The organism is Liquorilactobacillus ghanensis DSM 18630, from assembly GCF_001435235.1.
GTDB lineage: Bacteria > Bacillota > Bacilli > Lactobacillales > Lactobacillaceae > Liquorilactobacillus > Liquorilactobacillus ghanensis.
Map to the genome: position 1 here is coordinate 115,343 of NZ_AZGB01000005.1, position 81,612 is coordinate 196,954.

The window sequence follows — 81,612 nt, forward strand, 5'->3', positions numbered from 1 at the left end:
AAAACAGACGTTGCAGGAGAAAAAGGCTGCTAAGCATCAACGATTGGCGCGACGGTTGAATTGGATAATTTTTTATTTAGTGATAGCAATTATCGTCGTGTATTGTTTTATGATTTTTATTAACTTTTAAGGAGTTTAAAATAATGAAATATGGTATTTTGTGTGCGATGGAAGAAGAAATTAAAGATTTGCGAGCAAATCTAACTGATTATCATGAAACAGTAATTGGTGGAATTAGTTTTTATGAAGGCAATTATCAACAACAAAAAGTTGTGCTGACTCGTTCTGGAATCGGCAAGGTTCAAGCTGGAATGACAACTGCCTTATTGTTTGCCGAATTTCAAGTTGATGCAGTCATTAATTCTGGTTCAGCTGGCGGAATTGGTGCTGGTCTGCAAGTCGGTGATGTGGTGATTGCCAGTGAAGTAGCTTACCATGATGTGGATGCAACCGCTTTTGGTTATCAAATTGGTCAATTGCCACAGCAACCAGTTAATTTTGCCGCTGATCAAATTTTGGCACAGAAACTGGCAGCAGCTGCTAAACAGACGACTTTAACTGTAAAAGAAGGATTGATTGTTTCAGGTGATCAGTTTGTCGCTGGAAACGATGCGATTGCGGTAATTAAAAAGAATTTTCCGGCAGCTTTAAGTTGTGAAATGGAAGGCGCAGCGGTAGGTCAGACAGCTTATCAGTTCAAAAAGCCTTTTGCAGTCGTTAGAGCAATGTCAGATACAGCTGATGGTCATGCTAGTCAATCCTTTGATGAATTTGTGATTGAAGCGGGTCATCGTTCAGCAACTATGATTTTGAACTTCTTGGCGCATGAGGTTTGATTTAGTGGCGTGATTAAACAAATGGATGAGGAGAACTAATTGTGGAACATATATATTTAGATAATGCGGCAACGACGCCAATGAATCCAGCCGTAATTGAGACAATGACACAAACAATGGGTACTGTTTTCGGGAATGCTTCCAGTATTCATTATTTTGGTCGGCAGGCGCGGAAAGTTTTGGATGATAGTCGGCATTTGATTGCTCAGTCGATTAATGCCAAGCAAGATGATCAGATCGTATTTACCAGCGGTGGTACAGAAAGCGATAATACAGCGGTTATTGAAACTGCTTTAGCACGGCAAAATGTTGGAAAGCATTTAATTACCACTGCAATTGAACACGAGGCAATTTTGAAACCAATGAAGTATTTGGAAAGTCTCGGTTTTGAAGTAACTTATTTGCCAGTTGATCAGCGGGGATTGATCTCATTGACCGATTTGAAACAGGCTTTGCGGCCAGATACGACTTTAGTTTCGATTATGATGGGAAATAATGAGGTCGGCAGTCATCAACCAATCCATGAGATTGGTCGGATTGTTGCAGCTTCCAATGCTTGGTTTCATACTGATGCGGTTCAGGCATATGGTTTGTTGGATATCGATGTTCAAGCTGACAATATTGATTTATTATCCACTTCGGCGCATAAGTTAAATGGACCTAAATTTTTAGGCTTCCTTTACCGATCGGAGCAGGTTAAAATGCCTTCTTTAATCAAAGGTGGCGATCAGGAATTAAAGCGGCGGGCTGGAACGGAAAACGTACCGGCAATTGCTGGCTTTGCCAAAGCTGTTTCCTTGTTGGATTCAAAAGTTAAGGCAGCTCGGCAAGCTAAGTATGCTAAATTACAAGAGCAGTTGGTAAGTGGTTTGAAACAAAATGGAGTTGAATTTGCAGTTAATGGTGGTCAGGCGCCTGATAAATTGCAACACGTATTGAACATTTGGTTTAAAGGCTGTCCTTCAGTTCCACTTTTAACTAATTTGGATTTAGAAGGAATTGCGGCTTCAGCCGGTTCCGCTTGTACAGCCGGTAGTGTTGAACCATCGCATGTTTTGACAGCGATGTATGGTTCTGACAGTCCACGGCTACAAGAATCGCTGCGCTTTAGTTTTGGCAGTCAGAACACTGCTGAGGAGATAAATTATTTGATTGAAGTGCTAACAAAAATTACGCGAAAATTGAAATGAGGTTGATGAGATGGCATATGCAAAGCAGGCAAAATTACTAGGAGATCAGCGTATTTTTGAATTAGATCCGGCAATTAAAAAATACACTTTACGAGATATCGGTTTTGCTGAATCTAAAAACGGTCGTTTTATTTTGGAGCGTCCATTGGATATAAATGCTGATTTCAATGATAGTTTTAAAATTAAAGTAGCTATTAGTGCTGATTTAAAAACTTTTAAGCTGACAACAACAAGCGGTAACGGTTTACGTGAAGTCAATCTTTTTAAGAAGGGTGATTCCAAACTTCTGGAGCAACTGGAGTACACTTTAAATCAATTGCAGGACAGAAATGTTATTCGTTTAAAATAAAAACGAAAATGCTTGACTTGTCAAAGCCGCAGTTGCCCGCTATAATTGAACGTACTGAAATAACGCGACCTTCAATCGTGGATTCAGAATCTAAATGAAGTGATGGTGAAAGTGTTATGAAAGCAAAAAATCAGACGCGGGTCATTGTTGGAATGAGTGGCGGCGTCGATTCGTCAGTTGTAGCCTATTTATTAAAAAAGCAGGGGTATGACGTTGTCGGAGTTTTCATGAAGAATTGGGATGATACTGATGACAGCGGAGTCTGTACAGCTACACAGGATTATGAAGATGTAGCTAAAGTTGCCAGTAAGATCGGGATCCCATATTATTCGGTCAACTTTGAAAAGGAATACTGGGATCGAGTTTTTTCCTACTTTTTAGATGAATATCGTCATGGGCGGACTCCAAACCCTGATGTAATGTGTAATAAGGAAATTAAATTCAAAGCTTTTTTGGATTATGCACTGAAGTTGGATGCTGATTATATTGCCATGGGTCATTATGCTCGCTTGCAGCGTGATTCGGATGGAACAGTGCATTTATTGCGTGGAGCTGATGGTAATAAGGACCAAACTTATTTCTTGAGCCAGTTATCACAGCAGCAGCTGCAAAAAGCTTTATTCCCAATTGGTGAACTTGAGAAACCGGAAGTTCGGCGATTAGCAGAAGAAGCTGGTTTAGCGACAGCTCATAAAAAGGATTCAACCGGTGTTTGCTTTATTGGCGAAAGAAACTTCAGTAAATTTCTAAGTGAATTTTTACCAGCTAAGCCGGGTTTAATGAAGACGATAATGGGTGAAGTTAAAGGCAAACATTATGGATTGATGAATTATACCATTGGCCAAAGACGTGGCTTAGGAATCGGTGGCAACGGTGTTAGCAATGATCCTTGGTTTGTAATTGGCAAAGATTTGGCAACTAATACACTATATGTTGGTCAAGGTTATCATAATGAGCATCTTTATGCTGATATGCTGGATGGCAGTCAAGTCAGCTTTATTGCCCCAATTGATCAGCGCGGCCGCGAGTTTCATTGTACGGCTAAGTTTCGTTATCGCCAAAAAGACTGCGGTGTAACGGTCAAGTTGAGTGAAGATTTGCAAAAGGTACAGGTGATTTTCGACCAACCAGCACGCGCAGTCACTCCGGGACAAGAAGTTGTTTTTTATGATGGCGACGAGTGTCTTGGAAGTGCTACAATTGATCATGCTTATCAAAAAGAACGGGTTTTACAATACGTTTAAACAAATCGCAAAATAAACAATAAAAAAACGACCAGCCACTTGTCAGGGCTGGTCATTTTATTAGATAATGGAAACTGGAGAGAACCCGAAAATTAACATTTTAAGGCAATTAAGGATTAGAGAAGGAAGAGGGACTTTGAAGTGACGAAACTATTTTTTATTCGGCACGGCAAAACACAGTGGAATTTAGAAGGGCGGTATCAAGGAGCTCATGGTGACTCACCACTGCTGCCAAGCAGTTATCAAGAAATTGATCAATTGGTATCATTTTTGAAAAAGTATCATTTTGCAGCAATTTACAGCAGTCCGATTAAACGCGCTTGTTTGACGGCAAAGGCAATTGCCAAGGGGCTGCCACAGCAATTAAAGGTTCAACCGGTAGCTGCGTTGCGGGAATTTGACTTGGGAAAAATGGAAGGAATGAAATTTAGTGCTGTGGCTAAAAAATATCCGCAAGAACTTACTGCATTTCGTCATCATGCTGATCAATATCAGGCCGAAAAAGTTGCAGGTGAAAGTTTTCCTGAACTATTTCAACGAATGACACCAGCAATCCAGCAAATTGTAGCCGCGCATCCGCAGGAAAATGTTTTAATTGTCAGCCACGGGGCAGCCTTGTGTGCTGAAATTCGCCACTTGTTAGGCTATTCATTGGTAGACTTGCGTGCTAATGGTGGTCTGGCTAATACTAGTACGACCATTTTAACTACGACTTCAGGAAACACCTTTAAATGTCTGGCTTGGAATAAGACTGATTATCTGCAGCGAAAATTAACAGCATCGGATATTGTCTAAGGGGGGTAACAATGGCTGCAAAGAAAGCTGATGAAAAAAAGCAAGCAACGCAAAAATTAGATCGTTCAGTAAAAAAATTAGTTAAAGCAATTGATCAGCAACCAAAAAATGCTGAAAATTATTATGCGCTGGGAATGTTATTGACGGATGCCAAAGAGTATCAGCAGGCAGAAGAGCTTTTCAAACGGGCAATTAATTTTTTTACGACTGAAAAACTAGCAACGGATTTATTATTATATGGTTTGGGGAATGTTTTATATGCGGACGGATTATATACCGAGGCGCAGCAGTATTTCAAGCAAATCAAACAAAAAAAATTGAAAATGTCAGCTTATTTAATGATTGCCCAAACGGAGTATGCGCAAGATAATTATCAGCAGGCACTTGTTTTCGGTTTAACAGTTGCTGAAAAGCCTGGTGAAAATCAAATAGCCGGCAATTTGTTGGTTGGTGAAAGCTTGCTAGCCTTAGGTGAGTTAAAAACGGCGGCTGTTTATTTTGATCGAGTTTTGCAAGTTCAACCAACTGATTTTCAGGCTAATTTTCAGCGGGGAATTATTGAAATGGTCCTTCATCGCAATGGTTCAAAATTTTTTGAACAGGCCAAACAAAGTAATCCACAGAAATTTATCCGGCAACAGGAACGATTAACCGATATTGAGCGTGTTTTGGTAGCTAAACAGCAAAGATCTAATCAGAAAGAGTCTGACAATGATAGCAAACAATAATCCGGCTGAACAACAATTGGTTGGGAAAATTCAGGCAGTTTTTTTTGAAAATAATGAAAACTTTTATAAAGTGATTCAGGTAAAAGTGATCAGTAGCGACTTTTCCTGGGATGAAGATCAGATTGTAATTACTGGTAATTTTGCTGAGATCAATGAGGGTGAAGAATATCAATTTAGCGGTAAATTGATTGAACATCCTCGTTACGGCAAACAATTTCAAGCAGCTAATTATCAGCGACAGCTGCCGACGACACGTCAGGGAATTGTTAATTATTTGGCTGGAGAAAATTTTCCTGGAATTGGTCAAAAAACAGCTCAAAAAATAGTTGATCATTTAGGTGAAGATGCAATTGAAAAAATTCTGGCTGATGAATCTCAATTGCAGTCGTTAAATTTAACGGAAAAGCAAAAAAGATCATTATTAGAAAATTTACGATCTGATAATGGGATGCAGCAAGTAGTTATTGAATTAAATCATTTTGGCTTTGGTAATCAATTAACGGCAACAGTCTACAATCATTTTCGGGAAAAGACCTTGGAGATATTGCATCATGATCCTTATCGGTTAGCTTTAGAAATCAATGGAATCGGTTTTAAGCGGGCAGACCAAATTGCAGAACAGATGGAATTGGCTGCTGATGACCCTAAAAGATTGCAGGCCGCTTTGTACCAAAGTGTATTTGATAGTTGTTATACTTCCGGTAATATTTATACAGATGCTGAGACAGTCTTACAACAGGCAATGACATTGCTTTTAAATAGCCGACGGGTTTCACTATCGGCAACTCAAGTAGCTGAAGAGTTAGTTGCTCTGGCCAGCAGTGGCAAAATAGTTGTTGAAGAAAAACGAATTTATCTGCGTTATTATTATGAAGCAGAATGGAAAATCGCTGAGAATCTTAAACACTTATTAGCTGATAAGGTTGATTTATCAAATAAACAAGTTGCAGCTTTGCCCGAATTAATCAATCAGCTTGCAAAGCAGTTGCAAATTAGTTATGGAGCTGAACAGGTCACAGCGATTTGTCAAGCCTTGCAAAATCGAGTGTTTTTATTAACCGGTGGTCCGGGAACTGGAAAAACAACGATTATTAATGGGATCGTTGCCAGTTTTGCAACGCTGCATGAATTATCATTAGACCCGAATGAGTATCAAGATGAAGATTTTCCAATCTTATTAGCAGCACCGACTGGCCGTGCTGCCAAAAAAATGAAAGAAACAACTGGTTTACCCGCTGTGACTATTCATCGTTTGCTAGGGTTAAACGGTAACGATGCTCCTGAAACAGCCGATCAAGATTTGACTTTATCAGGTAAACTGTTGATTATTGATGAAATGTCAATGGTTGATACAGAATTGTTTAACAAATTGCTGGCGGCGGTGCCGGCTTCAATGCAGTTGGTGTTGGTTGGCGATCAGGATCAGTTACCGTCAGTTGGTCCCGGCAGAGTTTTTGCAGATTTATTGGCCTGCCAGCAGCTGCCACAGATTCGATTAACAAAAATTTATCGTCAGCAGGAGACCTCATCGATTATTCCTTTGGCTCATGCTATTAAACAAGGTCAGCTTCCAGCAACGATGTTTGAAAATCAAAGAGATCGGTCGTTTATTCCATGTCAAGCTAATCAGATTCAAACTGCTGTTCGGCAAATCATTATGCATGCGCAAAAGAAGAAGATGGCACTGAGTGATTTTCAAATTCTAGCACCGATGTATCGTGGAGTAGCTGGAATTGATCATTTAAATCAAATTTTACAGGAATTATTAAATCCACCGGTAGCTGGAGCCAAAGAAGTAGTGTTTAATCAACAACATTTTCGGATCGGTGATAAAGTTCTACATTTGGTAAACAGTCCAGAGTTTAATGTTTTTAATGGTGATCTAGGTCGAATCACAGGGATTATTTTAGCTAAGGACAAGAATAATGAAGACCATCAAGACAAGCTGGTTTTGGATTTTGATGGTAATCAGGTAACGTATACTCGTAAAGACTGGATTAAAATAAAATTAGCTTACTGCATTTCAATTCACAAGGCACAGGGCAGTGAGTTCAAATTGGTGATTTTACCATTAGTTAAACAGTATCGCCGGATGCTTAATCGAAATTTATTGTATACAGCTGTTACTCGAGCTAAAAACTTGCTGGTTTTGTTAGGAGAGCCGGCAGCTTATCAAGCAGCAGTTGCCCAACTGGCGGTAGATCGACAGACAAGCTTGCAGCAACGAGTGACAGAGCTATTTCAGACACAACCAGCAGCTGGCAAAAGGGCCCAAACAGAATTAGTTTTACCGGCTAAATCAGCGGTTAAAGAAGTCCCTTCGCAAAAGAAAAATTCAAATGAAACAGCTTCATCAGAGGATGCCACCGTTTCAAAAAATTATCATTTAACTGCGCAACTAATTGCGGCTGGACACATTGATCCTTTGATCGGAATGGATGGTCTTACACCAGCAGATTTTAGTAAACATAACAAAAACAGCTGAAACTTGAAATTAAGTAAGTTTCAGCTGTTTTTTTCTGTAAGCGATAAATTATCAGGATCAAACCAAAATGGATATTGAAAGCTTTTAACCATTAGATCATAAAATTGATTTCGCAATTGCTGATTGTCAAGTTCACCAAACTCAAGAGAATTGGTGGTCAACTGAATTTGCGAATCAGTAAATTGATGTGAAAAGGGAAGGTAGCGAGTCAATCTTAATCGCCGGCAAATATCATATAGCAGAAAAGTGAAAAAATTTAAATTAGTAATAATTTCCAATTGCAAAGGTAAAGCTGCTGGATCAGTTGGATTATCAAATACTTTTGGTTGGCTGCTCATTTTAACTGCGAAAACATGCTTAAAAAAATAATATTTGCGATTTAAACGGAGCGTAACATTGAAAGGTTCCTGATCAACGATAGCAGTTAAGCGACCGTAAAGATGCAAACTCTTTTTTAATGGAGCAGGTTTTAAATGACCGGCAAGTGAATTATCTTTGACGATGTTTGAAGCATAAGCTCCCAGACCCAAAGAAAAATCATGACTAAAAATCCAGCGTCCTTGGTGATTCATTTCTTCAATTTGTGCTAAATTGACATAGACTGGCTGAAAGGCTGGAATAATTTGTTTGACTGCAATATCGGGATTTTCTGATAAACCAATTGTTTTGGCAAGATGCCGTGTTTCTTTTGTTGGAATAAAAGCTACCGGTGTTGGCGTTTTTTTGCCAAGAGCTTGCAGTGACAAGATTGTGTGCAGCAGTAATTTGAGCGAACCAATGGTAACTACAATTTGGTCAGCGGGATCAGTTTTAAATAGTGAAGCAACTTGGTCGAGTTTATTAATAATTTTTGTTTGATAAGAAATAGTTTCTTTTTCAAAGAAGGGCTTGACCGATTTCCAAATAGCTGCTGCATTACTTATTTTATTTTTGGCCTCAACTAAGAATAAAAATTTTCTCAAAGTAATGATGCTCCCTTCTAAAAAAATAACTACCAGCTAATTATACGCAATATTACAGTTTAATTACAAGATAAATTAACAAATTTTGAAAATAAAATTAGTGAATCTTAATAAAGCGAAAATTGTTTTTTAGCTGCTTGTTAATTGAGATTAAAGTACAATTATTTAGCTATGAACTGTGCAATAGAGTGTGAATTCGGCTTAAGTTATTCTTTTATTAAGTTTTTAGTCTCTTATTTGAAACAATAAATGATTATTGTAAGTTCTGATATGATCATACCACAATTATAGTGAGAGAGTTAACTGACTTTTGACACAAATAATTTTATTATATAATTGTTTACTAAAGTATACAATTATTGTGTATTATCAAGAGATAAAAAATAGCCCTTAATAAGAATAAGGACTATTACTAAGAAAGGGTGCTTCAATTCGTGCATAAAATCATAATTTCTCACCCAATCGTTATTAAAGTTGTTAAATATAATTTTAAACTAAAACTAACATTGGCATAATCATTGGATGCCGTTCGGTTTGATCATAAAGAAATGATTTTAAGTCGTTAATAATTATTTCTCGCAAAGTTTTCTCAGTTACATCGGGTTTAGCAATTGCCCGGCGAATTGTATGGAACAAACGTCGTTTTCCACGTTCAATCAATTCTTCCGATTCACGCATATAGATAAAACCACGTGAAAGTAAATCCGGTCCAGCTAAAATTTCTTGCCGTTTTAAATCGATAGTTGCAACTACGACAACTAAGCCTTCTTGAGCTAAAATACGTCTTTCGTGTAAGACAACATTGCCAATATCGCCAATTCCTGAACCATCAACATAAACGTCTCCAGCATTGAAATGTCCAGCGATTCGCGCAGAGTCTTTAGTTAAAGCTAAGACATCACCATTTTGCATAATAAATGAGCGATCCTGGGGCACGTCACATTTTTCAGCCAACTCCGTATGGATTTTTAACATACGATATTCACCATGGACCGGAACAAAAAACTTGGGCTGGATTAAGCGAAGCATTAATTTCTGTTCTTCCTGACCGCCATGACCGGAAGCATGAATATTATTAACTTTTCCATGAATAACGTCAGCCCCAGCTTCTTCTAATTCATTGATGACTTTATTAACACTGATTGTATTACCTGGAATTGGTAAACTAGAGAAAACGACCGTATCATCTGGTTGGATACTGACTTGCCGATGAGTTCCATTAGCAATTCGGCTAAGAGCGGCCATTGGTTCACCTTGCGAACCAGTACATAATATCATTACCCGATTAGCTGGCAAATTATTGATCTCGTGTGCATCAACTAAGGCATCATCAGGGATATCCAAGTAGCCGAGTTCACGACCATTAGCGATTGCAGCTTCCATACTGCGTCCAAAAACAGCGATTTTCCGGTTTTTGGCAACAGCAACTTCGGCCGCTTGTTGGATACGGGAAATATTTGATGCAAAAGTAGCAAATATAATTCGTCCCTCAACCCGTTCAAAAATTCGCCGAATTGACTTACCAACCCAGCGTTCTGATTTGGTAAAATTCGGTATTTCTGCGTTAGTACTATCAGAAAGTAAACATAGCACACCATCGCTGCCTAATTTAGCCATTCGTTGTAAATTAGGTGGCTGATGAGTAACTGGTGTTAAGTCAAATTTGAAATCTCCTGTAGCTACAATTGTGCCACTAGGGGTCTTAACAGCAATTCCCAACGTGTCTGGAATTGAGTGCGTTGTCCTAAAAAAGGAAACACTTGTTTTTCGGAACTTCAAAACAGAATCTTCATTGATCTCGTGCAACTCGGTAGTTCTCAGCAATCCATGTTCTTCTAGTTTGCTTTTGATGAGTGCGAGTGCCAATGGTCCTGCATAAATTGGGACATTGATTTGTTTGAGTAGATAGGGAATTCCGCCAATATGATCTTCGTGACCATGAGTAATCACCAATGCTTTGATCTTCGACTGATTGGCAACTAAATATTGGTAGTCGGGGATAACGTAGTCAATACCTAATAAATCATCTTCAGGAAATTTAATTCCGGCATCAATAACGATAATTTCATCTTGAAATTGGACCCCATAAGTATTTTTTCCAATTTCACCTAAACCGCCGACCGCAAAAACGGCTGTTTCATTGTTTCTGACACTCAGTCGTTTCATTTATTAAACTCCGTTATTTTAAAATGTGGGCTTTGTTGCTCATATTCAAGGGCTTTGGGGCTGAGTCCTTCCAAAAATTCGATATTGTAATTTGTTTGTTCTTCAACTATTTTCTGTGCCTCAACTTCAGATTCAGCCTCTAGATACAGTGATTGAGTATTCTCACGACGTGGGTTGATCTCTTTGCTAGGCTGAAAAAAAACTTTAAAAATCATAAAAAAAACTCCTTTAATTAAAAAATTCAGTTGCCGAAGCAACCTTTTGTCCGAACATGGATTGTTTTCACAATAATTATACTCATTTTAGCATAGTTGTATGTATAAGTATACTTTTAACATCTGAAAGGGTTTGAGCGATCATGTTGCTTAATGGCAGTTGTAGAGAGTAGTTTCTTGAATAATGGTATAATAAATTAAAAAGGAGAAGTGATTGCATGATTTGGATAGGTTTGCTAATTATCTTATGTTTATTATTCTTTTTAGTGCTTTCGATTCATGTTTATCGGCTAAATCAATTTAAAAAAAATAAAGCAATCAGCAATTTGGCAGTTGCTGATTGCTTACCACAAATTTCAAGCAATCCGATTGTTAAACGTGATTTGTGGCTTAAAAAAATTATTCAAAATTCACATTCAGTTGTCAGCTTTTGGGGGAACAATGTTGATGTGTTTGCTTATCGTTTCAAACTGCGACAGCCGCTTGATGACAAGCAAGTTAAGCAATTGCAGCAAGAAATGGATCAGTTGTTGCAGACTTACGCAAAACAGCGACACATTATTTCACCGGTTACCGATACACCGCTGCTTGTATCCGACTGTTGGGTCGAAGATCAGCAATATTTGCAGTTGGAAGTAGCAGTTGTGGTTAATCAGGCAACCTATGCTTATGTGCGAGATATTGATCGCGCAGATCAATGATTAACCGATCAAAACAGTATTATCATCAGTTACAAACGGCTTTTGCATATTAATATGATCAAAAAAGAGCACTCCGTTCAGGTGATCAATCTCGTGTTGACAAACAATTGCCGGATAATTTCGCAATTTATCAATATGTTTAGTACCCTCTAAATCGTACCAGCGTAAAGTAATGTGCTGGTGTCGTGGAACATAACCGGGAACGTCCCGATCAACCGACAAACAGCCTTCTCCTTCAGCTAAAGCTGCCATTTTGACTGATTCACTGATGATAGTTGGATTAACCAGAATATGTTTGAATAGTGGTTGGTCGTTTTCATCTGGGACCAAAACAGCTGTCATCCGAATCGACTGGTCAACTTGTGGAGCTGCCAAACCAACGCCGGCACGTAACTGATATTTTTTTGCAATATCAGGATCTTGGCTGTTTTCCAGAAACTCCATTAGAGCATGGCCCAGCTCTTTTTGCTCAGCTGTCAAGGGGAATGTTAATGCTTTGGCCCGCGCACGCAGAGTTGGATTACCTTCACGAATAATATTTTTCATTGTAATCAATTCAATGACCTCCATTAATAGTTTAAACATAATAATTATAGACTATTTTTGCCTATTTTTTAAATAGCTCTCAGTTAATTTTAGCGTATTCAACGTAAATTGTGTATAATACAAACTGATTAACCAACATCGCAACGGAGGATTTTGATTTTGCCAAATAAAGAAAACGCTAATTACCCCTTATTTGAAGAATGGACGATTGCTGAAATTATTCAAGTTACCGAATTTTATCAGTTAGTTGAGCAGCTTTATCAAGGAAAAGTTGCTCGTCAGCTTTTTCTTGATAAATATCATTCTTATCTGAAGATAGTTCCAATGAAAGCAGCACAGAAGCAACTGGATCGGCAATTTCAAGCAGAAACCGGCTGCAGCATTTATCGGGCGGTGAAATTTGTTACAGCTCATCAACAGGCTAAACTGCACTTTAATGAATAGATTTGAATGGTGGCAGGTGAAAATTAAATGGAAACAGAAAAAATAAATCAATTAGTTATTGGCTGGCTTCAACAGGCTAGGGAAATGATTCTTGCAAGTTTTTCGCGCAAGCTTACTGTTGAAACCAAAACCAGCCGCAATGATTTGGTGACTGAACTTGATCGTCAAATTGAAAACTTTCTAGTACAGCAGATTAAAGCAAATTTTCCAGCAGCTCAGATTATCAGTGAAGAATCTCGGCCAAAGTTGAAAAAATTTGATCCGCAACAACCGCTGTGGATCATTGACCCGATCGACGGAACAATGAATTTTGTTAAAACACACCATGATTTTGCTATTATGATTGGAATTTACCAACAGAATCAAGGAAAATTGGGATATATTTATGATGTGATGAATGATCGCCTATATCATGGCGGACCAGAAAAAGGAGTTTTTTGTAATCAACAGCGGTTGAAACCACCAGCGGATCTGCCGCTGAATCAAGGGCTATTGGAAGTAGGGGCACTAACGTTGCTGTATGATCGTTTTCATTTACAAAAAATTGCGCTTGCCAGTAACGGAGTGCGGATATATGGCAGTGCCGGGATTCAAATCATTCGGGTTTTGACTGGCCAAGTGATTGGATATGTCAGCCATTTAAAACCTTGGGATTTAGCAGCTGGCAGAGTTTTGGCTGAAACTTTGGGTTTAACGGTAAAAACGATTGACGGTAGCATTCCTGATGTGTTATCATCAGTAGATGTGTTAGTAGCTACAAAGAACGCTCAAGAAGACATAGTAAGGATGGCACAAGCACCTTATTAGTCAAGAGCTGTGACGATGGGTCACAGTTTTTTTATGCTAATAAATGGAAAAGCCGAATAATATGTTTTCATGAAAAATAAATGATTTTTTAAGCGGTAGAACCTCTTAGATTGAAAGGAAGAAACAATTTGAAAACACGTGATGATATCCGTAATGTTGCCATAATCGCCCATGTCGATCATGGCAAGACAACTTTAGTTAATGAATTATTAAAACAGTCGGATACTTTAGATGAACATACCCAGATCGATGACCGAGCAATGGATTCCAATGCAATTGAAAAAGAACGTGGAATTACCATTCTTTCCAAAAATACGGCTGTTAAGTATCATGGTAAGCAGATCAATATTTTGGATACTCCGGGCCATGCCGATTTTGGTGGTGAAGTAGAACGGATCATGCGAATGGTTGATGGCGTTTTACTGATAGTAGATGCTTTTGAAGGTACAATGCCACAAACACGTTTTGTGTTGAAAAAAGCGTTGGAACAACACTTGACACCAATCGTTGTTATTAACAAAATTGATCGTGAAGGTGCACGCCCAGAAGAAGTTGTTGATGAAGTGCTTGATTTATTTATTGAACTTGGAGCTGATGATTCTCAGCTTGAGTTCCCGGTTATTTATGCTTCGGCTGTAAATGGTACTTCTTCATATGACTCTGATCCTGCTGCACAGGAACATACTATGAACCCGATTTTTGACACAATTTTAAAGACTATTCCTGCTCCGGTTGATAACTCAGATGAACCATTACAATTTCAAGTTGCAATGCTTGATTATAATGAATTTGTTGGTCGGATTGGAATTGGTCGGATTTTCCGTGGCAAAATCAAAGTTGGCGATCAAGTTACAGTCTTGAAATTAGATGGATCACAAAAGAATTTTCGTGTTACCAAACTCTTTGGATTCTTTGGTTTGAAACGACTGGAGATTCAAGAGGCTAAAGCTGGTGATTTGATTGCGGTTTCTGGAATGGAAGATATCTTTGTGGGTGAAACGGTTTGTCCAGTTGACCATCCAGAAGGATTACCATTGTTGCGGATTGATCCGCCGACCTTGCAGATGACGTTTATGACCAACGACTCACCTTTTGTTGGTCAAGAAGGCGAGAATGTTACAGCACGTAAACTGGAAGACCGTTTGAAGGTCCAATTGCACACTGATGTTTCCTTGCGTGTTGAGGATACAGATTCACCGGATGCCTGGACGGTTTCTGGACGTGGTGAATTGCATTTGTCAATCCTGATTGAAATGTTGCGGCGTGAAGGTTTTGAATTGGCAGTATCAAGACCGCAAGTTATTTATCGTGAAGTTGATGGTAAAATGTGTGAACCATTTGAAAGTGTAACGATCGATACACCTGATGAGTATTCTGGTGCGGTAATTGATTCTTTGGCTCAGCGCAAAGCAGAAATGCAAAATATGGAAACAAACGCAAATGGTCAAACACGGTTAAGCTTTTCAGCACCAACTCGTGGCTTGATCGGATATGATTCACAATTCTTATCAATGACACGTGGTTATGGTATTTTTAACCATACTTTTTCAGAATACAAACCAGTAATTAAGAATTGGGAACCTGGACGTCGGAATGGCGCACTTGTTTCAATTAATCGTGGTAAAGCAACTACCTACGCAATTATGGGCGTTGAGGACCGGGGAACAATTTTTGTTGATCCAGGTGCAGAAGTCTATGAAGGAATGGTTGTTGGTCAAAGTTCACGTGAACGTGATATTTCAGTTAATGTTACTAAGGGTAAGAACATGACCAATGTTCGTTCATCAAACAAAGACCAAACAGCAACTATTAAAAAACCAACGCATTTAACTTTGGAAGAATCGTTGGAATTCTTAAATGAAGATGAATTATTGGAAATAACACCAAAAAGCATTCGTTTGCGCAAACGGATTTTGGAAACCAATATGCGTGAAAAAGCTGCCAAGCAAAAGAAGATTGCTGCTAAAAAGAATGCCTAAATGAAAATAGCGACTGTGATCAAAAGAAAAACAACTAAATGTTGTTTTTCTTTTTTTCTTTTTGATTATATTAGCAAATACTTAACATTATTAATAAAAAATTAGTTTTTTATTGCAAATAACAAATTTTAGCGACATAATATTACTTTAGGAGAGGGGGAAGGAGAAAGAAACCTAGGTTTGATTTTATGGAGCAGTTTTGTATGATATAATTGCTCTAGTTTGGAAAGGGGCTGAAGCAATGCAGGAATTAGTTTCGCGGGATGAAATGTTAGCAGTGCTTGCAGTAGATGCAGCTAAAATCAAATCGATTTTAAGCAAACAATGCAACGTGCTATGCATGGCGAAATGTCCAGCTTTCGAGGAAGTTGCGGATACACAAATTTACGGTTTTTCGTGTGAGGTCAAGTTAGCTGAAAAATGTGGAATCTTGGCTGAAGATGAGGGTCGGCAAATGATTCAGGATTTGGAGCAAGGATTAGCCAATATTTATGCAACTGTCGGAAAGGACGAATAAGGGCTGGAAGTCATGGCAAAAGTCAAACAGAAACTAAGGTATTTTGATTTTTATTTATTCATACCATATCTATTATTATGCATTGTTGGGATTGTAATGGTTTATTCGGCTAGTTCGATTAACTTGTCATATGCTGGAATGAAGACCGATTTGTACCTGTATCGGCAAATGGCTTATGTCATATTGGGGTTGGTTTGCTTTACATTAGCAATGTTAATAAAATTAAAAAAATTGACCTCAAAAAAATTTATTATTTGTGGCTTTTATATTTTGGCTTTTTTGTTACTGTATGCGAAATTTATGACGCGTGCCGTTAATGGTGCTAATGGCTGGATTGATCTTAAACTTTTTAGTTTACAGCCATCAGAGTTATGCAAATTATATTTGGTACTTTTTCTGGCCCAATTATTATCACGTCGTGAACAAGCAGCTGCCCAGAACACTTTGCAAGCGACGAGTCGAAGACCCTGGCTGTTAGTTTACTTTCTGTTATTTTTAATTTTAATGGAACCTGATCTGGGTGGATTTGCAATTAATTTTATGATTGTTGCGATTATGTACCTTGCTAGTCAGGCAACGAGGCATTCTTCGAAACGAGCATTTCTTTATTTAACAGGTTTTTTAAGTGTAGTAATGGTATTTGTCTTTGGCTTGCGGTTTTGGAATCCATTGGCGGGTACGAAATATAATTATATGTATAGTCGCTTAATGGCTTTTTATAATCCTTTCAAAGTTGCTGCTTCTAGCGGACATCAATTGATTAATTCTTACTATGCAATTAGTAATGGCGGTTTATTTGGATTGGGTTTAGGTAACAGTATTCAAAAAAGAGGATACTTGCCGGAAGCATATACTGATTTTATTATGGCAATCATTAGTGAAGAATTGGGTGTTATCGGAGTGTCAGTCGTTTTGATTTTGATTTCATGGTTAACGCTTAGAATCTTTTTAATCGGTATTCGTTCAAGGGATGTTTATGAAACTTTTGTTTGTTACGGAATAGGGACTTTTTTTGCAGTTGAAACCTTTTTTAATCTAGGAGCAGTTACGGGATTATTACCGATCACGGGAGTAACCTTCCCGTTTGTTTCATACGGCGGTTCAAGTATGCTAGTTTTGTCAATTACTTTAGGAATTGTAATGAATATTTCAATCCGGCAGCGAAGATTGCGTGCTGCTGATAAAAATCATTAATTTTATACAGAGGTGGGAATTTAATGAAAAAGGTGTTAATTGCCAATCGTGGGGAAATCGCCGTTAGAATTATTCGAGCATGTCATGAGTTAAAGTTAAAAACTGTAGCAATTTTTGCGAAGGAAGATGATTTATCAGTTCATCGTTTTAAAGCTGATGAAGCTTATTTGGTTGGTGCTGGGAAACGACCAATTGAGGCTTATTTGGATATGGATGATATTATTCGCATTGCCAAGCAGACAGGAGCGGATGCAATTCATCCAGGATATGGTTTTTTATCTGAAAATGAAGCTTTTGCTGCCAAGTGTCAGCAAGCAGGAATTACCTTTATTGGTCCGACGGCTGAGCAGCTAGCAATTTTTGGTGATAAGATTAGAGCTAAGGAAGCAGCTTTAGCAGCAGGATTGCACACCATTCCCGGAAGTGACGGTCCAGTCAAATCAGTCGCTGAAGTTCGCGAATTTGGTCAGCGGCATGGTTTTCCTGTTATGGTCAAAGCTGCATTAGGCGGTGGTGGTCGTGGAATGCGAATCATCCGTAATGCTCAAGAAGTTGCAGAAAATTTCGAACGAGCTCGCAGCGAGGCTCAGCAATCTTTTGGTGATGATGAATTATATGTTGAAAAATACTTAGAAAACCCCAAACATATTGAAGTGCAGATTTTAGCTGACCAGCATGGAAATGTTATTCATTTATTTGAACGTGATTGTTCTGTTCAACGGCGGCATCAAAAAGTTATTGAATTTGCTCCCAGCATTGTTTTGTCTGAGAGTCGTCGCCAAGAAATATGCAATGCAGCAGTGCGTTTAATGAAAAGCGTTCATTATCAAAATGCTGGTACAGTTGAGTTTTTAGTTACGGCTGAGGATTATTATTTTATTGAGGTTAATCCACGGGTTCAAGTTGAACATACGGTAACTGAGATGATTACTAACGTTGATATTGTTCAGTCGCAGATTCTGATCGCTTCAGGCAAGAATCTACATAAGGATTTAAAAATTCCCGAACAAAATCAGATCTTTTTCCATGGTTGCGCGATCCAATGTCGAGTAACAACCGAAGATCCAGAAAATAATTTTATGCCGGATACCGGGAAAATTGAAACTTATCGTTCACCAGGGGGTTATGGAGTTCGATTGGATGGTGGAAACGCCTATACTGGTTCAATAATTACCCCTTACTTTGATTCCTTACTGGTTAAAGCTTGCGTATCATCACGAACCTTCGAAGGGGCTGTGATGAAGATGAATCGCGTTTTAAATGAATTTATTATCCGGGGAGTTAAAACTAACATTCCATTTATGCAAAATGTTTTAAATCATCCGGTTTTTAAAGCGGGTGAAGCACATACGACATTTATTGATAAGACTCCTGAGTTATTTGTTTTTGAACGCAAGCCACAAACAGCAAATCAACTGCTCAAGTATATTGGAGATGTTACAGTTAACGGTTTCCCGGGAATTGGTAAACATCATAAAAAATATGTTCCAAATATTCGGATGGCTAAAGATTTTGCCCCAGCTAAATCAACTTTAACTGCTAAACAAATTCTTGATCAGCAAGGAGCTGCAGCGTTAACAAGTTGGATTCAACAACAAGAGCAAGTATTGCTGACGGATACAACGATGCGTGATGCGCACCAGAGTTTATTTGCGACCCGAATGCGGACAAAAGATATGATTCCGGCAGCACGTGTTTATGAAAAAGCTTTGCCACAAATTTTTTCAGCTGAAGTTTGGGGCGGAGCAACGTTTGATGTTGCTTATCGTTTCTTACATGAAGATCCATGGCAAAGATTGCAACTGATTCGTCGTCTAATGCCGCATACTTTACTCCAAATGCTGTTCCGCGGCTCAAATGCTGTAGGCTATAAAAATTATCCTGATAATGTTTTGGAGAAGTTTATTCAGCAAAGTGCGACTGACGGTGTTGATGTTTTTCGGATTTTTGACAGCTTGAATTGGGTTGCACAAATGGAAAAAAGCATTAAATATGTGCGTGATACTGGAAAGATTGCTGAAGGTACCATGTGTTATACTGGAGACGTTATTAATCCAGAAGAACACAAATATGATTTGAAGTATTATCAAGGATTAGCGAAAGACTTGGTTGCTGCTGGCTCACAGATTATTGGCATTAAAGATATGGCTGGCTTATTAAAACCACAAGCAGCGTATGCTCTAATTTCTAGTTTGAAAGAAGCAGTTGATGTACCGATTCATTTGCATACTCATGATACGACTGGAAACGGCATTGCAACTTATGTTCAGGCTGTTAAAGCGGGCGTAGACATTGTTGATGTGGCTACTAGTGCTTTATCGGGCACTACTAGCCAACCAAGCATGAGCAGCCTTTATTATGCTTTAGCTGGAACTCAACGGCAGCCACAGCTTAATATTGATAATGTAGAAAAAATGAATCGTTATTGGCTGGGGGTAAAGCCATGCTATCAAGACTTTATGAATGGAATTACTGCTCCGCAAACGGATATCTATGAAACAGAAATGCCGGGTGGTCAGTATTCTAATTTGCAGCAGCAAGCGAAGGCTTTAGGTATTGCTGATTTTGAATTAGTTAAACAAAGATATCGTGAAGTTAACCAATTGCTGGGTGATATTGTAAAAGTAACCCCAAGTTCAAAAGTTGTCGGTGATTTATCGCTGTTTATGATTCAAAACAGTTTAACGGCAGATAATATTTTAGAAAAGGGCGCAACGCTTGATTTTCCAGAATCTGTTGTTAACTTTTTTGCTGGTAATTTAGGACAGCCGGTTGGGGGATTTCCTCCTGAGCTGCAACGGGTTGTGTTGAAAGGTAAAAAGGCGATTACAGTTCGACCAGGAAGTTTAGCTCCAGCTGCTGATTTTCAGAAAACTGCGGCTGAACTGAAACAAAAGATTAAGCATACGCCAACTACAGAAGAAGTTTTAAGCTATCTGCTGTATCCAGATGTATTGTTGGATTATGAAAAGTCGGCTGAAAGATATGGCATCTTAGGTTTATTGGATACAACTACTTTTTATCAAGGAATGCGAAATCATGAAAATCTATATGTTAAAGTTGCCAAGGGGAAGACTTTAATTATCAAATTAAATTCAATTAGTCCTATTGATGAAGAAGGAAATCGTACGCTTTTCTTCAATTTAAATGGTCAGCCGCAACAAATTGTAGTTCATGATAATAGTCAAAAAGCTAAAGTTAGTCAAACACTTAAAGCAGAACCGACCAATCCAAACCAAATTGGAGCAACCTTGAGCGGCTCGGTACTTAATGTTCTTGTCAAAAAGAATCAATCAGTAGCTAAGGGAGATCCACTAGTTATTACTGAAGCAATGAAAATGGAGACAACTATTAAAGCACCGTTTACTGGTAAGGTTAGTCATGTCTATGTTAAAGCCGGTGATGTGTTGGCACCACAGGATTTGTTGTTGGAGTTGGAACCGATAAAGGGATAATTGAATGAAAAAAAAGTTTTACTGGAAAAGTGTTTTTAACTTTCTATGGGTTTTATTGCTGATTTTAGGAATATTTTATGTTAATACTGCTCTAAAGGACCAGCAAAATGGCTCTAAGTCAAAAAAAGTAACAACAATTGAAAAAAAGCAGGATGACAATAATATAAAATTGACGACCCCGAAGGTAAAAGCACTTAAAACTAGTAAAATGGCAGCTTATATCGGAGTTTCAAGCTCAGTAATTCTAACAGATTTTGGTCAACCGACTGCAACAGTTGCCAGTGCTTCAAATCTTAAATGGTGGTTGTATAATTTAAATAATCAGTCATATTTAAAAATTGGAATTGATCAGTATACTAAAAAAGTAGCAGCAATTTTTGTTGTTGGTCCAAGTAAAGCGCAAGGAAAATTAAAAGTGGGTTTGTCGTTTAAACGTTTGCTGCAATTGACGACGCTTTATGCTAACTTTAAATTCAACTATCGCGAACAAGCTTTTCAATATGAATTATCAGAAAATGATTTAAATCGCCACCCACTAATTAGTTTTAAAAATGGCAGTTATGCAATTGCTTATCTTAAACCAAAGACAAAGCAGATTTATGCACTTGAATATTTAAATACTGATACATTATTAAAAAAGAATCTGTATCATTTAGTTGCACCAGTTCCACTGCCCGCGCAGTATCAGGGAGAAGTTGATTGGCAGCAATTAGAACAGATGTTGCCGGCAGATTTTTTGCAGTTAGTTAATGCTAAGCGACGACAGCAGTCGCGAGCGGTAATACCAGTTGATCCAAATTTAAATGCTCAAACACATGCAGCCGCTGACAAACTATTTAAAAGTCCGCGAAATTGGTTGCAATCTGCGCAAGCTAAGCAGTTAAAGAGTATTTTAAATGATGATTTCAGTCAGAAGAAAACAATTTTTTTACATCGATCTAAATTGAGTAAAAAACGACTTAAATTATTAGGACTGGAAAATTATTCTAAGGTAAAGCTGTGGGTAATTGCCCCCATTTATAGTAGTTCAACAATTTTTGATCAGCCTAAATTACTTTCCAGCTGGATTAATAGTTTTGTAGAAACTGGTCGGTATCGGATTGGAATGTATTACGAGCATGGTGTCCTAGTTATTATTAGCAGTAAGGGTGGAATCTAATGGAATTTAAGGAAAAAAAGCGTGAAGGCTTGATCGTCTATCTTTATCACTTACGAAATAGTCGACAATTAAGAAAATTTGGGACGATTCACTACGTATCGCGTAAAATGAAATATGTTGTTTTGTATATTAACACTGAAAACGAAGCGGAAATTGTGAAACGGCTGCAGTCATTGCATTTTGTTAAAAAAGTGGATATTTCTTTGCGGCCGCAGTTAAAAACCAAGTTTGCTGATGAACTTGGGGTACGTTATAAATTAACAGATGAAGATCGTGAAAAATATAAAACTGGTAGGAAAGCTGTATGAGAGTAATTTCAGGTAAATTTCGTGGCCGCAAACTTAAAGCTGTACCGGGATTACGTACTCGCCCGACTACTGACAAGGTCAAAGAAGCAGTTTTCAATATGTTGGGTCTACAAATTAATGGACCTGTTTTGGACCTGTTTGCCGGTAGTGGAGCTTTAGCGATTGAAGCTGTTTCACGGGGAGCCGATTTTGCTGTTTTAGTCGATCGACAATATCAAGCAATCAAAACAATTAAAGAAAATATTGCTCTGACTAAGGAAATAAGCAATTTTGAGGTCATTAAAGCCGATGCTTTTAGAATTTTAAAAATGCTGGCAGAAAAAAATTATAAATTTAATTATATTTTTTTGGATCCGCCATATAAGCAGCAAAAGATCGTTGCTGTTTTGCAGCAATTAAGGGAACTTAATTTATTGGCAAAGGATGCAATTATAGTTTGCGAAACAGATCAACAAGCACAGTTACCAGAAACAATAACTGGGTATACATTGTGGAAACGTGCTGATTATGGGATAACGGAAGTAACTTTTTATCAATTGCGGGGTGAGTAGATTTGATTGCTGTTTTTCCAGGAAGTTTTGATCCGGTAACTAATGGACATTTGGATGTGATTCGTCGGGCAGCTGCTTTGTTTGATCGAGTAGTGGTCTTAATAATGAAGAATACTGCCAAAAAAGGACTCTTTACGGTTGAAGAACGAGTTAAATTATTAAACCAAGTAGTTGCTGAACAAAAGTTGCACCGGGTTGAAATTTCAGCAGCAACAGATCGATTAACGGTTGATGCGGTAAGGAGCTTAGGCGGACAAGTAATTATTCGCGGTGTACGGAATGAACGGGATTTTAGTTTTGAACGAGACATTGCTGAGTTAAACCGTCGTTTAGCTCCTGAAATTGAGACATTATTATTACCGACCAGTCCTGAATTAGCCGTAATTTCTTCTAGTTATGTTAAAGAAATTGCACAATTTGGTGGTGAATTGTCAAGCCTTGTAGCATCTCCGGTAGCTCGGGCATTGCAAGAAAGGTTTGATTGATAATGCGAAGAAAACAACGTTGGTGGCTAATTGGTCTATTGGTTATTTTACTGGCAATTGGGACTTTTTTTCCATTGCCAGTGTATCTTGAAACGGTTGGAAGTGCACAAAATGTTGCTAAGTATGTAACCGTTGCTAAGAAACGAGATCGGCATTCAGGAAAATTGATGTTAACATATGTTGAATTAGCTCGGGCAACTCCCTTTTTGTATGTGGCTAGTTTTTTTGATCGAAATGCTTCACGAATTCCAAGTGAGCAAGTTACTGGCGGTGTCAACAATCGGGAGTTTGATTTAGTACAAAATTACTATATGCAAACTGCTGTTAACCAAGCACAATCAAGTGCTTTAAAATTGGCTGGTAAGCAATATCAGCAGAAATTTCAAGGAATTTACGTGATGTCAGTGTTGAAAAAATCTAATTTCAATAACAAGCTTCAGGTGGGTGATTTAATTCAGCGGGTCAATGGTAAAAGTTTTTCGTCATTGACAGCGATGATGCATTATTTGAATGCGAAAAAAACTGGTGAGACAGTAAAAATTAATTATCTTCGCCACGGAAGTTCCAAGATTTCTCAGGGTAAAGTTATAAGTTTACCCAACTCTAAGCGACATGGAATTGGAATTTCTTTGGTTGCTAAAACCAATGTTGTATCAAATAGCCAAATTAAAGCTGATATGGATGGAATTGGCGGACCTTCAGCTGGATTGATGCTGGCTTTACAGATGTACAGTCAATTGAGCCATCGTGATCTTAAGGCTGGACGTGAGATTGCCGGCACAGGGACAATATCAGCTAGTGGTAAAGTTGGTCAGATTGGTGGCATTGATAAAAAAGTCATTGCTGCCAACAAAGCAGGAGCAACAATTTTTTTAGCTCCTGCAGGTAAAGCAAATTATCATGAAGCTCAAAAAACAGCTGAGCGAATCAAAACTAAAATGAAAATTGTACCAATCAAAAATTTAACGCAGGCAATCAATTACCTAGCACATAGTCATGGGTAAACAATTAAGCATACAAGATCAAAAAATCCGTTTTAACTGGTTTTTTGGTCTTGTTTTTTACTTTGTTGTTAAGTAACTGCCTAAAAGTAAGCAAATTAAAATTTCCTTCTAAAAATATATGCGTAATTTGCGTATTTAATTGACAGGAGGGGATGTGATGAAAAAGTTACGAGCGATTTTTGATGAGTACCGAACTAGAATTATAATTGGTGGAATTGCAGGAATCATTTTATTGCTTTTGGGATGGAGTTGGTGGCAAAAGAACCAGGCTACTGAATTAACAGAATTAGATACAAAAACTGAAAAAAATGCAAAAATTTCCCAATCAAGTACGGCAATGTCTAAAAGCAGTTCAATCGCGAACAAATCAACTTTTTTTGTTGATATTAAGGGTGCGATTGCCAAACCCGGAGTTTATCGGGTCAATCGTAGTCAACGTGTAAATGACGTGGTCATGGCGGCTGGTGGCTTACTAAAAACGGCAGATTCTAATCGAATAAATTTATCATTGCAGCTACACGACCAGCAAATAATTTTCATTCCTTTTCAAAATGATGCTAGTGCTGGCAGCAGCCAATTGCCTACTACAGTTGAGCAAACCCCATCAGCAAGTAATAATGTTTCAAATGCAACTGATTCAACAACTAGTTCGGCGAGTTCGACAATTACAGCAAATAATGAGTCTGATGAAACAGCATCAAAGATCGATCTAAACTCTGCAACCAAGGAACAGTTAATGCAAATAAACGGAATCGGTGAGAAAAAAGCAGCTATGATTATTAATTATCGGCAAGAACATGGTAGTTTTAAAAAGTTGGAAGATTTAAAAAATATTACCGGAATCGGTGATAAGACTTTTGCAGTGATGGCTGAAAGTTTAATTGTGGGCAACACTACAAATACAAATTAAATTTTAGCTGTGGCAAATTTCTGCTATACTATACATTAATCATAAAGGTTAGGTGATAATAAAATGGATAAGCGAATACCGTGGAATCAGTATTTTATGATGCAGGCAATGCTGCTTTCTTTAAGAAGTACTTGTGAGCGATTGTCGGTTGGTGCAATTTTAGTTCGTGATCGGCGAATAATTGCCGGCGGTTACAATGGTTCAGTTTCAGGTGATGATCATTGTATCGATCAAGGCTGTTATTTAGTTGGTGGACATTGTGTGCGGACGATTCATGCAGAAATGAATTCAGTTTTGCAATGTGCAAAGTTTGGAATAGCCACTGATAAGGCTGAAATTTATGTTACAGATTTTCCTTGTTTGCAGTGTACAAAAATGTTGTTGCAAGCGGGGATTTGTAAAATATATTATTTGAGAAACTACCATAATGATGACTATGCTGTTAAATTAATGAAATTAAAAAATGTTGCTGTTGAACAAGTTACACTGGATTCTAAATATTTGCAGCTGCTGGATAACCAAGTAGCTGCTAGTTCGATTAAACAAAAATAAAAGAACGATATCTTTTTTTGGTTGCAATTACCTTAATTTTGTTAACACTGGTATATTTCGAATTCAGCTTTATTTGGCTGAGTTTGATAATTTTAATTGCAATTCGAGTATTCTTTTTAAGACAAAGAAAATTATTGTTATTATGGATTGTGTTGGTTGTAATTTGGTTAAGTTGGCTCACTTGTTGGAATAAGGCACAGCTGGCTAATCGTTTGCAGCATAATGAGCAGTTATCAGACCAGCATATCATTGTTGCTCCTGATGAAATCCAAGTAGACGGAGATTTAGTAAAATTTAAGGGTAGGTGGCAAGAAAAAAATCAACGGATTCAGGGTTATTATCGCTTGCAATCTTTATCAGAAAAATCGAAATGGCTTCATCAAGCACAAACTGCGGATTTAACAGTTTCCGGAGATTTTAGCTCTGTTAGTGGACCAACTAATGAGAACCAATTCGATTATCAGCGATATTTAGGTTCTCAGAGAATCGTTAATCAAGTTTTTGTTAAAAAAATGGTTTTGAAGTCACATATTAATTCTATAACTTTAACGGACTTGATAGCTCGGCTGCATGAATTGCGTTGGCAGTTGCTTAAACAGCTGGATCAACTCGATAATCCATTAAAAAGTTACGGTCAGCTACTTTTACTGGGATACTATAATGCAGACTATGACCAACAGATTCAGCAAATTAATCAGTTGGGTTTGTTATATTTGTTTAGTTTGTCTGGAATGCATGTTTTTTATTTATTGCGAGTTATTAGATGGCTGTTTACTTATTTAAAAATTACGCGTGAAACTTATGAGTGGTTTTGTTTGCTGTTATTGCCAATTTATGCTGTTTTGGGTGGACTCTCAGCTAGTCTGTTGCGAGCAGTTTTAATGTCTTGGTTGATTATCTTTTTTCAGCGATTGAAACTCCGGTTGAGTGGAGTGACTGCTGAGTGCCTTGTTTTGATTGTGAATTTAGCGTATTCACCACTGCTGCTTTTTTCATTGGGTTTTCAACTGAGTTATTTATTGACTTTTATTTTACTTGAAAACAAAAATTTAAATCAAATTAAATTGGGAATAAAACTGAATTGCTATAGTTTACCTTTGATCTTGTGGCATACTTATCAATGGAATTTATTAACGGGACTTTTAACGATCGCGATTATGCCAATTTTTGATTGGTTAATTGTGCCTACAGTTGTTTGTGGTACATTGTTGCCATTTACTGCTGTTATAGCAAATTATTTCTTAAATTTAGTAGTTATGGCTTTCGACCTGCTGGCCAAACTGCCATTTGTGATAACTTTTGGGAAACCACCATTAATTTTAGTAGTGGGGACAATAATTATTTTAAATATCCTGGAGTTTTCTCGAAAAAAGCAGTTGCTGTGGTCAGCAATAATAGTGGCTTATTTGATAACCGGAAGCATGATTCGACTGCCACTTAAAGATGAAGTCGTTTATTTTGATATCGGTCAGGGAGATTGTACTTTAATTCGACGAAAGTTTAATCAGGCATTGACACTGGTGGATACAGGCGGAAAAGTTTCATTTAATCATGAAAAATGGCGACAGCGACATAGCAAAACTAATGGAGAAACAGTTGTTGCTAATTATCTTTTAAGTAAGGGAATAACTAAAATTGACAATTTGTTTTTGACGCATCAAGATGCGGATCATACTGCAAATTTTGATAGTATTGTGCATAAGATTAAAATTCAGCGGGTATTAGTACCGGATGGGATGCAAAAAGTTTCTTCTTTTATTCGTCGCCGCCGTCAAGCTGAAGTGATGCCCAATCAAATTTTAGCGATCAGCACTGAAAAGTATCATCAAGTTGCCGGGTTAACGCTATTACATCCATTTGGTTCAGGAAAAGGAACTAATGAAGATTCACTGACACTTTGGTTTAAACTTGCTGGAGTTAGCTTCATTATTAGTGGTGATTTGGATCAAGCTGGTGAGAAAGAAATTATTCAGCAGCATCCCAACTTGCGTGTTAATGTTTTAAAAACTGGTCATCATGGTAGTAAAACTTCAACGGCTGCCAGTTATGTTTCGCAATTAAATCCCAAACTGGCAATTATTTCAGCAGGGAAAAATAACCGGTATGGACATCCTAATCGTGAAACCTTATCAACACTAAAACATTTTAACGTGCCCTATATTTGCACAGCAGAAGCAGGGATGATTAAAATTTATCCTGCCAAGGACAAAATTACAGTCTGGACAGTAAATGATTATTAAAAAGGAGAACAGATTTTGAAAGCAATTGAACTGCTGAATGCTAAATTAACAAATGACAATATAAAAACAGTTTATTTGATAAATGGTTATGAGGCTTATTTAAGATCAAAGGTAATTGAGCAGTTAATTGGGGTTATTCCCAGCGAACAGCGGTCAATGAATTTGGGAAAATTTGACTTAGAAAGTGATTTGCTGGCAGCGGCGGTTAACGATGCCCGTTCAGTTCCCTTTTTTGGTGAACGGCGAATTACGTTGATTTCTCATCCACTTTTTTTAACCGCAGTTAAATCAAAAAAGGTTCCAGAACAAAACATAGCTGACTTGGAAAACTATCTTAAACAGCCGGAACCAACTACTACGTTGATTATTGATCTGGGTAATCAGAAAATGGATGCTAGAAAAAAAATCAGCAAGTTATTAAAAAAAGTTTCAGTAATAGTCGATTGTAGTGCCTTGCCAGAAAAAAAAGTACAGCAGTTAGTTACTGAACAAACTAAGCGTAATGAATTTAGTTTTACTGAGGATGCCTTGGAATTGCTAATTAAAAAGACTGAAGCAAATTATTCAACAATTATGAACGAGTTGCCCAAATTAGAGTTGGCTGCGCTTCAAACTAAAAAAATAACTCAATCAATGGTTGCTGAACTTGTTCCACAGACGCTAGAACAAAATGTTTTTGAACTCAGTAATTTAGTCTTGGCTGAAAAAAATGAACAAGCAATGAATTTATATCATGATCTGTTATTGCAGCATGAGGAACCATTGAAGTTGAATGCTATTTTGATTGGTCAAGTCAGATTACTGTTGCAAACATTGGTTTTAATGAAACACGGTTATGCACAAGGAGATATTGCGAGCGTTTTAAAGGTTCACCCGTATCGTGTGAAATTAGCGTTGCAGCAAGCACCGCATTTTTCACGTACAAAATTACGGGAAATCTATTTAAATTTGATAAAATTTGAAGAACAATTAAAAACTAGTCAACAAGATCCAGAAAAGTTATTTCAGTTATTATTACTTGGTTATCTGGATTATGTAACAAAAAAGGACTAAAAAAAGCTGCAGATTGTTTTCTGCAGCTTTTTACTAATGATTGTTATTTGGCTAAGCGTTTAGTGATACGTGCTTTATCACGAGCAGCCTTGTTAGGCTTGATTAAACCCTTAGATTTTGCTTTATCAATCGCAGAAACAGCAGTGCGATAAAGTTCTTCAACGTTATCTGCATTAGCAGTTTTAGCATTTTCAAAATTTTTAACAGCTGTTCTCATAGCACTTAATTGTGATGAGTTTTTAGCATTAGCTTTTTCATTGGTAACTACACGTTTAATGGCTGATTTAATAATAGGCAAAGATTTCACCTCCAGTATTCATGAATCCAGTAGATTTCATATAAATTTCAACATATGCTATTATACAAGAGCTACAAAAACAATGCAATAAAAATGTTGGCTTCTGTCAAGGAAATTTGCTTGACTTATATTTTTTATGACTTTTGATGGATAATTACTTGTTTTTTTTTAAAACTATGGTTATTATGTTTAAGTACGTTAATTTCCTTTTTCTCAGTGAAGATGATTCACCGACGCTTTACCGGGAATAAGGTCGATAATATGAAAGGTGGATAAATTTTATGGCAATTTCAAAAGAAAAAAAAGCTGAAGTCATGAAAAAGTTTGAGCTTCATGATGGCGATACCGGTTCTGCAGAGGTTCAAATTGCAGTTTTAACAGCTGATATCAATGAGTTGAATAAACATATTCAAACTCATAAGAAAGATTATGCTTCTCAACGAGGATTGATGAAGAAGATTGGTCATCGTCGTAACTTGTTGGCATATTTACGTAAAAATGATGTTCAGCGTTATCGTGAGTTAATTAAGAGCTTGGGATTACGTCGTTAAAATATTTTTTGTCCAGTATGCTTGGCGGCTACTGGACTTTTTTTGCATCTGGCGAGGCAGCATGTTTTTTGGACATGGTGAATCGCCTATTATTTTGCATATGTTCATAGGCTGGAATCTGGCTAAACTAAAATAGTGATATAATATTTATACAAAGCTACTAAGCGATTAACGGGTAAGTTGCAGGTTTTGAATATTAAGTGTGAGCTGGCGATCTTCTTGCTTGCTCGCTGGTTTTGGTAGTGGCTATTTGCATTTTAAATGTTATTAATTACTGAAGCTAATGTGCTATAATATGGATTTAATAGGAATAGTGAGCAATTTTTTAAAAATATCATTATTAATTTTGCAGAGTAATGCTAAAGATTATTATTACTTAACGATATATAAAAATAAACATTTTTATTTACGGAGGAAAAAGTAATGGATTTAAAAAATGCTGAGATAATTACGGCGATGGTCACCCCATTTAATGATCAGGGTGATCTTGATTTTGATCGTCTGGAACAGCTGATTGAACATTTATTAGCTACGGGTTCACAGGGAATCTTAGTTGCGGGCACAACAGGTGAAGGACCAACTTTAACTGAACAGGAAAAGTTAGCATTAATTAAACGAACAGTTAAATTGGTTGCTGGAAGAGTGCCAATAATTGCTGGAACTGGTACAAATAATACGCAAACAACAATTGATTTTACCAATCGAGTAGCAGAAATTGATGGTGTAGCAGCTGCATTGGTGGTCGTTCCTTATTATAATAAACCTGATCAGCGCGGGATGTTGGCACATTTTAAAGCTGTGGCAGCAGCTAGCAAGTTACCATTGCTTATTTATAATATTCCAGGTCGAACAGGGGTAACAATGGAAGTAGCGACAATTGCTGAATTAGCTCAAAACCAGAATATTATTGGGTTGAAAGATTGCACTGGTAATGTTAATTTAAGTCGGATTGTTGAGCAAGTACCGGCTGACTTTTTAGTTTATACCGGTGAGGATGCAGATGCTTTAGCAGCTAAAACGATTGGAGCTCAGGGTGTAATATCGGTTGCCAGCCATTTATTTGGCAAGGAATTAACTAAGATGTATCAAGCGGTTGAGCAAGGCAATTATTTGGCTGCCGCTGATTTAATGCGGAAATTAACACCAGCGATGAGTGCAATGTTTTCCGCTCCATCTCCTAGTCCAACCAAAGCTGCTTTGAATCATCTGGGAATTTTAGTTGGCGGTTGTCGCTTGCCAATACTGAATTATCCAGCAAATGAATTGACTAATTTGTATAATAAATTAAGTATTTAATTGTTAGAAGGAGGAAAATATGGCCAAGATAAAACTCATTCCAATTGGCGGTGTACGTGAAAGTGCCAAAAATATGTATGCAGTTGAAGTGAATGATGATATTTATATATTGGATTGTGGCTTAAAATATCCAGAAAATGAACCTTTAGGTATAGATACGGTTATCCCGGATTTTTCATATTTACGTGAAAATGCCGGTCGGATAGTAGGAGTTTTTTTAACTCATGGACATGCTGATGCAATTGGAGCATTGCCGTATTTCTTGGATGAATTTAATGTACCGGTTTTTGGCACCGAATTGACAATTGCATTAGCCAAAATTGGTATAAAAGCCGACAAAAAATTACGTAATTATGATGATTTTCATCAAGTTGACGAAAGAACTGAAATAGATTTTGGTGATACGACAATTTCTTTTTTCAGAACGACCCATTCAATTCCAGAGTCACTGGGAATTGTTGTAAAAACAGAAAATGGCAGTATTGTTTATACTGGTGATTTTCGCTTTGATCAAACTGCAGAATCTAATTACCAAACAGATTTTAGTCGACTGGCTGAGATCGGTAAAGATGGAGTTTTAGCTTTATTGAGTGATTCAACTAATGCTGAAAATCCCAAGGAAACTGTTGATGAAAAAGAAATTTATGATCTAGTCAGTGACAGCTTTGAGTATCGTAATGGCAGGATTATTGTTGCTTGTGTGGCATCTAATATTTTGCGGGTTCAACAAATTTTTAATGCTGCCGCGAATAACGAACGCAAGGTAGCTTTGACAGGGCATGATGCGGAAGAGGTTATCCATACGGCTTTGAAGCTTAATAAACTTCAGTTGCCGGAAGATGATTTGTTGGTTCCTTTAAAAGATATTGACAAGTATGCAGAGGACCAACAAGTAATTCTAGAGACTGGTCGGTCAGGAGAGCCCTTAAAGTCATTGCAAAAAATGGCTGTTCATCGTCATCAAGCAGTTTCACTGCATGAAGGAGACTTGGTCTTTATTACAACAACTCCATCACACGCGATGGAAACAATGGTTGCGCGCACAAAGGATACGATTTATCGTGCTGGTGCTGATGTCAAGACGATTTTTGATGAACTCAATTCTTCTGGTCATGCCAGCCGTAATGATTTACAGCTGATGATGAATTTGCTGAAGCCACGGTATGTTATTCCGATTCAAGGTGAATATCGCTTGATGTCAGCCAATGCAGCTTGTGCACGGGCAGTTGGAATCCCTAAAGAAAACATTTTTCTGCTGCGCAAGGGTGATGTACTTGAATATGACCATGATAAATTATTACCAGCAGCTGGAATTGAGATTGGGGATACGCTGATTGACGGAAGCGGTGTCGGAGATATTGGCAATATTGTTTTGCGCGATCGTCGCTCATTAGCTGAGGATGGTGTCTTTATTGCTGTTGTGACGATTGACCGGCGTAAGAAGAAAATTATTGACGAACCTAAAATCACTTCAAAAGGTTTTATTTATTTGAAAACCAGTCAAGATTTAATTGCTGAAAGTGAAGCAATTGTTACTAAGATTGTTCAGAATAATTTGGATAATAAGGAATTTGATTGGGGTCATTTAAAACAGGATATACGAGAGCATTTAAACCATTATTTGTATGAACAAACTAAAAGACATCCGGTGATTTTGCCAATTATTATGGAAACTAACCAGCATCATCGCCGCAGTTCTAAAAAAACAGTTCTAAACAAAGTTGCTAAACCAGCAGAGAAGGAATAAAGAAAACGACCGAGCTGAAGTGTGATTGCATTACAGCAACGGTCGTTTGCTGATTTAATAACAATATTTTTTGTTTGTTAAAATGATTTTATTTAGGAGGCAGCAGGTGGTTAATGATTGCAAACAATTTGAACAAGCTCAGGAATTTATAAATCAGAAAAAATATTTCTTGGCAGTTAAGTTGTTAACGGACTGTTATACTAGGCAGCGTAATTTTCGGACAAATTATCTGTTATTTCAGGCCTTAACTAAAAACAAACAGTATCAAGCTGCTTGGAGTTTAGCTCAGGATTACTTGCCGACTTATATTAGTGATGATGATCTGTTGCAGGAATTGTTTGTGGCAATGGGACACGCCGGTCAGTATATTGCGATGCACAAATTATATCGGCAATTAAAACCGTATATGACTCCGCAGGAAATTGAACTTTTTTTAGTGATTATTAATGACTGGGAAAATAAAGCTGATCGACAATTTATAAGAAAAATAATGCTTGAAACTGCTGGAATAGAATTATTAACGCCAATTTCGCAGCGTAGCTTATTGAAAAAAATATATTGTTTGCCATTAAAATATTTTTTGCGGATTTCGCAAGAGGTATTGCCGGCGGCTAAAGTTCACCCGCTGATTAAAAACGATTTGCTGGATACGTTGCGCCAGCTAAAAGTCAAACAATCAATGGAGTTTTTATTTATTGATGGTCAGAATTATCGGATTTGTCCACAGCAGTTAGCTGATTATCGTCATTCGCAAATTAAACAGCAGCTATTTCAATTGTTGTCGGACCAAACTGATCAGCAATTAATTTCAGTTCAGCAAGCTGAAATTTCGTTAAAATTGCAATTGTTGTATCCATTTGCAGAACAATTAGTTAAAGCGAATCAGTATTGGTTGACGGCTTTATTGACAGGTAAAACAGTTGGATTAACTGAAAAAGAGGGAAAACTAATTGTTAATTTAACCCAATTATTAAAACAATGGTCAACTTAAAAGCTGATAAAAATAAAAAAACTAATTTTCAAAATCTAACTATTTACAAATTAGTTGCGGGTCTATATAATAGCTTAAGGATTCTTCTGTTAGGGATACATTAAACTTGGTATTCCTTAGTGGAAGTAGTATAATAAAATTTAAAGGATTATCGGCAATTTTTTGTGTTGTGGATTTTTCTTGCAAAATTACAGGAGGTTCGTATTAATGGCAAAAGAACATTACGAAAGAACAAAACCCCATGTAAACATTGGTACTATTGGCCACGTTGACCATGGGAAAACTACTTTAACAGCTGCAATTACAAAAGTTTTAGCTGCTAAGGGTTTGGCAAAAGAAGAGGATTACGCATCAATCGATGCTGCTCCTGAAGAACGTGAACGTGGGATTACAATTAACACTGCTCACGTTGAATATGAAACCGAAAAGCGTCATTATGCTCATATTGATGCTCCAGGACATGCTGACTATGTTAAGAATATGATTACTGGTGCTGCTCAGATGGATGGTGCAATCTTAGTTGTTGCTGCAACTGATGGCCCAATGCCACAGACACGTGAACATATTTTGTTAGCTCGTCAGGTTGGTGTTAACTATATCGTTGTTTTCTTAAACAAATGCGATTTAGTTGATGACGATGAATTATTGGATTTGGTTGAGATGGAAGTTCGTGAGTTATTAAGCGAATACGATTATCCTGGTGATGATATTCCAGTTATCCGTGGATCAGCATTAAAAGCTCTTGAAGGTGATGCAGATGCTGTTAAACAGATTGAAAAATTGATGGATACTGTTGACGAATATATCCCAACTCCAGATCGTCCAACTGATAAACCATTCTTGATGCCAGTTGAAGATGTCTTCACTATTACTGGTCGTGGAACTGTTGCTTCTGGTCGTATCGATCGTGGTACAGTTAAAGTTGGCGATGAAATCGAAATTGTTGGTTTGAGAGATGAAGTTCTTAAAACAACAGTTACTGGTTTGGAAATGTTCCGTAAGACACTTGACCTTGGTGAAGCTGGCGATAACGTTGGTGCTTTGTTACGTGGTATCAACCGTGACCAAGTTGAACGTGGACAGGTTTTAGCTGCTCCTGGTTCAATTAATACTCACAAGAAATTCAAGGGTGAAGTTTATGTCTTAACTAAAGAAGAAGGTGGACGTCATACTCCATTCTTCTCAAACTATCGCCCACAGTTCTATTTCCATACAACCGATGTTACTGGTGTAATTGAATTGCCTGAAGGCGTTGAAATGGTTATGCCTGGTGATAACGTTACCTTTACAGTTGAATTGATCGCTCCAGTTGCGATTGAAAAAGGTTTGAAATTCACTGTTCGTGAAGGTGGACGTACAGTTGGTGCTGGTGTTGTAACTGATATCTTAGATTAATTTTAAGAAACTCGGGTGATTCCCGGGTTTTTTAGTACCTGTAATTTTGAATGTTAAAATTCGCTAAACAAAGAGTGCAGCTGTTTTGTTGTTAGACTAGCAGTTGTACTCTTTTGTTTTGGTAATTAATATGAATATGAAAATGGTCGAGAAAATTTGTTATTTTTAAAGAATATACCAGCTGAGATCTTAATTAATTGATATTTATTGCTGTAAAGACCTATTAGTATTTTAAATAACTAATAATAAGTACGGCAAATTAAGGTAGGTCGTTTGCAAAGAGAGTATAATAAAATTATTAAAGGCGACTTTTCAATTAACTGAACCAATTCTTAGCGAATATAGTTAAGAAGAATCAGACTTGAGAGTTACTATAAAACTTGCTGCATACTTTTTTAGCAGAATCATTTACAATTAACTTGAATTACGTTAAACTGATTTAGTATGCAATTAGTTCATGAATTGTACAAATTTTTTGTGCGGAGGGAAAATAATGTCTGCAAAGTGGGAAAAACAAAGCGAAAACACAGGCAAACTTACTTTTGAGATTGCACCTGATAAAGTTAAAGAAGGCTTGGATGAAGCTTTTACCAAAGTTAAAAAGAATTTAAATGTACCAGGATTTCGAAAGGGTAAAGTGCCGCGTCAGATTTTTAATCGGATGTATGGTGAAGAAGCTCTTTATCAAGATGCAGTAAATATTTTATTGCCAGATGCTTATAGTGCAGCAATTGCTGAAACTAAAATTAAGCCTGTTGATCAACCGAAAGTTGATGTTGAGAGCTTAGAAAAAGATAAGCCATGGGTTTTGACAGCTATCGTAACAGTTGAACCTGAAGTTGAGGTTGGCGCATATAAGAACTTAGAAGTTGCTGCTCAGTCAACTGAAGTTACTGAAAAAGAAGTTACTGATGAACTGGAAAAGAAACGTGCTCAGCAAGCTGAATTAGTACTTAAAGAGGATGAACCAGCTGCTAAGGGCGATACAGTTATCATTGACTTTGATGGTAAGTTGAATGGTGAATCTTTTGATGGTGGCAAGTCGGATAACTATTCCTTAGAGTTGGGTTCAAATTCGTTTGTTCCTGGTTTTGAAGATCAGTTAATCGGCCATAAAGCTGGTGATGATGTTCAGGTTAAAGTAACTTTCCCTGAAGATTATCAAGCTGAAGATTTGAAAGGCAAAGATGTTGTCTTTGATGTTAAAATCCATGAAGTAAAAGAAAAGCAGTTACCTGAATTGGATGATGATTTTGCTAAAGATGTTGACGAAGAAGTCGATACTTTAGAAGAATTAAAAGCGAAGACTAAAGAAAAATTGCAAGAAGACAAAAATCAAGCTGCTAAAGATGCTATTCAAGATGAAGCAATCAGCCAAGCAGTTGAGAATGCTAAAATCGGACCGATTCCACAGTCAATGTTGGATGAGGATATTGATCGTCAAACACAAGAATACCTTTCAGGTATGCAGCAACAGGGAATTAACCCAGAAACTTATTATAAATTAACTGGTAGTTCTGAAGCTGACTTGCGTAAGCAGTTTGAACAAGGTGCTGAAAAGCGGGTTAAAACCAGCTTAGTATTAGAAGCTATAGTTGCTAAAGAAAATGTTGAAGTTTCTGATGAAGAAATTAAGCAGGAAATTGACAATTTAGCTAAACAGTACAACATGGAAGCAGATGCTATTAAGAAAGCACTTAGTGATGAAATGTTGAAGCATGATATTGCTATTCGTAAGGTAGTTGATGAAATTACGGATACAGCCAAACAAGTTGAAAAGAAAGCAGATTCAACTAAGTAGTTTTTTTAAAATTTAGATTAGGTCATTAATCAATTTAATCACGTCGGTCGGTGACTGACGTGATTATTTTTGAAATAATTACAATTACAGCTTTAACTTTCAAATTAGACTTCTGAAACCAACTATTCGCCTTTGGGATAACTGTTTGGTAGAATTAAATTGAATTGAAATACTGAGTATAGGGGGATAATAATGTTTGAAAATAGTGATAAAAATGGCCCAGTTGTTTGTTCCTTTTGCGGCAAATCGCAAGATCAAGTAAAAAAAATTGTTGCTGGTCCTGGAGTTTATATTTGTAATGAATGTATTGAATTGTGTAAAGAAATCATTGATGAAGAGTTCAAAGAGGAATTGTCTGAGGACTTGGTTAATGTACCTAAGCCACATGAGATCGTTGATATTTTGAATCAATATGTAATTGGACAGGAAGAAGCCAAAAAGACACTGGCAGTTGCAGTTTACAATCACTATAAACGCATTAATGCAGCCATAGATGATGATGACGGAACAGAGCTGCAAAAAAGTAATATTTGTTTAGTTGGTCCAACTGGATCGGGGAAAACATTTTTAGCTCAAAGTCTGGCACGCATTTTAAAAGTTCCGTTTGCAATTGCAGATGCGACAACTTTGACAGAAGCAGGATATGTCGGCGAAGATGTCGAGAATATTTTACTGAAATTATTGCAAAACGCTGATTATGATGTTGAACGGGCTGAGCACGGAATTATTTATGTCGATGAAATTGATAAAATCGCTAAAAAGAGTGAAAATGTATCAATTACCCGTGATGTTTCTGGTGAAGGAGTTCAGCAAGCATTATTAAAGATCTTGGAAGGAACAACTGCCAATGTTCCACCGCAGGGCGGCCGGAAACATCCACAGCAGGAGTTTATTCAAATTGACACTACTAATATTTTATTTATTGTTGGTGGTGCCTTTGATGGAATTGAAAACATTGTTAAGAGTCGTTTAGGCGACAAAACGATCGGTTTTGGAGTAAATGCACAAACAAAATTGGATACTCATAAAAGTTTGATGCAGCAAATTATTCCTGAAGATTTACTGAAATTTGGTTTAATTCCAGAATTTATCGGTCGTTTACCAATTTTAACAGCTTTGGAACAGCTGACAGAAGAAGATCTGGTAAAAATTCTGACAGAACCTAAAAATGCGCTGGTTAAACAGTATGAAAAATTATTGCAAATGGATGGGATTAAATTAACCTTTGAACCAGCAGCCTTGAAAGAAGTAGCACGCCTAGCAATTGAACGGAACACTGGAGCTCGTGGTTTACGATCAATTATTGAAAACACAATGCGGGATATTATGTTTGATGCTCCTAGTCAAGATGATATTGCTGAAATTGTGATTGATCAGCCAAGTGTCGACGGCAAGCAATTACCGAAAATTGTTAATAGCGATCAGCAGGCTTCATAAAAATAAGTTTACGATTGTTTTAAAAAATGGCCGCTTTAATTTTGAGATGATTTTTGCTAGTATAAAAAGTGAGTCAAAATGATTATTTGAGGAGGCTTCATCAAAACCATGGATAAACCACAAATTGGTGTTATTGGAATGGCGGTTATGGGTAAAAACTTGGCATTGAATATTGAAAGTCGTGGATATGCGGTAGCAATTTTCAATCGAACAGCAGCCAAAACTAAAAAAGTAGTAACTGACCATTCAGAAAAGAAATTGGTACCAAGCTACAATTTAAAAGATTTTGTTGCTTCATTGGAAAAACCACGCCGAATAATTTTAATGATCAAGGCAGGAGCTCCGACTGATGGCATGATTGAACAGCTATTACCCTTACTGAGTAAAGGGGATGTGCTGATTGATGGAGGAAACACATTCTTTGGTGATACAATTCGTCGCAGCGCCAAGCTGGATGAATCGGGAATCAACTTTATTGGAATGGGTGTTTCTGGTGGTGAAAAGGGTGCCCTTGAAGGCCCATCACTGATGCCAGGCGGTCAAAAAGAAGCTTATGATTTGGTTGCGCCAATTTTGAATAAGATTGCTGCTAAAGCTGATGATGGTACTCCTTGTGTAACTTATATTGGACCAAATGGTGCAGGACACTATGTTAAAATGGTTCATAATGGAATTGAATATGGCGACATGGAATTAATTGCTGAAAGTTACGATTTGCTGCGGCATTTACTTGGTTTATCAGTTACGGAAATTGCAACTATTTTCAAGGATTGGAATCAAGGCGAGTTAGATAGCTATTTAATGTCGATTACAGCAGAAATTTTAACGCGTAAAGATGACTTGGGTTCTGAGCAGCCAATCGTGGATGTTATTCTTGATCGAGCTGGAAATAAAGGGACTGGTAAGTGGAGTTCCCAGAGCGCTTTGGAATTAGGGGTTTCGCAGTCACTGATTACGGAGTCCGTCTATGCTCGTTATATTTCAGCGATGAAACAAGAACGAGTTGCTGCCAGTCAGGTATTAAATGGGCCGCAATTAAAAACAATATTTACGGCTGAAGAAAAACAGCAGTTGATTGAAAAAATTCGCCAGGCACTCTACTTTAGTAAGATTATGAGTTATGCCCAAGGCTTTGCGCAACTACGGACAGCATCGGATCATTATGATTGGAAGTTACAGTATGCTGATCTGGCTAAGATTTGGCGCGGCGGTTGTATTATTAGAGCTCAGTTCTTACAAAAGATCACAGAAGCTTTTCAAACAGAGCCTGGTTTGAAAAACTTAATGCTTAATCCATATTTCAAGAAGATAACCGATGATTATCAAGCAGCAGTTAGAGAAATTGCTGGTTTGGCTATTCGATATGGGGTAGCAGTTCCTGGGTTCACAGCTGCTATTACCTATTTTGACCAATATCGAACAGCAGTTTTGCCGGCTAATATTATTCAAGCACAGCGTGATTATTTTGGAGCTCATACCTACGAAAGAAATGATCGTGAAGGTATTTTCCATTATGAGTGGTATCATGAGGAATAAAAATCCAGAATAAAACGAAATGAATTTAGCACAAGAAGGCGCGACCAAGTCACGTCTTTTCTTTTTGCACAATTATCAGTAAAGTAAAGGTTAAGCATAACTAAGTTGCTAGTTTAATTTACAATTAGAAGATATTGATAGAAAGTTAATGAAAATTCAGGACGAAACACTTTTTTTGTGTTAAATTAGAAATTGGGTAACTAAGCGAAATTAATAATTAATTAAACAGGAGTGTAAAAGATGAGTCGAATACTAATAATTGAAGATGAAAAAAATTTAGCCCGTTTTGTTGAGCTGGAATTACAACATGAAGGCTATGAAACTGCGGTTCATTATAATGGACGAACTGGATTGGAAGCGGCTTTAGAAAGCGATTGGGATGCAATTTTGCTTGACTTGATGCTGCCGGTTTTAAATGGACTTGAAGTTTGTCGGCGAATTCGGCAGGTAAAAAGCACACCGATCATTATGATGACAGCACGTGACTCTGTAATTGATCGGGTTTCAGGTCTTGATCATGGGGCTGATGATTATATTGTAAAACCTTTTGCAATTGAAGAATTACTGGCTCGTTTGCGAGCACTCTTGCGGCGGATTGATATTGAAAGTGAACAAAATGCTTCGAAACAAACCAAGGTTACTTTCCGCGACTTAACAATTGAAAAAGAAAATCGGGTAGTTCGTCGTGACGATGAGGTAATTGAATTAACTAAACGTGAATACGAATTACTGCTGGCTTTAATGGAAAACATCAATGTTGTTCTTTCACGTGATGTTTTATTAAAAAAAGTTTGGGGTTACGAATCAGAAATTGAAACTAACGTGGTTGATGTATATATTCGTTATTTACGCAATAAGATTGATCGCCCAGGGGAAGAAAGCTATATTCAAACGGTTAGAGGTACAGGGTACGTGATGCGTTCGTGAGAAAAGGTCAAAAAATTATGCAATTAGTTCGGCAGCGGCAGGAAACTTCCCGCCGTTTTTCCTTAAAAATGAAATGGGCAATTGGAACGGCTATCGGTGTCTTAATCATATACATCATTTTTTCGGTTCTACTTTTTCAGAGTTTCTCCAATCTATTGTTACGCCAAGAACAGCAGTATGCTAAAGATGCATTGGCGGTTACAAGCAATAAGTTGAGTAACTTAGAGGGCAAACTGACTAGGAAGAATGTCCAGCCGTTGTTAAGTTCAAATGTTGATTCGGTTGCTCAGCAGCGAAGTTCCAATGGAAGTTTATATAGTGATGATGTTTTTGTTACACTTTCGCGAAAGAATATTGGTGTTAGCATTTATAATACCGCTAAACAGCGAGTTTTTGCTTCCCGTGCCGTTCCAGTCAAATTTTCAACTAACAGTGCTACAACGGCTAGTTTTATCTCTAAGCAGGCTGTTGATGTCTATGTTAAACGGCAGCCAATTTTTGCTAAAAAAGATCATCATCTGCTTGGATACATTCAAGTAACTAACCGCTTGGTCGACTATGATGCAACACGCGGCAAATTATTGTTGATTTTTATTGTATTTGGGCTGACAGCGGCTTTGGCCAGTGCTTTACTGAGTTATTTTTTGGCTACGTGGTTATTGCGTCCAATTGATTCGATCAACGAGACTATTCAGCAGATTAATGATGATCAAGAACAAGATGATCCGATTGCGAATGTTCGAGTGCCAGTGACTGATCACAATGATGAATTGACGGACTTGAGCCGTTTGTTTAATGATATGTTAGATCGAATGGAACGTTATATTGAGCAGCAGCAGCAATTTGTTGAAGATGTTTCGCATGAATTGCGCACACCGGTAGCAATTATTCAAGGTCATTTGGAGTTATTAAATCGCTGGGGAAAAGATGATCCTAAAGTTTTGGCAGAGTCGATTGCAGCATCTTTGCAAGAAATCAATCGCATGAAAAGTTTAGTTCAAGAAATGCTGGATCTTTCGCGCGCAGAGCAGGTTGAAATCAATTTTAGCAATCAAATTGCTGATGCTCGTGAAATAGCTTTGCAAGTTTTTAATAATTTTAAAATGATTCATCCAGAATTTGTATTTGTGTTAGATAACGATTTAAAGCAGGCGACGCCGGTTAAAGTTTATCGCAACCATTTGGAGCAGGTTCTGATTATTTTGATGGACAATGCCGTTAAATACTCCAAAGATCGTTTGGAGATTCATTTGTCAGTTTCTAAAAATGATCGTTATGCAGAAATAGCCGTTCAAGATTTTGGTGAAGGAATTGCACAAAAGGATATTGACCGTGTCTTTAATCGCTTTTATCGGGTTGATAAAGCACGAAGTCGAGATAAAGGTGGAAATGGTCTTGGGTTATCAATTGCTAAAAGGCTGATTGAGGGTTATCATGGTCAATTAACCTTGGAGAGTGTAGTTGGTCAGGGATCAATTTTTAGAATTTTTGTACCCTTAGCACCTGCCAAGCCGACTGTTGATTCTAAAAATAAAAGTGAAATTTCGTCAAATGGTAGATAATCTGAATGTAAACTGAATTGTAGTAATTTGAAAACAGCCCATTTTTCTCAAACTTGGGCTGTTTTTGCTGGTTTTAAAGCTTCAACTGTAATCAATATTTTCATAATTTTGTTAGCAAGCAAAAAAATTGGTGTTGCTAAATTTTATAGCAATACCAATATAGTATATATATATAACTGAATTATTTACGGTGTTGTTTACCAGCGTTACGTTTACGATTTTTTTGTGTATCTTTTTTTGCAGTGTTAAACTCTTGTTTCATATGAGTAACTGTTTGACTAGCCTTTTCGTGTACAATTTTTTCTTCTTCATGAATAATTTTCTTTGGCGGATTTTTTTTCAATTCAGCTTGGATTTCAGCACGGATCTTAGGCCGCATAAAGTTGATCAAGATGACTTGGATACAAGCAAAAATACCACCAATAAAGAAATAAAGTCCTAACCCAGCCGGAGCGACAACGGTCATGAATCCCAACATAATGGGGCTCATAAACATCATGGATTGCATCTGCTTTTTTTGTTCCTTAGGGATGCCTAGCGTCGATAAGTAACCTTGCAGTAAATATATCAGAAAAGTCAAGGCAGCTAAAATGTAGCTTTTTTGGCCTAAGTTGATTCCCATAAAATAAGAACCAGAAAGCTCTGGTGAATATTGAATTGCAGCGTATAGAGCTGCAAAGATCGGCATCTGGATCAAGATTGGCAAGCAGCCGATGCCGCCAGTCAATGAAACGCCATTTTCACGGTATAACCGCATCATGTCTTGACTAACAGCTGCTTGTTCTTCTTTGGACTTGGCTGCTTTTTGCCGTTCCTGAATTTTACGCATTTGCGGCTGTAGAGATGACATTTTTTCTTGCTGAATAGTAGCTTTTTTTGATTGCTGCAGCATCAATGGCATCAGTACCAAGCGAACAACAAAGGTCAAGACAATAATTGCCCAACCTAAACTGTCGCCGAGATGACTGGAAAGCCAGAGCATGATATGCTGCGTGGGAATAGCTAGATTGTCATAAACGAATCCATATGGTTTACCGCTCTTGGTTCTTTGAACGCAGCCACTAAGGAAGATGGCTACTGATAAAAAAACCGGCAGTATAGTCAAACGCTTTATTTTTTTCATGATTCAATTCCTTTCAAATGAATTACGTAATTTACTATACTTTATCTAGCGGTCTTTTTCAATTTAGTTCACCAGTAAATGACAAATTGTTAGGCTTTATTAATAGGTAACTTTGAAACCGTGGTAGTTTTTTGATGACAATTCTTTAACTGCAATTCGTTCAACTCTTCCACTGGGCGTGGGTGATTTTTTTATTTCAGCGATAAATTTTTTGATTACAGCAATAGATCCTTGAGCTTCAATATAAACAGAACCATCAGCTTCATTTCGGACAATCCCGACAACACCTAGTCGATCGGCAACCATTTTTGTACAGTAGCGAAATCCGACCCCTTGAACCAGCCCATAGACAGAAATTTTAACAGTAATCATTGACTAACCTCCTTGAAAGATTATGGTTTCTTTATTTATCTATGTTATACTGTTACCTATTAATTAATCAAATGGAGTTTTAAATGGAAAAAATTGAATCGGTACAAAATGCACGTCTTAAACAATGGTTGAAATTAGAGAATAAAAAGGGTCGTCAACAACAGCAGGCTTATTTGCTGGATGGTTGGCACTTGGTCAAAGAAGCTTTGCGAGCTGGAATTAAGTTGAAAGTGCTGTTATTAACGGCTGATTTTAGATATACCGCAGAATTTACGGCACTAACAGATCCGGCGATTGAAACAATTCAGATTTCTACGGCTGTGGCAAAACATTTAAGCGGTACAGCAACGCCACAAGGTATTTTTGCGATTGCAGAGCTTCCGTCGGAGTCGCTGGCAATTCCTACCCAAGTTCATGGAGCATGGCTGCTGCTGGATAGTGTCCAAGATCCGGGAAATATTGGAACAATGGTTAGAACAGCAGATGCTGCTGGCTTTTCTGGGGTTGTATTTGGTCAGCAAACAGCTGATCTGTTTCAACCAAAAGTAGTTCGGGCAATGCAAGGGAGTCAATTTCACATTCATTTATTTAAGGGCGACTTAACTGAGTGGATAACTAAATTCAAACAGCAGCAAATAACAGTTTGGGGAACTGAAGTTAGTCCGCAAGCTAAAAATTATCGTTCAATTAAACCACAGTCTGATTTAGCATTGATTATGGGAAATGAAGGAAACGGCATAAATCAGCAATTACTAAGTTTAACCGATCAGAATCTTTATATTCCAATTTTAGGGCAGGCAGAATCTTTGAATGTTGCAGTTGCTGCTGGTATTTTGATGTTTTATCTTTTTCAAGCAGATTAATTATTAATTTTTTTTAAATATTCAGTTTGGGCGACTGTTTTTCTTGAAAAAAATCTGAATAATTTCTATGATGAGAGTAGCTATTAAAAGTGAGGTATTGCATGAAAAAAGATGAATGGCAGCAAGATCAAGAATACTTAAGTTATGTTGGTGAATTGTTGGCTCGTCCGGAGGTCCAGCGGTTGGCTAATTATAAACAGCACTATTTTTCTAATCGCTTGGAACATTCGATTTCTGTTTCCTATGATAGTTATCGAATTGCCAAAAGACTTAATTTAAATGCTCGTGCAACCGCTCGTGGAGGGTTGTTGCATGATTTGTTTTACTATGATTGGCGAACAACAAAATTCAGCAGTGGCACTCATGCTTGGATTCATCCACGAATAGCAGTTAGAAATGCTGAAAAATTTACCCATTTGAGTAAACTGGAACGTGATATTATTTTAAAGCATATGTGGGGAGCAACGATTGCCCCACCACTTTATCCAGAGGGCTATATCGTGACTTTGGTTGATAAGTATGAAGCTACTAGTGAATTTAGTCGTCCGTTAGTAGTCAGATATGAAAAACGTTTAAAGCGGCATTTGGGAATAACTAATTAATTTTATTTTGTAAGAAGATTCGCCTAAAAGATGGAGCGAATCTTTTTTTTATGTTAAAATAGTGTAAAATGATATATAAAATTCGAGGGGGAGTAGCAATGAGTACAACAAAGTATAAATTATGTCCCAAATTTGAGAAAACCTTTGGAATTCTTGGGAAAAAATGGAATGGATTAATTATTGATGTTTTACTGACAGAGGGATCGCAACGTTTTAAGGATCTGGCATTAAAGGTTGATAAGTGCAGTGACCGGGTTTTGGTTGAACGTTTGCGGGAATTACAAGATGATGGTTTAATTTCACGACAGATTGCAGCTGATGGACGGCCGACATATCAATTAACACAACAGGGTGAAGACTTACGACCGATTATGAGCGAGATTCATAGTTGGGCGGAAAAATGGTTCAGTTTGGCTGATTGCCGTTAAGACTTGACTAATTAATTTAAAGCGTATAAACTTATTGTTTGAAAAACTACGAAGAAAACTAGTAAAATCAACGATCGACACAGAGAAAGCTATTATTGCTGAAATTAGCTTGAGAGAGTGGTTTGAATTTCATTTTCTGAGTTGTCAGCCGGGATTTGACGTATGTCGGTGAAAGGTTGGCCGGTTAAAGCCGTTATTAAGTTGAGAGTTGAAGAAGAGTTTCTTCAAAATTAGGGTGGTATCGCGTACCTCGTCCCTTTATGGGATGGGGTTTTTTTATTGCCTAAAAAAGCAATCAGAAAGGAACGATGACATGAATTTACAAAATAAATTGACGGATTTGAAACGTCAAGCATTGTCTGAAATCGAACAAACTGAAACGCCGGATAAAATTAATGAAATCCGCGTCCATTTGTTAGGTAAAAAAGGACCGATTACTGAGATTTTGCGGGGAATGCGTGAATTACCGAAAGAGCAACGTCCAGAAGTTGGCAGCTTTGCCAACAAGGTACGTGATGAATTAACTAATGCAATCGATGAGCAAAAAGAAAAAATTGAAACACTCTTAACGGCTAAGCGCTTAGAAAACGAAGCTATTGACGTTACTTTACCGGGTGTGCCGGTTAAAACAGGGACGCCGCATATTATTATGCAAGTCATTGATCAGATTGAAAAATTATTTTTAGGAATGGGATATCAAGTTGTTGATGGACCAGAAGTTGAAGAGGATCATTATAATTTTGAAATGATGAATCTGCCTAAAGATCATCCAGCACGTGACATGCAGGATACATTTTATATAACGGATCAGATTTTGATGCGGACACAGACTTCGCCGGTTCAAGCACGAACCATGGAAAAACATGATTTTTCCCAAGGACCTTTAAGAATGATTTCTCCAGGTAAGGTCTATCGCCGTGATACTGATGATGCGACCCATTCACATCAATTCCATCAAGTCGAGGGTCTGGTAATCGATAAACATATTACAATGGCTGATTTAAAGGGGACACTGGCTAAAATTGCGCAGACAATCTTTGGGGAAGAACGGGAGATTCGTTTACGACCAAGTTATTTTCCATTTACCGAACCATCAGTTGAAGTGGATGTTTCATGTTTCAAGTGTGGCGGTAAGGGATGCCAAGTTTGCAAACAAACTGGCTGGATTGAAGTTTTAGGCGCTGGAATGGTTCATCCAAATGTTTTAAAGATGGCAGGAATTGATCCTGAAGTTTATGGTGGGTTTGCCTTTGGCTTAGGCCCAGATCGATTTGCGATGCTGAAATATGGTGTTGACGATATTCGCGAATTTTATTTAAATGACGTTCGCTTCTTAGAACAATTTTCACAGAAGGGATAAATAAAATGAAAGTTTCAACAAAATGGCTTCAAGACTACGTCGATTTAAAGATTGATCCGGCTCAGTTAGCAGAAAAAATTGAACGAACAGCAGTCGAAGTTGATGAAGAGTATCGCTTGGCTGATGGCTTGAAAAAAATTGTTGTTGGTTATGTTCAAAGCAAGAAACCGCATCCTGATTCAGATCATCTTAATATTTGCCAGGTAGATGTAGGCCAAGAAAAAAGTTTGCAAATTATTTGTGGAGCACCTAATTTGGAAGCTGATCGAAAAGTAATCGTTGCTTTACCAGGTTCAAGAATTGCCGATAATGTAAAAATCAAGCGTAGTAAAATGCGTGGTGAAGTTTCAGAAGGAATGATATGTTCACTGCAGGAAATCGGCTTTGCAGAAAGTGTAGTTCCTAAAGAATTTGCTAATGGAATTTATTTTTTACCAAATAATGCTCAACCAGGAGATTCAGTTTATAGCTATTTAGGAATGGATGAAGCAATTATTGATCTTGATGTGACACCCAATCGGGCCGATATGTTGAGTATGCGGGGAACTGCAACTGAATTGGCAGCAATTTATGACAAACCAGTACATTTTTCACATCCGCAGGTTACCGAAACCGCAGCTGAAAAAACGAGTGATTTACTGCAAGTAACGGCTGATTCGACTTTAGCACCAACTTATTTGATTCGCATTATTAAGAATGTAACTTTGAAAGCTAGTCCACTTTGGCTGCAAAAAAGATTGTGGAATGCTGGTGTTCGTCCAATCAATAACGTGGTTGATGTTACCAATTATATTCTGCTTGACTATGGGCAACCGCTACATTCGTTTGATTATGACCAAATTGCCGGCAAGCATTTAAACGTTCGCTTAGCACATGACGGAGAAACACTGCAAACATTGGATGAGCAAGAACGACAATTACGTCCAGGAAAAGATATTGTAATTGCCGATCAGCAAGGAGCCGCTGCTTTAGCTGGAACAATGGGTGGCTTACGGACAGCCGTTTCTGATCAGACGACAACAATTGCACTTGAAGCTGCTGTTTTCGATGCAACGCGAATTCGCCAAACTGCTCGGCGGCATAAGCTGCATAGTGAGGCTTCAACTCGTTTTGAACGGGGAATCAATCAAAAAACAGTTGCCGAAGCGCTTGATGCAGCGGCAATGCTGATTGCTGAACTGGGTGATGGCCAGTTGACTAAGGGAATCTTGAAGGCAGCACTCGCTGAACCTCAAGATGTGACGGTTAAAATTTCTTTGGATAAAATCAACCAAGTTTTGGGAACGAATTTATCAGTTGCATCAGTTAAAGATATTTTTCAGCGATTAGGTTTTCAGGTAACTGTTGCGGCAACTGATTTTACAGTTGTTATTCCGCCAAGTCGTTGGGATATTAGTATTCCAGCCGATTTAATCGAAGAAGTTGCTCGAATTTACGGTTATGATAATTTGCCAGCTACCTTGCCGACCAGTGTTTTGACACCAGGTCATTATACCTATCAACAACGGGTTATTCGGCAAACACGTCAGTTACTGGAAAGCGCTGGACTGGATCAAGCAATTTCGTATGGCTTAACTAATAATAAAAAAGCGCAACGGTTTATGATGGAGCCTTCAGCAGTAACGGAATTGAGTTTCCCGATGAGTTCTGATCGCACAACTGCAAGAATGAATTTAATCAGTGGTTTATTAGATGATGTTGCTTATAATGTAGCTCGTAAGGTTGAAAATGTGGCACTTTATGAAGAGGGACGTGTCTTTTATCGCCAAGCTGATCAAGTACGTCCGCGTGAAGTAGAACACGTTGCTGGGGCTTTAACTGGTGAGTTTACTCCAAGTACTTGGCATGAGCCAAGTAACGGAATCGATTTCTTTACTACTAAAGGAATTGTGGAATTCTTGTTGAAGAGTTTAGGAATCAGCCAAGCATGTTTTGTCAGAGGAGACAGTCATGAAGAAATGCATCCTGGGCGAACGGCTGATATCTATTTAGGTGAGCAGTTTATTGGTTTTGTTGGTGAAGTTCATCCGGCAGTTTGTCAGGAATACCGAATTAAGCGGACTTATGTCTTTGAGTTGGACTTGCAGCAGATTATTGAGGCTCCAAAACAAGCAGAACTTTATCACCCAATTTCAAAATATCCGGCGATCACGCGTGATGTTGCTTTAGCAGTCGATCAAACAATTGAAAATGCAGCAATCATTAATTGTTTCTACGATCACGGTGGTAAATACTTACGCTCAGTTCAGTTATTTGATGTTTATCAAGGTAAAAAAATGGCAGCCAATAAAAAATCTTTGGCTTATAAGTTAACTTATCAAGCGCAGGATGCTACCTTGGCCGATGAACAGGTAAATCAGGATTTTGAACGAGTATTAGGTCGGTTGGAAGCTGAATTTGGAGCTGTTGTCAGATAAATTTAAGAAAGATAAGATTTAACCTTGGGGCTGTGACAATTGTTGCAGCCTCATTTACTGATGACAACAAAATGCTTAGGTAAATCTTAATGCATTTTAAGGAATTATTTTGTATAATATAACAGATAGCGTTTAACAAGCGGAGATGGAGTGATAATTTGAAATTCAAATTCGGGAAAAAGCCGACTACTGGAAGTGAAACTCCACAAACGACTAATTCACTGGCTAAACGAATAGTTATTGGGATTATTTGTTTAATTGTGATTTTGTTAGTTGTTATCGGTTTGCAAGCGTACCATTATTTTAAAGAGGCAATGCAGCCATTAGATCCTCACAGCGAGCGAGTTACTGAGGTTAAAATTCCGATTGGCAGTACAAATAAACAAATCGGTAGTATTTTGGAAGATAAGAAGATCATCAAGAGTGGTTTTGTATTTGATTACTATGTTAAAAAACATAATTTAAACCAGTTTAGAGCGGGATATTACGAATTTAAACCGTCAATGACACTTGGTAAAATTGCTAAAAAATTGGAAAAAGGCGGAGCCAGCCAGTCAATAAAATCAGGCAAAGTTTTGGTCAGAGAAGGGGTAACGGCTGATCAAATTGGAGACGTAATCCAAACAAAAACGAAATATTCAAAGGCCAGCTTTTTAAAATTACTTAACGATCAGCAATTCGTGAAGCAATTGGCTAAAAAATATCCGAACTTGCTTACCTCAGCGGTAAAGGCTAAAAATGTCAGGTATCGTTTAGAAGGTTATTTATATCCGGCAACTTATTATTTGAATAAGAATGAAAGTCTGAAGAGTCTAGTTGAAGAAATGGTTGCTAAAAGCGACCAAATGCTGACACCTTATTATGCTCAGATCAAAAAGAAAAATTGGACAGTCCAAAAAGTATTAACATTGGCATCTTTGGTTGAAAGAGAAGGAGTTACGGCTAATGATCGTTATCGGATTGCGGGTGTTTTCGAAAATCGATTAGACGATGGGATGATGATTCAATCCGATATTTCCGTTTTATATGCTTTGGGCAAACATCAAAAAAATGTTTCGTACAAAGATTTAAAAACAAAATCTCCTTATAATTTATACTTGCATCGTGGTGTCGGACCGGGACCATTTAATAATCCGAGCATTGCGTCAGTTAATGCAGTTTTGAATCCAGCAGATCGTGAGCAACATTACTTATACTTCATTGCTAATATGAAAACGGGTAAGGTTTATTATTCAAAGACGTATGCTGAACATCAAGCATTGACCAAAAAATTAGCCAAGCAAAACAATTAGAAATAAGTAGTGGGTGAGGAGAAGTTTTGATGACAAAGTATACAAGAAAACCACCAGTGATTATTGGAGTGACTGGTGGTTCAGGAAGCGGTAAGACAACTGTCAGTCAAGCTGTTTTCAATCAATTGGCAGGGCATTCTGTTTTGATGCTGCAAGAAGATTCGTATTATAAAGATCAAGCTGATTTGACAATGGAACAGCGGCTGCAGGTTAATTATGATCATCCTAATGCTTTTGATACGCCGCTTTTAATTGATCAATTAAGCAAATTATTGGCTTGGCAGCCGGTTCAAGTTCCGGTGTATGACTATACTGCCCATACGCGCAGTCAGCAAATCAGAGTAGTTGAACCACGTGAAGTTATTATCGTTGAAGGAATTTTAGTTTTGAATGATCCGCAACTGCGCGATTTGATGGATATTAAAATTTTTGTAGATACCGATGATGATATTCGCATCATTCGCCGAATTCAGCGTGATATTCAAGAGCGGGGAAGATCACTTGATTCAGTTATTAATCAATATTTGAGCACAGTTAAACCAATGTATCATCAATTTATTGAGCCAACTAAACGTTATGCTGATGTGATTGTTCCCGAGGGCGGTGAAAATACAGTAGCAATTGACTTGCTGGTTACTAAAGTGCGTGATATTTTACGTCAAAATCATCAGCAAATTAAAAATAAAATTTAAGGAGCGAATATAAATGGCAGAAGAAAAAACTTACCCAATGACCATAGAAGGCAAGAAAAAATTAGAAGATGAATTAGAAACCTTGAAAACTTCAACTCGAGCAGAGGTTATCAAACGAATTAAAATTGCTCGCAGCTTTGGTGATTTATCGGAAAACTCAGAATATGAATCAGCAAAAAACGAGCAATCATTTGTTGAAGGTCGAATTAAAACAATTGAGCAGATGTTAAATCATGCTGAGATCATTGATAATGATAATATTGCAGCAGATGAAATTGCAGTCGGTAAGACAATTACTTTTAAAGAATTACCTGACGAAGATCCGGAAACCTATACAATTGTTGGGGCGGCTGAAGCTGATCCATTTGCAGGAAAGATTTCCAATGAATCACCAATTGCTAAGGGGTTGGTCGGTCATCATTTGGGTGAAGAAGTAACAATTGAAACTCCTGGTGGCGATATGCAAGTTAAAATTTTGGACGTTAAGTAATGTAATCAAATTTAAAAATTAAGCTAACTAAAAAATCAGTAGGAAAGTCATAACGACATTAAAATCCTACTGTTTTTTACTAGAGTTTTGATCAAGATTGCTGATTTATTGCAAAAATTGAATGTTAAGCAAACGTATTTTGAAATTAGTGATGTGGTAGTTTTATTAATCAGAAAAAGTAAAGTTTGTGATAATAAAAAACCGTTTAATTGAGCAGTACATTACTTGTGGTAAAATTATACTAATGTTTTAAAAGTGATTAAACTGATTTAAAGTAGAAAGATGAACTTATAAGTTCGGGGTGAAATAGAATGGAAACAGAAATTTCAAAAACAATTGAGCAGCAGTTAAATCATCGTTCGATTCGTTCGTTTAAAAAACAGCAATTAACACCAACTCAGTTAACCATGCTGGAAAATGTTGTAAATCAAACAGCTACCAGTATGTTTACGCAACAGCGTAGTGTTTTGCATTTAACTGATCCGAATAAGCGGAAACGTGTCCAAGAGATTTCAGGACAACCGTATGTTGGTGCCCAAGGGGATTTGTTTATTTTTATTGTTGATCTTTATCGCAATCAACAAATTCGCCAACAGGCTGGATTCGATGATGGACGATTGCATCGGACAGATCTCTTTTTGCAGGGAGTTGAGGATACTGTTTTAGCGGTACAAAATTTTGTGAATGCAGCTGAAAGTTTAAAATTAGGGACGGTTATTTTGGGAAGTATCAATAATAATCCGACTGAACTAATCAAAGTGCTGAATTTACCGAAATTGACCTTTCCGATTTTGGGAGTTCAGGTGGGGGTACCTAATCAGCAACCACAATTAAAACCGCGTCTACCATTGGAATTTAATTTTTTTGAAAATGAATATCCCCAAGAGTTCAAAGCTTCTGATTTAGCCGATTATGATCAGGTTGTCAAGACGTATTATGATTTACGCCAAGCGAACCGGCGAATTGATTCGTTTACGCATCAAATTTGTTCGCCTAAGCTCGGAATAAGAGACACTAAACGTGATCAATTGCTGCAAGTACTGCATAGTCAAGGTTTGTGTCTTAAATAAATTTAAATAGTAATTGCAATTTCATTTTATTTTTGGTAGAATAATAAACGTTGTTGGGTTTGGAGAGTTGGCAGAGTGGTAATGCACCGGACTCGAAATCCGGCGAACCGATTAACATCGGCGCGCAGGTTCAAATCCTGTACTCTCCTTATTATTCCGTTTTAGATAGATTTAGGACGCCGCATTCCATTAATGTGGCGTTTTTATTTTGCAATTAATGCCTAAAACCTACCGTATTGGATAGAAGTGGAAATCAAATGTAGTCAATGACTACCTCAATAAAATAAAAAAGGTAGTCAATTAATATTTTTTGACTACCTTAGAATTTCTTTTCACTTATAAATCATTGATAGTTTCTGACAATAGCTCATTTTGATTAGAGGAAACGTGAGTATAGATATTTAATGTAACGCCAATATTCTTATGCCCTAGGCGTTTTTGAACAGTTTTAGGGAGAATACCCGGGTTCTTTTCAAATAACCATGTAGCATGAGTATGTCTAAATCCATGGGGTGTTATCCGTGGTATAAAGGACTTATATCTTTGATCATGGGTTAATTTAAAAGCTGCTGCATAATCTGCTGAGCCCATATCAATAATTGAATTTAACCAGTTGTTTGGCTTGCTCAAATTAAAGTAGTTATCTTTTTGATTTGGAAATACTAACTTTGAATTGTTAATTTTTCGTAATTTGCTCAGCATTTCAAAAGTCAGCTGATTGATTGATATTTTACGATATGAGTCCCATTTCGGTGGCTGAAGTGCCATTTTACCAGATTCGTTAGTGACGATGGTTTTGTTAATATCAATAGTTTTGTTTTCTAAATCAACATCTTTCCAAGTTAGTGCTAAGAGTTCGCCTTTGCGCATTCCCGTATAAGCTAAAGTAATAAAAAATACCGTTTTAAAGAATTCAATTTTACCTGGATCATCAATACTGGAATTATCCAAAACGTACTCAACAAACTTTTTTAATTCATCAGTTGATAAAAAGTTGTGGGAATCTTTAGCATTCTTTGACCTAACTTTAGGAAGCAAGACATGATCAAATGGATTAGCACTAATTTCTTTTTTAATATAAGCATAATCAAATACTCTTTTGGCGTATCTAGATACTATGTTTGGTTTCTTATATGCTGAAATCCAATTTTCAACGATTGGTTGTAGAATATCTGAGGTTATCTTATTGAGTTCTAAATCTCCAATGTCGGGTAGTATATGGCAATCAAAAATTTGTTTGGTTTTGTAAAGTGTACTGGATTTAACTGTATTTCGATACTGATTTTCGAACCATTCTAAATACTCATCTTTGAATGTTTTGCTACTTCGTGTAGTAATTTCATATGTCCCATTTAAAACTTGGGTTTGAATTTTACGATAAGCAGCATTGGCTAAAGCAGGGGTTTTGAATCCACGTTTCGTGGTCCTTTTAGGTTTACCCGTAGAATCTGTACCTAAATAAATTTGAAAATAGTAACTCTTTTTGCCGTTTTTATAAATTTTTTCTTTGATAGCTTTATTTTTCTTGTATTCAAACATCTAAATTACCTCTATTCTATCATAAAATAGAGTACGCAAAGAGCGTGTGCTTATTGCATACTCTTTCTAAATATCTAACTCTACACACTCAAACTTTAGGCAGGGAGAGTGTGCTTTTTTATTTAGTTCAAAAACTTAATAACATAATCTATAACAGAATGTATAACAAAATCTCAAAAATAACAGAAACTTTTTGTTATCTAAAACTAAAATCTAGATGATGTAGATAACACAATCATATTGAAAAAGGCACTTTTTGTTATTCTGTTATATTCACTAAAATTTACTCAAATCAGATTTAAAATTATAGATAACAAAATGCGTATTGCCTTTCAAACTAGAATTTTTAATTCTCATATACATAGTGGTATCAAACCTCATTTTAAGAACAGTGGACTTGCAAACATAGTCGATGTAGTACATATGTTTTTCTTTGGTTTTTCTAACATACAAACTGTAATCATCTAGATTAGTAAATTTAATATCCTTAAATTCTGTTTGGATTGCAGCTCTTGATAAACTATAAAATGCTTCTTCTTGTTCGCTAGTTAGTTTATCGGCTTCAGCAGATAACAAAACTGTGCTTTGAGTTGAATTGTATTTTGGTGTTCGCCAGACATACCATTCATGAATTTCTGATCCAGCAAAAAACAAAATCAAAACAGCAACAATGACCCCAAGTAAAACTTTCATCCATTTCTTCATAATAAATTTCCCCCGAAAAAGTCTATTTGATAAATCTAACCATTGAGTCAGATAAGCCTAGTCCTCGGACAATATCATATTTATTAAAACACCCCCCATATTCAGTTAAACCATGAAGCAACAGATCAAAAGCAAATTGATTAGCTTCAGCTTCAACCTTTGGTATTTGAACACCTTGGGAGTAATTTCTTAAAAAAGATGTTGAAACTCCAGGGTGTTCGATGGCGTGGCCAAGTTCGTGGGCCAAGATGCATAGCACTAAATCTGTATCCATCGTAATACCCAATGATCATTAGAGTACAGGTCCATAATTGTTGGACAAATAACACCAATTTCATTAGTTGAGAAATCCTGATTAAGGAGATTAGCCAGTTTCTGCGTCGCTTCTTTCTTAATGGCATAATGGTAACTGGCCGCCATTTCTTGCATGTAATAAATCGAATACCCAATTGTTTCGTCAAGCACTGAAGCCGTTTAATACTACAAGTCCGAGCCGGCAAACTAATTCTTGCAGAGGCTTTCTAAGAATCTTACCAGCATCATCGCACTTTTTTTAGAATCAGATTTTCCTCCTCTAATCGTTTAATTCGCTTGGCTTGGACCCTTAGCTTCATCAGAAGCCACTAACGGGCGACTTTTAACTACCAGAAGCTCGTTTTAAAATAGTGGATAACCAACAATATATTCTTTAGCTAATTCAGAAGCTGACTTAATCTTGTACTGATATAAATCAATAATATTTTGCTTGAATTTGATAGGATAGTGTTTTGACATTATGAAACATTCTTTTCTTAATTAAGAAATAATTTTACCTTCTCACAAAAGTTGTCTCAAGTTTTATACTAACTACATCAGTTCGTTCTCTTTCAGAAGGATATATAATGTTTCCTGCATCAACTCATAACTGGACTAAAGATGCAACTTCACAAAGTAAACCATCATTAAGATGAAACAACCTAGTACAAAAAATTAATATTGACACAAAGCAGAAAAAGCGCTATTTTGAAATTGCAATATATATATTGCATAAAAAAGGAAGGATTGATATGAATAAAGTAAAAAAATACAGAAAAGAAAAAGGTTTATCTCAAATGGAATTAGCCAGTAAAGCTGGCGTGACAAGACAAACCATAACCTTAATAGAAAATAACAAATATAATCCATCGTTAGCGTTGTGCCTTAAAATTGCTAAAGCTTTAGACAGTGACTTAAACACTCTTTTTTGGGAGGAATAGAAAATGAATACAAAAATAATAACCAAGATGATAAAATTTTTTTACGGTATAGAGGGTTTATTAGATGAATACAAGAGAAACCAATTAGATAAATTTGGAAATATTGCTTTTATAATCACTTGGTGGTATTTGTTAATTTCAGGTTTTGTTGCAATGTTATTATATGTCAACAATTCAAAAATCGCTGCTATATTCCTTATTGCAGGGAACTTATTAATATCTTTTTTATCGCTTTTTTCAATCATTTACTTTTTAAGAAAGAAAAAATTAGATACTGTGGAAGTTGATAAAAGTGAGTATTTAGATAAAAAGAAAAAGTATTTAAGGAAGAGTATAGGATTAGGTATATATTTTGGAGTGGCAACACATATCCTTAATGCAATAATTGATACAGTCACCCAAAATGGAAATTTTTGGACATCAATCAGTTATGTAAGTAATATTTGTACTGCGGTTTTTGAAGGTATCGGATTCGGAATTTGTATGTATATAGTGTATTTACTTAAATTAAAAAAATAAGCATCTATCACTTATGAGAATACGTTGTAACTAAATTTAGGTGACCTGCTATCCACTAAATAGCACATCACCTAAATTGAGAATCTTTTATTTCTAATCGCTAAAAGCTATTTATAAATTATCTAACATGTTGTTCATTGCAAGTAAATGCTCCCACAGCGGCGCCTATCCCAGCACTAATAGGGCTTCCCGCAGCACCGCCTACCATTGCACCACCGGCTACACTTAAAATGCACCCCCCCAAAAAAACTGGATAACGTTTTCTGCCAGATACATATCTGCTAATTCGTTAATTTCGGTTCTATAATATTTGGTACTAGATAGAAAATATTTATAGAATCGATTTTTCATTGGCTTGTTAGTTTTTTTCTCAGCTACAAACATTGGCATGCAAATAATTGGCTGCAACAAAAATAATTTTAATAAAATTCATCTTGGGTTCGGACAAGTCAAGGACACGTTAGAATCACTTTTAAACTATTTATTACTTTTTATAATTATTGCAGCTGTTATAACCATAACCACGGTGAATATTAGGTATAAGTGTACGTACTTAATTATGTAAAAGTTATTTTCACAGATTTCAAATGTTAAAAGTATTGTCAAACAAACTATGCAAATTGTAAAAATTGTTAATAAAAGATCGATTGTTTTTTTATTTTTAATATTTGTGAAATGATTTTGAAAAGCATTATTAATTTTTGGGGATAATTTACTATCATCTTCATTTTGTTCTTTGTCAGTATTTTTATGCATGTTCTTTTCCTCTAATATATTGTGAAATAAGTAGACGGTTGTAGCTATGAATGGATAGAATTTAGTTAGATGTAGATTGAGAAATGTTTATTTTGGGAAAGTTTACTCTAGCATTCTGACGATATTTCAATAAGCATCTACAACAAATTCTTAGTTAACTTGATGATAAGAAGTTCAAAAACATCACATAATAATAGATTAATATATTATCAAACTATTTACAAATTAGTAAGACTAGTTAATTAATATTTTTAAAAAGAACACTATATAATTCTTATAAAACGAGATATTTCACAATCTTCACGCCTTTCGTAATAAAGGCCCGCAAATAAAGAAGGAAATCTTAGTCAGATTTTTTTGTTATCAATTGGGATTTTGACGGTATCGTTTACAATGTAATGGAAAAACTTGGCTGTAACCTGTTTTTTTGAATAAGTTAATAAGCTGACTCCAACATTTTGTGGTTATCTGAAATTTGCCAATTAATATTTTTTGTAAATGAACAAAAATCTTATTGAGAAAGAAAATTGAATTCTTCGAACATGGCGTTTTATTTTGCAATTAATGCCTAAAACCTACTGTAATGAAAAGCTTGGTATATAATATAACAATAAGGGAGGCATATTATGTTAGATAAAATGGTCTATAAGCAGTTGTTTAGTAAAGCGTTTGATATTACCATTGGTGTAACTTATTGGGATGGTAAAACCGAAAAGTATGGAGATGGCGTACCAGCCGTTAAGGTTCGGTTAAATAAAGAGATTCCAATTAAGTCATTAACTGATCAACCAACATTGGTTCTTGGTGAAGCCTATATGAATGGTGATATTGAAATTGATGGAAGTATTCAAGAATTGATCACATCTGCTTATCGGCAAACTGACAGTTTTTTAACTCATAGTTCATTTTTAAAGCACTTGCCTAAAATGTCACATTCAGAAAAGCATAGTGCAAAAGATATTCAAAGTCACTACGATATTGGCAATGATTTCTATAAGCTGTGGTTAGATGAAACGATGACATATTCTTGTGCATATTTTCAACGTGATACTGACACACTGAAACAGGCACAGCTTAATAAAGTTCATCATATTTTACGTAAATTAGCCACTCAGCCAGGGAAAAAATTATTAGACATTGGAAGTGGTTGGGGAACTTTATTATTCACGGCAGCGGAAGAATTTGGATTAGATGCAACGGGAATTACGCTAAGCCGAGAGCAATATGATTATACACAAGCACAGATAAAACAACGACATCTTGAAAACAAAGTGCATGTGTTGCTAAAAGATTATCGTGAAATTAATGATCAGTTTGATTATGTAACATCAGTAGGGATGTTTGAACATGTTGGCAAAGAGAATCTTGGATTGTATTTCAATAAAATTCAAGAGGTCTTGGTTCCTGAAGGACGCGCATTAATTCATGGAATTACCGGTCAACATGAAGGAGCCGGAGTAGATCCATTTATTAATAAGTATATTTTCCCAGGTGGTTATATTCCTAATGTTGCCGAAAATCTTAAGCACATTATGGAAGCTAAATTACAATTTTCAGATATTGAACCACTACGACGTCATTATCAGAAAACATTGGAAATGTGGTATCAAAATTATCAGAAAGTTCAAGATCAAGTTGTCGAGAAATATGGCGAACGTTTTGATCGTATGTGGCAATTATACTTACAAGCGTGTGCGGCATCCTTTGAGGCTGGTAATATTGACGTAATGCAATATTTACTTGTTAAAGCGCCAAGTGGAACTGGTCTGCCAATGACACGTAATTATATTTATGATTAGTTAATCAATTTAAAATATGCTTGTTTGTTTCAAGCGTTAAAGTTAATTATTTACTTGGTGAATCGTATACGGTTATTAAGCGTATTACAGGTATTTCATCTTATTAAGTCTGGGCAAAATTAATAAATAATTTACGCTCTTCTGCACTTCAGCGTGTGGAATTTTTAGGTTGTGTTCTGCAATTGGCCAGCAATAACATAAAAACTGCTTTATCAATAGTATTTATTACTGGCAATTTTTTTCAAAGTTATTAGCTGATGATACGGGCTAAAAATGACAAAAGCCTTCTGCTATTAAAAGTAGAAGACTTTTTTTAGTATTTGCAGCACTAAGATAAACGCTAAAAAAAGTTCTTAATTTAGTGTTTGCAGGTAATATTTTAATAAAGGATAGTTACGGTATTGTCTGCGATACTGCAAGATTAACTATATGCAACATTCATAGTTGAAACTCCTAAGTTGAGCGATTGACCGATTACGCTATGTTTTATATTGTGTAGGCTTGATTTCATGTTAAAATAACAGACAAAGGGTTTGTTGAATTGATAGCAGAGAATAAGGACTTAGTGAAACTGGCTTTTAATTAGCATGTGTTTGTCACACAAAATAGCATCGTTGATTAAATAACTGGCTTGTTTTTCTGTACTCCTTCCAAATGAGTTTTACGAGTATTAAGGCAGCCTGGAGTTAATAATTAAGGGCTGCTTTTATTTTTTAAGGAGTGAGTAAGATTATGAAGGTTGGAATCGATAAAATTGGTTTTTTTACATCAGATTTGTATATTGATATGGTTAAACTAGCCAAGCAGCGTCAAGAAGATCCTAACAAGTATTTGATTGGAATCGGTCAAAAGGAAATGGCAGTGATTCGTCCGACTCAGGATGCTGTATCATTGGCAGCTAATGCTGCTGCCCAAATTTTGACAGAAAAAGATTGTGCCAAGTTGGGCTTAGTTGTTTTTGGAACTGAATCAGGGGTTGATAATTCTAAATCCGCGGCAGCTTACTTAGCAGGATTATTGCAGCTGCCTAAAAATTTACGAGTAGTTGAAATAAAACAGGCTTGTTATGGAGCAACAGCCGGTTTGGATTTTGCTCAGGGATATATAATGTTACATCCTCAAGAAAAAGTTTTAGTAATTGGGGCTGATATTGCACGTTATGGACTAAATACCCCAGGAGAACCAACGCAGGGCGGCGGGGCAGTTGCAATGCTGGTTACTGCTGCTCCGCGGATTATTGCATTTGAAAATGTTAATACCGCGGCGGCTTGCGATGCTGGTGATTTTTGGCGACCTTTAGGTGAAACTGAAGCTCGAGTGGCAGGTAAATTTTCTAATAACCTGTATTTGGATCTTTTGCAGCAAGTTTGGCAAGAATATATCAAACAAACAGGTGCCAAACTTGAGGATTTTGCGGCCCTATTATTTCATTTGCCGTACACTAAATTAGGTTTAAAGGGTTTACGCAGTTTAACTACCGGAGCTGACGCGACTACTAGTGTCCGTTTATTTAAACAATTTGAAGCTGCTAGGATGTACAATTGCCAGGTAGGCAACTTGTATACGGGCTCGCTTTATTTGAGCTTTTTGTCACTTTTAAAAAACTCACTTGAATTACAAGCTGGGCAAAGAATCGGTTTTTATAGTTATGGTTCTGGAGCTCAAGCAGAGTTTTTCAGTGGATTGCTGCAGCCAGGGTTTGAGCGGCAGCTAGTGCAAATTAATCCGGCAGAGCAATTAGCTGAACGGCACGAAATCTCAATTACTGCCTATGAACAGCTTTATCGGCAACAGGCTGTACAAGCAGCTGAACTGAAGTTAGATTTTGCCAACGATCCTGCAAAGTATGTTTTTGCTGGTATTCATGAAAATCAGCGAAGTTATACAACTCATTAATTATAGAGGTGTGTTTAGGACAAAATTCAATTAAATGCTATAATTGAATAAATTGCTTGCGGTTTTGTTTTTACATAAAATAAGACTCAAGACTAACGATGGCTTCAAGGAGGGGATTTTTTGGCAGAGGTAAGTCCAGTTGAAATTGAACAATTTCAACAATCAGCTAAAGAATTACAAAAAAAAGTTTCAAATAAGATTCGTTATTTACAAACACTGTTAAATGCGGTTCAAGCACATGATGATCGTTTAATTTATCAGCTAATTGATGGGGAAAATTATTCTCATCAGATTATGCAGGCTAAACACGGAACTGCTGATGCTGGCAACGAACGTTTGCTGAATGATGTAACTGCCCAAATCAGTCAATACTTAAGTATTAATTTGCTTTCATATTTAAAAGAAACTTATCCCTTTTTTTATTTTCAGCAAACTGGTTTAGGAAATTATCAATTTTTCTTCGGCAATTGGTGGGATCGCCGTTTATTTGGAACTTTAGATATTTTAAAAGTTGCTTTTGAGTTTGATGAAATTGAATATCAAAAATTGAAGCGTGCTTTTGAACTTGAACAAGAAAATAAACGGTTGAATAGTGATCAAATTGCTGTTATTTCACAACAAACAGATCAATTACAAGCTTTAATTAATTCCCAAGCTGAACGTGATCAGCAAAAAGAAAAAATAAGACAACAATTGAAGCAGTTGGCCCAAGAAAAAGTTCTCCCTTGGGAAGCATCTAAGATTCGCGAAAATAAACAACAGCTGGTCAGCCAATTATCAGAACTAACTGATCAGGATGAAAAAGCGCAAAAAGCATATAAATTAATTCGTGAAAGTCAAAAAGATGTTTTGAAACTTTCCAAAGAAGATACGTTGATTGGTTATGAAAAGCAAAGTATTGTTGCTAAATTTGGTAGTTTTGAAAATTTTGAAGCACGCAATAAATCACTATATCGCGATTATATTGCTGATTTGATTGCAACAAAAGGGCGGGTGAAGATTGAAAATGAGTGATTCATTAAATAAAACAGTTACTTTTCAACCGCATCAAACTAAACAAACATCCCCAAGCCCAGCAACGCTCAGCACAACTGGTCGGCTGATGTCTTATAACGACCAATTAAAAGCAGGTTTGCAAAATGGAATTGGTTTTACCCGGTTACTTGATCAATTGATTTCAACTACTTCGACTCAAGAACTTTTTCAAGCAGTTGCAGACTTGACAGCTTATCATTTAGATACGGCTTATATCGTATTTCCGCAGCAATATAGTCGCTCAGATTTTTACTTGATTTTTTTGAATCGACTACTAGACTTGCATCAGCTTTCAGGGGTCGTTTTGCAATCTTCTGATCAATATCATGAACTTTATCACGAATATCCAGGAATTAATGCAGCGGGTTATTTTGTTTTTAAGTTTCCTGAAAATGATCCTAGTGGGGCATATTATATTGAAAAAAATAGTCAGCTAGAATTATTTTATTTGGATTTCACGAAGCATTTACTGCGATTTAACAGCCATACCTTAACTCAGTTGCTGTTAGTTGACTATTATCCTAAATTAGATCACCAAAACATTAAAAAGTTTGCCACAATTCTTTTGGCTATTGGCAATTACTTGAAGCGGGATTTTGGTTTTGATGTTGATTTTGGCTTACTAGATCCGATTAACAGTTGCGTTTACCAAATTTCTGAGCCTGATTTGCCGACAACAATTATTGATCAATTGTTTGTTATCGCTGCTAAAGGAGGTAAAATGCTGGAAGCAGGAGCTGATCAGTCAGCTGTTTTAAAACTGGATAATGATGTAACGGTAACAATTTTCCGTGAAGCTGATCCACAACAGGCGCATTTTGGTGAATGGCTGCTCAAGGTTTGGGATCCGCAGCAGACAATCAGTTGGTTTGATGTATTGTTACATTATCAGTTTTTAAGGGATTGGTATTTGAATAATTTGCCAAGTCTGGAAATTAAAGCAGATTTACAGTATTTTTCATAGGAGGAGCATCAAAGAATGGACGTAAGAAAGATGCTTTCGTTAGTTCAGCAGGCACAGTTAGCACAGTCAAAGGCACAAGGAGAAATAGATCCGCAAAAAAGATTACCACAAGAATATGCTGAGTTGCAGCAAAAGTTGGCAGCACTTTTTGCAAATCTAAAACAAACAGATGCCACTACGACTTTTCGGGCGTATCAAGCGACCTTGGCGGCATTTTTAACAATTGCTTTAAATTACAAATGGGGATATCAGCTATTGATAGATCAGAAGTTGGAGAAGAAATTAAATCAACAGCAACTGAAAGTTTCGACTGAACAAGTATATTTGACTTTGGTTGAATTGTTGTCGAGAAGTTACCAAGAAAAAAACCAAGCTGCGTTTGTGCATGCTTGGCATATTTTCATTAAATTCGGATTAACTGATTTAAAAATCAATTTTACAAAAATATTGTCACAATTGGCATAACAAACCAAATTGACAGTCGCTAAAGCATCCAGAATTGAGTGTCATCATGTTTCAGGTGCTTACATGCTGACTGTTTTTTTTGTGAATATTCAAAAAATTGAATCCCACCAGCCAAAATTAAAATTCCGATTATTGCTAAAAAAGCAGTCATTCAATTCACTTCTTTCTATTACTTTTGTGTTACATTATTATTACATGATTTCAAAAACATTTCAAGAGATCTGTTTTAAATTTACATTAAATTAAACCTACTAGTATGATTGACATTTAAAGAGGTTTAACGTATAATTCATTACGTTGTTTATGGCTCGGTAGCTCAGCTGGATAGAGCATCCGCCTTCTAAGCGGACGGTCGAGAGTTCGAATCTCTCCCGCGCCATCGTTGTGTAAAAGGGTCCAGTTTTTGCTGGGCCTTTAATTATGTTTGATTGACGCCAAATGATTTATTTGGTATCATTTGGACGTTGCATTCGTGCTTGCACAACTGCAACCGCACATAAATAGTTTTAAAGTCAGTGACTGCTGTTTGTGGCGAGTCTAAGCAAACTCAAGGAGGTGCAAGAAATGTACGCAATTATTAAAACCGGTGGCAAACAATTTAAAGTTGAAGCTGGACAAGTAATTTATGTTGAAAAAATGCCTGCTGATGCTGGTGAAAAGGTAACTTTTGACCAAGTTGTTTTAGTTGGCGGCGAAAAAACAGTTATTGGCAAACCTTTTGTCGATGGTGCTTCTGTTGTCGGAACTGTTGAAAAACAGGGACGTGAACGTAAGGTTGTAACTTACAAATACAAACCTAAAAAACATTCACATACAAAGCAAGGACATCGTCAACCTTATACTAAAGTTGTGATTGATGAGATCAATGCTTAAGAATAAGGATGATGAATTATGATTTGTGCAGTCTTCAAGGGTCAAGGAAAAAAGCTTAGCGGTTTTGAATTGACGGGGCATGCTGATGCTGGTGAGTATGGACAGGACATTGTTTGTGCGGCTGTGTCAGCATTAGCAATTAGTACGGTTAATGGATTAGAAAGGTTGACCGGAGCTGATTTAGCAGTTGAACAAGATGAGCAAAATGGTGGTTTTTTGGCAGTTGTTTTAAAGGATCCTGATAACTCGGCTGCCCAGCTATTGCTGCAAAATCTTCGTTTAGCATTGAATGATGTAGCACAGACCTATTCCGATTATTTGAAAATTAATGCAGAATAATTTAATAGGAGGTGGATTTGTGATGATTATGAATTTACAATTCTTCGCCCATAAAAAAGGCGGCGGTTCAACAGCTAACGGACGTGATTCTGAATCAAAACGTTTAGGAGCAAAACAGGCCGATGGTCAGGTTGTTTCAAGCGGTTCGATCATTTATCGTCAACGGGGTACAAAAATTTATCCTGGTGTTAATGTTGGTATGGGTGGTGACAATACTTTGTTTGCTAAAGCAAATGGAGTTGTTCGTTTTGAACGTAAAGGTCACGACAAAAAGCAGGTTTCTGTTTACCCAGTTGCAGAATAAGTTTAATTTATGGACCAATGCGGAACGCAAGTTTTGTATTGGTCTTTTTTAATCAGGAGGGTGAAATGGATAATCAAAGGGTCGAACGTTTACGAAAAAAAATGCAGGAATTGCATTTTGATAGTTTTTTGATTACCGATCCGGTTAATCGCTTTTATTTGAGTGGCTTTACCGGAGATGATGGACTGTTATTGATCACTGAGCAAGAAAAGTTTTTGATCACTGATTGGCGATTTGAACAGCAGATTCAACATGAGTGTCCAAATTGGCAATTAATTTTAACCCGTGATTATTTGGGTGCGGCTTGTCAGCTAGCACAAAAATTTCAATTAACAGCATTAGCTTTTGAAAGCACAATTAGTTATGCAGATTATAGTTTCCTTGATGAAAAATTTCCTGGTGATTTAGCAGCAGTAACGGCTGTGATTGAGTCACTGCGTTCAGTTAAAGATCAAACAGAGTTAACGGCGCTTCGGGCTTCGTGTCAATTGGCTGGTCGCGGATATCAAGCAGTTCTTGAATTCTTGCGTCAACAGACAGATTTTACGAAAATAACAGAACATGATACAGCTGTCTTTCTCGATCACTTTATGCAAGATAATGGGGCGGAAGATAAATCATTCACTACGATTGTTGCTAGTGGCGAACGCTCAACTTGGCCGCATGCAACAGCATCGCAAGCTGCCTTGGCAGAAAACACGATGATTACGTTAGATTTTGGCTATTTTTTACATAAGTACACTTCAGATGTAACCCGAACGTTTGCAATTGGAAAACAATCAAATGAATTTCGACGGCTTTATCAATTGGTAAAAGACGCGCAAGCAGCTACGATCAGTGCAATTAAGCCGGGAGTTTCTGGTAAAAAGCTTGATCAAATTGGACGTGGAATTATTGAACAGGGCGGTTATGGAAAATTCTTTAATCATGGCATGGGTCATGGAATTGGTTTGGCAATTCATGAAATGCCGGCACTTGGAGCTCGTTCACAGGATATTCTACAACCTGGTCAAGTAGTTACGGTCGAACCAGGAGTTTATGTTCCTAAAATTGGTGGAATTCGAATTGAGGATGATATTTTGGTTACAGATACCGGTTATGAGATTTTAACTGATTTTGACCGTGATTATCATGAACTTTGAGTTTGAGATGAGTGAGAACTTGCATTTTAATGATCAAAACTGCTATCATTAATTGTATATGATTTTCTGCAGAATTTGATATTGGGCAGAAGAATTATTCTAGGAGGAGCAATATGATTTCGGTAAACGAATTTAAAAATGGATTGACAATTGAGGTTGAAGGAGATTTATGGCGTGTTGTTGAATTTCAGCATGTTAAACCTGGCAAGGGGTCAGCTTTTGTCCGCTCTAAGCTTAAAAATTTACGGACAGGTGCAGTTCAGGAAAAAACTTTCCGAGCTGGTGAAAAAGTTGAACAGGCTCAGATCGATAATCGTAAGATGCAGTATTTATATGCAGATGGAACTAACTATGTTTTCATGGATACCACTACTTACGAGCAATTGGAACTACCAGAAGATCGAATTAAAAATGAATTAAATTATCTTAAAGAAAATATGGTTGTCAGCATTATTATGCATGGTAATGAGACTTTGGGAGTTGATTTACCTAATACGGTTGATTTGAAAGTTGCTGAGACAGAACCCGGCATTAAAGGCGATACTGCTTCTGGTGGCTCTAAACCGGCTAAAATGGAAACTGGTTTGGTAGTTCAAGTACCATTCTTTGTAAATGAAGGCGATGTTTTGACAATCAATACGCAAGATGGAAGTTATGTTTCACGGGCTTAAAAGCTTGAAAGCGAGGAGGAAAACCAATGGCAGAAGATAACAATATTATATTGGCCGATGATCAATCAGCTAGTGGCAGCATTGAGATCGCCCCTGAGGTTTTGGAAGTGATTGTTGGAATTGCAGCAACGCAAATTGATGGTGTTTATTCAATGCGGGGCTCATTAGCTACAAGTTTGAATGAATTATTCGGTCGCAAGAGTCGCGGCAAGGGTGTTAAAATCGATCAATCAGCTGGCCAGCTTAGTACGGATATCTACGTTTTTTTGAATTATGGCGTTTCAGTGCCTAAAGTTGCTTTGGAAATTCAAGAAAAAGTTAAACAGCAGTTACTGTTTATGACCGGATTGAAATTAACGACAGTCAATGTTTATGTTCAGGGTGTTGTCCCAGCTAAACAGACTTCAGCAGTTGACCCAAATAATTTATTTGCTGAAGAAAATGGTGAACAAAAGTGATGAAACGACATTCGATGAGAGAGATTGCTTTTCAGATATTATTTGCAATGGAAAGTAATGAAACGACGGATTTGACAGCACTTTATCAGCAGCTTAGATTGCAAAATACTGAATTAACGCCTGAAATACCTGATTATTTAAAATTATTAGTAACTGGTGTCCAAAGCCATTTAACAGAACTAAATGAATTATTGATCAAGTATTTAAAAACAGGCTGGTCATTGAAACGCTTGAATAAAGCAGATTTGGTGATTATGCAGTTAGCTGCCTTTGAAATAGAATTCGTCGCTGAAACTCCTAATCGAGTTGCAATTGATGAGGCATTGGAATTAGCTAAAGAATTTAGTGATGAAACTTCTCGACGCTTCATTAATGGAGTATTGTCAAACTTAGTGCAAGAAAAAGAATAATTTTTATAAATTTTGTGATGAACGATCTACTGTGAAAATTATTTCAAGAGGATAACTTACATTTTTGCAGCTCAATTAGTTGTTAAGTAATAGAATGGAATAAATTAATCAGTCTACAATGGATTGATATAATCAACCTGCTCAAGTTGTTTGTTCTTAATAGAACAGACAGCTTTTTTAATTGGTACACCAAATTTTTATTTATAGGTTCTCAATTTGGCAAACTGATTTGATCCAAGTTTTTTTAGCTCCATCTGCGTTGTGAAAATATGGTAAAATGTAGATTAGTATTTAGCAGACTTAAAGGTGGCGATTTTCTTGGCAATCAAATTAGATGGGAAAAAACTTTCACAAAAAATTGCTGGACAATTACAGCAGCGAGTAACGAAATTGAAAGCAAGGGGAGTTTCTCCAAAATTAGCAGTAATATTAATCGGTGATGATCCGGCCAGTCAGATTTACGTACGAAACAAACGAAGAATGGCGAAGAAAATCGGAATTGAAACAAGTGATTTACGATTGCCAGTAGCAACTTCAGAGGAAAAATTATTACAAATTATTGCAGAATTGAATAATGATGTGACTGTTCATGGAATTTTGGTGCAATTACCTTTACCGCCGCAAATTAATGAAGAGACAATTATTCAAGCGATTGATCCGCTAAAAGATGTTGATGGTTTTCATCCATTTAACATGGGAAAATTATTTATGGGTGCTCCATATGCTATTCCATGTACACCTAATGGAATTATGCAGTTATTGGCAGAATATCGAATTCCTTTAGCCGGGAAAAAAGTTGTCATCGTTGGTCGCAGTAACATTGTCGGTCGTCCACTAGCAGCTCTAATGATTAATCATAATGCAACAGTTACAGTTGCGCATAGTTATACTAAAAATTTGTTTGAATTAACTAGACGAGCTGATATTTTGGTAGCGGCCGTAGGCAAGGCCGAATTGTTTTCACAAACGGCTATTAAATCCGGGGCTGTTGTGATTGATGTTGGCATAAATCGAAATGCTGCTGGCAAATTGGTTGGAGATATTGATCAAATCAAAGTGGCTGATATTGCCAGTTATTTGACACCGGTACCAGGTGGGGTGGGCCCAATGACGATTGCAATGTTAATGAAACAAACCGTTGATTTTGCAGAACGGAGCGTGAAATAGCTTGGCAGCAACTGAGGAATATTTAACGGTCAGTGAATTAACGCAGTATCTAAAAAGAAAGTTTGATATGGACCCATATTTAGGGCGAATTTATCTAACTGGAGAAATTTCTAATTTTCGAATCCGCCGAAATGCACACCAGTATTTTAGTTTGAAAGACGAGCATGCTAAAATCAGCGCTATTATGTTTCGCTCGGCTTTTGCAAAAATTCGTTTTCAGCCAGAAGAAGGCATGAAAGTTATGGTTGTCGGGCGAATATCACTGTATCCGCCTAGTGGCAGCTATCAAATTTATGTTGAGCAAATGGAACCAGCCGGTGTTGGAGCTTTATATCAAGCCTATGAACAGCTGAAAAAAAAGCTTGCTGCCGAAGGAGTATTTTCACAGCCAAAACAGATTTTACCGCATTTCCCGCGAAAGATTGCCGTTATTACTAGTCGTTCCGGTGCAGTTATTAAGGATATTATGACAACGGCCCATCGCCGTTATCCTCCGGCTCAGCTATATTTATTTCCAGCCCAAGTTCAAGGCGATGCAGCAGCAGCGGAGCTGACGAAAAGAATTCACCAAGTTGATCAAATAGGAAATTTTGATGTTTTAATTATTGGTCGCGGTGGTGGTTCAATTGAGGATCTTTGGCCTTTTAATGAAGAACAAGTTGTTCGAGCCTTGGCAGCGTGTTCAATTCCGGTAATTTCTTCAGTGGGACATGAGACAGACACAACTTTAACTGACTTGGTTGCAGATGTCCGGGCAGCTACTCCGACAGCAGCAGCTGAGTTGGCAGTTCCAGTTTTGAGTGATGAATTACTGAAGCTAAAGCAGCAGCGTTTACGTTTGTATCAGGCGTTTCGAGCTTTATTGCGGGCTAAGAACCAGCAGTGGCAGCGGTTGGCTCAGACACCGATTTTTTCTCAACCAGGAAGATTGTACGAAGGGTATTATCAAAAATTAGATTTACTAACGCGCCGGCTTCAGCAAGCTTGGCAGCAGCAATTACTTACTAAAGAACGGCAAACAGTACTATTGAATCAACGATTAAATCGTTTGAATCCGCTTGAGCAGGTGCATCTGCAGCAACGGCAGTTAAATTATTTGCAGGCAAATTTGCACAAAAATGCAATCAATTATCTGCACAGTCAACAGCGGCGTTTGGCAGAATCGGTGATCCAGTTAGATGCCTTGAGTCCGTTGAAAGTCTTGGCACGTGGCTATGGTTTTGCAACCAGTGAAGGAAAAGTGCTTAAACAGACAGCCAATTTTGAAGTTGATAAAAACTTTGTATATCATGTAACTGATGGTCAAATAACAGCAAAAACTTTAAAAATTAGAAAGGATGTTACAGATGACAGAAAAACCAACCTTTGAGACCCAATTGGCAGCTCTGGAGAAAATTGTTCAACAATTGGAAAAAGGTGATGTACCGTTGGAAACGGCACTTGATCAATTTCAGCAAGGAATAAAACTTAGCCGATTGTTGCAGCAGCAATTAGAAACAGCTGAAAAAACATTAACGCAGGTTGTTGATGAAAATGGTAAGATGACTGATTTTGAGCGGGATAGTCAAGATGAAAAGTAAAGAGTTAACGGATTTTACACAACAATACCGTTCATTAATTGAACAGTATTTACAACAATATTTGAGTTCGTTGACTGGTAATCCCTATTTAATTAAAGCGATGTCTTATTCGGTTATGGCTGGTGGAAAGCGAATTCGCCCATTGTTGATGTTGGCAGTTTGTCAAGATTTAGGTGGGAAAATTACTAAGGGAGCACTAACAGCAGCAGCTAGTTTGGAACTGTTGCATACGTATTCATTGATTCATGATGATTTACCGGAAATGGATAATGATGATTTGCGGCGCGGACAACCAACTAATCATAAAGTTTTTGGTCATGCAGCAGCCGTTTTGGCAGGAGATGCATTACTGACAAACACTTTTGCTTGGTTAGCATCAGCTGATCTTCAACCGACTGAGCTTCTTAAAATGGTTGAAAAATTAGCTCAAGCTGCGGGTGCTCAAGGAATGGTCAGCGGTCAAATGAGTGACATTTTAGGTGAAAAAAAGAAACTGACCTTAGCTGAATTGCAACGATTACATCAGCAAAAAACGGGAGCTTTATTACTATATGCCTGTCAAGCAGGAACAATTTTAGCTCAAGCTGATAAAAAAATTGAGAAATTAATTACTGAATATGGTCAGGCTTTTGGATTAGCATTTCAAATATATGATGATATTTTAGATGAAACCAGTACCACGGCGGCTTTAGGGAAACAAGTGCATAAGGACCAAGCAGAACATAAAAATACTTACCCTGGCCTTTTAGGTCTTGATGGAGCGCAAGTTTCACTTAAAAAAGCAATCAACCGAGCAAATCAAGCGGTTAGCCAATTGCAACAGCTGGGATATGATTGTTTGTTGTTAAAGGGAATGTTGGGGTATTTTGCGATATAGAGCAGTTTAATTAATGTAAATAAGGATAAAAAAGTTCATAGGCGAAAGAAATGAATTTGCAGTTGAACAATTTATTTTGCTCGCTAAATGAAACGGCGTTTACTTTTCTTAAAGACTGATCAAGCGTATAAATATTTAATCTGAGTAGAATAATTTTATTTGGAAAATTAACGCAACAGTAGAAACTAGTGCTTTACTCTCCTGAGTTTGTTGAGGAAAATTGCCTAGATAGCAGAGTATTGGACCATAATGGATAATTGAAAGAAACAATTTAAGAAAGGAAAAACTATAATTCTTTTTCAAACATGATTATTTTTACTGAATATAGTGTTTGTCTGTGAATTATATAGTGGAAAAATCATGACAAAACAGCGTGTCGATGTTTTATTAGTTGAACAGGGTCTTTTTTCCAGTCGTGAGCAGGCTAAACGAGCAGTTATGGCTGGAGAAATTTTAGGAGCAAATGAAGAAAGACTTGACAAGCCGGGAATGAAGATTGATGCAGCGACTAAACTGCACTTTAAGGGCAGCAAATTGCCCTATGTCAGCCGAGGTGGATTAAAATTAGCCAAAGCGCTGAATGTTTTTAAAATTGAAGTTAAAGGGAAAACAGTTTTAGATATTGGTTCTTCAACGGGTGGATTTACTGATGTTATGCTGCAAAATGGTGCTAAACGTAGTTATGCCCTAGATGTCGGAACTAATCAGTTGGTTTGGAAATTACGGCAAGACCCGCGAGTTATTGTGATGGAGAATACTAATTTTCGTTATAGCCAACCAGCTGATTTTACAGCAGGTATTCCAGAATTTGCATCGATCGATGTTTCGTTTATTTCACTAAAATTAATTTTACCAACTTTGCATAAAATCTTGCCCCTAGGTGGTGAAGTTGTTGCCTTAATCAAGCCACAATTTGAAGCTGGAAGGCAAAAAGTTGGCAAACATGGTATTATTCGTGATCCACAAGTTCATCAAGAAGTTTTAACTGAAATTTTGCAATTTGCAACAACAGCACAATATGATGTATTAGGCTTAGATTTTTCGCCGATTACTGGTGGAACTGGAAATATTGAATTCTTGGTACACTTAAAAAAATGTGACCGAGCTGGACGGATAGCTGAAAAAATCAATATTTCACAAGTTTTGGCAGCTGCTTGGCAGCATTTAAAATAATTCAAGTGAATTTGCTGAATTTTCTTTAATAATTATTCAATTTAGGCTATTATATGAATAGTTAATGAGTATTATTAGAGAGGTTGTGAGAATGATGCGAAAACAGGAGCGACAAAGGGCAATCAAAAAGTTAATCCAGCAGTATAGCATTGATCGCCAGGAAGACATTGTTAAATTATTAGAAGAGCAAGGAATTGCTGTTACGCAAGCAACAATTTCACGTGATATTAAAGAATTGCAGTTGGTTAAACTTCCATCAGCTAACGGAGGCTACCAGTATAGCTTACCTGCTGAAAAAAAATTAAATGCCGAAAAGAAGTTGAAAAAGACGTTGCATGATGCCTATGTTTCTTCACGGCTACATGATGTTTTTTTCCTGATCAAGGTTTTACCGGGAAACGGGCCGGCAATTGCTAATTTAATCGATCAATTGAAGATTGAGGAAATTTTTGGTGCCTTGGGGGATGATGATACAATTTTAGTTATTTCCAAGAGTAGTGAAGCGGCAAAGCAGACCCAGCAATTATTGTTGGATATGATTAGTTAATAAGTGAGAGGTAGGGCGGATGAATTAATGTTGCGTGAGCTGACAATTAGAGATTTTGCAATTATTGAAAATTTGGATATAAATTTTCAGGCTAATATGACAACCATTACGGGAGAAACCGGTGCCGGTAAATCAATTGTGATTGACGCACTCGGTTTGTTAGCTGGCGGTCGTGCCTCACAAGAATTTATTCGTCAAAATGCCAATAAGTTTATTTTACAAGGTTTGTTTGATTTACCGAATGATTCACAAGTACATGAGTTACTGCAGCAATTGGGTGTTAATACCGATGATGGAAATTTGATCATTCAACGGGAATATAGCCGCAACGGTCATGGAATTTGCCGAATTAATGGTTTGATGGTTACCCGGGCAATTCTTCGTCGTGTCGGCAAGCATTTGTTGGATATTCATGGTCAAAATGAACAACAGAGTTTAATGCATGTCGAGAATCACTTACAGCTGTTAGATCAATTTGACTCGGCAATCAGTCCAATTAAGCAAAAATATCAAGTTGCTTTTGGGAAATATCAACACTTTGCCAAGCAGCTTCAACGCCGCAAGAAAAACGAACAAAGCTGGGCGCAGCGTTTAGATATGCTTAGATTTCAAGCCAAAGAGATTGGCGCAGCTGACTTGAAAAAAGCAGAAGAAAAACAACTGCAACAAGAAAAAGAAAAACTTGAGAATTTTCAATTGATTCAGCGATCATTGGCTAACAGTTATCAATTACTAACTGGTGATCCGGCGGCGATAATTGATCAAGTGGGCAAAGCTATGGAATCTCTTGAGCAGATTAGCAGTTTTTCAGCAACTTTTAAGAAAATCAGTGATAATCTGGCGAGCGCTTTTTATCTGCTGCAAGATACTGGGCATGATCTGTCTAATCAGCTGGAATTACTTGAATGGGATGAAGACCGTTTAGAGCAGGTCAATGAGCGGCTTGAATTGATTAATCAACTAGAGCATAAATATGGCAATAGTGTTGCTGAGATTTTAGCGTATTATCAAAAAATCACCCGTGAGTTGCAGCAAATGGAAAGCAGCGAATCTGACAGTGATCAATTAGAACTCCAAGTCCGGCAAAGTCTAAAGGTAGCACAAAAATTAGCTGAACAGTTGACAAAACTACGGCATCAGGCTGCCAAAAAATTAACAGTTGCAGTCCATAAACAATTACGAGCACTTTATATGGACAAAGCCGTTTTTGAGGTTCGTTTTCGCTCATTACCACAGCTTGATTTGAACGGTGCTGATAAAGCTGAATTTTATATTCAAACTAATCCGGGTGAAGTGGTTGGCCCGTTGGTTAAGATTGCGTCAGGCGGGGAACTTTCACGTATTATGCTGGCGCTTAAGACGATTTTTTCAGTTCAGCAAAACGTGACTAGTATTATATTTGATGAGGTTGATACCGGAGTAGGTGGGCGAGTAGCACAGGCAATTGCTGAAAAAATTTTACAGATTGCCAAACATTCGCAAGTCTTATGTATTACACATTTGCCCCAAGTTGCTGCCGTCAGTGATCATCAGCTGTTGGTCAACAAACAGGTCACAGCAGGAAGAACTGAAACGACGGTTCATTGGTTAAACGAGCAACAGCGGATTGATGAATTAGCTCGGATGTTGGCCGGTAGCCAAATTACGCCACTAACCAAAGAACATGCGGCTGAACTATTGAACTTAGCCATTAAATCGAAAAAGAATGATTAATTTGCTGCAAAAAAACACTGTCATAGTCAAAATCATAAACTATAACAGTGTTTTAAGTTTAAATAAAATTTCGATATAAACCAATGACTTTACCTAAGATTAAGACATTCGGCAAAATAATTGGTGCTAAAGTATCATTTTCCGGTTGCAATCGGAAGTGACCGTTTTCTTTAAAGAATCGTTTGCAGGTAGCCTCATTTTCCTCTGTCAAAGCGATGACGATATCACCGTTATCGGCAAAACGCTGTTTGCGAACGATTACTTGATCACCGTTTAAAATGCCTGCATTGATCATACTTTCACCACGAATTGTCAGCATAAATAAATTATCAGCAGAATCAAATTCGGGAGGCAAAGGGAAAAAATCGGTTGTTTCTTCAACTGCTAAAATAGGTGATCCTGCCGTGACGGTTCCGACCATCGGAATCTTATTCTGATTAGCTTTGATACCCAGCAATGATAGGCCGGCGCTGGTTAGTTCAATTGCCCGCGGTTTGGTAGCATCTTTTTGCAGATACCCTTTTTTTTGCAGCCGCGTCAAATGGCCATGAACTGTGGAGGTAGAGGAAAGATTAACTGCTTCACATATTTCTCTAACGGTTGGAGGATACCCCTTAGCGGTAACTCGTTCATGAATGAATTTCAAAATGGCTAATTGTTTTTTTTCAGATGTTTTTGTCATGAAAGACACTCCAATTATATTTACTATTTTTTATCATAACATAGGCGCTTGTTCATAGCAAACAAACGTTCGTCAGGTTTGAAAATCCAATTGATTTCGAGTAAGATACATATTGTTGCTAACAAATTAATAAATAGATTACGAGGGTTGAAAAATGTCAGAACAAATTCCCCAAAAATTGATTAAGCGAATCAATGAATTGGCACATAAAAAGAAAACAGTCGGATTAAGCAAGTCTGAGCAAGCCGAACAGAAAAGTTTGCGTGAAACTTACTTAGCCCTATTTCGGAAAAGTTTTCGTAGTGATGTTGAAATGATGCGTGTTTTTAATAAAGCAGGGCAAGAAGTGACTCCCGAAAAGGTTCGTAAGATCCAGAAACAAAAGGGGTTGCGAGATGATTAATTAACTTTGGCTTTATTTTTAGGCTGGACTTGTGTAAAATTATCAATGAAGTGAATTGAAAGGAGTTATTGCTATGTCAACGGCTGTCTGGATTTTATTAATCATCATAGCTTTGGTTTTAGGATTTGTTGGCGGTTTTTTTGCAGCACGTAAATATATGGAAAGTTATTTAAAGAAAAACCCACCAATTAATGAAAATATGTTAAAAATGATGATGCTGCAGATGGGGCAAAAGCCATCAGAGCGTAAACTGCATCAAATGATGAATGCGATGAAAACGCAAAGTGCCAAGCAAAATTCAAAAAAATAATTGTTCTTTGCAGAACATAAATAGGGGGCTGCGGCAAATTGCTGCAGCTCCCTATAATCTTTTGTTAGTTTTTTTCAGTTTCTTTTGGATCATGGTAAACAAAGTCGGGATTAATTTGTTGATCTAATTGCTGAAAGGCTTGGTTCATTTTGGTAATGATTTTTTGTTCAAATTGATCATCCAATTTAGCTTTTGAATCGACAACGATTGGATCACCATAATTAATAATTACCTTTTTGCGTGTAAATAGCTGTTTAAATGTTAATGGACCTTGGTAAACAGCTGGTACAATTGGAACTTTAGCCAATTTAGCAATTAAAATTACTCCGCCCTTTAATTTTTGTGAATGACGTGTACCAGAGGGAAACATGATTAAAGATAAATCACGTTTTCTTAGCCACCGGACTGGAATTTTGATGGCTGAAGGTCCTGGAGTTTTGCGATCGACCGGAAAAGCATTGGCATGAACTAAAATAAAACGCAAAATCGGGTTTTTGAAAAGTTCTTTTTTTGCCATAAAAGAGAATTTCTTAGGTGCGGCTCCAAGGGCAAAATAAATCATGTCAAACCAAGTTCGGTGAGGTCCAACAAGAATATAGTTCCCGGTAGGAAGTTTTTTCTTATTTAGATAATGAGCGTTGCCGTTGACTAAGAATAAAATTACGCGTGCAACAACGCGAACAAAAGAATAGAACATTTGTTACGTTCCTTTCTGATTAAAATTAATACGGTTCAGGAATAGTATGCCTAATTTTGGGCAATCTTTCAAGTTGAAAAGGTGGAGTCAAGATGGAATTAAACCCAAGTGAGCGAATTGATATGCTTTATGCGAGTAATATTAAGGTCATTCAAAGTCCAGAGGTATTTTCTTTTTCGTTAGATGCCGTACTACTAGCAAATTTTGCGCGGCCACCACGCAAAGCTAAGGGGAAAATTGTGGATCTGTGTGCGGGTAACGGAGCTGTTGCTTTATTTTTAACAGATAAAACACCGGCAGCGATTACGGCTGTTGAAATTCAGCCGCGTTTAGCCGATATGGCACAACGGAGTGTCCAGCTTAACCATTTGGAAGGACAGGTTTCGGTTTTACCAATCGCCGCCCAAAAAGTTTTTGATTATATTTCAAAAGATTCAGTTGATACTGTAACTTGTAATCCACCATATTTTGCTGATTTGCCACAAAGTCGGAAGAATCCGAATCAATATTTAGCAATTGCCAGGCATGAAATTGCAATTAACCTAGAAGAGATAGTTGCAATTAGCAGTGGCTTATTAAAAACGAAAGGCAAACTTTTTTTGATTCAGCGACCAGAAAGGTTTAGTGAGTTGCTGGAACTGTTTCCTAAGTATCATTTAGCTGTCAATGAGGTCCGGTTAGTTTATCCTAAAGCTGCTAAGGCTGCTAATATGGTGCTGATTGAGGCCATTAAGTATGGTAGTAAAACTGGCATCAAATTTTTGCCACCGTTGACAGTTTATGATCAAACAGGAAAATATACCCAACCGATTAAGGAAATGCTCTATGGTAAATAAACAAATTTTTTATTTTTATGTGTTATTGTGTGCGGACCATTCACTTTATGGTGGCTTTACAACTGATTTACAACAGCGTGTGACTGTTCATAATTCGGGACAAGGAGCTAAATATACCCGAAATCATCGACCAGTAAAATTAATTTATCATGAAGAATTTGCGACTAAATCAGCAGCTTTAAAAGCGGAATATGCATTTAAGCACCAATCCCGGTCAAAAAAATTAGCTTATCTGAAATTACATGGTGTAATCGTTTAAATTTTTTGGCATGCGGAATTTTCATGGTACAATAATGAAAGTGAGTTTGGGTAATCATAACTCAAATTAACACTAGCCGTATGATAGAGTACCACAGTAATTTAGATTATTTTGGAGGTTTATCATGAAGTTTATCGCGTTTAACGTTCGTCAAGACGAACAACCTTATTTTGAAAACTGGTCACGGCAAAATCAGATTGAAGTTAAATTAGTTGCCGATGCACTAACAGCTGCTTCACTTAAGCAAGTGGATGGATATGATGGTGTCTTAGCTTTACAGACCGGTAGTTATCCAGCAGCGATGTTTGAACATTTCAAGCGTTGCGGTGTCAAAGTTTTTGCCATTCGCAATGTTGGTACAGATAATATTGATTTGGCTGCAGCCAAGGCAAACGGCGTTCTGGTTACGAATGTTCCCGCTTATTCTCCCAACGCGATTGCTGAATTTTCAGTAACACAATTAATGCAGTTAGTGCGTAATACGACTATTTTTCGGCAAAAGATTGCTGAACAGGATTTTCGCTGGGCTCCGCATGTTGGTAAAGAACTGCGCAGTTTAACAGTCGGGGTAATTGGGACCGGTCGAATCGGCCGAGCTGCAATTGACATTTATCGTGGCTTCGGCGCAAAAGTGATTGCATATGATTTGTATCCGAATCCACAATTACAAGCAGAGGGAATTTACGTTGATTCATACGATGAACTTTTTGCCCAAGCTGATGTAATAACGTTGCATATGCCGGCAACTGCAACAGATCGCCATTTAATTGGAGAAAAGGCTTTTGCTAAGATGAAAGCAGGAGTTTATCTAATTAATACAGCTCGCGGAACTTTAATTGATACTAAGGCTTTACTGGCGGCACTCAAGTCTGGTAAAGTAGCAGGAGCAGCTCTGGATACTTACGAAAATGAAAGTGCATTATTTAATCATGATTTGCGTGGGCAGAAAATCAAAGATCCATTGTTTAAGGAATTAATGCAACAACAAAATGTATTGATTACACCACACATTGCGTTTTACACTACAACTGCGGTTGAAAATATGGTCTTAATTTCATTAAATAGTGCAAAGAGTGTTTGTGAAAAAGGCACTGCTGATACAGTTGTTAAGATTCGATAATAAAAAGCTTGCTCTTTAAAGCTAGATGTTATAGAATACTTAAGGTGCTTTCTGCATCAATTCACACCTTGGTGGATGATAAACGGTGTTGCTCGTTTGTGACGGGTCCGATTTATTTAACACTTGGGGAGGAAAAAAACAATTTTGGAGGGTCTATATCATGTCAGTTATTACCATGAAACAGCTGCTTGAAGCAGGTGTACACTTTGGTCACCAGACACGTCGCTGGAATCCAAAGATGAAAAAATATATTTTTACCGAACGGAATGGTATTTATATCATTGATTTACAGAAAACGGTAAAATTAATCGATAAGGCATATGATTTTGTAAAGGACGTTGCTGGCAATAATGGAGTTGTTTTATTTGTAGGTACAAAAAAACAAGCTCAGGATGCAATTGAAGAAGAAGCAAAACGTGCTGGCCAATTTTATGTTAATCACCGTTGGTTAGGTGGAACCTTAACCAACTGGGATACAATTCAGAAACGGATTAAACGTTTGAAAGAAATTAAAGCAATGTCTGAAGATGGAACATTTGATGTTTTACCTAAGAAGGAAGTTGCTTTGTTGATCAAACAAAGAGAACGTTTGGAGAAATTCTTAGGTGGAATTGAAGATATGCCACATTTGCCGGACGCATTGTTCATTGTTGATCCGCGTAAAGAAAGAATTGCTGTTAAAGAAGCACGTAAGTTGAACATTCCGATTATTGCTATGGTTGATACCAATGCTGATCCGGATGAAATTGATGTTAAAATTCCATCTAACGATGATGCAATTCGCGCTGTTCGTTTAATTACATCTAAGATGGCTGATGCAATCGTTGAAGGACGTCAGGGAGAAGATCAGGCTGCAGATGAAGATTTTGCAGCAGCTGATCAGAATTCAAAGACTAAGTCAATTGAAGATATTGTTGCAGCAGTTGAAGGTAAAAAAGATAGTAAAGATGCTGAATAATTAAACTGAGGCTGTCTCGAACTCGGGCGTGATAAAGCCTAAAGTTTGGGGCAGCTTTTTTGAAATTTAGGAGGATTTATCAATGGCAAAAGTTACTGCAGCTCAAGTAAAAGAACTTCGCAACAAAACTGGTGTTGGAATTATGGATGCTAAGAAAGCCTTGGTTGAAGTCGATGGCGATATTGCAAAGGCAATTGATTTTCTGCGTGAAAAAGGAATTGCCAAAGCAGCTAAAAAGAGCGATCGGGTCGCAGCTGAGGGATTGGCAGATGTTGAAACTGTAGGCAATACTACAGCAGTAGTTGAAGTAAATGCTGAAACTGATTTTGTGGCTCAAAACGCAAAATTTAAAGATTTAGTAAAATTAATTGCAACCGCGATTGCTAAAAACAAACCGGCAGATGTTGCAGCCGCTTTAGCTTTAAACACCGACGGCCGAACAATTAACGATAAGATTATTGAAGCAACACAGGTTATTGGTGAAAAGATTACTTTGCGCCGTTTTGCCTTAGTTGAAACCAAAGCAAATCAAGCTGTTGGAGCATACTTGCATATGGGTGGCAAAATTGCAACTGTTGTTGTGTTAGATGGTGCTGATGAAGCAACTGCTAAGGATGTTGCAATGCATGTTGCTGCAATCAATCCTAAATATTTGGATCGTGACCAAGTTCCAGCTGCTGAATTGGAACATGAAAAAGAAGTTCTTAAACAAGAAGCTTTGAATGAAGGCAAGCCAGAAAAAATCGTTGAAAAAATGGTTGCTGGTCGTTTAAATAAATATTTGAGCGAAATTAGTTTGGCTGATCAAGAATTTGTTAAAGATCCTGATCAGACAGTTGCTAAATTTGTTGCTTCTAAGAATGGTAAACTGGTTTCCTTTATTCGTTTCGAAGTTGGTGAAGGAATCGAAAAGAAAACTGATAATTTTGCTGAAGAAGTTATGAGTCAAATTAAAGATTAAACAGTTTGAAAAAGAAAATCATTTGATTTTCTTTTTTTTTATTGTCTTTAGACCTAGTTGAGCTCGTGTGCGTGCGAAACAAAAAACCACCTGC

The 81,612-nt window shown here is 37.1% G+C and carries 83 protein-coding genes, 2 tRNA genes and 2 other annotated features (1 of these 87 running past the window's edge); of the genes, 73 read left to right on the forward strand and 12 right to left on the reverse strand.

Annotated elements, in window-relative coordinates; all coding sequences use genetic code 11:
* The 8 genes from FC89_RS02205 to recD2 form a co-directional block, all read left to right on the forward strand.
* A protein-coding gene (locus tag FC89_RS02205; protein ID WP_057870921.1) for a hypothetical protein crosses the window boundary here: on the forward strand, positions 1-130 show its 3' portion. 125 nt of this gene lie to the left of the window's left edge; the window shows 130 of its 255 coding nt (coding positions 126-255); the start codon falls outside the window, past its left edge; its stop codon occupies positions 128-130.
* Positions 131-143: 13 nt separating this feature from the next.
* On the forward strand, positions 144-836 hold the full coding sequence (locus tag FC89_RS02210) for a 5'-methylthioadenosine/adenosylhomocysteine nucleosidase (RefSeq protein WP_057870922.1): 693 nt from the start codon (positions 144-146) through the stop codon (positions 834-836).
* 41 nt (positions 837-877) lie between these two features.
* Positions 878-2,026 (forward strand): cysteine desulfurase family protein, encoded by a 1,149-nt coding sequence (locus tag FC89_RS02215; protein WP_057870923.1) that lies wholly within the window; start codon positions 878-880, stop codon positions 2,024-2,026.
* 10 nt (positions 2,027-2,036) lie between these two features.
* Positions 2,037-2,375 (forward strand): cysteine desulfurase, encoded by a 339-nt coding sequence (locus FC89_RS02220; protein WP_057870924.1) that lies wholly within the window; start codon positions 2,037-2,039, stop codon positions 2,373-2,375.
* A gap of 116 nt (positions 2,376-2,491) precedes the next feature.
* A complete protein-coding gene (gene mnmA, locus FC89_RS02225; protein ID WP_057870925.1) occupies positions 2,492-3,619 on the forward strand; it encodes a tRNA 2-thiouridine(34) synthase MnmA in 1,128 nt (375 codons plus the stop codon).
* Positions 3,620-3,760: 141 nt separating this feature from the next.
* Positions 3,761-4,414: a histidine phosphatase family protein gene (locus tag FC89_RS02230; protein WP_057870926.1), complete on the forward strand. Its 654-nt coding sequence runs from the start codon at positions 3,761-3,763 to the stop codon at positions 4,412-4,414.
* An 11-nt stretch (positions 4,415-4,425) separates the two neighbouring features.
* Positions 4,426-5,142 carry a tetratricopeptide repeat protein gene (locus FC89_RS02235; RefSeq protein ID WP_057870927.1) on the forward strand — a complete coding sequence of 239 codons (717 nt, stop codon included), beginning with the start codon at positions 4,426-4,428 and terminating at the stop codon, positions 5,140-5,142.
* Entirely contained in the window at positions 5,126-7,627 is a 2,502-nt protein-coding gene (recD2, locus tag FC89_RS02240; RefSeq protein WP_057870928.1) for an SF1B family DNA helicase RecD2, read from the forward strand. Before FC89_RS02235 ends, recD2 begins: the two co-directional genes overlap by 17 nt.
* A gap of 20 nt (positions 7,628-7,647) precedes the next feature.
* Here recD2 and FC89_RS02245 read toward each other — a convergent pair whose 3' ends face one another.
* The 3 genes from FC89_RS02245 to FC89_RS02255 form a co-directional block, all read right to left on the reverse strand.
* A complete protein-coding gene (locus FC89_RS02245; RefSeq protein ID WP_057870929.1) occupies positions 7,648-8,589 on the reverse strand; it encodes a diacylglycerol kinase catalytic domain-containing protein in 942 nt (313 codons plus the stop codon).
* Positions 8,590-9,078: 489 nt separating this feature from the next.
* Positions 9,079-10,755, reverse strand: coding sequence for a ribonuclease J1 (gene rnjA / locus FC89_RS02250; protein WP_057870930.1), 1,677 nt, complete (start codon positions 10,753-10,755; stop codon positions 9,079-9,081).
* Positions 10,752-10,970: a DNA-directed RNA polymerase subunit epsilon gene (locus FC89_RS02255; protein ID WP_057870931.1), complete on the reverse strand. Its 219-nt coding sequence runs from the start codon at positions 10,968-10,970 to the stop codon at positions 10,752-10,754. The genes rnjA and FC89_RS02255 overlap by 4 nt, the downstream gene beginning before the upstream one ends.
* Before the next feature lie 218 nt (positions 10,971-11,188).
* Between FC89_RS02255 and FC89_RS02260 the strand changes: the two genes are divergently transcribed.
* Complete coding sequence (locus FC89_RS02260) at positions 11,189-11,671, forward strand: hypothetical protein (protein WP_057870932.1); 483 nt, start codon at positions 11,189-11,191, stop codon at positions 11,669-11,671.
* Here the strand turns inward: FC89_RS02260 and def are convergent, their stop codons facing one another.
* On the reverse strand, positions 11,672-12,226 hold the full coding sequence (def, locus tag FC89_RS02265) for a peptide deformylase (RefSeq protein ID WP_057870933.1): 555 nt from the start codon (positions 12,224-12,226) through the stop codon (positions 11,672-11,674).
* Positions 12,227-12,376: 150 nt separating this feature from the next.
* On the opposite strand from def, the gene FC89_RS02270 reads away from it, so the two are divergent.
* The 15 genes from FC89_RS02270 to holA all read left to right on the forward strand — a co-directional run bounded on the left by FC89_RS02270 (position 12,377) and on the right by holA (position 28,875).
* A complete protein-coding gene (locus FC89_RS02270) occupies positions 12,377-12,661 on the forward strand; it encodes a UPF0223 family protein (protein WP_235804360.1) in 285 nt (94 codons plus the stop codon).
* 27 nt (positions 12,662-12,688) lie between these two features.
* Positions 12,689-13,468: an inositol monophosphatase family protein gene (locus FC89_RS02275; RefSeq protein WP_057870935.1), complete on the forward strand. Its 780-nt coding sequence runs from the start codon at positions 12,689-12,691 to the stop codon at positions 13,466-13,468.
* Between the two features lie 128 nt (positions 13,469-13,596).
* On the forward strand, positions 13,597-15,447 hold the full coding sequence (typA, locus tag FC89_RS02280) for a translational GTPase TypA (protein ID WP_057870936.1): 1,851 nt from the start codon (positions 13,597-13,599) through the stop codon (positions 15,445-15,447).
* A gap of 241 nt (positions 15,448-15,688) precedes the next feature.
* Positions 15,689-15,964, forward strand: coding sequence for a DUF1507 family protein (locus FC89_RS02285; RefSeq protein WP_057871000.1), 276 nt, complete (start codon positions 15,689-15,691; stop codon positions 15,962-15,964).
* Between the two features lie 12 nt (positions 15,965-15,976).
* On the forward strand, positions 15,977-17,158 hold the full coding sequence (locus tag FC89_RS02290) for an FtsW/RodA/SpoVE family cell cycle protein (RefSeq protein ID WP_057870937.1): 1,182 nt from the start codon (positions 15,977-15,979) through the stop codon (positions 17,156-17,158).
* A 23-nt stretch (positions 17,159-17,181) separates the two neighbouring features.
* Positions 17,182-20,613 (forward strand): pyruvate carboxylase, encoded by a 3,432-nt coding sequence (locus tag FC89_RS02295; protein WP_057870938.1) that lies wholly within the window; start codon positions 17,182-17,184, stop codon positions 20,611-20,613.
* A gap of 4 nt (positions 20,614-20,617) precedes the next feature.
* Positions 20,618-21,772 carry a CAP-associated domain-containing protein gene (locus FC89_RS02300; protein WP_057870939.1) on the forward strand — a complete coding sequence of 385 codons (1,155 nt, stop codon included), beginning with the start codon at positions 20,618-20,620 and terminating at the stop codon, positions 21,770-21,772.
* Positions 21,772-22,080, forward strand: coding sequence for a YlbG family protein (locus tag FC89_RS02305; RefSeq protein ID WP_057870940.1), 309 nt, complete (start codon positions 21,772-21,774; stop codon positions 22,078-22,080). Before FC89_RS02300 ends, FC89_RS02305 begins: the two co-directional genes overlap by 1 nt.
* Positions 22,077-22,631, forward strand: coding sequence for a 16S rRNA (guanine(966)-N(2))-methyltransferase RsmD (gene rsmD, locus FC89_RS02310; protein ID WP_057870941.1), 555 nt, complete (start codon positions 22,077-22,079; stop codon positions 22,629-22,631). Before FC89_RS02305 ends, rsmD begins: the two co-directional genes overlap by 4 nt.
* 2 nt (positions 22,632-22,633) lie before the next feature.
* Positions 22,634-23,116: a pantetheine-phosphate adenylyltransferase gene (coaD, locus tag FC89_RS02315; protein ID WP_057870942.1), complete on the forward strand. Its 483-nt coding sequence runs from the start codon at positions 22,634-22,636 to the stop codon at positions 23,114-23,116.
* Positions 23,117-23,118: 2 nt separating this feature from the next.
* On the forward strand, positions 23,119-24,120 hold the full coding sequence (locus FC89_RS02320) for a SepM family pheromone-processing serine protease (RefSeq protein WP_057870943.1): 1,002 nt from the start codon (positions 23,119-23,121) through the stop codon (positions 24,118-24,120).
* A 157-nt stretch (positions 24,121-24,277) separates the two neighbouring features.
* Positions 24,278-25,030 carry a helix-hairpin-helix domain-containing protein gene (locus FC89_RS02325; protein WP_057870944.1) on the forward strand — a complete coding sequence of 251 codons (753 nt, stop codon included), beginning with the start codon at positions 24,278-24,280 and terminating at the stop codon, positions 25,028-25,030.
* Positions 25,031-25,093: 63 nt separating this feature from the next.
* Entirely contained in the window at positions 25,094-25,582 is a 489-nt protein-coding gene (locus tag FC89_RS02330; RefSeq protein ID WP_057870945.1) for a ComE operon protein 2, read from the forward strand.
* Positions 25,583-25,620: 38 nt separating this feature from the next.
* Entirely contained in the window at positions 25,621-27,822 is a 2,202-nt protein-coding gene (locus FC89_RS02335) for a DNA internalization-related competence protein ComEC/Rec2 (protein ID WP_268872014.1), read from the forward strand.
* 15 nt (positions 27,823-27,837) lie between these two features.
* Positions 27,838-28,875 carry a DNA polymerase III subunit delta gene (gene holA, locus FC89_RS02340; protein ID WP_235804361.1) on the forward strand — a complete coding sequence of 346 codons (1,038 nt, stop codon included), beginning with the start codon at positions 27,838-27,840 and terminating at the stop codon, positions 28,873-28,875.
* Positions 28,876-28,918: 43 nt separating this feature from the next.
* Here holA and rpsT read toward each other — a convergent pair whose 3' ends face one another.
* Positions 28,919-29,173 (reverse strand): 30S ribosomal protein S20, encoded by a 255-nt coding sequence (gene rpsT, locus FC89_RS02345; RefSeq protein WP_057870947.1) that lies wholly within the window; start codon positions 29,171-29,173, stop codon positions 28,919-28,921.
* A 281-nt stretch (positions 29,174-29,454) separates the two neighbouring features.
* On the opposite strand from rpsT, the gene rpsO reads away from it, so the two are divergent.
* The 10 genes from rpsO to FC89_RS02395 all read left to right on the forward strand — a co-directional run bounded on the left by rpsO (position 29,455) and on the right by FC89_RS02395 (position 42,416).
* The gene (gene rpsO, locus FC89_RS02350) at positions 29,455-29,724 is read left to right on the forward strand and encodes a 30S ribosomal protein S15 (protein ID WP_057870948.1); all 270 of its coding nucleotides are present in this window, start codon (positions 29,455-29,457) and stop codon (positions 29,722-29,724) included.
* 423 nt (positions 29,725-30,147) lie between these two features.
* The gene (dapA, locus tag FC89_RS02355) at positions 30,148-31,020 is read left to right on the forward strand and encodes a 4-hydroxy-tetrahydrodipicolinate synthase (RefSeq protein ID WP_057870949.1); all 873 of its coding nucleotides are present in this window, start codon (positions 30,148-30,150) and stop codon (positions 31,018-31,020) included.
* Positions 31,021-31,039: 19 nt separating this feature from the next.
* Positions 31,040-32,767: a ribonuclease J gene (locus tag FC89_RS02360; protein WP_057870950.1), complete on the forward strand. Its 1,728-nt coding sequence runs from the start codon at positions 31,040-31,042 to the stop codon at positions 32,765-32,767.
* 106 nt (positions 32,768-32,873) lie between these two features.
* Positions 32,874-33,758: a hypothetical protein gene (locus FC89_RS02365; protein ID WP_057870951.1), complete on the forward strand. Its 885-nt coding sequence runs from the start codon at positions 32,874-32,876 to the stop codon at positions 33,756-33,758.
* A 207-nt stretch (positions 33,759-33,965) separates the two neighbouring features.
* Positions 33,966-35,153 (forward strand): elongation factor Tu, encoded by a 1,188-nt coding sequence (gene tuf, locus FC89_RS02370; RefSeq protein WP_057870952.1) that lies wholly within the window; start codon positions 33,966-33,968, stop codon positions 35,151-35,153.
* A gap of 493 nt (positions 35,154-35,646) precedes the next feature.
* A complete protein-coding gene (gene tig, locus FC89_RS02375) occupies positions 35,647-36,954 on the forward strand; it encodes a trigger factor (protein WP_057870953.1) in 1,308 nt (435 codons plus the stop codon).
* Positions 36,955-37,146: 192 nt separating this feature from the next.
* Positions 37,147-38,391 (forward strand): ATP-dependent Clp protease ATP-binding subunit ClpX, encoded by a 1,245-nt coding sequence (gene clpX, locus FC89_RS02380; protein ID WP_057870954.1) that lies wholly within the window; start codon positions 37,147-37,149, stop codon positions 38,389-38,391.
* 108 nt (positions 38,392-38,499) lie between these two features.
* The gene (gene gndA / locus FC89_RS02385) at positions 38,500-39,927 is read left to right on the forward strand and encodes an NADP-dependent phosphogluconate dehydrogenase (protein ID WP_057870955.1); all 1,428 of its coding nucleotides are present in this window, start codon (positions 38,500-38,502) and stop codon (positions 39,925-39,927) included.
* A 240-nt stretch (positions 39,928-40,167) separates the two neighbouring features.
* Entirely contained in the window at positions 40,168-40,854 is a 687-nt protein-coding gene (locus tag FC89_RS02390) for a response regulator transcription factor (RefSeq protein ID WP_057870956.1), read from the forward strand.
* 17 nt (positions 40,855-40,871) lie between these two features.
* Positions 40,872-42,416, forward strand: coding sequence for a sensor histidine kinase (locus FC89_RS02395; protein ID WP_057871002.1), 1,545 nt, complete (start codon positions 40,872-40,874; stop codon positions 42,414-42,416).
* 181 nt (positions 42,417-42,597) lie between these two features.
* On the opposite strand, the gene yidC is transcribed toward FC89_RS02395, so the two are convergent.
* Complete coding sequence (gene yidC / locus FC89_RS02400; protein ID WP_057870957.1) at positions 42,598-43,539, reverse strand: membrane protein insertase YidC; 942 nt, start codon at positions 43,537-43,539, stop codon at positions 42,598-42,600.
* 99 nt (positions 43,540-43,638) lie between these two features.
* Positions 43,639-43,911 carry an acylphosphatase gene (locus FC89_RS02405; protein WP_057870958.1) on the reverse strand — a complete coding sequence of 91 codons (273 nt, stop codon included), beginning with the start codon at positions 43,909-43,911 and terminating at the stop codon, positions 43,639-43,641.
* An 83-nt stretch (positions 43,912-43,994) separates the two neighbouring features.
* Between FC89_RS02405 and FC89_RS02410 the strand changes: the two genes are divergently transcribed.
* From FC89_RS02410 to FC89_RS02455, 10 genes are all read left to right on the forward strand, one after another.
* On the forward strand, positions 43,995-44,774 hold the full coding sequence (locus tag FC89_RS02410; protein ID WP_057870959.1) for a TrmH family RNA methyltransferase: 780 nt from the start codon (positions 43,995-43,997) through the stop codon (positions 44,772-44,774).
* A gap of 101 nt (positions 44,775-44,875) precedes the next feature.
* Positions 44,876-45,376, forward strand: a complete 501-nt coding sequence (locus FC89_RS02415) for an HD domain-containing protein (RefSeq protein ID WP_057870960.1) — start codon at positions 44,876-44,878, stop codon at positions 45,374-45,376.
* 98 nt (positions 45,377-45,474) lie between these two features.
* Complete coding sequence (locus tag FC89_RS02420) at positions 45,475-45,804, forward strand: winged helix-turn-helix transcriptional regulator (RefSeq protein WP_057870961.1); 330 nt, start codon at positions 45,475-45,477, stop codon at positions 45,802-45,804.
* Between the two features lie 39 nt (positions 45,805-45,843).
* Positions 45,844-46,065, forward strand: a binding site (T-box leader).
* A gap of 52 nt (positions 46,066-46,117) precedes the next feature.
* Positions 46,118-47,164 carry a phenylalanine--tRNA ligase subunit alpha gene (gene pheS / locus FC89_RS02425; RefSeq protein WP_057870962.1) on the forward strand — a complete coding sequence of 349 codons (1,047 nt, stop codon included), beginning with the start codon at positions 46,118-46,120 and terminating at the stop codon, positions 47,162-47,164.
* 5 nt (positions 47,165-47,169) lie between these two features.
* Positions 47,170-49,581 (forward strand): phenylalanine--tRNA ligase subunit beta, encoded by a 2,412-nt coding sequence (gene pheT, locus FC89_RS02430; protein ID WP_057870963.1) that lies wholly within the window; start codon positions 47,170-47,172, stop codon positions 49,579-49,581.
* Between the two features lie 158 nt (positions 49,582-49,739).
* Positions 49,740-50,873: an endolytic transglycosylase MltG gene (gene mltG / locus FC89_RS02435; protein WP_057870964.1), complete on the forward strand. Its 1,134-nt coding sequence runs from the start codon at positions 49,740-49,742 to the stop codon at positions 50,871-50,873.
* Positions 50,874-50,902: 29 nt separating this feature from the next.
* Positions 50,903-51,565, forward strand: coding sequence for a uridine kinase (gene udk / locus FC89_RS02440; RefSeq protein ID WP_057870965.1), 663 nt, complete (start codon positions 50,903-50,905; stop codon positions 51,563-51,565).
* 13 nt (positions 51,566-51,578) lie between these two features.
* Positions 51,579-52,055 carry a transcription elongation factor GreA gene (greA, locus tag FC89_RS02445; protein ID WP_057870966.1) on the forward strand — a complete coding sequence of 159 codons (477 nt, stop codon included), beginning with the start codon at positions 51,579-51,581 and terminating at the stop codon, positions 52,053-52,055.
* Positions 52,056-52,366: 311 nt separating this feature from the next.
* The gene (locus FC89_RS02450) at positions 52,367-53,125 is read left to right on the forward strand and encodes an NADPH-dependent oxidoreductase (RefSeq protein WP_057870967.1); all 759 of its coding nucleotides are present in this window, start codon (positions 52,367-52,369) and stop codon (positions 53,123-53,125) included.
* A 61-nt stretch (positions 53,126-53,186) separates the two neighbouring features.
* Positions 53,187-53,274 (forward strand) — tRNA-Ser (locus FC89_RS02455).
* 187 nt (positions 53,275-53,461) lie between these two features.
* Here the strand turns inward: FC89_RS02455 and FC89_RS02460 are convergent.
* The 3 genes from FC89_RS02460 to FC89_RS02470 all read right to left on the reverse strand — a co-directional run bounded on the left by FC89_RS02460 (position 53,462) and on the right by FC89_RS02470 (position 55,643).
* Positions 53,462-54,664, reverse strand: a complete 1,203-nt coding sequence (locus FC89_RS02460; RefSeq protein WP_057870968.1) for a tyrosine-type recombinase/integrase — start codon at positions 54,662-54,664, stop codon at positions 53,462-53,464.
* Between the two features lie 276 nt (positions 54,665-54,940).
* Positions 54,941-55,369 carry a hypothetical protein gene (locus FC89_RS02465; RefSeq protein ID WP_057870969.1) on the reverse strand — a complete coding sequence of 143 codons (429 nt, stop codon included), beginning with the start codon at positions 55,367-55,369 and terminating at the stop codon, positions 54,941-54,943.
* Positions 55,370-55,391: 22 nt separating this feature from the next.
* Entirely contained in the window at positions 55,392-55,643 is a 252-nt protein-coding gene (locus FC89_RS02470) for an ImmA/IrrE family metallo-endopeptidase (protein ID WP_057870970.1), read from the reverse strand.
* A gap of 772 nt (positions 55,644-56,415) precedes the next feature.
* On the opposite strand from FC89_RS02470, the gene FC89_RS02475 reads away from it, so the two are divergent.
* The 22 genes from FC89_RS02475 to recN all read left to right on the forward strand — a co-directional run bounded on the left by FC89_RS02475 (position 56,416) and on the right by recN (position 75,292).
* The gene (locus tag FC89_RS02475) at positions 56,416-56,604 is read left to right on the forward strand and encodes a helix-turn-helix transcriptional regulator (RefSeq protein WP_057870971.1); all 189 of its coding nucleotides are present in this window, start codon (positions 56,416-56,418) and stop codon (positions 56,602-56,604) included.
* Between the two features lie 3 nt (positions 56,605-56,607).
* Positions 56,608-57,123: a DUF3278 domain-containing protein gene (locus FC89_RS02480; protein ID WP_057870972.1), complete on the forward strand. Its 516-nt coding sequence runs from the start codon at positions 56,608-56,610 to the stop codon at positions 57,121-57,123.
* A gap of 1,382 nt (positions 57,124-58,505) precedes the next feature.
* Positions 58,506-59,678, forward strand: a complete 1,173-nt coding sequence (locus tag FC89_RS02490) for an SAM-dependent methyltransferase (protein WP_057870974.1) — start codon at positions 58,506-58,508, stop codon at positions 59,676-59,678.
* A 732-nt stretch (positions 59,679-60,410) separates the two neighbouring features.
* The gene (locus FC89_RS02495) at positions 60,411-61,574 is read left to right on the forward strand and encodes a hydroxymethylglutaryl-CoA synthase (protein ID WP_057870975.1); all 1,164 of its coding nucleotides are present in this window, start codon (positions 60,411-60,413) and stop codon (positions 61,572-61,574) included.
* A gap of 120 nt (positions 61,575-61,694) precedes the next feature.
* Positions 61,695-62,588: a hypothetical protein gene (locus tag FC89_RS02500; RefSeq protein ID WP_057870976.1), complete on the forward strand. Its 894-nt coding sequence runs from the start codon at positions 61,695-61,697 to the stop codon at positions 62,586-62,588.
* On the forward strand, positions 62,581-63,573 hold the full coding sequence (locus tag FC89_RS02505; RefSeq protein WP_057870977.1) for a hypothetical protein: 993 nt from the start codon (positions 62,581-62,583) through the stop codon (positions 63,571-63,573). The genes FC89_RS02500 and FC89_RS02505 overlap by 8 nt, the downstream gene beginning before the upstream one ends.
* A 15-nt stretch (positions 63,574-63,588) precedes the next feature.
* Entirely contained in the window at positions 63,589-64,038 is a 450-nt protein-coding gene (locus FC89_RS02510) for a hypothetical protein (RefSeq protein ID WP_057870978.1), read from the forward strand.
* Between the two features lie 305 nt (positions 64,039-64,343).
* Positions 64,344-64,417 (forward strand) — tRNA-Arg (locus tag FC89_RS02515).
* A gap of 99 nt (positions 64,418-64,516) precedes the next feature.
* Positions 64,517-64,587: a sequence feature (ribosomal protein L21 leader region), on the forward strand.
* A gap of 15 nt (positions 64,588-64,602) precedes the next feature.
* Entirely contained in the window at positions 64,603-64,911 is a 309-nt protein-coding gene (gene rplU, locus FC89_RS02520; RefSeq protein ID WP_057870979.1) for a 50S ribosomal protein L21, read from the forward strand.
* Positions 64,912-64,929: 18 nt separating this feature from the next.
* Positions 64,930-65,250: a ribosomal-processing cysteine protease Prp gene (locus FC89_RS02525; RefSeq protein WP_057870980.1), complete on the forward strand. Its 321-nt coding sequence runs from the start codon at positions 64,930-64,932 to the stop codon at positions 65,248-65,250.
* Between the two features lie 22 nt (positions 65,251-65,272).
* Positions 65,273-65,554: a 50S ribosomal protein L27 gene (gene rpmA, locus FC89_RS02530; protein WP_057871003.1), complete on the forward strand. Its 282-nt coding sequence runs from the start codon at positions 65,273-65,275 to the stop codon at positions 65,552-65,554.
* Positions 65,555-65,619: 65 nt separating this feature from the next.
* Positions 65,620-66,696, forward strand: coding sequence for a M24 family metallopeptidase (locus FC89_RS02535; protein WP_057870981.1), 1,077 nt, complete (start codon positions 65,620-65,622; stop codon positions 66,694-66,696).
* Between the two features lie 113 nt (positions 66,697-66,809).
* Entirely contained in the window at positions 66,810-67,367 is a 558-nt protein-coding gene (gene efp, locus FC89_RS02540; protein WP_057870982.1) for an elongation factor P, read from the forward strand.
* A gap of 26 nt (positions 67,368-67,393) precedes the next feature.
* Positions 67,394-67,825 carry an Asp23/Gls24 family envelope stress response protein gene (locus tag FC89_RS02545; RefSeq protein ID WP_057870983.1) on the forward strand — a complete coding sequence of 144 codons (432 nt, stop codon included), beginning with the start codon at positions 67,394-67,396 and terminating at the stop codon, positions 67,823-67,825.
* A complete protein-coding gene (gene nusB / locus FC89_RS02550) occupies positions 67,825-68,235 on the forward strand; it encodes a transcription antitermination factor NusB (protein WP_057870984.1) in 411 nt (136 codons plus the stop codon). Before FC89_RS02545 ends, nusB begins: the two co-directional genes overlap by 1 nt.
* A gap of 318 nt (positions 68,236-68,553) precedes the next feature.
* Positions 68,554-69,402, forward strand: coding sequence for a bifunctional methylenetetrahydrofolate dehydrogenase/methenyltetrahydrofolate cyclohydrolase FolD (gene folD, locus FC89_RS02555; protein WP_157060636.1), 849 nt, complete (start codon positions 68,554-68,556; stop codon positions 69,400-69,402).
* 1 nt (position 69,403) lies between these two features.
* Complete coding sequence (gene xseA / locus FC89_RS02560; RefSeq protein ID WP_057870985.1) at positions 69,404-70,771, forward strand: exodeoxyribonuclease VII large subunit; 1,368 nt, start codon at positions 69,404-69,406, stop codon at positions 70,769-70,771.
* Entirely contained in the window at positions 70,749-70,982 is a 234-nt protein-coding gene (locus tag FC89_RS02565; RefSeq protein WP_057870986.1) for an exodeoxyribonuclease VII small subunit, read from the forward strand. Before xseA ends, FC89_RS02565 begins: the two co-directional genes overlap by 23 nt.
* A complete protein-coding gene (locus tag FC89_RS02570) occupies positions 70,972-71,859 on the forward strand; it encodes a polyprenyl synthetase family protein (RefSeq protein ID WP_057870987.1) in 888 nt (295 codons plus the stop codon). Before FC89_RS02565 ends, FC89_RS02570 begins: the two co-directional genes overlap by 11 nt.
* A 360-nt stretch (positions 71,860-72,219) precedes the next feature.
* Positions 72,220-73,032, forward strand: a complete 813-nt coding sequence (locus FC89_RS02575; RefSeq protein ID WP_057870988.1) for a TlyA family RNA methyltransferase — start codon at positions 72,220-72,222, stop codon at positions 73,030-73,032.
* A gap of 94 nt (positions 73,033-73,126) precedes the next feature.
* Positions 73,127-73,579, forward strand: a complete 453-nt coding sequence (gene argR, locus FC89_RS02580) for an arginine repressor (protein WP_057871005.1) — start codon at positions 73,127-73,129, stop codon at positions 73,577-73,579.
* A 27-nt stretch (positions 73,580-73,606) separates the two neighbouring features.
* Positions 73,607-75,292: a DNA repair protein RecN gene (gene recN, locus FC89_RS02585; RefSeq protein WP_057870989.1), complete on the forward strand. Its 1,686-nt coding sequence runs from the start codon at positions 73,607-73,609 to the stop codon at positions 75,290-75,292.
* A gap of 58 nt (positions 75,293-75,350) precedes the next feature.
* On the opposite strand, the gene lexA is transcribed toward recN, so the two are convergent.
* Positions 75,351-75,974: a transcriptional repressor LexA gene (gene lexA / locus FC89_RS02590; RefSeq protein WP_057870990.1), complete on the reverse strand. Its 624-nt coding sequence runs from the start codon at positions 75,972-75,974 to the stop codon at positions 75,351-75,353.
* Positions 75,975-76,128: 154 nt separating this feature from the next.
* On the opposite strand from lexA, the gene FC89_RS02595 reads away from it, so the two are divergent.
* Positions 76,129-76,377 (forward strand): DUF896 domain-containing protein, encoded by a 249-nt coding sequence (locus FC89_RS02595; protein WP_057870991.1) that lies wholly within the window; start codon positions 76,129-76,131, stop codon positions 76,375-76,377.
* 73 nt (positions 76,378-76,450) lie between these two features.
* On the forward strand, positions 76,451-76,687 hold the full coding sequence (locus tag FC89_RS02600; RefSeq protein WP_057870992.1) for a YneF family protein: 237 nt from the start codon (positions 76,451-76,453) through the stop codon (positions 76,685-76,687).
* A 64-nt stretch (positions 76,688-76,751) separates the two neighbouring features.
* Here the strand turns inward: FC89_RS02600 and FC89_RS02605 are convergent, their stop codons facing one another.
* On the reverse strand, positions 76,752-77,384 hold the full coding sequence (locus FC89_RS02605) for a lysophospholipid acyltransferase family protein (protein WP_057870993.1): 633 nt from the start codon (positions 77,382-77,384) through the stop codon (positions 76,752-76,754).
* A gap of 92 nt (positions 77,385-77,476) precedes the next feature.
* Here FC89_RS02605 and FC89_RS02610 point away from each other — a divergent pair, with 92 nt between their 5' ends.
* From FC89_RS02610 to tsf, 5 genes are all read left to right on the forward strand, one after another.
* On the forward strand, positions 77,477-78,220 hold the full coding sequence (locus tag FC89_RS02610) for a tRNA1(Val) (adenine(37)-N6)-methyltransferase (protein ID WP_057870994.1): 744 nt from the start codon (positions 77,477-77,479) through the stop codon (positions 78,218-78,220).
* The gene (locus FC89_RS02615; RefSeq protein ID WP_057870995.1) at positions 78,210-78,479 is read left to right on the forward strand and encodes a GIY-YIG nuclease family protein; all 270 of its coding nucleotides are present in this window, start codon (positions 78,210-78,212) and stop codon (positions 78,477-78,479) included. Before FC89_RS02610 ends, FC89_RS02615 begins: the two co-directional genes overlap by 11 nt.
* 124 nt (positions 78,480-78,603) lie before the next feature.
* Positions 78,604-79,599: a D-2-hydroxyacid dehydrogenase gene (locus tag FC89_RS02620; RefSeq protein ID WP_057870996.1), complete on the forward strand. Its 996-nt coding sequence runs from the start codon at positions 78,604-78,606 to the stop codon at positions 79,597-79,599.
* 160 nt (positions 79,600-79,759) lie between these two features.
* A complete protein-coding gene (gene rpsB / locus FC89_RS02625; RefSeq protein ID WP_057870997.1) occupies positions 79,760-80,557 on the forward strand; it encodes a 30S ribosomal protein S2 in 798 nt (265 codons plus the stop codon).
* An 82-nt stretch (positions 80,558-80,639) separates the two neighbouring features.
* On the forward strand, positions 80,640-81,518 hold the full coding sequence (tsf, locus tag FC89_RS02630; RefSeq protein WP_057870998.1) for a translation elongation factor Ts: 879 nt from the start codon (positions 80,640-80,642) through the stop codon (positions 81,516-81,518).
* Positions 81,519-81,612: the final 94 nt, after the last annotated feature.

Excerpts from the sequence above, each read along its gene's own strand:
- tuf (WP_057870952.1), top strand. The coding sequence starts at position 33,966 with ATGGCAAAAGAACATTACGAAAGAACAAAACCCCATGTAAACATTGGT.
- FC89_RS02525 (WP_057870980.1), top strand. The coding sequence starts at position 64,930 with ATGATTTGTGCAGTCTTCAAGGGTCAAGGAAAAAAGCTTAGCGGTTTT.
- FC89_RS02450 (WP_057870967.1), top strand. The coding sequence starts at position 52,367 with ATGGAAACAGAAATTTCAAAAACAATTGAGCAGCAGTTAAATCATCGT.
- FC89_RS02285 (WP_057871000.1), top strand. The coding sequence starts at position 15,689 with ATGCAGGAATTAGTTTCGCGGGATGAAATGTTAGCAGTGCTTGCAGTA.
- rpsO (WP_057870948.1), top strand. The coding sequence starts at position 29,455 with ATGGCAATTTCAAAAGAAAAAAAAGCTGAAGTCATGAAAAAGTTTGAG.
- FC89_RS02480 (WP_057870972.1), top strand. The coding sequence starts at position 56,608 with ATGAATACAAAAATAATAACCAAGATGATAAAATTTTTTTACGGTATA.
- greA (WP_057870966.1), top strand. The coding sequence starts at position 51,579 with ATGGCAGAAGAAAAAACTTACCCAATGACCATAGAAGGCAAGAAAAAA.
- FC89_RS02305 (WP_057870940.1), top strand. The coding sequence starts at position 21,772 with ATGGAATTTAAGGAAAAAAAGCGTGAAGGCTTGATCGTCTATCTTTAT.
- efp (WP_057870982.1), top strand. The coding sequence starts at position 66,810 with ATGATTTCGGTAAACGAATTTAAAAATGGATTGACAATTGAGGTTGAA.
- argR (WP_057871005.1), top strand. The coding sequence starts at position 73,127 with ATGCGAAAACAGGAGCGACAAAGGGCAATCAAAAAGTTAATCCAGCAG.
- FC89_RS02610 (WP_057870994.1), top strand. The coding sequence starts at position 77,477 with ATGGAATTAAACCCAAGTGAGCGAATTGATATGCTTTATGCGAGTAAT.
- FC89_RS02210 (WP_057870922.1), top strand. The coding sequence starts at position 144 with ATGAAATATGGTATTTTGTGTGCGATGGAAGAAGAAATTAAAGATTTG.
- FC89_RS02395 (WP_057871002.1), top strand. The coding sequence starts at position 40,872 with ATGCAATTAGTTCGGCAGCGGCAGGAAACTTCCCGCCGTTTTTCCTTA.
- FC89_RS02420 (WP_057870961.1), top strand. The coding sequence starts at position 45,475 with ATGAGTACAACAAAGTATAAATTATGTCCCAAATTTGAGAAAACCTTT.
- dapA (WP_057870949.1), top strand. The coding sequence starts at position 30,148 with ATGGATTTAAAAAATGCTGAGATAATTACGGCGATGGTCACCCCATTT.
- FC89_RS02415 (WP_057870960.1), top strand. The coding sequence starts at position 44,876 with ATGAAAAAAGATGAATGGCAGCAAGATCAAGAATACTTAAGTTATGTT.
- FC89_RS02325 (WP_057870944.1), top strand. The coding sequence starts at position 24,278 with ATGAAAAAGTTACGAGCGATTTTTGATGAGTACCGAACTAGAATTATA.
- FC89_RS02475 (WP_057870971.1), top strand. The coding sequence starts at position 56,416 with ATGAATAAAGTAAAAAAATACAGAAAAGAAAAAGGTTTATCTCAAATG.
- rplU (WP_057870979.1), top strand. The coding sequence starts at position 64,603 with ATGTACGCAATTATTAAAACCGGTGGCAAACAATTTAAAGTTGAAGCT.
- FC89_RS02300 (WP_057870939.1), top strand. The coding sequence starts at position 20,618 with ATGAAAAAAAAGTTTTACTGGAAAAGTGTTTTTAACTTTCTATGGGTT.
- recN (WP_057870989.1), top strand. The coding sequence starts at position 73,607 with ATGTTGCGTGAGCTGACAATTAGAGATTTTGCAATTATTGAAAATTTG.
- FC89_RS02510 (WP_057870978.1), top strand. The coding sequence starts at position 63,589 with ATGGACGTAAGAAAGATGCTTTCGTTAGTTCAGCAGGCACAGTTAGCA.
- FC89_RS02330 (WP_057870945.1), top strand. The coding sequence starts at position 25,094 with ATGGATAAGCGAATACCGTGGAATCAGTATTTTATGATGCAGGCAATG.
- udk (WP_057870965.1), top strand. The coding sequence starts at position 50,903 with ATGACAAAGTATACAAGAAAACCACCAGTGATTATTGGAGTGACTGGT.
- FC89_RS02235 (WP_057870927.1), top strand. The coding sequence starts at position 4,426 with ATGGCTGCAAAGAAAGCTGATGAAAAAAAGCAAGCAACGCAAAAATTA.
- FC89_RS02615 (WP_057870995.1), top strand. The coding sequence starts at position 78,210 with ATGGTAAATAAACAAATTTTTTATTTTTATGTGTTATTGTGTGCGGAC.
- pheT (WP_057870963.1), top strand. The coding sequence starts at position 47,170 with ATGAAAGTTTCAACAAAATGGCTTCAAGACTACGTCGATTTAAAGATT.
- FC89_RS02605 (WP_057870993.1), bottom strand. The coding sequence starts at position 77,384 with ATGTTCTATTCTTTTGTTCGCGTTGTTGCACGCGTAATTTTATTCTTA.
- FC89_RS02220 (WP_057870924.1), top strand. The coding sequence starts at position 2,037 with ATGGCATATGCAAAGCAGGCAAAATTACTAGGAGATCAGCGTATTTTT.
- yidC (WP_057870957.1), bottom strand. The coding sequence starts at position 43,539 with ATGAAAAAAATAAAGCGTTTGACTATACTGCCGGTTTTTTTATCAGTA.
- FC89_RS02260 (WP_057870932.1), top strand. The coding sequence starts at position 11,189 with ATGATTTGGATAGGTTTGCTAATTATCTTATGTTTATTATTCTTTTTA.
- FC89_RS02360 (WP_057870950.1), top strand. The coding sequence starts at position 31,040 with ATGGCCAAGATAAAACTCATTCCAATTGGCGGTGTACGTGAAAGTGCC.
- FC89_RS02460 (WP_057870968.1), bottom strand. The coding sequence starts at position 54,664 with ATGTTTGAATACAAGAAAAATAAAGCTATCAAAGAAAAAATTTATAAA.
- FC89_RS02410 (WP_057870959.1), top strand. The coding sequence starts at position 43,995 with ATGGAAAAAATTGAATCGGTACAAAATGCACGTCTTAAACAATGGTTG.
- rsmD (WP_057870941.1), top strand. The coding sequence starts at position 22,077 with ATGAGAGTAATTTCAGGTAAATTTCGTGGCCGCAAACTTAAAGCTGTA.
- FC89_RS02470 (WP_057870970.1), bottom strand. The coding sequence starts at position 55,643 with ATGGATACAGATTTAGTGCTATGCATCTTGGCCCACGAACTTGGCCAC.
- FC89_RS02600 (WP_057870992.1), top strand. The coding sequence starts at position 76,451 with ATGTCAACGGCTGTCTGGATTTTATTAATCATCATAGCTTTGGTTTTA.
- mnmA (WP_057870925.1), top strand. The coding sequence starts at position 2,492 with ATGAAAGCAAAAAATCAGACGCGGGTCATTGTTGGAATGAGTGGCGGC.
- FC89_RS02405 (WP_057870958.1), bottom strand. The coding sequence starts at position 43,911 with ATGATTACTGTTAAAATTTCTGTCTATGGGCTGGTTCAAGGGGTCGGA.
- gndA (WP_057870955.1), top strand. The coding sequence starts at position 38,500 with ATGGATAAACCACAAATTGGTGTTATTGGAATGGCGGTTATGGGTAAA.
- FC89_RS02565 (WP_057870986.1), top strand. The coding sequence starts at position 70,749 with ATGACAGAAAAACCAACCTTTGAGACCCAATTGGCAGCTCTGGAGAAA.
- clpX (WP_057870954.1), top strand. The coding sequence starts at position 37,147 with ATGTTTGAAAATAGTGATAAAAATGGCCCAGTTGTTTGTTCCTTTTGC.
- FC89_RS02320 (WP_057870943.1), top strand. The coding sequence starts at position 23,119 with ATGCGAAGAAAACAACGTTGGTGGCTAATTGGTCTATTGGTTATTTTA.
- rpsB (WP_057870997.1), top strand. The coding sequence starts at position 79,760 with ATGTCAGTTATTACCATGAAACAGCTGCTTGAAGCAGGTGTACACTTT.
- rpmA (WP_057871003.1), top strand. The coding sequence starts at position 65,273 with ATGATTATGAATTTACAATTCTTCGCCCATAAAAAAGGCGGCGGTTCA.
- FC89_RS02575 (WP_057870988.1), top strand. The coding sequence starts at position 72,220 with ATGACAAAACAGCGTGTCGATGTTTTATTAGTTGAACAGGGTCTTTTT.
- FC89_RS02390 (WP_057870956.1), top strand. The coding sequence starts at position 40,168 with ATGAGTCGAATACTAATAATTGAAGATGAAAAAAATTTAGCCCGTTTT.
- FC89_RS02535 (WP_057870981.1), top strand. The coding sequence starts at position 65,620 with ATGGATAATCAAAGGGTCGAACGTTTACGAAAAAAAATGCAGGAATTG.
- rnjA (WP_057870930.1), bottom strand. The coding sequence starts at position 10,755 with ATGAAACGACTGAGTGTCAGAAACAATGAAACAGCCGTTTTTGCGGTC.
- FC89_RS02595 (WP_057870991.1), top strand. The coding sequence starts at position 76,129 with ATGTCAGAACAAATTCCCCAAAAATTGATTAAGCGAATCAATGAATTG.
- FC89_RS02620 (WP_057870996.1), top strand. The coding sequence starts at position 78,604 with ATGAAGTTTATCGCGTTTAACGTTCGTCAAGACGAACAACCTTATTTT.
- recD2 (WP_057870928.1), top strand. The coding sequence starts at position 5,126 with ATGATAGCAAACAATAATCCGGCTGAACAACAATTGGTTGGGAAAATT.
- FC89_RS02570 (WP_057870987.1), top strand. The coding sequence starts at position 70,972 with ATGAAAAGTAAAGAGTTAACGGATTTTACACAACAATACCGTTCATTA.
- lexA (WP_057870990.1), bottom strand. The coding sequence starts at position 75,974 with ATGACAAAAACATCTGAAAAAAAACAATTAGCCATTTTGAAATTCATT.
- FC89_RS02545 (WP_057870983.1), top strand. The coding sequence starts at position 67,394 with ATGGCAGAAGATAACAATATTATATTGGCCGATGATCAATCAGCTAGT.
- FC89_RS02275 (WP_057870935.1), top strand. The coding sequence starts at position 12,689 with ATGGAAACAGAAAAAATAAATCAATTAGTTATTGGCTGGCTTCAACAG.
- pheS (WP_057870962.1), top strand. The coding sequence starts at position 46,118 with ATGAATTTACAAAATAAATTGACGGATTTGAAACGTCAAGCATTGTCT.
- FC89_RS02465 (WP_057870969.1), bottom strand. The coding sequence starts at position 55,369 with ATGAAGAAATGGATGAAAGTTTTACTTGGGGTCATTGTTGCTGTTTTG.
- FC89_RS02505 (WP_057870977.1), top strand. The coding sequence starts at position 62,581 with ATGAGTGATTCATTAAATAAAACAGTTACTTTTCAACCGCATCAAACT.
- tsf (WP_057870998.1), top strand. The coding sequence starts at position 80,640 with ATGGCAAAAGTTACTGCAGCTCAAGTAAAAGAACTTCGCAACAAAACT.
- FC89_RS02495 (WP_057870975.1), top strand. The coding sequence starts at position 60,411 with ATGAAGGTTGGAATCGATAAAATTGGTTTTTTTACATCAGATTTGTAT.
- nusB (WP_057870984.1), top strand. The coding sequence starts at position 67,825 with ATGAAACGACATTCGATGAGAGAGATTGCTTTTCAGATATTATTTGCA.
- FC89_RS02295 (WP_057870938.1), top strand. The coding sequence starts at position 17,182 with ATGAAAAAGGTGTTAATTGCCAATCGTGGGGAAATCGCCGTTAGAATT.
- FC89_RS02490 (WP_057870974.1), top strand. The coding sequence starts at position 58,506 with ATGTTAGATAAAATGGTCTATAAGCAGTTGTTTAGTAAAGCGTTTGAT.
- FC89_RS02255 (WP_057870931.1), bottom strand. The coding sequence starts at position 10,970 with ATGATTTTTAAAGTTTTTTTTCAGCCTAGCAAAGAGATCAACCCACGT.
- FC89_RS02290 (WP_057870937.1), top strand. The coding sequence starts at position 15,977 with ATGGCAAAAGTCAAACAGAAACTAAGGTATTTTGATTTTTATTTATTC.
- tig (WP_057870953.1), top strand. The coding sequence starts at position 35,647 with ATGTCTGCAAAGTGGGAAAAACAAAGCGAAAACACAGGCAAACTTACT.